At 50.0% G+C, this 115,343-nt stretch carries 97 protein-coding genes and 3 pseudogenes (1 of these 100 only partly in view); 65 read left to right on the forward strand and 35 right to left on the reverse strand.

Features of this window, described 5'->3' with window-relative positions:
• Positions 1-22 precede the first annotated feature (22 nt).
• On the reverse strand, positions 23-1,249 hold the full coding sequence (gene pepT, locus J1C60_RS09055; RefSeq protein WP_128174509.1) for a peptidase T: 1,227 nt from the start codon (positions 1,247-1,249) through the stop codon (positions 23-25).
• A gap of 193 nt (positions 1,250-1,442) precedes the next feature.
• On the opposite strand from pepT, the gene J1C60_RS09060 reads away from it, so the two are divergent.
• Complete coding sequence (locus tag J1C60_RS09060; protein ID WP_128175044.1) at positions 1,443-3,035, forward strand: ABC transporter substrate-binding protein; 1,593 nt, start codon at positions 1,443-1,445, stop codon at positions 3,033-3,035.
• Between the two features lie 237 nt (positions 3,036-3,272).
• A complete protein-coding gene (locus J1C60_RS09065; protein WP_128174507.1) occupies positions 3,273-3,608 on the forward strand; it encodes a YegP family protein in 336 nt (111 codons plus the stop codon).
• Between the two features lie 137 nt (positions 3,609-3,745).
• Here J1C60_RS09065 and J1C60_RS09070 read toward each other — a convergent pair whose 3' ends face one another.
• Entirely contained in the window at positions 3,746-4,399 is a 654-nt protein-coding gene (locus J1C60_RS09070) for a TetR/AcrR family transcriptional regulator (protein ID WP_128174505.1), read from the reverse strand.
• Between the two features lie 316 nt (positions 4,400-4,715).
• Here J1C60_RS09070 and bhsA (J1C60_RS09075) point away from each other — a divergent pair, with 316 nt between their 5' ends.
• The 7 genes from bhsA (J1C60_RS09075) (at position 4,716) to J1C60_RS09105 (ending at position 12,639) form a co-directional block, all read left to right on the forward strand.
• A complete protein-coding gene (gene bhsA, locus J1C60_RS09075; protein WP_128174503.1) occupies positions 4,716-4,970 on the forward strand; it encodes a multiple stress resistance protein BhsA in 255 nt (84 codons plus the stop codon).
• 54 nt (positions 4,971-5,024) lie between these two features.
• A complete protein-coding gene (bhsA, locus tag J1C60_RS09080; protein WP_128174501.1) occupies positions 5,025-5,282 on the forward strand; it encodes a multiple stress resistance protein BhsA in 258 nt (85 codons plus the stop codon).
• 273 nt (positions 5,283-5,555) lie between these two features.
• The gene (locus J1C60_RS09085) at positions 5,556-6,797 is read left to right on the forward strand and encodes an MFS transporter (protein WP_128174499.1); all 1,242 of its coding nucleotides are present in this window, start codon (positions 5,556-5,558) and stop codon (positions 6,795-6,797) included.
• Between the two features lie 54 nt (positions 6,798-6,851).
• Positions 6,852-7,976 carry a LuxE/PaaK family acyltransferase gene (locus tag J1C60_RS09090; RefSeq protein WP_128174497.1) on the forward strand — a complete coding sequence of 375 codons (1,125 nt, stop codon included), beginning with the start codon at positions 6,852-6,854 and terminating at the stop codon, positions 7,974-7,976.
• Between the two features lies 1 nt (position 7,977).
• The gene (locus J1C60_RS09095; protein WP_128174495.1) at positions 7,978-10,386 is read left to right on the forward strand and encodes an acyl-CoA reductase; all 2,409 of its coding nucleotides are present in this window, start codon (positions 7,978-7,980) and stop codon (positions 10,384-10,386) included.
• Positions 10,387-10,421: 35 nt separating this feature from the next.
• Positions 10,422-11,738: a phenylacetate--CoA ligase family protein gene (locus tag J1C60_RS09100; protein WP_128174493.1), complete on the forward strand. Its 1,317-nt coding sequence runs from the start codon at positions 10,422-10,424 to the stop codon at positions 11,736-11,738.
• Between the two features lie 7 nt (positions 11,739-11,745).
• On the forward strand, positions 11,746-12,639 hold the full coding sequence (locus J1C60_RS09105) for a GNAT family N-acetyltransferase (RefSeq protein ID WP_235859141.1): 894 nt from the start codon (positions 11,746-11,748) through the stop codon (positions 12,637-12,639).
• 21 nt (positions 12,640-12,660) lie between these two features.
• Here the strand turns inward: J1C60_RS09105 and J1C60_RS09110 are convergent, their stop codons facing one another.
• Positions 12,661-13,845, reverse strand: coding sequence for a sugar transporter (locus J1C60_RS09110; RefSeq protein ID WP_128174492.1), 1,185 nt, complete (start codon positions 13,843-13,845; stop codon positions 12,661-12,663).
• 445 nt (positions 13,846-14,290) lie between these two features.
• Between J1C60_RS09110 and J1C60_RS09115 the strand changes: the two genes are divergently transcribed.
• Both J1C60_RS09115 and J1C60_RS09120 read left to right on the forward strand, forming a co-directional pair.
• Entirely contained in the window at positions 14,291-14,779 is a 489-nt protein-coding gene (locus tag J1C60_RS09115; protein ID WP_128174490.1) for an RrF2 family transcriptional regulator, read from the forward strand.
• Between the two features lie 450 nt (positions 14,780-15,229).
• Positions 15,230-15,658, forward strand: a pseudogene (locus tag J1C60_RS09120) (recombinase family protein).
• A gap of 287 nt (positions 15,659-15,945) precedes the next feature.
• Here the strand turns inward: J1C60_RS09120 and nudI are convergent.
• Positions 15,946-16,371 (reverse strand): nucleoside triphosphatase NudI, encoded by a 426-nt coding sequence (gene nudI, locus J1C60_RS09125; RefSeq protein WP_128174489.1) that lies wholly within the window; start codon positions 16,369-16,371, stop codon positions 15,946-15,948.
• A gap of 159 nt (positions 16,372-16,530) precedes the next feature.
• On the reverse strand, positions 16,531-17,004 hold the full coding sequence (locus J1C60_RS09130) for a radical SAM protein (RefSeq protein ID WP_339328138.1): 474 nt from the start codon (positions 17,002-17,004) through the stop codon (positions 16,531-16,533).
• A gap of 271 nt (positions 17,005-17,275) precedes the next feature.
• Here J1C60_RS09130 and J1C60_RS09135 point away from each other — a divergent pair.
• A pseudogene (locus J1C60_RS09135) lies at positions 17,276-17,482 on the forward strand (IS3 family transposase); the annotation flags it as partial.
• A gap of 207 nt (positions 17,483-17,689) precedes the next feature.
• Here the strand turns inward: J1C60_RS09135 and oqxB are convergent.
• Positions 17,690-20,839: a multidrug efflux RND transporter permease subunit OqxB gene (gene oqxB, locus J1C60_RS09140; protein WP_128174487.1), complete on the reverse strand. Its 3,150-nt coding sequence runs from the start codon at positions 20,837-20,839 to the stop codon at positions 17,690-17,692.
• 19 nt (positions 20,840-20,858) lie between these two features.
• Positions 20,859-22,043 carry an efflux RND transporter periplasmic adaptor subunit gene (locus J1C60_RS09145; protein WP_128174485.1) on the reverse strand — a complete coding sequence of 395 codons (1,185 nt, stop codon included), beginning with the start codon at positions 22,041-22,043 and terminating at the stop codon, positions 20,859-20,861.
• A 325-nt stretch (positions 22,044-22,368) separates the two neighbouring features.
• On the opposite strand from J1C60_RS09145, the gene J1C60_RS09150 reads away from it, so the two are divergent.
• From J1C60_RS09150 to J1C60_RS09160, 3 genes are all read left to right on the forward strand, one after another.
• Positions 22,369-22,716 (forward strand): helix-turn-helix domain-containing protein, encoded by a 348-nt coding sequence (locus tag J1C60_RS09150; RefSeq protein WP_128174483.1) that lies wholly within the window; start codon positions 22,369-22,371, stop codon positions 22,714-22,716.
• A 120-nt stretch (positions 22,717-22,836) separates the two neighbouring features.
• Positions 22,837-23,292 (forward strand): ribonuclease domain-containing protein, encoded by a 456-nt coding sequence (locus tag J1C60_RS09155; RefSeq protein WP_128174481.1) that lies wholly within the window; start codon positions 22,837-22,839, stop codon positions 23,290-23,292.
• Positions 23,293-23,295: 3 nt separating this feature from the next.
• Positions 23,296-23,565 carry a barstar family protein gene (locus J1C60_RS09160; protein WP_128174480.1) on the forward strand — a complete coding sequence of 90 codons (270 nt, stop codon included), beginning with the start codon at positions 23,296-23,298 and terminating at the stop codon, positions 23,563-23,565.
• A 2-nt stretch (positions 23,566-23,567) separates the two neighbouring features.
• On the opposite strand, the gene J1C60_RS09165 is transcribed toward J1C60_RS09160, so the two are convergent.
• From J1C60_RS09165 to J1C60_RS09175, 3 genes are read right to left on the reverse strand one after another with little or no spacing between them, the layout of a single operon-like run.
• On the reverse strand, positions 23,568-25,928 hold the full coding sequence (locus J1C60_RS09165; RefSeq protein WP_128174478.1) for a virulence factor SrfC family protein: 2,361 nt from the start codon (positions 25,926-25,928) through the stop codon (positions 23,568-23,570).
• Positions 25,925-28,897, reverse strand: a complete 2,973-nt coding sequence (locus J1C60_RS09170; protein ID WP_128174476.1) for a virulence factor SrfB — start codon at positions 28,895-28,897, stop codon at positions 25,925-25,927. The genes J1C60_RS09165 and J1C60_RS09170 overlap by 4 nt, the downstream gene beginning before the upstream one ends.
• 1 nt (position 28,898) lies before the next feature.
• Positions 28,899-30,122, reverse strand: coding sequence for an SrfA family protein (locus J1C60_RS09175; RefSeq protein ID WP_128174474.1), 1,224 nt, complete (start codon positions 30,120-30,122; stop codon positions 28,899-28,901).
• A gap of 472 nt (positions 30,123-30,594) precedes the next feature.
• On the opposite strand from J1C60_RS09175, the gene J1C60_RS09180 reads away from it, so the two are divergent.
• Both J1C60_RS09180 and J1C60_RS09185 read left to right on the forward strand, forming a co-directional pair.
• Positions 30,595-30,795 carry a hypothetical protein gene (locus tag J1C60_RS09180; RefSeq protein WP_128174472.1) on the forward strand — a complete coding sequence of 67 codons (201 nt, stop codon included), beginning with the start codon at positions 30,595-30,597 and terminating at the stop codon, positions 30,793-30,795.
• 3 nt (positions 30,796-30,798) lie between these two features.
• Positions 30,799-31,584 carry a hypothetical protein gene (locus J1C60_RS09185; RefSeq protein ID WP_128174471.1) on the forward strand — a complete coding sequence of 262 codons (786 nt, stop codon included), beginning with the start codon at positions 30,799-30,801 and terminating at the stop codon, positions 31,582-31,584.
• A 424-nt stretch (positions 31,585-32,008) separates the two neighbouring features.
• On the opposite strand, the gene J1C60_RS09190 is transcribed toward J1C60_RS09185, so the two are convergent.
• The 6 genes from J1C60_RS09190 to J1C60_RS09215 form a co-directional block, all read right to left on the reverse strand.
• Positions 32,009-32,746 carry an SDR family oxidoreductase gene (locus tag J1C60_RS09190; protein WP_128174469.1) on the reverse strand — a complete coding sequence of 246 codons (738 nt, stop codon included), beginning with the start codon at positions 32,744-32,746 and terminating at the stop codon, positions 32,009-32,011.
• A gap of 289 nt (positions 32,747-33,035) precedes the next feature.
• Entirely contained in the window at positions 33,036-33,788 is a 753-nt protein-coding gene (locus tag J1C60_RS09195; RefSeq protein ID WP_229655805.1) for an ABC transporter permease, read from the reverse strand.
• Positions 33,785-34,972, reverse strand: coding sequence for an ABC transporter substrate-binding protein (locus tag J1C60_RS09200; RefSeq protein WP_128174467.1), 1,188 nt, complete (start codon positions 34,970-34,972; stop codon positions 33,785-33,787). Before J1C60_RS09200 ends, J1C60_RS09195 begins: the two co-directional genes overlap by 4 nt.
• A 5-nt stretch (positions 34,973-34,977) precedes the next feature.
• Positions 34,978-35,763, reverse strand: a complete 786-nt coding sequence (locus J1C60_RS09205; RefSeq protein ID WP_128174466.1) for an ABC transporter ATP-binding protein — start codon at positions 35,761-35,763, stop codon at positions 34,978-34,980.
• The gene (locus tag J1C60_RS09210) at positions 35,760-36,818 is read right to left on the reverse strand and encodes an acyl-CoA dehydrogenase family protein (RefSeq protein ID WP_128174464.1); all 1,059 of its coding nucleotides are present in this window, start codon (positions 36,816-36,818) and stop codon (positions 35,760-35,762) included. Before J1C60_RS09210 ends, J1C60_RS09205 begins: the two co-directional genes overlap by 4 nt.
• Positions 36,819-36,850: 32 nt before the next feature.
• Positions 36,851-37,408 (reverse strand): carboxymuconolactone decarboxylase family protein, encoded by a 558-nt coding sequence (locus J1C60_RS09215; RefSeq protein WP_128174462.1) that lies wholly within the window; start codon positions 37,406-37,408, stop codon positions 36,851-36,853.
• A gap of 115 nt (positions 37,409-37,523) precedes the next feature.
• On the opposite strand from J1C60_RS09215, the gene J1C60_RS09220 reads away from it, so the two are divergent.
• Positions 37,524-38,438: an AraC family transcriptional regulator gene (locus tag J1C60_RS09220; RefSeq protein ID WP_128174461.1), complete on the forward strand. Its 915-nt coding sequence runs from the start codon at positions 37,524-37,526 to the stop codon at positions 38,436-38,438.
• A 97-nt stretch (positions 38,439-38,535) separates the two neighbouring features.
• Here J1C60_RS09220 and J1C60_RS09225 read toward each other — a convergent pair whose 3' ends face one another.
• Positions 38,536-40,566, reverse strand: coding sequence for a choline transporter (locus tag J1C60_RS09225; RefSeq protein ID WP_128174459.1), 2,031 nt, complete (start codon positions 40,564-40,566; stop codon positions 38,536-38,538).
• 170 nt (positions 40,567-40,736) lie between these two features.
• Here J1C60_RS09225 and betI point away from each other — a divergent pair, with 170 nt between their 5' ends.
• Genes betI through betA form a run of 3 tightly spaced genes read left to right on the forward strand, consistent with a single transcriptional unit; the run spans position 40,737 to position 44,521 of the window.
• On the forward strand, positions 40,737-41,333 hold the full coding sequence (gene betI / locus J1C60_RS09230) for a transcriptional regulator BetI (RefSeq protein WP_128174457.1): 597 nt from the start codon (positions 40,737-40,739) through the stop codon (positions 41,331-41,333).
• Positions 41,334-41,346: 13 nt separating this feature from the next.
• Positions 41,347-42,819 carry a betaine-aldehyde dehydrogenase gene (betB, locus tag J1C60_RS09235; protein WP_128174455.1) on the forward strand — a complete coding sequence of 491 codons (1,473 nt, stop codon included), beginning with the start codon at positions 41,347-41,349 and terminating at the stop codon, positions 42,817-42,819.
• A gap of 25 nt (positions 42,820-42,844) precedes the next feature.
• Positions 42,845-44,521, forward strand: coding sequence for a choline dehydrogenase (betA, locus tag J1C60_RS09240; protein ID WP_128174453.1), 1,677 nt, complete (start codon positions 42,845-42,847; stop codon positions 44,519-44,521).
• Positions 44,522-44,644: 123 nt separating this feature from the next.
• Here the strand turns inward: betA and J1C60_RS09245 are convergent, their stop codons facing one another.
• Positions 44,645-45,697, reverse strand: a complete 1,053-nt coding sequence (locus tag J1C60_RS09245) for a hypothetical protein (protein WP_128174451.1) — start codon at positions 45,695-45,697, stop codon at positions 44,645-44,647.
• 207 nt (positions 45,698-45,904) lie between these two features.
• Positions 45,905-47,122 (reverse strand): MFS transporter, encoded by a 1,218-nt coding sequence (locus J1C60_RS09250; RefSeq protein WP_128174449.1) that lies wholly within the window; start codon positions 47,120-47,122, stop codon positions 45,905-45,907.
• Positions 47,123-47,231: 109 nt separating this feature from the next.
• On the opposite strand from J1C60_RS09250, the gene J1C60_RS09255 reads away from it, so the two are divergent.
• Positions 47,232-48,170, forward strand: a complete 939-nt coding sequence (locus J1C60_RS09255) for a LysR family transcriptional regulator (RefSeq protein ID WP_128174447.1) — start codon at positions 47,232-47,234, stop codon at positions 48,168-48,170.
• Positions 48,171-48,215: 45 nt separating this feature from the next.
• Here J1C60_RS09255 and J1C60_RS09260 read toward each other — a convergent pair whose 3' ends face one another.
• Positions 48,216-50,996, reverse strand: coding sequence for a flavocytochrome c (locus J1C60_RS09260; RefSeq protein WP_128174445.1), 2,781 nt, complete (start codon positions 50,994-50,996; stop codon positions 48,216-48,218).
• 576 nt (positions 50,997-51,572) lie between these two features.
• On the opposite strand from J1C60_RS09260, the gene J1C60_RS09265 reads away from it, so the two are divergent.
• The 3 genes from J1C60_RS09265 (at position 51,573) to J1C60_RS09275 (ending at position 56,257) form a co-directional block, all read left to right on the forward strand.
• Positions 51,573-53,084 (forward strand): anion permease, encoded by a 1,512-nt coding sequence (locus J1C60_RS09265; protein ID WP_128174443.1) that lies wholly within the window; start codon positions 51,573-51,575, stop codon positions 53,082-53,084.
• A 299-nt stretch (positions 53,085-53,383) separates the two neighbouring features.
• On the forward strand, positions 53,384-54,622 hold the full coding sequence (locus tag J1C60_RS09270) for an MFS transporter (RefSeq protein ID WP_128174442.1): 1,239 nt from the start codon (positions 53,384-53,386) through the stop codon (positions 54,620-54,622).
• Positions 54,623-54,841: 219 nt separating this feature from the next.
• On the forward strand, positions 54,842-56,257 hold the full coding sequence (locus tag J1C60_RS09275) for an aldehyde dehydrogenase family protein (RefSeq protein ID WP_128174440.1): 1,416 nt from the start codon (positions 54,842-54,844) through the stop codon (positions 56,255-56,257).
• A 207-nt stretch (positions 56,258-56,464) separates the two neighbouring features.
• On the opposite strand, the gene J1C60_RS09280 is transcribed toward J1C60_RS09275, so the two are convergent.
• Positions 56,465-57,253: an MBL fold metallo-hydrolase gene (locus J1C60_RS09280; protein WP_128175039.1), complete on the reverse strand. Its 789-nt coding sequence runs from the start codon at positions 57,251-57,253 to the stop codon at positions 56,465-56,467.
• A gap of 154 nt (positions 57,254-57,407) precedes the next feature.
• Between J1C60_RS09280 and J1C60_RS09285 the strand changes: the two genes are divergently transcribed.
• Positions 57,408-57,827, forward strand: coding sequence for a hypothetical protein (locus J1C60_RS09285; RefSeq protein ID WP_128174438.1), 420 nt, complete (start codon positions 57,408-57,410; stop codon positions 57,825-57,827).
• Positions 57,828-57,912: 85 nt separating this feature from the next.
• Here the strand turns inward: J1C60_RS09285 and J1C60_RS09290 are convergent, their stop codons facing one another.
• From J1C60_RS09290 to J1C60_RS09305, 4 genes are all read right to left on the reverse strand, one after another.
• Complete coding sequence (locus J1C60_RS09290; protein ID WP_128174436.1) at positions 57,913-59,382, reverse strand: pyridoxal phosphate-dependent decarboxylase family protein; 1,470 nt, start codon at positions 59,380-59,382, stop codon at positions 57,913-57,915.
• Positions 59,383-59,395: 13 nt separating this feature from the next.
• A complete protein-coding gene (locus J1C60_RS09295) occupies positions 59,396-60,778 on the reverse strand; it encodes a diaminobutyrate--2-oxoglutarate transaminase (protein ID WP_128175037.1) in 1,383 nt (460 codons plus the stop codon).
• 554 nt (positions 60,779-61,332) lie between these two features.
• On the reverse strand, positions 61,333-62,664 hold the full coding sequence (locus J1C60_RS09300) for a glycoside hydrolase family 10-like protein (RefSeq protein WP_128174434.1): 1,332 nt from the start codon (positions 62,662-62,664) through the stop codon (positions 61,333-61,335).
• A gap of 163 nt (positions 62,665-62,827) precedes the next feature.
• Positions 62,828-63,556 carry an alpha/beta fold hydrolase gene (locus J1C60_RS09305; RefSeq protein ID WP_128174432.1) on the reverse strand — a complete coding sequence of 243 codons (729 nt, stop codon included), beginning with the start codon at positions 63,554-63,556 and terminating at the stop codon, positions 62,828-62,830.
• A 585-nt stretch (positions 63,557-64,141) separates the two neighbouring features.
• Here J1C60_RS09305 and J1C60_RS09310 point away from each other — a divergent pair.
• The 7 genes and pseudogenes from J1C60_RS09310 to J1C60_RS09340 all read left to right on the forward strand — a co-directional run bounded on the left by J1C60_RS09310 (position 64,142) and on the right by J1C60_RS09340 (position 68,659).
• The gene (locus tag J1C60_RS09310; protein WP_128174430.1) at positions 64,142-64,831 is read left to right on the forward strand and encodes a glutathione S-transferase family protein; all 690 of its coding nucleotides are present in this window, start codon (positions 64,142-64,144) and stop codon (positions 64,829-64,831) included.
• A gap of 442 nt (positions 64,832-65,273) precedes the next feature.
• Positions 65,274-66,425, forward strand: coding sequence for a XopAK family type III secretion system effector (gene xopAK, locus J1C60_RS09315; protein ID WP_128174428.1), 1,152 nt, complete (start codon positions 65,274-65,276; stop codon positions 66,423-66,425).
• A 153-nt stretch (positions 66,426-66,578) separates the two neighbouring features.
• A pseudogene (locus J1C60_RS09320) lies at positions 66,579-66,703 on the forward strand (IS481 family transposase); the annotation flags it as partial.
• Between the two features lie 225 nt (positions 66,704-66,928).
• A complete protein-coding gene (locus J1C60_RS09325; protein WP_235859140.1) occupies positions 66,929-67,354 on the forward strand; it encodes a helix-turn-helix domain-containing protein in 426 nt (141 codons plus the stop codon).
• A 99-nt stretch (positions 67,355-67,453) separates the two neighbouring features.
• A complete protein-coding gene (locus J1C60_RS09330) occupies positions 67,454-67,876 on the forward strand; it encodes a hypothetical protein (protein WP_128174426.1) in 423 nt (140 codons plus the stop codon).
• A gap of 28 nt (positions 67,877-67,904) precedes the next feature.
• Positions 67,905-68,180, forward strand: a complete 276-nt coding sequence (locus J1C60_RS09335; protein WP_128174424.1) for an ECs_2282 family putative zinc-binding protein — start codon at positions 67,905-67,907, stop codon at positions 68,178-68,180.
• Positions 68,180-68,659: a hypothetical protein gene (locus J1C60_RS09340; RefSeq protein WP_128174423.1), complete on the forward strand. Its 480-nt coding sequence runs from the start codon at positions 68,180-68,182 to the stop codon at positions 68,657-68,659. The genes J1C60_RS09335 and J1C60_RS09340 overlap by 1 nt, the downstream gene beginning before the upstream one ends.
• Positions 68,660-68,936: 277 nt before the next feature.
• Here the strand turns inward: J1C60_RS09340 and J1C60_RS09345 are convergent, their stop codons facing one another.
• Both J1C60_RS09345 and J1C60_RS09350 read right to left on the reverse strand, forming a co-directional pair.
• On the reverse strand, positions 68,937-69,380 hold the full coding sequence (locus J1C60_RS09345) for a hypothetical protein (RefSeq protein WP_128174421.1): 444 nt from the start codon (positions 69,378-69,380) through the stop codon (positions 68,937-68,939).
• Entirely contained in the window at positions 69,367-71,679 is a 2,313-nt protein-coding gene (locus J1C60_RS09350; RefSeq protein ID WP_128174419.1) for an N-acetylmuramidase family protein, read from the reverse strand. The genes J1C60_RS09345 and J1C60_RS09350 overlap by 14 nt, the downstream gene beginning before the upstream one ends.
• 504 nt (positions 71,680-72,183) lie before the next feature.
• Here J1C60_RS09350 and J1C60_RS09355 point away from each other — a divergent pair.
• From J1C60_RS09355 to ydfG, 3 genes are all read left to right on the forward strand, one after another.
• Entirely contained in the window at positions 72,184-72,771 is a 588-nt protein-coding gene (locus J1C60_RS09355; RefSeq protein ID WP_128174417.1) for a YceI family protein, read from the forward strand.
• A 121-nt stretch (positions 72,772-72,892) separates the two neighbouring features.
• Positions 72,893-73,288 (forward strand): VOC family protein, encoded by a 396-nt coding sequence (locus J1C60_RS09360; protein WP_128174416.1) that lies wholly within the window; start codon positions 72,893-72,895, stop codon positions 73,286-73,288.
• A 211-nt stretch (positions 73,289-73,499) separates the two neighbouring features.
• Positions 73,500-74,246 (forward strand): bifunctional NADP-dependent 3-hydroxy acid dehydrogenase/3-hydroxypropionate dehydrogenase YdfG, encoded by a 747-nt coding sequence (gene ydfG, locus J1C60_RS09365; RefSeq protein ID WP_128174414.1) that lies wholly within the window; start codon positions 73,500-73,502, stop codon positions 74,244-74,246.
• A 30-nt stretch (positions 74,247-74,276) separates the two neighbouring features.
• Here the strand turns inward: ydfG and J1C60_RS09370 are convergent, their stop codons facing one another.
• Positions 74,277-74,603 (reverse strand): YnfA family protein, encoded by a 327-nt coding sequence (locus J1C60_RS09370; RefSeq protein WP_128174412.1) that lies wholly within the window; start codon positions 74,601-74,603, stop codon positions 74,277-74,279.
• A gap of 140 nt (positions 74,604-74,743) precedes the next feature.
• Here J1C60_RS09370 and J1C60_RS09375 point away from each other — a divergent pair, with 140 nt between their 5' ends.
• The gene (locus J1C60_RS09375) at positions 74,744-75,091 is read left to right on the forward strand and encodes a DUF1283 family protein (protein WP_128175034.1); all 348 of its coding nucleotides are present in this window, start codon (positions 74,744-74,746) and stop codon (positions 75,089-75,091) included.
• 51 nt (positions 75,092-75,142) lie between these two features.
• Positions 75,143-75,442, forward strand: a complete 300-nt coding sequence (locus J1C60_RS09380; RefSeq protein WP_128174410.1) for a DUF1161 domain-containing protein — start codon at positions 75,143-75,145, stop codon at positions 75,440-75,442.
• 50 nt (positions 75,443-75,492) lie between these two features.
• On the opposite strand, the gene J1C60_RS09385 is transcribed toward J1C60_RS09380, so the two are convergent.
• Positions 75,493-76,947 (reverse strand): MDR family MFS transporter, encoded by a 1,455-nt coding sequence (locus J1C60_RS09385; RefSeq protein ID WP_128174409.1) that lies wholly within the window; start codon positions 76,945-76,947, stop codon positions 75,493-75,495.
• A 428-nt stretch (positions 76,948-77,375) separates the two neighbouring features.
• On the opposite strand from J1C60_RS09385, the gene J1C60_RS09390 reads away from it, so the two are divergent.
• Genes J1C60_RS09390 through osmV form a run of 4 tightly spaced genes read left to right on the forward strand, consistent with a single transcriptional unit; the run spans position 77,376 to position 80,837 of the window.
• Positions 77,376-78,092 carry an ABC transporter permease gene (locus J1C60_RS09390; protein WP_128174407.1) on the forward strand — a complete coding sequence of 239 codons (717 nt, stop codon included), beginning with the start codon at positions 77,376-77,378 and terminating at the stop codon, positions 78,090-78,092.
• Between the two features lie 20 nt (positions 78,093-78,112).
• On the forward strand, positions 78,113-79,036 hold the full coding sequence (locus tag J1C60_RS09395; protein WP_128174405.1) for a glycine betaine ABC transporter substrate-binding protein: 924 nt from the start codon (positions 78,113-78,115) through the stop codon (positions 79,034-79,036).
• Positions 79,037-79,050: 14 nt separating this feature from the next.
• Positions 79,051-79,698 carry an osmoprotectant ABC transporter permease OsmW gene (osmW, locus tag J1C60_RS09400; protein WP_128174403.1) on the forward strand — a complete coding sequence of 216 codons (648 nt, stop codon included), beginning with the start codon at positions 79,051-79,053 and terminating at the stop codon, positions 79,696-79,698.
• Positions 79,698-80,837, forward strand: a complete 1,140-nt coding sequence (gene osmV / locus J1C60_RS09405) for an osmoprotectant ABC transporter ATP-binding protein OsmV (RefSeq protein WP_128174401.1) — start codon at positions 79,698-79,700, stop codon at positions 80,835-80,837. Before osmW ends, osmV begins: the two co-directional genes overlap by 1 nt.
• Before the next feature lie 29 nt (positions 80,838-80,866).
• On the opposite strand, the gene bioD is transcribed toward osmV, so the two are convergent.
• From bioD to J1C60_RS09420, 3 genes are all read right to left on the reverse strand, one after another.
• Positions 80,867-81,532 carry a dethiobiotin synthase gene (gene bioD / locus J1C60_RS09410; RefSeq protein WP_128174399.1) on the reverse strand — a complete coding sequence of 222 codons (666 nt, stop codon included), beginning with the start codon at positions 81,530-81,532 and terminating at the stop codon, positions 80,867-80,869.
• A gap of 127 nt (positions 81,533-81,659) precedes the next feature.
• A complete protein-coding gene (mlc, locus tag J1C60_RS09415; RefSeq protein ID WP_128174397.1) occupies positions 81,660-82,877 on the reverse strand; it encodes a sugar metabolism global transcriptional regulator Mlc in 1,218 nt (405 codons plus the stop codon).
• Between the two features lie 152 nt (positions 82,878-83,029).
• Positions 83,030-83,917 carry a LysR family transcriptional regulator gene (locus J1C60_RS09420; RefSeq protein ID WP_128174395.1) on the reverse strand — a complete coding sequence of 296 codons (888 nt, stop codon included), beginning with the start codon at positions 83,915-83,917 and terminating at the stop codon, positions 83,030-83,032.
• A 98-nt stretch (positions 83,918-84,015) separates the two neighbouring features.
• Here J1C60_RS09420 and J1C60_RS09425 point away from each other — a divergent pair, with 98 nt between their 5' ends.
• The 4 genes from J1C60_RS09425 (at position 84,016) to xopG (ending at position 87,717) form a co-directional block, all read left to right on the forward strand.
• Positions 84,016-85,275 carry an MFS transporter gene (locus J1C60_RS09425; RefSeq protein WP_128174393.1) on the forward strand — a complete coding sequence of 420 codons (1,260 nt, stop codon included), beginning with the start codon at positions 84,016-84,018 and terminating at the stop codon, positions 85,273-85,275.
• 125 nt (positions 85,276-85,400) lie between these two features.
• On the forward strand, positions 85,401-86,330 hold the full coding sequence (gene tus / locus J1C60_RS09430) for a DNA replication terminus site-binding protein (protein ID WP_128174391.1): 930 nt from the start codon (positions 85,401-85,403) through the stop codon (positions 86,328-86,330).
• A 221-nt stretch (positions 86,331-86,551) separates the two neighbouring features.
• Complete coding sequence (locus J1C60_RS09435) at positions 86,552-87,058, forward strand: CesT family type III secretion system chaperone (protein ID WP_128174390.1); 507 nt, start codon at positions 86,552-86,554, stop codon at positions 87,056-87,058.
• The gene (gene xopG, locus J1C60_RS09440; RefSeq protein WP_128174388.1) at positions 87,055-87,717 is read left to right on the forward strand and encodes a XopG/HopH/AvrPtoH family type III secretion system effector; all 663 of its coding nucleotides are present in this window, start codon (positions 87,055-87,057) and stop codon (positions 87,715-87,717) included. The genes J1C60_RS09435 and xopG overlap by 4 nt, the downstream gene beginning before the upstream one ends.
• 112 nt (positions 87,718-87,829) lie before the next feature.
• On the opposite strand, the gene fumC is transcribed toward xopG, so the two are convergent.
• A complete protein-coding gene (gene fumC, locus J1C60_RS09445) occupies positions 87,830-89,227 on the reverse strand; it encodes a class II fumarate hydratase (RefSeq protein WP_128174386.1) in 1,398 nt (465 codons plus the stop codon).
• A gap of 268 nt (positions 89,228-89,495) precedes the next feature.
• Between fumC and manA the strand changes: the two genes are divergently transcribed.
• The 3 genes from manA to J1C60_RS09460 all read left to right on the forward strand — a co-directional run bounded on the left by manA (position 89,496) and on the right by J1C60_RS09460 (position 94,508).
• Positions 89,496-90,665, forward strand: coding sequence for a mannose-6-phosphate isomerase (gene manA / locus J1C60_RS09450; RefSeq protein WP_128174384.1), 1,170 nt, complete (start codon positions 89,496-89,498; stop codon positions 90,663-90,665).
• Positions 90,666-91,036: 371 nt separating this feature from the next.
• Positions 91,037-92,635, forward strand: a complete 1,599-nt coding sequence (locus tag J1C60_RS09455) for a GMC family oxidoreductase (protein WP_128174382.1) — start codon at positions 91,037-91,039, stop codon at positions 92,633-92,635.
• Positions 92,636-93,002: 367 nt separating this feature from the next.
• Positions 93,003-94,508: a YdgA family protein gene (locus J1C60_RS09460; protein ID WP_128174380.1), complete on the forward strand. Its 1,506-nt coding sequence runs from the start codon at positions 93,003-93,005 to the stop codon at positions 94,506-94,508.
• Between the two features lie 123 nt (positions 94,509-94,631).
• On the opposite strand, the gene J1C60_RS09465 is transcribed toward J1C60_RS09460, so the two are convergent.
• Positions 94,632-95,663, reverse strand: a complete 1,032-nt coding sequence (locus J1C60_RS09465; protein ID WP_128174378.1) for a Mal regulon transcriptional regulator MalI — start codon at positions 95,661-95,663, stop codon at positions 94,632-94,634.
• 196 nt (positions 95,664-95,859) lie between these two features.
• Here J1C60_RS09465 and malX point away from each other — a divergent pair, with 196 nt between their 5' ends.
• From malX to add, 3 genes are all read left to right on the forward strand, one after another.
• Complete coding sequence (malX, locus tag J1C60_RS09470; protein WP_128174376.1) at positions 95,860-97,464, forward strand: maltose/glucose-specific PTS transporter subunit IIBC; 1,605 nt, start codon at positions 95,860-95,862, stop codon at positions 97,462-97,464.
• A gap of 60 nt (positions 97,465-97,524) precedes the next feature.
• Complete coding sequence (locus J1C60_RS09475) at positions 97,525-98,703, forward strand: MalY/PatB family protein (protein ID WP_128174374.1); 1,179 nt, start codon at positions 97,525-97,527, stop codon at positions 98,701-98,703.
• Between the two features lie 111 nt (positions 98,704-98,814).
• Positions 98,815-99,816 carry an adenosine deaminase gene (gene add / locus J1C60_RS09480; protein WP_128174372.1) on the forward strand — a complete coding sequence of 334 codons (1,002 nt, stop codon included), beginning with the start codon at positions 98,815-98,817 and terminating at the stop codon, positions 99,814-99,816.
• Positions 99,817-99,873: 57 nt separating this feature from the next.
• Here add and J1C60_RS09485 read toward each other — a convergent pair whose 3' ends face one another.
• Entirely contained in the window at positions 99,874-100,914 is a 1,041-nt protein-coding gene (locus J1C60_RS09485) for an oxidoreductase (RefSeq protein WP_128174370.1), read from the reverse strand.
• A gap of 422 nt (positions 100,915-101,336) precedes the next feature.
• Here J1C60_RS09485 and J1C60_RS09490 point away from each other — a divergent pair, with 422 nt between their 5' ends.
• The 13 genes from J1C60_RS09490 to J1C60_RS09550 form a co-directional block, all read left to right on the forward strand.
• A complete protein-coding gene (locus J1C60_RS09490) occupies positions 101,337-101,789 on the forward strand; it encodes a DUF2569 domain-containing protein (protein WP_128174368.1) in 453 nt (150 codons plus the stop codon).
• A gap of 141 nt (positions 101,790-101,930) precedes the next feature.
• The gene (rsxA, locus tag J1C60_RS09495) at positions 101,931-102,512 is read left to right on the forward strand and encodes an electron transport complex subunit RsxA (RefSeq protein WP_128174366.1); all 582 of its coding nucleotides are present in this window, start codon (positions 101,931-101,933) and stop codon (positions 102,510-102,512) included.
• On the forward strand, positions 102,512-103,090 hold the full coding sequence (gene rsxB, locus J1C60_RS09500; RefSeq protein WP_128174364.1) for an electron transport complex subunit RsxB: 579 nt from the start codon (positions 102,512-102,514) through the stop codon (positions 103,088-103,090). Before rsxA ends, rsxB begins: the two co-directional genes overlap by 1 nt.
• Positions 103,083-105,176 carry an electron transport complex subunit RsxC gene (gene rsxC / locus J1C60_RS09505; protein WP_128174362.1) on the forward strand — a complete coding sequence of 698 codons (2,094 nt, stop codon included), beginning with the start codon at positions 103,083-103,085 and terminating at the stop codon, positions 105,174-105,176. Before rsxB ends, rsxC begins: the two co-directional genes overlap by 8 nt.
• Complete coding sequence (gene rsxD / locus J1C60_RS09510) at positions 105,177-106,235, forward strand: electron transport complex subunit RsxD (protein WP_128174361.1); 1,059 nt, start codon at positions 105,177-105,179, stop codon at positions 106,233-106,235.
• A gap of 6 nt (positions 106,236-106,241) precedes the next feature.
• Entirely contained in the window at positions 106,242-106,874 is a 633-nt protein-coding gene (gene rsxG, locus J1C60_RS09515) for an electron transport complex subunit RsxG (protein WP_128174359.1), read from the forward strand.
• On the forward strand, positions 106,867-107,571 hold the full coding sequence (locus tag J1C60_RS09520) for an electron transport complex subunit E (RefSeq protein WP_128174357.1): 705 nt from the start codon (positions 106,867-106,869) through the stop codon (positions 107,569-107,571). The genes rsxG and J1C60_RS09520 overlap by 8 nt, the downstream gene beginning before the upstream one ends.
• Positions 107,568-108,203 (forward strand): endonuclease III, encoded by a 636-nt coding sequence (gene nth / locus J1C60_RS09525; protein ID WP_128174355.1) that lies wholly within the window; start codon positions 107,568-107,570, stop codon positions 108,201-108,203. The genes J1C60_RS09520 and nth overlap by 4 nt, the downstream gene beginning before the upstream one ends.
• Before the next feature lie 527 nt (positions 108,204-108,730).
• Positions 108,731-110,233, forward strand: coding sequence for a dipeptide/tripeptide permease DtpA (gene dtpA / locus J1C60_RS09530; protein ID WP_128174353.1), 1,503 nt, complete (start codon positions 108,731-108,733; stop codon positions 110,231-110,233).
• Between the two features lie 81 nt (positions 110,234-110,314).
• Positions 110,315-110,986 carry a response regulator transcription factor gene (locus tag J1C60_RS09535; protein ID WP_128174352.1) on the forward strand — a complete coding sequence of 224 codons (672 nt, stop codon included), beginning with the start codon at positions 110,315-110,317 and terminating at the stop codon, positions 110,984-110,986.
• Positions 110,983-114,480, forward strand: a complete 3,498-nt coding sequence (locus tag J1C60_RS09540) for an ATP-binding protein (protein ID WP_128174350.1) — start codon at positions 110,983-110,985, stop codon at positions 114,478-114,480. The genes J1C60_RS09535 and J1C60_RS09540 overlap by 4 nt, the downstream gene beginning before the upstream one ends.
• Positions 114,481-114,584: 104 nt before the next feature.
• Positions 114,585-115,028, forward strand: coding sequence for a DUF1090 domain-containing protein (locus tag J1C60_RS09545; RefSeq protein WP_128174348.1), 444 nt, complete (start codon positions 114,585-114,587; stop codon positions 115,026-115,028).
• Positions 115,029-115,194: 166 nt separating this feature from the next.
• Positions 115,195-115,343 carry the 5' portion of a fimbria/pilus outer membrane usher protein gene (locus J1C60_RS09550; RefSeq protein WP_259393833.1) on the forward strand. It continues 2,044 nt past the right edge of the window, so the window shows 149 of its 2,193 coding nt (coding positions 1-149); the start codon lies at positions 115,195-115,197; its stop codon lies beyond the right edge, outside the window.

Raw genomic sequence — 115,343 nt, forward strand, 5'->3', positions numbered from 1 at the left:
ACCAGACTGCCGACACTGAGGATTACTTTGCCGCCAATAAGCAGAGTTTTTCTGCCACCAGATACGATTTGACAAATGAGGGTATCGGTAAAAACTCGAACCTGGAGTGAAAGTTGTGAGCACCAGTAAAGAAGTTTGGTGTCAGTAATCCTTTTGCGGATAGCGCTGCGCCGTCAGTACCCCCACGCATCGGTATCACCTTTGGCTCAATATCCAACGCTTCCAATGCGGTAAAAATCAAATCGATAGCGCGGCGGTCATCAGTAATGGCATTGCTGATATTGCTGTAGGTATCGCTAAGGGTAAATTCCACCCGGCCGGAGGGGTATCGCGCGGCAATTTCTTCAGCTACTTCGGCAATACGTTGTTTACGCTGCTCAAACGTAGCCAAATCGAAATCGCGAATTGATGCTTTCAGACGGGCTTCATTCGCGTTGGCAGTGATATCATTAAACCAGGTGTAACCTTCGCGACCCTCCGTGTTTTCCGGGGTTTCCAGCCGGCTAAACTGGCTTATAAAATCATGGGCCATTAGCAGAGGGTTCACCAGTACGCCTTTCGCTGACATCGGGTGCGCAGTCACGCCAGTAAAACGAATATCTGCGGCAGCGGCATTAAAATTTTCATAAACCACTTCACCCAGTTCGCAGCAATCAATGGTCCAGGCAAAATCAACATTAAAGCGTGATTGCACATCCAGTGCTTTCGCACCGCGCAAACCGATCTCTTCATCGGGTACAAATGCCACCACGATATCGCCATGTTTGCCGCTGAGATTTTCCATCAGCGTCATCACGACGGTAACCGCTGCCTTGTTATCTGCACCCAATACGCTAGTACCGTCGCTAAAAATGATCTCTTGCCCCTTATAGGCAAGAATTTCAGGATGTTCGCTGGTACGCAGCCAAATATCCTGAGTTTTATTCAGACAAAGATCATCGCCCTCGAAACGCAGTGTTTGTGGGTGGATATGCGGCGAAAGTCCAACATCGACCGTATCAATATGGGTAATAAAACCGATGCGCGGTGCGGCAGGGCAATTACCGGGTTTTACTGCGGTCACCGTCGCATTCTGGTCAATAACCACCTCCTGGAGCCCCATTTCTCGCAATTCATCGGCAAGCATTTTCGCCATTGCATGCTGCTCAGGCGTGCTTGGCAAGGTGGTTGCTGTTGCATCGCTCTGGCTGGTGACGGCCAAATAGCGATAAAAGCGGGTCGTAAGCTGGTTAACCAAATCCCGTGACATAACCGTTCCTTTCAGTGTTGGGGATGTTCATTTGTTATACGTACCGACTCCGTCGTTAAATGGCAACCTGTTTTATTGTCTTCTTGAAGCAGCTCACTAATACTTTGAAGGAAAAGAGTGTTATTAATGAGAGGAATATTACTTTTTATTACGTATAGCAGTATCAGCACTTAGCGAGGACGCGGGGATGGAAATGAAAAAACCGGTTACACGATTTGCGCTGGCGGCGCTAACGTTAGCGCTGGCATCAACAGCATCAGCCAAAGCATTGGTGTTCTGCTCAGAGGGTTCGCCGGAAAACTTCAACCCACAAATATACACATCCGGCACCAGCGTTGACGCCAGCGCCGTACCAATCTTCAACCGATTAGTCGATTTTAAAACGGGCACCACTGAGCTTCAGCCCAGCCTGGCGGAAAGCTGGGATATCAGCACGGATGGAACGGAATATACCTTTCATCTTCGTAAAGGGGTCAAGTTTCACAGCAATAAAAACTTCAGACCCGGGCGTGATTTTAATGCCGACGATGTGATTTTTTCTTTTATGCGGCAGAAAGACCCCAATAACCCGTATCACGCTATCTCGGGTGGCGTGTACGCTAACTTTGAAAGCCTTGAGTTTGGCTCGTTAATTAAAAACATTGAGAAGGTGGACGACAATACCGTCCGCTTCACGCTATCACATGCAGAGGCACCTTTCCTCGCTGATTTAGCGTGGTATTTCGCCTCAATACACTCTGCAGAATATGCGGATGCCATGTTGAAAGCAGGGACACCTGAGAAGGTGGATATGGAACCGATTGGTACCGGTCCGTTCGAGTTGGCACAATATCAGAAAGATTCACGAATTCTCTATCGGGCATTTCCCGCTTACTGGCAAGGGAAAGCAAAACTGGATCGTATCGTTTTTTCGATCACGCCTGACGCCTCAGTGCGCTATGCAAAGTTGGAAAAAAATGAGTGCCAGGTGATGCCGTTCCCCAATCCGGCCGATCTTAAGCGCATGCGGCAAAACAACGATGTGGCGCTGATGCAAAAAGCCGGGCTGAATACTGGTTTTCTTGCCTTTAACACCCAAAAAGCACCGTTTGATAATGTCAAAGTGCGTCAGGCGTTGACCATGGCGATTAATAAACCCGCGATTATTGATGCAGTATTCCAGGGAACCGGCACGGTGGCTAAGAATATATTACCGCCTGATGTCTGGAGTGCTGATCGGGACCTCAAGGATTATGAGTATGCGCCGGAACAGGCGAAAAAACTGCTGAAAGAGGCTGGCTTAGCGCAGGGAACCACCATCGATCTGTGGGCTATGCCGGTGCAGCGCCCTTATAATCCGAATGCCCGACGCATGGCCGAAATGATTCAGGCTGATTGGGCAAAAGTTGGTGTAAAAGCCAACATTATTAGCTTCGAATGGGGGGAATATCTGAAGCGCGTCAGAAACGGTGAACACCAGGCTGCGCTAATGGGCTGGACTACTGCAACCGGCGATCCGGATAACTTCTTTGGGCCGCTGTTTAGCTGCACGTCGGCGGAAGGGGGATCTAACTCATCTAAATGGTGTTACAAACCGTTTGAAGCAGTGATTACTGAGGCCCGCGCCGAGCAGGATCACAATAAACGCGTCGCGCTTTATCTGCAGGCTCAACAGATCATGCATGAGCAGGCTCCGGCGGTAATGATCGCACATTCAACGATTTTCGAGCCGGTGCGTAAGGACGTCTCCGGTTATGAAATTGATCCTTTCGGCAAGCATATTTTCTATCAGGTTGATGTGAAGTAGCGTTCTTCCGGCGTGCCGGACGCGGAGAAAGAGGTGTCCGGCATATTTTGATGGCGCATTTGACGATTTCCCGTTTAGCATCAACACTTGAAGGCGAATTAACACCTATCAGGAAAGCGTTTATCGCAAGTTATACGCTAACGTTGCAGGTGCCTTAGCCGTACGCACAGATGAGTGGGTGCTGCGGTCTTCCTGCTTGTACATTCCGTTATTTTTCTCACTGCAGGAGCAATAATTATGAGTGCAAAATACGAAATTTTCAGCGGTAAAAACGGGCAATTTTATTTCCGACTTAAAGCCGGCAATGGTGAGGTGATCTTATCCAGCGAAGGTTATGTCAGCAAATCTGGCTGCCAGAATGGTATTGATTCTGTTAAAAAACACGCCGCTAATGATAACAATTACCACCGGCTGGAAGCGAACAACGGTGCACCTTACTTCACGTTAAAAGCAGCCAACCATCAGGTGATTGGTCAAAGTGAAATGTACAGCTCAACCCAGGCCCGTGATAAGGGCATCGAATCGGTACAGAAAAATGGGCCGACAGCAACGGTAGCGGATTTGACTGAATGACGTTTAGTGCGCGTGAGCGATTGATGCCTTAATACGCGTCGGGTCGCAGTATGCGATCCGGCGTGTTATAGTTTTTCGTGACAGGAGAGTAAACAGCGTAGAGTTAACCGTCACTTTTCCGTCCATTCCATCGGGTATTAATCCGTGGTTGTGGCAGTCATTTGACTTAACGTTGGCCACAAATGCAGCACGGTATCAACAATCTCATCCAGCTCGCCGCACGTCGCGCCTTCACGCGCACGCACCGACATCCCCTGAAGCACGCAGGATAAATAACGCGATATCGCTTTCACATCAGCTTCAGGCAGCAGTTCATTCTGTTGCTGGCGATGAAGTAAAAACTCATACAGGGTCGTTTCCTGCAGGTTATGGCGGGCGCGCAGCATTTCGGCGACTTCACCGGAAGATGATGAAAGCGCGGTTGATGTACAGATGAAAAAGCAACCAGCGGGTTTCTTACCATCGGTAAAACAAGCGGCCGTTGTACGAAAATAGTTTTCTATTCCCTGTACCACCGTTCTCTCAGGGCAGGCGAGTTCTGCTTTACGCAGCTCAGCAAACTTTTCGATATAACGATTCATCGCCGCGCGGAACAGGCCTTCTTTATTCTCAAACTCAGCATAAAGCGTTGGCGCTTTTGCGCCGGTGGCTTCCACCAAATCAGATAATGACGTGGCTTCGTAGCCATGAGCCCAGAACAGTTCGAGGGCTTTATCAAGAGCGGTTTCACGATCGAAAAGTTTCGGTCTTCCCCGGCCTTTTTTCACACAAACATCCTGATTGATAGTCATATGACCTCACTTTACCTCTTACAACACCTAAATTAAATTACCGATCATTATAAAAATAATCAAGCCTCACGAGTGCATAGCGGGATCCACGTCTAAAAACAGTTCGGATACCAGGGGCATTACGGCGTTGAAATGAACTTTAAAATTGTACGGATAAAAATTTAAATCCAGATAAATCATCATGATACCAATTAAATTAACGATCATTAAAAAATAATATTGACGGCAGGTGCGGGAGAGGTTTAGCATTTAGTTATCGATCGTTAACTTAATAACGACGCAGACAACCGATTAACCGAATTTAGAGAGATTAGACATGAAAAACGTAAAAGCATCAATCGCAGCCGCCACCCTGATCGCTATGTCATTTGGAACATTTGCCGCTGAACAAGTTTCAAGTGAGCCACAACAACAGCACAAAATTGGCGTGGTATCTGCCAACAGTAACAACCTTGATTCACTGGTAGCGCAGCTGAATGAGAAAGCCGATGCGGCAGGTGCTAAATCTTTCCGTATCACCTCCGCTGCTGGCCAGAACCTGTTACACGGAACAGCAGTGATTTATCAGTAAGCTGCCATTAACAAATTCAACATTAAAAATTAAATTAAAAATTAGGTGAATATCATGAAAAACATTAAATCTGCTGTTATCGCTCTGGTACTGAGTAGTGTTTCGTTTGCTGGTTTTGCTGCTCAGGAAGTGAACTCCGCTCCGGCGGATCAACAAAAAATTGGCGTCATCAGCGCAACTGGCAGCAGTAATTTGTCTTCGCTGGAAAACCAACTGGCCGTGAAAGCTGAGGCGGCAGGCGCAAAGTCTTTCCGCATCACTTCGACCTCTGGTCGGAACAATCTACATGGCACAGCGGTAATCTATAACTAAGTGCCAGTCAGCGTTAAAAGGCACCGTCAATCAGTAATGATCGACGGTGCTTTTTTTTATAGCGGGGACAGAATCCTTCTAGCCGGAAATACCATAATCTTGACCAGCGCCGTTGTGAGCAAGTTATCAGATAATTATTATATTACACATTGAAACACTATCCGATCCTGCGTTACATGTTGTTGATGTAATTCCATTTACTTTAAATAAAAACCACACATATAGTGTGGTATTGTAAGTTCATGGTATTGTTAAGAGCTAAGACAAGGATATATGTTTAGTTCATTACTCCCGATTTCATCGCGGCATGCACTGATATTCTGCCTACTGCTTTCGCTGTTTGAGTTATTAACCTATGCAGGCAGCGACGTTGTCATGCCTGGCATGTTGTCCGTCGTTTCCGATTTACATGCTGGACCTAATTATGTGCCGTGGTCGCTTAATGCTTACCTGCTTGGTGGGGTTGCTTTCCAGTGGCTTATTGGTCCGCTGTCCGACCGATTTGGTCGTCGTCCGTTATTGCTTTTTGGTTGCGCCCTTTATACGTTTTCATGCTTTATCACGCCTTGGGTGAGCGATATTAATCTGTTTACCATGTTGCGTTTTATTCAGGGAATAGGGCTGGGGTTTGTGGTGACGGTCAGTTATCCGGCTCTTCAGGAAGGTTTCAATGAGTCCAATGCTATACGCCTGATTGCTATTTTTTCTAATATTGCTTTGCTTTCACCATTATTTGGCCCGCTGGCGGGCAGTTTCCTGCTCTCCTTTATGACATGGCGTGAGCTTTTTATCATTATTGCCATGCTTGCAGCGCTGAGTTGGTTCGGATTATTGCTCTTTATGCCCGAAACGATCGGTATAACACGTAACGATGGCAGCAGAATAGCACCGCAGCCGCTCTGCCTTCGGGCCATTGCTCGTGTCTACGGAGGATTATTAAACAACAGGCGATTTATGTCCGGCAGTACTGCGCTTGGCTTGTCTGGACTCCCGTTGATGGCATGGATAGCGCTTTCTCCTTTATTGCTGGTGCACAACCTGGGCATGAGCATGATGGAATATGCTGTGTGGCAATTACCTGTATTTGGTTCGCTGATTGCGGGAAATATCGTTCTGAATATCATTGCCGAACGCATTAGCATTGAACGGATTTTAACATTGTCACTCTATCCTGTTTTTTCAGGTCTAGCGTTGTCACTGATTACAACTTTATTTTTTAACCATATTAGTGCACTGGTTATAGGGATGGCGATTTACGCCTTTGGTTTGGGTATATGCAACACGACATTATATCGGCTTACTTTATTTTCCTGTAATGATGGTAAAGGTGCAGTCTCCGCCATGATGGGAATGATATCGGTTGCTATTTTTGGATTAGGTGGCGCTTTACTGGCCGCATTGGGTGCGGGTAATAGTCTCCATGCTTATATCATTTCCGTTTTTTTTCCTGGACTGATATCGGTATGCCTGATTATTTATATTTTTAGCGAGCGAGGGGCGCACAAACAGCGTTAACAAACTACATAGGTTGGTAATCAACGGACATTTTTACTAAGGAAGGATAGCGGAATGAATATTTCAGGCGTTAATGCTCTTTGTGCAATGACGCATCCTTATCAAAAGGATACTTATACAGATAGGCTCTTTGATATCGCGATGCGTGAAATCGTCGCCTTTCACGTCGAGAATACAGCGGGTTACTCGAAATGGCTGGCTCACCATGGCATCAGAGCAGATGCATCGAATATTACATCCTGGCATCAAGTTCCCCCGGTTTTTGCCAACTATTTCAAAAAAAACTTGCTGTTAAGCCAGTCCGGTTATGATGCATTAGAACTTACCTCCTCAGGTACTAGCGGTCAAAAAAGTCGGATGCGTTATGATGAACGCAGCATATCTGCGGCCCAAGGAATGGTTGACCATATCTTTCGTTATTATGGCTGGGAAACGCCCGATATTCCTTGCAATTACCTCCTGCTGAGTTACGAACCGCTCGATGTCATAACACTCGGGACAGCTTATACCGATCAGTTTCTGTGTAAGTATGCTCCTGTCAATCGAGTAGCTTATGCGCTCAGACAGACTGGTAAAGGCCATGAATTCGATCCTTTTGGTGTGATTCGCGCTCTGCAAGAGTTTGCTGAGGAAGGTTTGCCGGTTCGGATTCTGGGTTTCCCGGCATTTATGTGGTTTGTACTCGAACGCATGCGTGAAATGCGCTTGCCCTGGCTCAATTTACATCCTGAATCTTTGACTTTTTTTGGCGGCGGCTGGAAAACACATGCCGACGTGGAAATTTCTAAACGTGAATTCTATGCTCGCCTTAATGAGCAACTCGGAATAGCAGATATTCGCTGCCGGGATGGGTATGGTTCTGTGGAGCATTGTGTTCCGTACGTTGAGTGCAGCCAGCATCATTTTCATCTTCCGGTCTATGCCCGCGCATGGATACGTGACACCCGCACATTTGAAGTAAGAGATTACGGTCAGCGTGGTTTTATCCAGTTCGTTTCCCCCTATATCACTTCCTGCCCGGCCCACAGCATCGTGATGAGCGATCTTGCAACACTCCATCGTGGGGATGAATGTCACTGTGAGTTGCAAACTGACTGGTTCGATCTGATTGGGCGCGCCAGCAATCAAAACGCACGGAGCTGCGCACTGGCTGCCTCTGAGCTGATTCAGGAGAAATAATATGTATCTTATTCAGGGAACAGTGTATTCAACATTGTCGTCGGAACAGCTCATCGCCTTATTAACCGCCGATCTCAACGACACACTGAGTCAGCCTCTTCGGACTGAAATCTTACTATCCTGTGCCGAGCAGTTTGTCAGACAGTTGCAAAACGCCACTTTTTTACCCGAGTTGGATGTTGCATCGCGGATTGAAATCTGCCAGTTTTGCCAACCAAAGGCCTTACGTACAAAGCTTGAACACGAGCTGGGCGATAGTCCATTCTCACTTCGCCGCCCTGACTATCAAATGCCTCGATTCGAGAGCTGGCGCCCGTTGGGCGTTGTCGTGCATATCACACCCGCCAATGCAGAATTACTTCCTTTTTTCGCCGTAATCGAGAGTTTACTGGTTGGTAACATTAACTGGCTGCGCCTGAGTTCCAGCGAACAGGGGCTAACACTTCAACTGCTTAAGGCGTTCATCCACTGTGATAGTTCGGGGGAATTGGTGCGGTTTATTGCCGTTGTACCTGTGGCAACTCATGATCTTCCCTTGCTGCTGCGCTACGCTGATGGCGTTTCTGCCTGGGGAGGGGATGTTGCGCTTGATGCCATTCGTCAGCAGTTACCGGGAGGATGTCGCTGGATCCCCTGGGGACATAAAATCAGTTTTGCCTGGTTAATGCCGGATGCTGTCAATGCATCGGTTCTGGAGGCACTCGCTGATGAGATCTGCCGATTTGACCAGATGGCCTGTTCCAGCCCACAAATCGTATTTGTGGATACCGAAGAAAGGTCAACGCTACAGGATATCGGATCCCAACTGGCGCAGGCGATGCAAAACCGACATTCACAATGGCAACCGGTGATTCCGGATGAAAAAGCGGCTGCCGATATAACCAGCATGCTCGCATTCTCTCAGCTGGATACGATTTTTGCCGACGCCGGTAATGATTTCTGGGTAGGTGAGGGCTGGCGCATCATTCTGCAACTCACGACAGCAATGGAACCTTCACCCCTGTATCGCACAATTTTGCTGCGCCCTTTGCCGAGACAAAAACTGATTCCGACACTGCGTATCTGGCGAACACACTTGCAAACCTGCGGTCTGGCTGCCAGCGAACCTGATATTGTGCCTCTTAGCCAACTGTTATTGGCGGCTGGCGTGAGTCGAATCACCGGAATTTCTGGCATGCATGAGAGTTACAGCGGCGAACCGCATGATGGTATGTATGCGCTGAGTCAGCTTGCCCGTCGCGTCTCCGTCACCCTGAATGCGGATATGCTGCCACGACAGGTTTCACTTGATTTCAATCCGCCCCCCCCCGTATTGCCTGCTCTTCAACCTATTATGGACAACGCTGCATTTCTTAATGGTTCTATACAGCCGGATGCCCAGCTCTTCTTTCGCAGCGGGGGGAGCAGCGGCGTACCTAAACTCGCCGGTTTTACTTACCGTGATTATCACCTTCAGATGGCGTCAGCCGCCGCCGGTTTATTTGCCGCAGGCCTGGACCCGGCTAAAGACAAAGTGCTGAACCTGATGTATGCCGGCAATCTTTATGGCGGTTTGCTGAGTTTCTTCACCGTGCTCGAAAAAATGGGCACCACACACTATCCAATGGGCGGACCGCACGATGACGATTATGGCAACATCGCCCGCATTATTGTGAGTCAGGGCATCGATACCCTCGTCGGCATGCCAAGCACCTTATATCAGCTATTTAAACGGGAAGAGGCTTTGCTGCGTCACTATGGTGGTATTCGGAAGCTGATGCTGGGAGGTGAACATATGGGCATTTCCCAGCGTGAATATATTCGCGAATTTGGTGTGAAAACTATTCGTTCGGCACTCTATGGTTCGGTTGATGCCGGCCCCCTGGGACACGCGTGCAGTGCGAGCCCTGAGGGTGTTTTCCATCTAATGACGGATATTCAGTGGCTGGAAATTGTTGATGCTGAATGTGACGAACCCGTCGCACCTGGCCTTGCGGGTCGTCTGTTATTTACCTCAATCGCGCGAGAAGGTCAGAATATTATTCGTTATGACATTGGGGATACCGGGCGTTGGGTTGAAGGAAAATGCCGTTGTGGTGCCCTTAGTCCTCGTTTCGAACTATTAGGCCGTCACGGCCATCTTGTGCGTATCGGCACAATGTTTATCCAGCCACAGCATCTGGCAACGCTGGCTGCTGTGCCCGTGCAGATGATCCTTGAGCACAATCCTGAGAGTGGGCTGGAGCGCATACGCTTGCTGGCAGAAGGCGATGTGGAGCAGGTGAAACAGAGAGTGTGCGCAGACCCGGAACTGGCAATGGCGCTGGAGGCGGAATTACTGGAATTTCAGGTGATAAGTCGATCGTTTGTACAGTTTGAGCGCCATCCGCAAAGCGGTAAAACTCCGCTGGTGATTGATATACGCCATTAAGTCACTGCTTTGTAAATTATAGGGATATTTTGAACATGACCACGCCGATTAATAATCACGATTCTGTGCCATATTTTCCTTATCCAAACGCTGGCGAACAAACATTCCGTCTGGAACAATTGGTGAATACGGCCCGTTGCTATTCCCCGTGGTACCGCCAGCATTTCCGTCATCTACCGATGAACGGGTGGAAAATCGCTGACCTGCCAATAATCAATCCTGAAGAGTACTGGACGGGAAATTGCGGACTGGAAAGCTGGCCTGTACTGACTCAACCCGTGAGCGAAGGCATTGTATTTAAGACCGGCGGGACGACCGGCGGAGGTAAATTATCTGTCTATACCCGCCATGAGTGGCGTACTTTCATTACCAGCTTCGGTCGTAGCCTATCCAGCCAACTATTGCCTGGTGCACGAGTCGCCAATTTGTTTTTCGCAGGCGATCTTTACGCCAGTTTTTTATTCATCCATGGTGCACTTTCGCACATGGAAATCCCCGTGTGCGAATACCCCTTCACCGGGGCGATTCAATCATCGACGCTCACCGAACAGATAGCTTTGCACGGGATCACGGTACTGGCAGGCGTTCCGGCAACCTTGCTTCGCTATGCAACTGAACTGGCGGATCAGAATCTTCAGCTACCGGCTATCTCTACCATTCTGTACGGTAGCGAAAGTGTTTTTACCGAGCAGTTACAGCAACTTGCGGTCGCTTTTCCCAAAGCGCGAGTGACTTCGATAGGCTGTGCCAGCGTAGATGCCGGGTTGATTGGTGCCAGCACGCGTGATTGTCTTCCGGGTGAACATCGGGTGTTTGAACCAGAGACGATTGTCGAGATCATTGATGAGGCGACGGGCGAGGCTGTTGATGAGAACGATCGTACCGGCATGCTGGTGGTCACAAATCTAACGCGTATGCTGATGCCACTAATTCGTTATCCAACTGGTGATATGGCCGCCTGGCGTGAGCCTCCTGGAGGCCCGGGCCGTAAATTTGTTTTACAGGGACGTAGTAGCCTTGGTTATCGTTTGCGGGTGGGATATGCCTCACTTTTCCCCGATGAGATTGGCGCGTTTATCAGTGAAACGGTGGGTAACTGCCACTGGCAGCTCCTGATAGAGAACCATAGCCGTTGCGATTATCTTACGTTACGCATCGCAATAGCCGGCAATCAGTTGCTTGCCGAAAGACTACTAATGGTATTAGCGGAAAAGGATCATGCTATTGCAGAAATGATCGAAGCCAGGGAGATCTTCTTTCACGTTGAATGGTGTGGACAAGCCGATCTTATCCTCAATCCCCGAACGGGAAAATTACAACGCGTCATCGATAAACGTGATTATCGCGTGTAAGGGGATTATGGATATGATCATCAGGGCTTTTCAGGAGAGGGACGCGGAGAGCATTACTGCGCTGTTTCAGCTCGTTTACGGGGGCCGTTACGTTTATCCTGATATCTATCATCCCGCGATGATTTGCTATCGCAATACTCAGGGATACTGGCATGGCGCGGTGGCCGAACTGCACGATAGTATCGTCGGCCATGCGGCGTTATTACCCTGTCCGGGGAAAGAAAAAATCGCAGAACTGGCAATGTGCGTGGTTCATCCATCCGTCAGGAATCGAGGTGTGGTGACCTCACTGGGAAAATATTTATGTCGTAAGGCGGATAAATTGGGGTTGGACACGTTGACTATGAAAATGGTATCCAGCCATACATACACGCAACGACTGGCCAAAGCACTGGGTTTTCACTCGACAGCATTGCTCCGGGATTATGTGTTTTCGCCTTTTGAGCCGGAAGGAAGAGAGAGCGTGATCCTCGGCGTATTACCGCTTCAACCACGGCCTGTTCCACTTAGCGTGTTGGATTATCAGCATGATGGCTGGCCTGCGTTATTGGCTGAAAAGTTTGGTGTAACGCAACAACTTACCCCCGGGACGAGGTCAATACCTGCCGTCAAGCGCGTTGTGAGCGAGGAGCGTCTGGATATTACGCTGACTAATCTGTCGTTAGCAACGCTATCAGAGATCGCTTTGCTCCCAATCAATCGGGTCATTTATTTATATGTGCGTATTGATGCGGCGAGCTTTTCGCTGCTCCCATATTTATACCGGGATGGTTACAGGGATATGGGATTAGCCCCCGCGGAAAATGGGCAGTGGTTTTGGCTGCTTGAACGGGGTTATACCCCGAAAAAGCTTGAGATGTGTTGCCCGATCGCCAGTGCCCTGCAAGAGGGGAACATCTAATCAGGCCAGGCGGCGGCTATTTTATCCATTACTGCGTAACTGTGGGTAACGCTGGAAGATAAAAATACACCAGAACAGCGCAAACAGGCCGATCAGTGCGCCAATGTTGCCAACATCCGCGATGCTTAGATAGGTGCTCACCTGATTTCCCAGCAGCGCGCCGGCGCCAATACCAATATTGTAAATGCCGGAAAACAAAGACATGGCGACGTCTGTGGCATCCGATGCCAGTGAAAGTACCCGAACCTGCATCGCGAGCCCTATCATCATCATTGCCATTCCCCAAAGAATGCAAAGGATGGAAATGGCGGTGGGGCGGATGGCAGCAAATAACAGTAATCCCATGCAGAGCGTGATAAGACTAATGGCACCTATCAGCAGCCCTGAGGGGAATCTATTGCCGAACACGCTGAAAATAATGCTGCCAAAAATACCCGCGGCACCAAAGATCAGTAACAGGAAAGTGGTGAAATTGCCGTCCATCGTTGCCACCGCCTGCATAAATGGCTCGATATAGCTATAGGCCGTATAGTGTGCTGTCACCACGACTATCGTTAGTAAATAGAGGCTAACCAGCGCGGGTCGTTTAAACAGTATCGGTACGCTGCCAAGTGAGCCACTGTGCTCGCTGGGTAACCTTGGCAGCAATTTAGTCAGGATTAACATCAACGACAGCGCGGAAAGGGCAATCACACCAAATGTCATACGCCATCCCAGGTATTGTCCAATGATGCGTCCGAGTGGCACGCCCAGCACCATCGCCAGGGCGGTCCCGGTAGCCAGCATACTTAATGCCTGAGTTTTTTTGCCTGGGGGCGCGACGCGAATTGCCAGTGATGCAGTGATCGACCAAAAAATAGCGTGCGCCAGTGCGATCCCGACACGTGAAACCACCAGAGAGCCAAATCCCCACGCAAAAATGGAAAGGATATGGCTGGCAATAAACAGTGCGAAGATAACACTAAGCAACATTCTGCGCTCGACGTTACGTGTTGCCAGCATTAGCGGTAACGACATCAATGCCACACCCCAGGCATAAATCGTCAGCATGAAGCCCACGTCAGCCGTGTTCATAGAGAACGAAGCCGCAATATCGGAGAGTAAGCCTACCGGGACGAATTCAGTCGTGTTGAAAATAAAAGCAGCAATGGAAAGCAGCACAACACGAAGCCAGGCTGCCTTACGCGAAACAGTTTGTGGTTGCATTGGGTTTTTGGGCTAGTAAAAAAGATTAGGGTTGCTCGTTTGCAACCATTAACACTCGTAAAGTGATGATGATCACATTTAGGGCGGTATTGTGTTTTATTTATCCGTAGAATTAAACCAAAGAATGTCACAAGGTGATTTTTTCTTTCAGGTGCCGGGTCTGAGCGGCCATCCACTCTACAATCCTCTCAGTAATGCGCAGAGATAACATTATTCCTGATAAGTCGAATATATAAATATTCTCTTAAAAATCAATTAAATTCACGAGTATTCAGACCGATTTTGCGTAACTCCACACAGGGAAGGGTGGAATAAATTATGAATATGTGCCATAGCACCGGAGGCTGCCTTCTAAAAAGCAATAGTATTTGTTATATTATTTAACATTGGTTAATCACAGCAGCGGCGCAAAAAAGAACAAGATTCGCCGTACCAGGATGATAATATGATAGATTGTCGCTTTCCGACTGCTCTGCAAATGGTCCTTTGCATAGCGATGGCGGAGCAAGTTGAAAAACGTTCTACCAGCGCTATTCTGGCGTATGGATTAGAAGCCAATCCCAGTTTTATTCGTAAACTGATGGTTCCGCTGACCCGCGACGGCATCATTGTTTCTACACTGGGCCGTAACGGTTCCATTCATCTTGGGCGTGCGCCTGACAAAATCACTTTGCGTGATATTTACGTCTCCGTTATCGAAGATAAACGAATCTGGGCCGCTCGCCCTGATGTCGCAGCGCGTTGTGTCGTGAGTGCCAACGCATGCTGGTATTTTAAGCTGATTGTGGATGAGGCTGAACAGGCTTCATTGGATGTACTTGAGCGCCGTACCGTCGCTGACGCGCTGGAGGAGTTGCGGAAAGGAGACGTGAGCGGTTGTGAAGACTTCCTTAATGTCGAAATGGAAGAGTCCTCCTGGTACAAAAAAGCGTAACGCCGTTCCTTTTCATTGGCCAGCAGAGATGAATCCTGCTGGCTTTTCGTTTTATTTTTCTCACCTGCCTTCGTTTTCCGACGGACAGTTCCTGTCAATTTATTCTCTTGCCTTTTTTTATCCTGAGCCGGGAATGCGCACTCGCAGCGGCTCAGAGGCTTTATGCATTTCACCCAGGCAGATTCTATTGCGTGCCGACTGTAGAACGATCTTTTCTGAAGGGCTGGGGGAGAGTAATACCGAAGGTAATCGCGTAAAAACAAAACAGGGATAACATCTTTTTGGGGTAGTGACCGGGTAGCGGCGATAACTGCCAACTTTTCTTTTCCCCACACTCACGCAAAAACGTTCGTTTATGCAACCTCCTTTTGCCAATGTCACGATGCGGTCTTGTGCATTGCGAAATATGTATTGCAATATAAAAACAAATGGCAACAGGAAATCACAATTATGCTCATCGATTATGTCCGGGTTTCGGCACAGGAGTGGGGTACTCAGGCTCAGATATCAGCATTAAAGTCAGCCGGGTGTGAACTGATACTCCAGGAAAAAGCATCGGGCGGACGATGGGATCGCCCCGAGTTACAACGGCTTTTGCAGCAGTTACGCAAAGGTGATCAGGTTATTGTATGAATACTGGACCGTCGTTCCCGCTCTCTCAAGGGTTTATTGCTGATGCTGGAGAAGATTGAAAACATGGGGGCTGATTTCCGCAGCATTACCGAAAATATTGACACATCCACCCCGGCAGGAAGGATGATGATGCAGATCGTTGGCTCCTTTGCTGAATTTGAACGTGCCATGCTTCGTGAACGGACAAAGAGTGGACTTGCAGCGGCACGCCAGGATGGTTGGGTGGTGGACGCCGCCCAAAATTAACACCCTAGCAACAAAAAGAGATTGTCTCGCTCGTCACATCGGGGCAGAAAACAGGTACTGATGCCGCTCGCCTGTTCCAGGTTCACCCTTCCACAGTGGTGCGTCTTCTCGCCAGATACCGGATGACTGAGATCAGACATAATCTATGCGGTCCTCGGTGCACGCTTACGGAGAAACAGCCAGAAAGAACGGATGAAAAGGAAAGAAACCAGTAGGACGGAAGCCGTGATCCTGCGGCGTCTCGTCCTGATAATCAGCAGATCAGCTTTTTTCTTAAAGACCAGAACCTAAAGGAGACCTTTCCGGGCAAATGTGATCCGGGTGGCTTCATTTAAATCCATATTTTTCAGTGCATTAGTGGATACCCAAGCAATCTCCTGAAATTCCTCATTAAACGTAATCGTCCGGTTTGTACTGATACAGTCAAAGATGAGATAAATCATGTAAATGTCCTCTGTGGTACCATCCGGGTACGTTTTAGTACGGATATCATCACGGAAGGCCCAGGGTTTAACGTCTGTGATACACAGTGCTTCGCCCAGTTCTTCCCTGATTTCACGCCTCAGCGCAGTTTCCATCGTCTCGCCGGGCTCCATTCCGCCGCCGGGCAGTGCCCATTGCCCCGGGAATACCCCGCGATCGGAGGCCATTTTACAAAGCAGAAACTCACCTTCATTTTGTATCACAGGGCACACTATTACTCGCTGACGCATTTCATGTCCTCAACATCATGGCTTTCTGAATAACCTTATCAAAAAAAACGTCAATGTCATTCGGGTGATCACACACAATAATCCGCTCACGAAGATGTACCGGAAGATTATCGGTAAAATGCTGATATTCCGCATGGCATCCTGTGATCCATTTAACCTTCATGGCCTCATCAGGAAATTCTTTCGGCCGTACACCATGAATTTCATCATCATCGAGATGCATGAGTGAATGTGCGACGGGATAATCAATGAAAGCGATAATGTCTGGCTCAGTGAGCAACTTAACCGCGCATGATCCATCATGAATCGATGTCCGACGGTGGAGAGATACGTCATAAAACCCATCTGTTTTGCGTATTCAATCAGGTCAATGAAATCCGCCCGGGATGTGGGTTCTCCCCCGGTAAAACCGATACGACGGAAACCCATTTTATGCATGCGCTCAATGACATTACGGACACTAACAAGCGATGAATCCTGAATACCAGGGTTACGGAAACACAAATCGCATCCCAGGTTGCAGTGTGATGTTATTCTGAAATCCAAAAGAAGGGTGCTAATATCCATTCCTAGCCCTCTGACTGTGATAAGAAACCCAATAACCATTAAATAATTGTGGTTATTTCCGAGCATACTCTCTGATTAACGAGTTTTAAAGCACGGGCAGACGTATCGTGCGATTTTAATTCAGCAGGGGGGGTGGCGTGCTCTGTCGCTGCCAGTGCATAGCGACTCATGACGTTATACGGCGCTCATCTCAGTAGCCTTGTGTTTGGCACTTATGCTACGGGTACCCCATTCCTGAGGGAAACATCCGGATCTTCTGAACGCACCGACCACCTGGATGATATAGCATCCGCACTGGTCTCTCTGAAATTATCGCCCCTTGTTCTTACGATAATGCCTGGCCGAGAGTATCAATGGTCTGTACAAAGCAGAAGTGATACACCGTAAGCGCTGGAAAAACCTTGCAGAAGTAGAGTTTGCGACACTGGCGTGGGTGGGCTGGTTCAAAAATCGAAGGTTACTTGAGCGGTCAGGACACATACCGCCGGTAGAAGCCGAAAAAGCCTGGTATGCTTCCAGTGCAAATAATGATCTGGCAGCCTGAGCTTCCGGACTTAAAACTCTCCAAAAAAACCGGGGCCGTTTAGACTTCAGGGCACTGACGCCGCTGATTTACGCCCATGTGAACCCCTACGGGATATTTGAACTTGATATGGAAACAAGGCTGCCGATCCCTGAAAGTTGGCCGTTATCGCAGCTACCCTTTTTGGCCAGGAAGCAGTGTTCCCTTCCTGGCCATTAACGTGCGAAATTATTTCATGACAGCAGGTGAAGCCTGCTTGCGCGTAACCATTTTACGCAACGTCACGTAGAATACCGGCGTAAGGAACAGACCAAACAACGTCACGCCCAGCATGCCCGAAAATACCGTAATCCCGGTCACACCGCGCACTTCAGCACCGGCTCCGTGCCCAAGAATTAGCGGAATGGTACCAGCGATAAAAGCAATCGACGTCATGATGATAGGGCGAAGGCGTAACCGACATGCTTCCAGCGCCGCTTCCATTATTCCTTTACCCTGCATCTCCAGCTCTCGGGCAAACTCAACGATCAGTATAGCGTTCTTACAGGCAAGTCCCATCAGCACCACTAATCCCACCTGTACGAAAACGTTATTGTCGCCACCGGTAAGACGAACGCCCACAAATGCTGAGAATAGCGTCATCGGTACGATCAGTATAACTGCCAGAGGGAGTGTCCAGCTCTCATACAGCGCCGCCAGCACCAAAAATGCCAGCAATACCGCTACCGGGAACACAATCACCGCAGCATTACCTTGGGTAGACTGTTGATAACTCAAATCCGTCCACTCGATATTCATACCGTTTGGCAAATTCTGCGTGGCCAGCTCACTAATTTTAGCCATTGCCTGAGTCGAAGAGAGCACGCGAGGATCTGCATCACCAATCAGATCGGCTGCCGGATAGCCGTTATAACGGATGACCGGGTCGGGGCCGTAGGTGGTGCGGATGTTAACCATACTGCCAATCGGTACCATCTCTCCCTGACTGTTACGGGTACGCAAATTAGCAATATCCTCAACGCTTTCACGGAATGGACCGTCAGCCTGAGCCATAACCCGCCAGGTCCGACCAAAGCGGTTAAAATCATTGACATAAGAAGAGCCCAGATAAGTTTGCAACGTGCTAAAAATATCGGTTAGCAACACGCCCTGCGCTTTGGCTTTATCACGATCGACCTGGACATCCAATTGTGGAACGTTGGCCTGATACGCTGAGATCGGGAAGTGCATCCCTGGCGTTTGCATTATGCCACCTGACAGAGTATTCACCGCCGTTTGCAATGCACCATAGCCAAGTCCTGCGCGATCCTGAATATACAGTGAGTAACCTGAGCCTTGTCCCAATCCAAGAATAGGGGGGGGCATAATAGAGAAGCCAAAACCCTCCTGAAGTTGTGAAATTTTCGCGTTGATCTCTGCGTTGATCTCAGCAGCGGTATGGGTACGCTCAGCAAACGGCTTCAGACCAAAAAACACAGTACCGGTGTTGGGCGTGTTGGTGAACTGCAGTGCATTCAGGCCAGGAAAAGCCATTGAATAAGCCACACCTTCGGTTCTCATACCAATCTCACTGATCTTACGCACCACTTCGTCAGTGCGAGACAGGGACGAACCCTCTGGCATTTTCACGCCACCGATCAGATACAATTTGTCCTGTGTGGGAATAAAGCCACCGGGAACCACTTTAAACATAAAAGCAGCAGCACCAAGCAGCAAAATATAGACCACAAACACCGCACCGCGACGGCTGAGCGTTTTTGAAACCAGCGTCTGATATCCTTCAGAACTGCGATTGAAGAAACGGTTGAAAGGCTGAAAAAGCCAGCCGAACAGACGGTCGATAATACGCGTCGGTATATCCCTGGCGGTACCATGCGGTTTCAGCAGTAACGCCGCCAGCGCCGGCGATAACGTCAGCGAATTTATCGCTGAAATCACCGTTGAAATAGCGATGGTTACGGCGAACTGCTTATAAAACTGACCGGTGACGCCGGAGAGAAATGCCATTGGTATAAAGACGGCACACAGTACCATTGCAATAGCGATAATTGGTCCGGATACTTCACGCATCGCCTGGTGTGCAGCAGCGAGGGGCGCAAGACCTTCTTCAATGTTCCTTTCTACGTTCTCTACCACCACGATGGCATCGTCCACCACGATCCCGATGGCCAACACCATACCAAACAGACTCAGTGTGTTAAGAGAGAAGCCCAGCAGGTAGAGCACGCTAAAAGTACCCACTATCGATACCGGGACGGCCAATAACGGAATGATTGACGCGCGCCAGGTTTGCAGGAACAAAATAACGACCAATACCACCAGAAGCACCGCTTCCAGCAGGGTTTGCACCACGGCACGGATAGAATCACGGACAAATACGGTGGGATCATATGGCGCAGCCCACTGCATATCATCCGGGAAGCGGGTGGCGAGTTCCGCCATTTTGCCGCGTACTGCATTCGAGAGATCGATAGCATTCGCACCGGGTGACTGGAAAATACCAATACCTACCGCATCTTTATTATCCAACTGGGCACGCAGGGCATAGTTACCCGCACCCATTTCAATACGGGCGACATCGCGCAAGCGAACAACGGAACCATCCTCAGTCGATTTCAGAATAATATTGCCGAACTCTTCTTCGGTTTGCAGACGTCCTTGCGCGTTAATCGAGAGCAGGAAATCACTTTTCGTGGGGAGCGGCTCAGCCCCAAGCTGTCCTGCGGAAACCTGAACGTTCTGTTCCTGCATCGCCCTGACGACATCGGATGCGGTTAATCCGCGAGATGCGATTTTATTCGGATCCAGCCAGGCGCGCATCGCATATTCACCCGCACCAAAGATCTGGACCTGGCCGATGCCGGGCAGGCGTGCCAGTTCGTCCTTCACTTTCAGCGTTGCGTAGTTGCGTAAATAGAGCGAGTCATATTTACCCTTCGGCGAAAACAGATGCACGACCAGCGTCAAGGTTGGGGACTGTTTCTGTGTGGTAACGCCAAGGCGGCGGACATCTTCCGGCAGACGTGCTTCGGCCTGAGCCACGCGGTTCTGAACCTGAACCTGAGCTTGATCGGGATCGGTTCCGGGGCGGAAGGTGACGGTAGTGACCAACACGCCATCAGAACCCGCGACGGATTTCATATACATCATATTTTCCACGCCGTTAATCGCTTCCTCAAGCGGCGTGGCAACACTTTCTGCAATGACCTTAGGGTTAGCACCCGGATACTCAGCACGAACCTGTACGCTTGGAGGAACTACATCAGGGTACTCGCTGATCGGCAGTAGAGGTATGGCAATAAGCCCGGTCACAAAAATCAGAATCGATAGCACCGCAGCGAAAATGGGCCGGTCGATAAAAAAACGTGAAAAGTCCATGTGGATTCTCTATGGGTGATCAGTTAAGCGCTGGGCTGCTGTTATTTACGGTCATTTCAACATCTTTGGCATTGACCGGCATGCCTGGCATAAAGATCTTTTGCAGACCATCAACGATGACCTTATCGCCCGGATTCAGGCCTTTATCGATGATGCGTAACCCTGAGAATAAGCGACCTGGCTGAATATCACGGCGCTGCGCTTTACCCTGTTGATCCAACACGTAAACGAATTTACGATCCTGATCGGTCAGTACGGCTTTATCAGTGACCAGAGTCGCTTGAAATTCTGCGCTAGCGGGCAGACGTACCCGCGCGAATAGCCCCGGAGTAAACAGGCGGTCGCGGTTATCAAGCAAGGCACGCATACGGATAGTGCCGGTAGCCGGCGTTAACTGATTGTCGAGGAAATCAACATAGCCATGATGCGAATACTCTTCTTCACCCACCAGTCCAATTTCAACCGGTAATTTTTGTCGGCCATTCGGTGACTGCCCGCTGCGGGCAAGTTTTTGATAGTGCAAAAAGGTCGATTCATCAACATCGAAATAGACATAAACCGTATCCATTGAGACCAACGTCGTCAGTACGCTGGCGCTATCGCCCGCGGTAACCAGGTTACCGGCGGTAATCATTGCCCGGCTGGCGCGACCATCTATTGGGGCGGTGACCTGAGTAAAATCAAGATTAAGCTGTGCCATATCGACAGCTGCCTGAGCAGCCAGCACGGAAGCCTGTGCCTGCGAGGAGACTGAGCGCCGCTGTTCCCACATTTCTCTGGAAACGGCCTGACTGCTAATCAACTTTTCGGTGCGATCAGACTCGCTACGAGCCAGTGCAGCCTGGCTGCGGGCATTAGCTAACTCAGCCCTGGCTTGTTCCAGCGCAGCACGCCACGGGCGATTATCAATAGTGAAAAGTACCTGTCCTTTTTTGACCTCCTGGCCCTCAATATAATTAACTTTATCGATATATCCCGAAACGCGTGGACGCAGTTGAACGCTCTGCACCGCTTCAATCCGGCCATTAAACGTATCCCATTGGCTAATCGTTTTAACGACAACATTTGCTGCACTTACCGCAGGTGGCGGCGGAGCCGCATTTTGTGCCTCACTTTTATCACAACCTGAGAGCAGGCCGATAAGAAGCGCGATCCCTGACAGCCGCTGACCATAAACAACAAAAGGTTTTTGCAGGCTTTTCATTATTTTTTTCCGATTGAAGACGCGGAGAATCCCGCAGAGTTATGCGTATATGTATAAAAAATGTATTTATATTGGTTACATTTCTGTGCGATTGTAGGGAGACGACAAACCAACTGCAAGAATAACCAATACACTTTATGTGCTGTTTTGAAGAAAGAATTTTGCTTTCTGTGACGGCACGTTATAGGGGAGGGTTCCCCACTTAACGGCATAAAACATGAAGGGTATTAAGTGTGATAATAAAACTTGCATTTAGTGTTAAAACAGTTCACCTTAAACTGTACTTGATATAATTGCTATTCGTCATGCTGACGGGAGAAATAAAATGAAAAGCGAAGCATTCATTCACGATTTACTGGACTGGATCGATAATCATATCGAGGGACGGCTTGATCTCAATACCGTGTCTGCGCGTGCAGGTTACTCAAAATGGCACCTCCAGCGCATGTTCAAAGAGCACACGGGATTACCGCTGGGTGAATATATTCGGGCACAAAAGCTGAAAAAATCGGCTGACCGCCTGACGAATAGTGACGAGCCCATTCTCAACGTGGCTATATCACTGGGATTTGACTCCCAGCAATCATTTAACCGCAGCTTTAAGCGCCAGTATGGTCAGGCTCCGGGCGCATGGCGCAGAACCGTTAACCATCCTGAAATTATGCATAGCTAAAGACGCAAGGGGCGGGGTTGCCCGCTCCGCGTTTCCACGGAGATCACAGAACGGCGGTGATTCCGGTGTCGCTCATTTGATATCATCAGCATATCAAATGAGTTGAGAATGGAAACGGATATGAATAAACGGCTATGGATCGCGTTAGCGGTTGCCATTGTGGCTGCCATTGCTGGGGTTAAACAACCGCAGCATAAAACACCTCCAGTATCATCCTCTGCGCCTCAGCAGCAACGTGAGACGATAGCAACACTCACGCAGCAGCAACGGGTGGCGCGCTATCTTCAACAGCATCAGCAATTGCCAGATTATTATCTGACAAAAAATCAGGCGCGACGCCAGGGATGGGATCCCGCTAAAGGTAATCTGTGCAGTTTACTGCCGGGTAAAGCCATTGGTGGCGATCGATTCTCGAACCGGGAAGGGCTGTTACCTGTGCAGCGAGGTCGTATCTGGTTTGAGGCCGATGTTAATTATCAGTGTGGCCATCGCAATGCCGATCGTCTGCTTTATTCCAGCGATGGATTAATTTTCGTCAGCACCGATCACTACCGCAGCGTTAAGAAGGTGAATTAAATTATGCGGACACTTACCTTCGATTTTCATCATATCCCTGACCAACAGGCCTTTTATCAGCAATTCGCGGATCAATGCGATGTGGGGGATATCTTTGGCAACAATCTTGATGCGCTGTGGGATACCTTAACTGGCGGTATGGTATTGCCCGCCAGTATCCACATCAGGCATCTGCAAACGCATCGTCAGCGTGTAGAGTTTGCAGGAATTATTGCCACACTCCACGAAGCTGAACAGGAACTCAACGGGCAGTTGCAACTTAGGTTTGATTAACATCAGAAGGTCATCTGTTTTACTATCTTCGCCAGCTGCTGGTGCGTCACCTCATCAAACGTGAGCGCGGGTGTATGGCCCTCGTTCTGGATAATGAGATTATATAAACCTGTCAGCCAGTCATAAATATAATATACGTTCCCGCTAACTGTAGCTGCTGGCAGCCGCGTTAGCTGTTGAAAAACCTCACCTTCGCGAGCCGCGCCGGAAGATTGTGTAAAGATCTTCTTCCCGTGATTGATGCGGCTGTCGGGCCGCTGCGCCTCGTCCATTTGAAGAAAACCTAGCCATGAGACGAAATCACCTAACACGGCGATGGCACGCGCAACCTGGCGATCCCGCGGTGCGTTGGGATGACCATGGCTGGTTGGGTTCTGCATTACTTTGCTACGCAGTAACGTATCAATATTGAGCCGATAAAAAGCGCAAATCAATTCGTTCACCAGGTGCTCCAGTGTTATTTTGTTAATGCCTAACAATGCCAACAGCGCATCCTGTTCCGGTAATGCACGTAAATAATTGATCCAGTAATGTTCTACCCGCTCGGCGAACTGTCGCTCATGGTTCAGTGAAGAGTGGACGCGTGCCTCAGAAAGCGGGGGGGTGATAACCTCGCGAAAGCGATCGCTTTCGATGCCGGATAACGGGAGGGGATCGAGCGGTAATGGCGGCGATGAGTAGAGTTCGCGAAGAACCTCACGCGATGGCTGCAAGCGTTCCAGTAATTCGCCATGCAGACCAGTGCGGGATTGTAATGCTTTAATAACGGTATCAGCAATGTGCTGCCGTGTATGTCGATGATCGATTGCTCTATCGCTGCGCCAACAGGCCAGCAGATTATCTACGAGATTACGCTGCAGTTCTTTCAACTGTTCATCAATACGTTGCAGCTTGTTTTCATGCTGCATTTCGGTCGCTAACCAATCGACCATTCGCTGCAGGCTGCCCGTGTCATGCGCCAGCAGCGTGCCCCATGTTTCACCCGGGCCTCCAACCTGCCGTTGCACCGCGTGGTCGCCGTTTTTCTGGCGTGAATGGCGTCTGTCACCGGACGTTATCACCCACAGCAGCGCAGGGCTTTGTCTTTTTTCCGGTGAGGCGGCTCCTCGGGTCTTTTTTTGCCAAAAATCAAGCCGTTGACTTACCGACTTTACCTCCGCACGCTGGACCGCCGCGCAACACACTAATAGCCGTTCGATCTGTTGTCTGACGGCATACCACTCCAGCAAATAAGCACGTTTCACACGCAGAAGTTGACTGCCCAGAGAATGCATCTGTACCTGTTCTACAGCGTTGTCAATGGGCTCGCCAACGCCAGGGATATCCAACACGTCCGTTTGTTCAAAGAGCGGCACTTGTGGTGTTGAACATAAAGGGAGCGTCAATTCAGCCGTCAGTAACGCCAGTTCTGCTAACGACATGGATAACGGATTGGCGATGCCGTCTGGGTAGCGAGGACAAACCTGCACCTGCACATCATATTCTGTATTCAAACCCGCGGCCGCGGCCGGGGTAAGCAAGGTATCTGCGGGCAACCACGTATCCCCAACTAAGAGGGTGAGTGGGGCTAATACCCGACATGCCCCTAAGCTATGGCGTCGATGGACTAACTGGCGCCAGAGTGCGGTTAATTCAACATTTTCCTGCCAAAGTAGCGAAAAAAGTCGGGCGCGATCGTCTATTGTCAGCATCGGGGCAAGTTTAATCACCGTTGGCCAGAAAGAGTGGCGTAACGCTTTTTGGCGATCGCGATCGTGGCGCTGTAAATAATCCCACAGTTCAATCGTTTCATCCCGGGTCAGACCGGCAACCGGCTCTAACTGACGATGCCGCATCAATATTTGCAATTGCGCGCGAATATGTTGCTCATCAGGAAAAGATGATGCTGTTTGCAGCCACAGCATAGTAATCATAACGGTAATATCAGCTTCACTCAGCAGTCTGAGTTCAACCGGCCAGCGGCTATCTGCTGCTCCAGCCTGGTGGGTAAAGCGTATGGCAAAACCACAATCCCGGTTGCCGGGATTGATATGGGTAAAATAGTCAAATTTTTTACCTGCCAGTAGGGTTTCAAGGCGACCACTTGCATCGGCAATCATAGCGTTGATCAACCCGGCTTTTCCTTGCTGCGAGAGTCCATAAAAAGCGAGCGTATTGGCATTAGCAAGCGAACGGGCGAGATGCTGCGCATGGCTCCGGCCACGACGCAGAGCAATGTTCAATTGATCAGCTTCAATATCAAGACGCGGATGAGCGTGACGCATGTTATCAACCCAGTCGATTGCCTGCCCAATGCCAAGATTGACTGCCTGCAGTCGCTGTTGTGACTGGTTCAACTGCTGCTCTACGCTGGTGTCCGTCATTTTTTAAATACGCTCCCGCTATCGATCCAATATTGCTCCGTGCTGTTGCCGCTAACAGATAGCGTGTTCAAGCTCAGCCGTAAATGCTGGCGTGGTACAGAGCTGCCATCGGCGAGGTGCGCGTCAGCTATGGTAAAACATTCCGCGCTGAGAGGATCGTGACCGGGGACGACGCCCAGCCGGACATAAAGTACGCCGTCACCCGCCAGTTTTCGCGCCAATTGTGCATCAACAATCGTCAGGCTATACAGCGGTGAAGCGGGCCAGCAATCGTTTTCCAACTGGCGAAACCCAAGACACAAATTACCCCTTACCTGGAAGCGAACTGAAGGTGCCAGAATGAAACCAGGCTGGTCGAGATGAATATCGCGGTAATAGACATTTTCCGCAGTTAATCGCTGGTTGGCGTCCAGCATGCCCAGATAGCGAATGGTGGACCAGGGTTGAAAATCGCCAGCTTTAAAATAGAAACTGGCGAGTCGGAGATCTAACGCCAGCAGGCACAGCATCGCGCCGACTGCCGCCGTAGATTTGGGATTATCAATACGCCCTTGCTTATTAAAGGGATACCAGTCGCTGGTGTGATACCCCTCAAGCGAAAAAATACGATTAGCGGGCAGCGGCTGTAAGTGACGAAATAGAGCCTGAATACCCGGAAAGCGGGATGGGCGGCCAGTCAACAGCAGCACATCGCACGCGTAGAAGGCCACGACCTCCGCCATCGCGCGCAGCGCCGTGGTGACAGACAGACGTTCAGAAAGAAACTGGGCGTGGAACTGGCTGAAAGCCACAACCAGCGGCACGTCGAGAATATCAAAGGTATCGTTCCCCAGTTCGCGATGTATTTCACTGTTAATATAATGAAGTACCTGCGTGGTGGGTAGGTGTAGCAGTTCACCAAAGGTAACATCAATTTCCGCATGACTATCCAGAGGATCCAGATTTTCATAGTGTCCGAGTAGCGCCTGGGCAATGGGCATAAAAATCTGTAGCACGGCCTGCTGCCGCAGCGCAGAGTGAGCATCAACACGGCCTGCATACCCAAACAGCTTATCCATCAGCGCATCGGGCTGCGCCAGGCCACTTATTTTCAGTTCATTCTGGAGGGCGGGCAGTACATAAAGTTGAATGACGTCCAACAAAATATCATCGCCCGCCACGTTAAATCCCTCACGAAACAACAGGTGAGGCGTTATTTTTACGTTATTACCATTTCCGTTATCCAGCGCGTAGCGGGTGATTGCCAGGTCGGTGGTACCACCGCCAATATCAATTGATGCAATACACAGTGTTTTGCCCGCTGGTTTATCGGCTATATCAATGCGGTCCGGGCGCGCCATGCTGGCAAAAAAATCGTCGGCACGGCCGCCAAAATTGACCTGCGTTTCATTAAACAGATATACCATCTGCCCACAGGTCGCCTCATCCCACTCCATCTGAACCTGCGGGGCCGGTTTTGTGCCAGCCGCGCGATCCTGCTCGCGGGCAAACGGCGCATCCGTCGGATGCCACGCCATTGCTTTCCATACCAGCCCAATCGCTTCTTGCATACGACGACGAAAAATCTCTCGCTCAGGTTTTGGCATAGCAGTAGGGAGTGTCAGGATAATAGTGCGTAGATAACGCGGGGCACTGCTGTGGGGCATTCTTAACCGGTGGGCTACGCTATTGATCTGCATGAGCGCCTGCGCCAGTAATTCACACAGCATAAAAGTCATCAGTGAACTGCGGCTGAAGTGCGGCGAGAATGCCGGTAACCGCTCTTCAATGGGAAGCGTGAATAGCGGTTGTCCCAGATCGTTCACTAATAGCGTCAGTGGCGCGGCGATAGCCAGTGGCTCCGCTGCAGTTTGTTTGTCTCCCGGGTTAAAATGCCAGCCCGGCAGATAACAGGCTTCGTCCCAGAGATATCTGCGTGGGCTGGAAATCCCCGTCGCGCCTTCCGTACCGGAACGCTGCATGGCCAGGCGGTTGGCCTCATGCCCCACGCGAACGATAGATGGCCAGGTAAACGCCGCCTCATGTCCGCTTTCGACAGAAAAATTTTGCTTTCCCCATATCGCCTGTGAAAACTCCACACGGCTTTCAAACATATCGGTATAAACGTACTGTGGCCGTTCCAGATCGCGCAGATGTAATTCACTGCTTTGCAGGAGCCCATTGCTTTCATCTGGATGATCCTCAACCAGAATACCGCAGGTATGCGAGTTACCGGGGTCAAGGATAAAATCGACGGGTATCATCGGTCGTTGCGGTGTAGCGGTGTGGATCTTAATGTCATCGAGCCTGCATTGTCGGCCGATTAACGACAGTATGTTCAGATAATGCGCCTGGTATTCAAACGTTTTTAGGGCCATTTTCAGTGCGCTGCTGGAACGGGTTTCATGCTGACTTGCTTGCTGAGTAAAAATTTCTCGCAACCAACCGTCAATCCAGGTCAGATCGAGAAACTCCGCCAGTTCGTTGTTATGCCAGGCAAGGGAAAAATTAACCCCATTTTTGGCGTCATTTTCGCTCAGTGCCAGCACGCTCATCTCATGATCTGCTGGCCAGGCCTTAGTATCAAATGCCAGACAAGCACGATGTGTATTGCCTGCGGCATCCGGGTTGTCCAACGCCACTAAGCGTAATCGAGCCCAGTTGTCCGGCCCACCGATGACATGACGCGGCGAGGCGATGCGCAAGATCGGCAACGGAAGCCAGGTATCTTCCAGCAGCGTGAGTGATTGTTGTAGCGTAAAGCTGAATTCAGGTTTAACCACTTCGGGTACGCCGTTAGGCATATCCAGCAAAAACTTGCCGCTATGTACGTCCTGATCCAGCAAAAGTAGCGGTCCGTTTGCCGTTTTCCGCACAAAGTTGCCTGTATTTCCTGAGTGACCCGCTTTAATGGCAATATCAAGAAATTGAATCCCGCTGTCCTGAATCAGCGTAATTTTCTGTGTCGGATCGATAAGAGGAGCCAGCATACTATTTGCCTTCACGTTTGATCGTTATCGGAAAAACTGTTTCACCGTAGTGTGCTTCACAGCGTGCGGCAGTCGGTGTTGCCTTACAGATGATTTCCGGCATTCTGTAACGCGATTTATCGCTACAACGAGCGGTGTAACGGCTATTGATGACCAACTTGCCGGATCGCATTAATCCACTGGTGATATCTGCTTTACAGCGAATGCCATCAGCCTGCAGGATGCTGGCTATTCCTTTCCCGTTATATAAGCGGTATTTCAGGCCAGGCGCGTTACCGGTTGGCAGACCAGCGATCGTAAGCGTGACGCGCCAACTGCCGTTAAGAAAGGCAGTGGAACCGATTTTGACCGCTGCGGGCGGCATTACCAGGGCACGGCTATCATCTAACGCTACCGTTTCCGGGCGATTGTCTGCCGTACGTTCCGGAGCCGGAGCCGGTGGCAGAGTTTCTGCTTTTCGGTCCGCAGCCAGAGTCGCGAGGGTAACAGGCAGTAAAACGGTATTTACGGCGGGGTAACGCACCGGGCTGGGATTAATCACATCGGAAGGTTTCCCGGGTTTTGACAACAGGCTGGCCAGCACAAGAGTGCTAACAACGGCGATCATTCCCGGCCAAAATAGCCAAAGACGTTTCCAGCCGGTTCTGCGCACGTTTACCGCCACCGTCGTATCTGTTCCGGCAGGCGGGGAAACGATGCCATTTGGTTCTGTCACAGTGAGGGAAAAGGGGACCTCGGCATGCACGCTGGCACGCAAACTGTCGAGCACATCATGACACGGAGGGGTATCGCGTGTGACAAACCCCCAGAACGTAACGATCGGTTTTCCGTTCACCAAATAAATATAATGACTATCAGGAAATTGCAGGGCGTTACCAAGTAACGCAGCAAAACGTTGCATGGCGGTATTTTCCGCCGCTGCGGCGTGTGCAATCAGGGCGTTAATACCGATTCTGCACGCTTCTAATTGATGTATGGCCGAGGCACGCGCTCCGTCACTGGCAGCATTCCATGATGTGATTTTGCCGTGAAAGGGTGCGTACCAATCAATCCTGTCGCCCAACTCGTTTGGTTGGGGAATGGCCAGACAATCGGCAATGATTTGCTGGTTTTTGAGACGTAACGTTTCGCGGATTTGCAGCGCAGAGGCATATACCGGCTGTCCATTTTCCCCCAAAGCGAGTAAAGACTCCGGGTTTCCACTGCGTAATAATGCGCTTGCCACGTAAAAAGGCCCTCATACGACGGTATCGGAGAAACGAACCCTGTGTTTTCGCCGGATGGCTAAAAAAACGTATCCGGGTAAAGCTATCGTGTATTGATGAAACGGTGCCTATCCGCGAAGGGGGCTTATGGCCTGCTTTTTAGCGGATATATAACCGAGGATGGAGGGACTTTACCGCGCATTAAGGCAAATCAAACGCAGGAATAAACGCTAAAAATGCCCATTCCCCTGACCATTAATAGCGCGGGATACATTCTGCCTGATGGTAGCGCACCGACTCATGCTGGCTTTTCAGGCAGGATGAGTCTGAAGACTTGTCGTGAGCATTTGATTCTGTGATAGTCATTTTCCTACAACGATCCCGTATTTACGTTATTTTCAGTGCGTATTTTGCGTTCTGTGCTGTTCTATACCTAAACAGGAGGGTAATATCCCTTAGTAGACATGAGGCGGTACCCTGTCAGGAGGATGTATGAGTGAACTTTTCCGTAAGCTGTTAGCTGCACCTGGCAAAATGATGCAGGGCGTTATTCGTCAGGATATACAGCAATCGAATAACAGCAAGATCACGACGGATGCTAACGGTAATGCATCATTAAACATGAATAATCAGCACGTGCGAGATTCCATGCGTGCCCGGATGGAAGAACTGGCGAACAACAGACAGGGATAATCGATGGGGCCATTGATCATAATGATCGTGCTGGTGTGTGGGTTTTGGTACACGGAGAATCACTATCCGTCCCGAATTCGTCAGGCCAGAAGTAACGGCTGGGCCTCTTATTTTTATGTTGCAATGCACGGCAGTAAATTCGTAATTCAGGGCTTCGGCTCAGTACTGGGTCTTTTTTTAGTACTGCTACTCCTCAGTACCATCCTCAATTTGTTTGGGTTGATTTGGCCTGGAATCCACGTTGATTTTTACTCCTGGTTAGCGGATGTTAACGTCTTGTCTTATCCTCTTTTTTTGCTGCTTTCATTCGGTATGTCAGGTCTTATAGCCTATGAAGCCGGCAATCATGCGAAAAAAGACATTGAGGATGAAGTGAAGCGCCTGGAAGCTTACCGTGAAGTAGCGGCGCAGGATGGCATTGAATCTTTACTGGTACAGGCTATTGACGAAGACAAGCTAATTTTTGTTACGCTTAAATCACGCAAAGTGTACATTGGTTATGTTGCTGCGCCACGCATAGAACATACCCATACCCAACATCTGGCGATTATCCCTTATATCAGTGGTTATCGTGACAAAGATACGCTCTGCTATCATGAGCAGCATCGCTATTACGAACTTTATCTCAGCGAAGATATCTCCGCTGATTCTGAACCACTTAACCTACAGCATTTCCGACATGTCATTCCCATGGACCAGGTTGAAATCGTCTCTCTGTTTGACACAAAAACCTATCAGTCTTTCGGCCAATTTTCTGCGACAGCACCGCACATCGTGGAAAAGGTTTGAGCAGATCACGCGTCTGTACACATGGCCTGTGATGCCCCTCAACCGAATTTAGAAACAAGTGGCTTATCCTGTGCTCCCGGCAGGGGGAGAGCAACGCCGTCAAACTGTATGGGGGCGGGCAACAATATGTGGTTATCGCTGTGAGCGGACATGGTTCACGGGGAAAGAAAGCAGGTGATGCGATGGTTACGAACCGTTTGAAAGAGAACCGCAAAAAGGGACATATATCGCCTCTTTCTGCTACTGAGCCCGGCATATTGCCGGGCTCACTCTTTTCCTCTGTTCCAGCAAAAACAGCTGAAATGGAAAATATCGCGTCAGGATTTTTACATAGCGCCTGGGAGCGCAACAGACGATAGCTATTTTGGCAGAGGATACGTTTTAGCCGTCAAGATATTCAGACAGCGTTTATCTCTGACAAAACTTATACCATACCGCCGTTAACGCGAATAACTTGCGCGTTGACCCAGCCGCCATCCGGACCGGCCAGCGTAGAGATCACACTGGCAATCTCTTCAGGCGTCCCGATACGCTCCAGTGGTACCAGTTTAGCCATCATATTGATTTGCTCTTCAGTTTTACCATTGAAGAACAGCTCAGTTCCGGTTGGACCCGGTGCGACAGCGTTCACGGTAATATTGCGGCCACGGAGTTCGTTGGCTAAAACGCGGACCAGACCTTCCACACCCTCTTTAGAGGCGATGTATGGTCCGTAGGTTGGGAAGGATTTCCCAATTACGCTAGTGGACAGAGCAATAATTCTTCCTCCATCGGCTACGGTTTCTGCTGCGTTGGCCAGAATCAAGAATGCACCGCGCAGGTTGGTATTAATCGTTTTATCAAAATCAGCGATGGCGGCAGGTGTAATTTTCGCCAGTGGCATAATGCCGGCGCTGTTAACGACAACATCCAACTGGCCAGTGAACGCTTTGGCATCACGGAACAGGCGGCTAACGTCCGCTTCATTAGCGACATCCGCCTGGATTGCAACGGCATTACCACCTTTTGCTTTTATGTTTGCAACGATTTCATCAGCATTGGCAACATTGCCCGCATAGTTAACGATGACGGAAAAGCCATCTTCAGCCAGGCGATAAGCGATAGCGCGGCCAATGCCTCGAGATGCGCCTGTTACCAGCGCCGTTTTGTTTGCTGTTGTCATAATAAAGCTCTCCTGTTTTAGGGATAACGCGCCTGTAGGGCGTGATTTACAAGCTAATCTTAGTGCTTTAACAGCAGGAATAAAGGGGCTTTCTTTAATATGATAATTCCATATTTAACAACAATGCCCGATTTACAGCAGCATTAACCGTTTTTCGGTATCTCGCTACCGCTGGGCCGGTTCAGCTATATCATCGATTGAGGCGATGTTACCAGCGATCTTTGTCAAAACTGCAGGGAACGTTGAGCGCTGTACGGGGGAGTTGACATCGGCGTCCAAGGCGGCAGCGCTAACCGTGCCGCGCAGCCCAGTAACGGGCGGGCAGGCGAGCGAGATAGTCCATTAAGAAACCTAAAATGCCGATCAGAAGAATGGTGGCCATCAACTCGGAATAGGCCAGCCGGTCACGTGTATCAAGGATGAAATAGCCTAATCCAGCATTAACCCCCAGCATTTCACAGGGCACCAGGACAATCCACAGGATGCCTATCGCCAGCCGGATACCGGTTAATACCGGACTGATAATGGCGGGTAAAATAATATGATATAGCGTCTCCAGCCGTGTCGCACTCAGCGAATGGACCAGTGCCAGCCAACCGCGATCGATTTGGCGAACGCCACTGGCGGTGCTGATAATAATCGGCCAGACGGCGGCGAAGGTCAGTAGAAACCAGATAGGCCTGTCACCGACGCCCCATATCATCACGGCCAGTGGCATCCACGAGAGCGGAGAGATCATCCGTAAAAATTGAAAAGCCGGAGACGTCAGTGCTTCCAGTCGCTGAAAGTATCCGGTCAGTAATCCTATCGGCACCCCAATCAGCAGCGCAAAAAACAGGCCGATTGCAACCCGCAACAGACTCACTTCAATATGTAATTGCAACTCAGCGCCGTGCAGCAACTGCCACAGGCTGATAAACGCAGCATCCGGTTTAAAGCGTTCCATCAGCCCGCTGTTATTGAGGGTTATCACCCACCAGAACAGCAGCAGCAGCGCCAACCCCGTGACGCCCGAAGCAATATTTAGCCATTTTTTATTCACAGACGGATAATCTCCTCGCGACTAAAGCTATCCGGCTGACCAAACCGTGACATTCCACCAACCGCAGCAATACTGTTACGTACGAAAGTGTCATTGACCAATTGCTGTGTCGCCTGTTTGGCATTTAACGCAGACAGAAACGCGTTATCACCCTGAATCAGCGTATGCTTCAACTGCTCAATCAATTGTTCACTGTAACTCGGGTAGGGATAAGGCTGGAAATCAATACGTTTTTCCTCCCAGTCAGGGTGGATGATCGCGCCATCAGTCGTATAGTTTTGCCAGGCTTGCGTCTCCGGAGCAAGCACCTGCTTAAGGATACTTTCGGTATGCGGCGTGTAGCGATTAGCGGCGCTCTTTGCCAGCAACGCGGCTGTTTCAGCACGGTTATCGCGGATCCAAAGTTGTGCATTAACGAGGGCATTAACCACTTTTTGCGACCATTCTGGCCGTTGCTGCAGATCCTGAGAGTGCATAAATACCACGCAACAGGCGTGATTTTTCCAGATATCACCGGTAAATCGCAGCACTTTTCCGATACTGTTGGCTTCAGCCAGTGCATTAAAGGGTTCTGCGACGATATAGCCTTGAATACGCTGACTGGCCAGCGCCGGCGGCATATCGGCCGGTGACATCACAACCAGATTAACCTGTTTCCCTTGCGCATTACGCGTGACAGGCTCCAGACCATGCTGGCGTAGGATTTGTTGCACGACCACGTTATGGATTGAGTACCAAAAGGGTATCGCGAGCGTTTTTCCTGCCAGATCCTCAACCTTATTAATCGAAGGAGCAACGGTGAGCGCTGAGCCGTTAGTGTGATTCCATGCCACTACCTGAGCCGGAACCTGGGCACCAAAGCGTGCCCAGATAGTCATCGGCGATAGCAGATGGATAACATTCACCTGACCGGAAATAAACGCTTCAATCACCTGCGACCAGCTACGTAACATCACCGGACGTTCTGCTTTGATACCCTGTTGATCAAATAGGCCGTTGGCATGTGCCACTAACAGTGGTGCCGCGTCGGTAATGGGTAAATACCCAATACGTACCGGCGCATCCGGCTCTTCCGCTGCGCGGGCGCGCTGCATATTGATCAGCGGTAAAGCACCGGCAACGGTAAGTAAGCTACTAATTTTAAGAAATTCGCGTCGTGAAATTGATAAACAGTTATGGCACATGTTTGTTACCCCATCTGATGCTTGAGCGATTCACGTTCGTGGCGCAATGTTTTCAGGATAGTGATGCGCATTTCTCCCAGCTCATCCAGCAGTTCATCACGCGGGTGAGGGAAATCCAGCACCCATTCGCCGATAATTTGTCCTGGGTGGCCGCCTAACAGAATAATGCGATCTGAGATCAGCAACGCTTCATCAATATCATGTGTGATCATTACGGCAGCAGTCTGCTGTTGGCGAATCACCGACAGCAGCAGGTGCTGCATATCGGTTCGTGTTACTTCATCCAGCGCACCAAAGGGTTCATCAAGAAATAAAACTTTGGGCTGGCGGGCAAGGCTGCGGGCCAGCGCGGTACGCTGAGCCATTCCTCCCGACAGCTGTGACGGAAATTTTCGCCGATGCGTATCCAGGCCCACGGCATGAATGGCCTCGTCGATACGCTTCTGCTGCTCCTGTTTAGTGAGATGAGGCTGACGTTTAAAATCCAGACCGAATGCCACATTCTTTTCCAGGTTAAGCCAGGGGATCAGGCTGGGCGCCTGAAAAGCAACAGAAAGGTGTGGATGGGGCCCGTAAAGCGGGTGGTCTTCATAGTAGACCGTTCCGCTGCGTGCCGGGCTTAGTCCGGCCAGTACTCTGAGCAGACTGGATTTCCCCACGCCGCTAGGCCCCAAAATAGTCACCACTTCACGATGGGCTAGCGCAAAGCTAAAATTCGTCAGTAGAGTTTGCTGGTGTAATCCTTCGGCATACCCAATTTCAATGCCGCTGGCATTTAACAGTGGTTTCATGCGTTTTCCCGCGCTAACTGGAGACGTAGCTGGACAATACCTGGCGTCACGATGGGTAAGAAAGCAGACTCACGCCAGCGCCGGGCGAACTGGCTCCCGGTTTCCGTCAGATAAGCTTTACCGCCGCTGGCCAGCAGCTCCAGCTGTAACGCTTTGCTGGCCGTATCAACCATATTAATTCGTATGCGGAATAGCGCTTTGGGATTCTGGAGAAATTCGCCGCTGGTTAATCCCGCTAAAAGTTGCGAGCGCTGCAGCTGATGCGAATCGTGCAGCGTCTGCCATTCATCATGCAAAATGTTTTGACGCCCAAGGTGGTTTTTAGTCTGCTCCAGCGAACGTGATGTCACGCCCAGCGCCATGCCACACTGTAGCCCCAGAAACGCGGGACGTCCCTGCGCCAGAAAAGCCGGGGCGGTGTTATGTAAAATATCCCGGCTTGTCACCTTAACGTTTTGCAGCTTAATTGCCGCGGTGTAACTGCCCTGCAGTGCCATCAAGTCTAAATCGTCGCTACGGGTTAATCCCGCTCTATCAGAAGGGAGTACGGCAATAAAAGGACGATGACTGACGTTATCATGAACTGCGGTAGCGACAACGAAATTATCCGGTCGCAGATTCGTCACCCAATGCATTTGACCATTCAGGCGATATACATCATCGGCATCGGCATCGGCATTGATCTGTAACGACTCAATTCCAGAAAGGAATTTCATCGCATTGGATAACCCAGATGCACCTGCCAACTCACCGCCAAGTAACCGTGGAAGCAGCGCATCGCGTAATTCTGTATTGGCACTTTGCAGCAGAAGCTCGATAAATGCCCGATGCCCCCAAAAGACAAAAGCAGCGGTCATGGAGTGGCTGGCGACCTCGCTAAGCGCGACCACTGCGTCATTGATCGTGCCTCCGCTACCACCAACATTTTCAGGTACGCCGATACGAAATAACCCGGAATCGGCTAAACGAGGTAGCAGGGCAGCCGCGTCAAGCGCAGTTTGGTCAAGCGAGTTGGCCCTTTCATCTAACCAGTGACGTAAGGCGGTATCAGGCATGGCAGTTTTCCTGTAAAGAGTAAGATGCGCGACTACTGATTATTATCCCATTCCCAGCGGCTAAGCTCGGCGTTGAGCGGTGTTTGCGCAAAACTATTGGCGAAGTTGCACAGTGTTGCCAGGCTGACGCCCAGAATGACATCGAGCGCCTGCTGCTGATCAAATCCAGCCTGATGGAAGGCCTGATACTCAGCGTCACTGACCGCACCACGTTTCAGGATAACCGCACGGGTAAAGGCGGCAACAGCCTCAAGGCGCGCATCGGGTAACCTTTGCTGCTGACGTAATGCAAGAAGGTCGGCTTCATTCATTAATGCTTTCTTTTCCACCGTAGCGCTATGACCAGCGACGCAAAAACCACAGCCATGGAGTGTGGCCGCAACGAGTTGCACCACTTCTCTTTCTGAGGCGCTCAGGCTGTTTTTGCTGTTAATACCCGAAACTGTGATATAGGTATTAATTGATTCGGGTGAATTGGCTAATGCTGCCAGTAGATTGGGAATAAATCCCGATTGTTTTTTTGCATTTTCCAGAAAAGGCCGTGAAGCTTCAGGTGCGCTTTCGATAGTATGCAGTATCGTTCTTGACATGATGTTATCTCGCTTATGTAAGGGAGGATTCAGTATCATCAACTTAATTGTCCTTCTCAATGCCGCCAGCGCATGATGTTTTGCTCAAACGTCTTTTTCTTAGAATGATTTTAATATGAAAAATAATGATTGGTTATTAGCACATTTGGGTGTCGAAAGTTCCATATTTCACGTTGGAAAATATTGCGGCAGCTGGCAAACCAGCGCGGCTGGCTTTTCACGAGCAAGTTTCCACATAGTCACCGAGGGTGATTGCTGGCTCCACCTTGATAAAACCTCTTCTGCACACAGGCTTGCGCGTGGGGATGTTTTGTTTATGTTGCGCGACATCCCCTTTATTTTATCCAGTGGTAAAACGCGTGATGAAGCTTCCAGAATAGGACGAAAAGAGATGTTGCCAATAGCGCACACGCAGGACGCTGGAACCGGTCTGATATGTGGATTTTTTCATTTCAGTTCGACGATGACGCCGATAATACTTTCTGTCCTGCCATCCTGGATAATATTACGCGCTCAGGATGTGGAAAGTAATAATGTGCGGAAAATAATTGATCTGTTATATGAAGAAACATATAACAGATCGCATCCGAGTGAGAGTGTATTATCCCGGATGGCGGAAATTTTACTTTTTCTTGCGCTGCGCCAATATACGGAAACGACACCATTACCTGAAACGTTATATACGCTAAAAAATAGACCGGATTTTCTGCCCCTACTGGCGCAAATAGCACTTGACCCTGTGCGGGAATGGACACTCTCTGAAATGGCCGCGGCAATGGGCATGTCGCGGGCGCATTTTAGCAAGCGTTTCACGGAAAGTTCAGGTTATACACCTGGTGAGGCACTGCGTATCATGCGTATGTCGTTGGCGTGTCAAAAGTTACAGAGAGGAGAGAGCTTGCAGAGGGTGGCCGACGATGTCGGATATCAGTCACTTTCAGCTTTTAGCCGCGCTTTTCAGAGAACCATCGGTCAGTTACCCGGAGAGTACCGCAAGCAGCACGATCGCTCACTGCATATAAAAGATTAAGGACGTTGGGGTATCTCGGAAAGCGCGTCATTATGCGCTTTAGAAAGTAAAGAAGCCGGGCGGGAATCTTACTCCGCCCGGAGAAGTGAGTAATGGATCAGATATCCGGGAAGCTCAGGTTATTGCCCGGCGCTTCACGATTCAGATGGATAAAGTTCAGATGGCGTTCATACTGATCGAGAATATCAATAATCACCTGATCTTTAGTGTAATCCATAAGATCATTGCCCTGGCTGCCCTCCAACAGAAAAGTTTCCAGCCGGTAATAGGTTGACTTACCGCTACGTGCGCGATAGGTGAATCCTGGTACAGAATACTGCTGTGGCCAAACCTGATAAATAAAGTCCTGCTCTTCACCAAGGTGCACCCGAAGGTCCAGGTGTCCCAGGTTTTCACCTTCATCCGGCGGCATACTTTCAAGATGGACTTTACCGCCACGCAGTTGCAGCTCCTTCGCCACATCCTCCATTGCCGGATACACTACGCTTGCCATCATTTCGCGGGTATAGCGGGTGCCTGGATAATTCATCAGGCGTGACAGTCTTTTCTTCCAGCTCAGACGATCATGTCCGGTGGCCAGATAAGGGGCGGTATCACGCGTGGCGCTGACGCGACGATAGTCTTCTACCTTCAGCGACTTATACAGGCCTGCCATCACAAAGAAGATCACAAAACTGAATGGCAGCCCCATTATCACCGTGGCATTTTGCAACGCGGTAATTCCGTTGGTCGACAACATTCCTAATGTTAATACCCCAATAGTGACAGACCAGAAAATCCGCAGCCAGTTGGGCGCATCGCTATTGATGTCCTTCAGCTTTGAGGTGAAGTTGCCCAACACCAGCGAGCCAGAATCTGCTGAAGTGACATAGAACAGCAGCCCGGTAATAGTGGCGACCGAAGCACTAAAGGTGAAACCGGGATACTGCGCCAGCAAGCTATAAAACCCGCGCTCTGCATGGGCCATCACTTCCTGGGCAAATGCCGTATTACCATGAATGATTTCATACAGCGCGGCATTACCGAATACTGAAAGCCACAAAAGGGTAAAGGTGAAAGGAATAATCAGCGTGCCAAGAACAAACTCACGGATGGTACGACCGCGTGAAATACGGGCGAGGAACAGCCCGACGAATGGAGACCAGGCAACCCACCATGCCCAGAAGAAGAGCGTCCAGCTGTTCATCCACTCTGTTGGACGATCAAAGGCGAAAGTATTTAACGTCATACCCATAAAGCGGTTGACGTAATCACCCACGTTCAACACCAGCGCGTTGAGTAAGAACTCCGTATTGCCGAAGAACAATACAAACAGTATGAGTCCAAGCGCCAGCGCAACATTGAGTTCAGAAAGGATACGAATCCCTTTGTCCACGCCCGATACCACGGAAATAGTGGCAATGATAACCGAAAGAACAATTAACCCGGCCTGAGCAGCCAGTCCTTCCGGAATATCAAAGAGCACCTTCAGTCCATAGTTAAGCTGTACTACGCCAATGCCCAGCGTCGTGGCGATACCAAAGATGGTGCCGATGACGGCAGCAATATCAACAGAGTGGCCAATAGGCCCGTAGATACGCTTGCCAAAAATAGGGTAGAGCGCTGAACGGATCGTGAGCGGCAAATTATAACGATAGCTAAAGTACCCCAGCGCAATCCCCATCAGGGCATACATTGACCAGCCGGTTAGTCCGTAGTGGAACAGCGTCCAGACCATCGCCTGGCGTGCGGCTTCAAGCGTTTGCCCCGCGCCTTCCGGTGGTTGCATATACTGCGTTACCGGCTCCGCGACGGAGAAAAACATCAGGTCAATACCAATGCCGGCGGCAAACAGCATGGCCGCCCAGCTCAATACGCTGAATTCGGGTTTTGACTGTTCCGGACCCAGTTTGATTGAACCAAAACGGGAACAGGCCATAAACAGAACAAAGATGATATAGAGCGTGGCTGCCAGCATGTAGTACCAGCCAAAAGTGGCTGAAACCCAGTTTACCGCGCGCAGGATCCAGCGTGCGGAGAGATCGCTGTACAAAATCGTCATCAGGGAAAATAACAAAATCAGCCCGGCGGAAGTGTAGAAAACCACGGGGTTGATTTTGTCTTTTTCACTGGAAGGTGGATTAGTCATCAATTGCCTCTGGTTGAAATTACAACAAATTACATGAGTGGAATAGCCGGGTGGAAATCCATTAACCAAACTATATTCACTGTATACATATTAACAACATTTTTTTTATATTGAACGAACAATCAAAAAAAGTTTAAATAGAGACACAGAATATTTGTGGAGTTGGGGTTATGCCCAAGGTAGGAATGCAGCCGATTCGGCGTCGGCAACTGATTGATGCAACGCTGAGCACGATTAACGAGGTTGGGTTGAATTACGCCACCATTGCCCAGATCGCTAAGCGTGCGGGCGTATCAACCGGCATTATCAGTCACTACTTTAAGGACAAGAACGGGCTGCTTGAAGCCACGATGCGAGATGTGACTCGCCAACTGCGAGATGCGGTTGCGATACGGTTGGCTTCATTGCAGGGGGCCAGTGCAGAAGCGCGATTGTGTGCCATTGTTGAAGGGAACTTTGACGAAACGCAGGTCCACAGCGCGGCGATGAAAGCCTGGCTTGATTTTTGGTCCAGCAGCATGCATCAACCCCAGCTCAATCGGCTGGAACGCGTCAGCAGTGGACGTCTGTTGAGCACATTAATCTTTGAGTTTAAAAAAGACCTTTCGCAAGAGGAGGCGCGTTTAGCCGGTTACGGTTTGGCCGCAATGATCGATGGTTTATGGCTTCGCGCCGCACTGAGCGGCAAACCGTTTGATCAACGGGTCGCCAGAAAACTGACGACCCAATTTATCCGCCAGCAGTTGGCTGACGTGAAAAAAAACTGACGAAGGAGAAATAATGACCCAATTCGCAGAACAGAAGTTATACATCGATGGTGCTTACGTTGCTGCCCAAAGCGGTGAAACGTTTGAAACAATCAACCCGGTAAACGGTGAAGTGCTGGCGAAAGTCCATGCTGCGGGTGCTGAAGATGTAGAACGCGCTGTTACCGCAGCGAAAAAAGGCCAAAAAATCTGGTCGTCTATGACGGCGATGGCGCGCTCACGTATCCTCCGTCGCGTCGTTGATATTTTGCGCGATCGCAATGACGAACTGGCCGAGCTGGAAACGCTGGATACGGGCAAACCGCTAAGCGAAACCACCAGTGTGGACATCGTCACCGGTGCAGATGTGCTGGAATACTACGCGGGTCTTGCGCCAGCACTGGAAGGTGAACAAATTCCTCTGCGCGAAAGTTCGTTTGTTTATACCCGCCGTGAACCGCTGGGTATTGTTGCCGCTATCGGCGCATGGAACTATCCCATCCAGATCGCCTTGTGGAAATCAGCACCGGCACTGGCAGCGGGCAACGCGGTGATTTTCAAACCAAGCGAAGTCACCCCGCTGACCGCGTTAAAACTGGCTGAAATCTATAGCGAGGCGGGCTTGCCTGACGGGGTGTTTAATGTCCTGCCCGGTACCGGTGCCGTCACGGGTCAATTGCTGACTGAGCATCCAAGCATTAATAAAGTTTCTTTCACCGGCGGGGTCGCCAGTGGCAAGAAGGTGATGGCGAATGCCGCAGGTTCAACGTTGAAAGACGTCACCATGGAGCTGGGCGGAAAATCGCCATTAATCATTTTTGAGGATGCTGACCTCGACCAGGCCGCCGATATTGCGATGATGGCGAACTTTTATAGTTCCGGTCAGGTTTGCACTAATGGCACGCGTGTCTTTATCCATGCCAGCCAGAAAACAGCGTTTGAAGAAAAAATTGCTCTCCGCGTGGCGCGTATCCGCGCTGGCGATTTGCGCGATCCACAAACCAATTTTGGCCCAATGGTGAGTTTTACCCATCGCGATAGCGTAATGCGCTATATCGACACGGGTATTAAAGAGGGTGCCCGCCTGCTTACTGGCGGTAAGCGGCTGACCGGTAAAGGATTTGACGAAGGGGCTTGGGTGGCGCCCACGGTGTTCACCGATTGTCACGACGAGATGACCATTGTACGTGAAGAGATCTTTGGTCCGGTGATGTCGATCCTGAGCTGGGAGACAGAAGAAGAGGTGATTCGTCGCGCGAACGACACGGATTTCGGCCTTGCGGCCGGGATTGTCACCCGCGATGTGAATCGTGCTCACCGGGTGATTCATCAGATTGAAGCCGGTATCTGCTGGGTGAATACCTGGGGCGAATCTGCCGCGGAAATGCCGGTTGGCGGCTATAAACACTCGGGTGTCGGGCGTGAAAATGGGCTGATGACATTACAGAATTATACCCAGGTAAAATCGGTACAAATCGAGTTAGCACCTTTTCAGTCTGTATTTTGATTCACTTAACCTGAGGAGAAAATTAATGGAATATGATTACATTATTATTGGAGCCGGATCCGCAGGAAATGTTCTCGCGACACGTCTGACCGAAGACAGTGAAACCCGTGTGCTGCTGCTGGAAGCGGGTGGCCCGGATTACCGTCTTGATTTCCGTACGCAGATGCCCGCTGCGCTGGCATATCCGCTGCAGGGAAAACGTTATAACTGGGCCTATCTTACTGAACCTGAGCCTTATATGAATAACCGCCGCATGGAGTGCGGCCGGGGTAAAGGCCTGGGCGGCTCGTCCCTGATCAATGGTATGTGTTACATCCGTGGCAATGCGATGGACCTTGATAACTGGGCCAGCGAGTTTGGCCTGGCAACCTGGAGCTACCTTGATTGTCTGCCGTACTACCGTAAAGCGGAAACGCGCGATATCGGGGCCAATGATTACCACGGTGGTGAAGGTCCGGTGTGTGTCACTACGCCGAAAGCAGGCAATAACCTGCTGTTTGAAGCGATGATCAAAGCGGGTGAACAAGCGGGTTATCCTCGCACCGATGATCTGAACGGCTATCAGCAGGAAGGGTTTGGTCCAATGGATCGTACCGTCACGCCGAATGGACGTCGCTCCAGTACCGCGCGAGGTTACCTGGATAGGGCAAAGGGCCGTTCCAACCTGAAAATTGTGACGCATGCGTTAACTAACCGCATTCTGTTTGAAGGCAAGCGTGCCGTCGGCGTCGAGTATCTGATCGGCGATAGCGACACGTTGTATAAGACGATGGCTAAAAAAGAAGTGCTGCTGTGCGCGGGGGCGATTGCCTCGCCGCAAATTTTGCAGCGATCCGGCGTGGGACCGTCAGAACTGCTGGCACGCTTTAATATCCCCGTTGTCCAGGATCTACCCGGTGTCGGTGAGAACCTTCAGGACCATCTTGAAATGTATCTCCAGTACGAGTGTAAGGAGCCGGTTTCACTTTATCCGGCCCTGAAATGGTGGAATCAGCCTAAAATCGGTGCAGAGTGGTTATTTAACGGTAGCGGTATTGGTGCCAGTAACCAGTTTGAGGGCGGCGGATTTATTCGCAGTCGGGAAGCGTTTGCCTGGCCAAATATCCAGTACCACTTTCTGCCGGTAGCGATTAACTACAATGGTACGAATGCGGTTGAAGAGCACGGTTTTCAGTGCCATGTGGGGTCTATGCGCTCACCGAGCCGCGGGCGCGTCCAGTTAAAATCGCTCGATCCCCGCCAGCATCCGAGCATTTTGTTCAACTATATGTCCCACGACCAGGACTGGCAGGAGTTCCGCGATGCGATTCGTATTACGCGTGAAATCATCAATCAGCCGGCGCTGGATCCCTACCGTGGCCGTGAAATTAGCCCGGGTACGGATTGCCAGACCGACGAGCAACTGGATGAGTTTGTCCGTAATCATGGTGAAACCGCGTATCACCCCTGCGGTACCTGTAAAATGGGGAATGATGAAATGGCCGTCGTGGACGCGGAAGGTCGCGTACATGGTATGCAAGGATTGCGCGTGGTAGATGCCTCAATCATGCCGTTAATTATTACCGGTAACCTTAATGCCACCACCATTATGATCGGTGAGAAGATTGCCGATAATATTCGTGGTCGTGACCCGTTACCACGCAGTACAGCCCGCTATTATGTCGCCGGTGATGCGCCAGCGCGGAAACAACCACAGCGTTAAACCTGTGAATTTGTGAACCCGTCAAACTAAACCGTGTGTATTGACAGATATCCAGTACACACGGTTTTATATTTGCCCGCAGGAAAAGAGGGCTCTCACACGGCTGTCGTTGCTTTAAGGTGCTTAGCGATAAAGTCGATTGGACATAAGTTCAACCAACGTATCTGCATAGTTTGCGTCGGGATCCTTAGTCAGACGTTTTCCATGGAGAGTTCGGGCCTGCAGATCAAAACTGGCACTCTCTTTCAGTCCGTCTTCCGCCAGTTTGGTTGTTTCATCACTATCCCACATTCTCCCCAGCCAGGGCATCGGAACGGTGATGTCTTCATTATAGGTTTTCATCGCAAGCTCGTTCTGCGTGGTCGATGTGCCAAGACTTGCATCCAGCGCGCTGACTTTTTCATTATATTCGTCATCCGGCAGCGATTCATATTGCGTAAGCTGCTGGGTGCGCTGCACATAGGTTCTGGCGTTTTTTTCACCAAACCCGAGCAGTATGCCAAGCTTTACTTCGTCAGTAAAAACTTGCGACGATCCATTAAAAATCGATGCCATCAGCTTATTAACGCTATCGGGGTCCTTTTTAATTCCCAGCGCATCCGCATTCGTGCTTATCGTCTCAAACATCGCTTTTTTGTTAATAACAAACGTCGCGTCATAAGGAGTACAAAGCTTATCGGCGGTGTATTTGACTACAGAGAAGTTTTCATTGAGATTCCGCCCCTGCTGAATGTTCTCCAGCGCGCTGGAAAGATCGCCTTGATTATCTGCGAGCACGCTATGATAACCCATATACGCGGGTTTACTTCCAAAGACGACATGGGCCAGTCCCTGTTCCAGCGTCGCCTGCAATAATGTTCTGACGCCGGGAAATTTTGCCTCCGGATATTTTATTCCCCCGGAAATAAACTGGTTAAAGACATTTTGCCGTTCTCCTTTGAGCGTCATTAACGTTCCTAATCGGGGGCCTGCGGGCAAATTAGTCTCCTGTGACAGTTTTGCCTGTAGCATATTTGCCTGAGCGTGTAACAGCGCACGCTTCCCTGGAGAGGAAAGATTTTCCGGTAAGTGTCGTTCGGCAGTCTGCTGGGATGAGGGGGGCGAAGGTTGAGTCTGATGATTGTCGCTTTCCGGCATGTGATTAACAGCCGTACTGTAGCCTGGAGTAATTTTCATTAGCTTATCGTTTATGAAAAGAGAGCGTGATTATAAAAATGTCAAAAATGGAATGTCAATTCGGTACATTCTCAAGTTGAACTGACGATACAGCTTCAAGATCAACGGGCAAATCGAAAGTCAGTACGGCGAGGAAAACGTGTTAACAGTCATTTCCAACACGAGATCATTTACGTACAGCCACTGAGCATGGCTGTACGTCGGACATTATGATTGTCTGGCGTGGGCTAAAGTACGAATAATCAGCGCCGCAATGGCGGCAACTGTCGCAAGTATCACGACACCTTCCCAGCCAAAGCCTTCCAGTACTTTGCTCCCCAGCGCCGAACCCACCGCCATACCAATAAATACCACGGTAAACATCACTGCAATAATGCGGCTGCGCGCGGCGGGATCGATAGCATAAATAATGCTCTGGTGTGCCACCAGCGTTGCCTGAATACCGAGGTCGAAACCAATGGCGCAGAGGGCAATGAGCGTCAATTGTGCCGGTACAGATAACACCGGTAGCAGTAGCATGAGTGCGAAAGAAACGACCACAATAAACGCACCGACCTTTGTCACGTAGTTTGGCCCGTGCCGATCGGCCAGGGCACCGGCTAATGGGGCAGCCAACGCTCCGGCAGCGCCAGCCAAGCCGTAGGCGCCCGCAACCGCACTGCCTAACTGATAGCGCTCAAACATCATCAGCGCCAGCGTGGACCAAAAAGCACTAAAGGCCACGGACAGTAGGCCTTGCGCCAGGGCGGCATAGCGTAAAGCGGCATGCTCAACCCAGAGCTTGCCAAGCGAGCGTAGCAGGGCAGGATAGCCTAACTGAGTCTGAGGATTAAACGCGGGGAGCATAAAGCGCATGAGCAGCGTAACGATTAATACCCCCAAAGCGGCCAGCCCATATACGCTACGCCAGCCAAAATACTCAGCGACAATGCCGCTAAATACTCGTGACAACAGTATCCCGGCGAGTAATCCTGTCATCACCATGCCAACCGTCTTACCGCGACGGCTTTCATGGGACAGGATCGCGGCGGCGGGGATAATATCCTGTGCCACCGTTGCCGTCAGCCCGATCGCCAGACTGCTTAGCAGTAATAAATGATAAGACGATGAAAAACCACACAGCAGCAGAGTGAGTGCCAGTAGCAACCCTTTCAGCAGGATAATGTGGCGACGATCATGACGATCACCCAACGGGGCGAGCAGCAGCAGTCCCAGCCCGTAGCCAATTTGCGTCAGCATCGGCACCATCCCGATCTCACCAATGCTGGTATGAAAGGTATGCCCCATATTACCCAGCATCGGTTGGCTGTAATAAATGGAAGCCACCGTTAATCCGCCCCCAACGGCCAGCAGAAACACTATTTTTTTAGGCAGCGCATTCTGTGTCGCGTCTGCGGTGCGTGTTGCAGGTGGTAATTGACTCATGGATGGTCCCGGTAAGTTAAAGATAGTCGTACTATGACGGGGCTATTCTGGTGATGATTGTATGCAAAGGGTAGTCAGCATACAGGTAATACTGTTATACATATAACGTATGAATAAAAATGTCTTTCAGCACGGCGATCGTATAACCCTGCTACACACCTTTATACGCATTGTTGAGAGCGGCAGTCTCTCTGCCGCAGCGTTACAAATAGGCGCATCCCAGCCAACAATAAGCCGGCGGCTTCAGGCACTGGAGCAGTTGCTTGGGGTAAAATTAATTCAGCGTACTACGCACAGTATGAAGCTCACAGAAGATGGTGAGCGGTGTTATCGCCACGCGCGTACCCTAATCGGAAACTGGCAAATTCTGGAAGCTGAGGTGAGCATCATGCGTGATGAGCCGGTAGGGATATTGCGTGTGCGGGCTCCGCACGCCTTCGGGCAGGATCAACTTATTGACCCGCTACGGGATTATCTGCGCCGCTATCCGCAAACCAGTATTGAATGGACGCTTAACGATCATTCGCCTGATTTTATTCCTGAAGGGATCGATTGTGCCATCCATGTTGGTAACGTGACCGACTCAGGCGTGGTTGCCGTGTTACTGGCCGAAGTGCCTCGTATTTTGGTTGCTGCGCCACAGTACACACCGGTTCATAGTGTTTCAGAACTTGCTCAATTGCCCTGGTTAGCGCTAAGCAACCTTTATCGAAACGAAATTACACTGCATCATCGAGCGACCGGAAAAGTCTGCAGTTTTAACATTGCACCGCGGCTCAGTACCGATAGTTTATATGCCGTACGTAAAGGGGTGTTAAGCGGAATGGGGGTGGCGATGGTATCGTCATGGATCGTAAAAGAAGATTTGGCAAACGGGGAGTTGCAGCAGGTTTTACCGGAATGGCAAGCTCCGCCGTTGCCGATTTATCTGCTGTATCCTTACGCCAGTTTCTATCCTACGCGGTTACGTAAGTTTCTTGATCTGATGAAAGAGGTGATGCCAGGTATTATTGGCACCCAACCTCCGGAACGAAAAGGGACCTCGTGAGTACACGCCGCGCCCCTCCGTGCGCGCGGCGATCGGTGAAGACCTTTAGTTGGCCAACGCGTACTCTGCCGCGTTACGACCGGCAAGAATACCGAAAATGATGATATCGGCAACGGCATTCCCGCCAATACGGTTTGCACCGTGAATACCGCCCACCACTTCACCGGCTGCCCAGGCACCTCTGATAGGCTGTTTTTGACTGTCAAGCACGGCGGTATCGATGTTAATCGTGACACCGCCCATCGTGTGATGCACACCGGGAGCAATCAAAATGCCATAAAACGGGGCTTGGTTAAGCGGGTGACGTAGCGCAGTCTTACGGCCAAAATCTTCATCATCCTGCTTTTCGACAAACTGGTTATATCGCTCAAGGGTTGCCGCAAGGCTATTTTGATCCATATTCAGTTTGACAGCCAACTCCTCAACGGTTGGGGCGCTGACAACGAAACCTTTGGCAAGATATTCATCGGCTGCTTTATTATTTAACCGAACCTGCTCGTCAAAAATAACCCAGGCGCTTTTCTCCGGTAGAGCAATAATTTCAGCGGAGACTTTATCGCGGGTTTCCATCTCGTTGTAAAAACGTTTACCTGCCTGGCTGACCAGAATAGCGCCGCCACCGCGAATCGATTCGGAAATCAGGTATGACGTGGTTTGCTCCACGGTAGGGTGAATCTGAATTTCGCCCATATCCACGGTATCCGCGCCAATCTTCTGCAACATAGCGATGCCGCTGCCGGTAGCCCCTTTATGGTTGGTGGTCACAAAACCATCCAACTCCGGACGATACTTCACGACCAATTCGCGGTTGGCACTGAAACCACCGGTAGAAACAATGACACTTTTTGCATTCAGGATGCGGCTGTCGTTATATTCATCGACCACTTTAACCCCGGTAACGACACCGTCCTCAAACAGAATTTCCGCAACGGACGTTTCCAGCAGTACCTCAATATTGCGCTTATTAATATTTTTCACCAGCCCACTAATCAGGAAACCACCGACAGCAGAGCGGTCAGCTGGGCGGTGAGTACGATCAATGCTCATCCCACCGGTGATGGTGATATCGTTGAGCGCAATACCGTTGCCGTCCAGCCATTCAATGGCGTCAGGTGCCAGTTCAACAAACTCTCTCAATAATTCAGGATTGTTTTTAAATTTGCCGCCTTTCAGCGTCTCGTCATAAAACAGCTCTTTGCTGTCTTCAATACCCTTCATTTTCTGAAAGCGTGTCTCTGCCGCGTTCATTCCAACCGATGCCTTAATGGTGTTGCCACCGATAGTTGGCATTTTTTCAATAATGACGACGTGAGCCCCGGCATCACTGGCCTGAATTGCTGCAGCCAGGCCTGCGCCGCCGCTGCCAACGACAACGACATCATAGTTTTGCGGCGCCTGAGGATTACCGCCTTCTTCAATAACGTGTTCTTTACTGGACGTTGCCAGCGCGCGCGAGACCGCTTTTTTCAGTGCTTCACTTTGCGTAGTGGCGCCGGTAATTGCATCAACGTGCGGGCTGTTAGCAACCAGAATGCGCGAACGGAGGCTTTCAAAGGTGGTAGTAAAATCAACGTCAAGCGTATCGTCCGGAACCAGAATGATATCGGTAATACGGTCGGTATCCAGGGTAACGTTAATTTTCAGCTTCAGCGCTTCAGCTTCCACTTTCTCCTGGTATACACCGGCTTTGTATTTACGTCCGGTGGCGCTTACATCACGGATCATTGCATCAACCAGTGAAAAACGCCACAAGGGTTCCGGGATGGTCAATGCTTCACGGCGGGTACTATCAATAAAAAGTTCAAGGCTATCGTTTTTGATAATACGATCGGCCCAGTCCGGATAGGCAATGCAGGCTTTACCGATGGCAACCAGATCATAGCCCTGTTGCAGCGCGTTCTCGGCGTCCGCTTTATTCACCACGCCACCCACACCGATCACCGGGACTTTTGCCAATGTTTCTGAACACATGGCTCGGTATTTTTCAATCAGGGGTGTCGGATCATTGATATCAACAATAGAAGAGCGAAGCAGTTGGCCAACGGAAAAATGCACATAGTCCAGCCCGCGAGCGGCCAGCTTCTCCAGCAGGTACATTGTGTCATCGAAGCGAATGCCGGGAACTTCAATTTCTTCTGGTGAAAAACGATAGCCTATAATAAATGACGCATCGGCAAAACGTTCTGCCATTTTATGCGTAATTTCCAGAACTTCCAGCGGGAAACGCGCACGATTATCGCGACTACCGCCCCATTTGTCGTCACGTTGGTTGGAGTTTGGCGAATAAAACTGCTGAATTAAGTAGGTGTTGGCACCATGAATTTCAACACCATCAAATCCAGCTTTAATCGCACGGTTTACCGCATCGCCAAATTTCGTGATCATCACGTCGACTTCTTCAGCCGTCAGGGCTTGCGGTGTGGTTGCACCTTCGCGCGGCGCGGCGATAGCGCTGGGCGCGACCGGAGTTTTACCACCAATTAATTCTGGCTCGACCATCCTGCCGCCGTGATAAATCTGCAGAATAGCTTTTGACCCTTTTGATTTAATCGCATCAGCAATTTTCGCCAATCCCGGGATTTTATTATCACTGTCAATACCAATCGCACCCGGGAAAGCCGGGCCTTTGGTATCGATAAAGCAGCACTCAACAATAACACTACCAATGCTGCCGGCACGAGAACGGTAATACTCCACCAATTCGCTGGTGACCGTACCATCATAAAATCCAGTACAGGTCGTCATGGGCGCCATCAACAGGCGGTTTTTCAGTACCGCGCCATTCGGCAGAGTGAGCGGATTAAGAATCGGGGTGAGAGTATTCATTTATGGTCAACTCCAAAGCAATTAAAAATCTTGAATTCTGCAGTAAACATGTTAGCTTTCATTTGTTTCAGCCGTACTGTATCGTATTGTTAATGTAACAGTTTTAGATAACTATAATAGAGTAATTTAATTGTTTGACTTTTCGCCTTCTGTAGGTTAACGGTCGAATTCAAATGATATTAATATCGCCTTTGCCCACAGGGCAACATTCGAAGAAAGCAACATTTATTTCTACATTAAAATTAAAATAATCATAGTAAGTCAATAGCCTGTTGTAGATTTGCATCTTTATAAATGCGAGCTAAAATGCGATAAGATAAATACATGTGAATTGTAACATCACATTTCTAATAAAACTTACGATATCTTAACATGTTGTTTTTGAAAATTTTTCATAAGATCATTATTTTAATAACCATATAGAATAGCTCGAACTTATCTTTGCAGATAAAATATATGAATAGTTACTCATGTAAAAACAAAAATATTTAAAACCGTTGCGCAGCCTTCTGTTAATAGCAGGGCAGGGCATGCCAACGACGAAAAAAATTCTCAATAACTTGCAGATAAAATACTATGAAACCAGTTTCCGCCACGAGTGAACCCGGAAAAAGCGCCACCGCTTCTTCAGGGAAAAAGAAACACCTTATAATGCTGTTCCTACCCGTTTTAGTCGCCGTACTTTTATTATTGGTGCCGGTCCCTGCAGGATTAGAACCTTACGCCTGGCATTTCTTTGCTATTTTCGTCGGCGTGATTATTGGTTTGATTTTTGAGCCATTGCCGGGTGCAGTAATTGGCCTGACGGGGGTGGTGGTGATTGCTCTGTTTAGCCCGTGGGTGTTGTTCAGTCCGACTGAATTGGCTGCCCCGGGGTTCAAGCTGGCGAACGAATCATTTAAATGGGCGGTTAGCGGTTTTGGTAACTCGACCGTCTGGCTTATTTTTGGCGCGTTTATGTTTGCAGCCGGTTACGATAAAACTCAGTTCGGTCGGCGATTGGCGCTAATTCTGGTGAAATATCTTGGTCGCCGCAGCCTGACATTAGGCTACGCCATTACTTTTGCTGACCTGCTGCTGGCACCTTTCACGCCATCAAACACCGCGCGCAGCGGGGGCACCATCTATCCGATTATTGCAAACCTGCCGCCGCTTTATGGTTCAAAACCTAACGACCCCAGTGCCCGTAAGATCGGGTCCTATTTAATGTGGGTAGCAATTACAGCCGCCTGTATTACCAGTTCGATGTTTTTATCGGCATTGGCACCTAACCTGCTGGCACTGGCGCTGGTTAAAAGCGTCATTGGTTTTGATATCTCCTGGGGAATGTGGTTTATCGCGTTCCTGCCACTTGGCATTTTACTGATAATGGTTATGCCGCTACTGGCGTATTGGTTCTACCCGCCAGAAGTGAAAATTAACGATGAAGTGCCGCGTTGGGCCAGCAGCGAGCTGGAAAAATTAGGCAAATTGTCCCGTAACGAAATGCTGTTGCTGTTTTTTGTCTGCTGTGCGCTGTTTATGTGGATTTTTGCCACCGCGTGGATTGAACCTGCGATGGCCGCACTTCTGGTCATTGTGCTGATGCTGTGGACCGGCGTTCTCAACTGGAACGACATCACCAGCAATAAAGCTGCCTGGAATACCTTTGCCTGGTTCGCGACCCTGGTGGCGCTGGCGGATGGTTTGGCGCGCGTTGGTTTTATCGCCTGGCTCGGTAAAGAGGGTGCAATGTTATTGCAGGGTTACGACCCTCAGATATCCGCGGTCGTGTTGCTGATAGCCTTTTTCTTACTGCACTACCTGTTCGCCAGCACCACGGCACATACTACCGCGCTGCTACCCGCGATGCTGACTATTGCCGCTTCGATTCCGGGTATTAATATGCCGGTTTTCTGCCTGATGATGTGTACTTCACTGGGCGTGATGGGAATTATTACGCCGTATGGCACGGGGCCAAGCCCGATTTACTACGGTAGCGGCTATCTGCCCACTAAAGATTACTGGCGTCTGGGAACCATCTTCGGAGCCATCTTCCTCGGTGCGATGATGCTGATTGCTTACCCATGGATGGTGATGATGTTCTGACAGGGGGTTGCACCCGCCTAATGCTCGGTGCTCATGCGGATAATATTCCGCATGAGCACCCCATATCCTGACGGTCTTACCGATAAAACCCCTCTCACCGCCTATTCCAACTTTTTGAAAAATGAAAGAAGTGGTTCCCCACAGATGTACGCTTTGTCGTTGCCTCGCCTGAAAAAATCCCGCACCCTGTAATCGATAACATATTAATAATGGCCACTGGCCATAAATAATCGATCGGTTAATCGTCGACGCAGCCAGCAACGCTGTCGCCCGAAAAGGGGCGAAGAGGGGGATGGAAAATGAAATTTATTGAGACAGCAACGGAGAGTTCGTTGCTGCGACATCCTGCGTTTGCTGCGTTCTGGCTGGGTCGGACCTGTTCGTCGTTCGGTTTTCAGATGTTTTCCGTCGCGGTGAGCTGGCAAATTTATGCCCTGACCAACAGCGCCATGGCGCTCGGCATGATTGGTCTGATGCAGTTCCTGCCTTCGGTCCTGCTGGCTCTTCCGGCCGGACATTTAGCCGATCGGTACGATCGTCGGCGCATCGCGTTGGTTGGGCAGATTCTGGAGTGGGGAGCGTTACTTGGTCTGATTCTGCTAACGGTATACCAATGGTCGGATAAAAATGCGTTATGGGGGCTGGTCTTTATCATTGCCGTCGCCAAAGCAATAGAAGGACCCGCGATGCAATCGATGCTGCCCTCGCTGATCCCGCCGGGTATGCTGGCACGCGCCACGGCGGCTAACGCCGTCGGCGGTCAGGCGGCGGTGATTATTGGGCCGACACTTGGCGGGTTTCTATACGTTGCCGGTCCTGATGTTGTGTATGGCGTAGCCGCCGCGTTTTATCTGTTGTCGATTATCCTGGTCAGCCGGATACGCTATGTCAGGCCCCCACAGCCGCGCTTACCGGCAACGGTGAAAACACTCTTTGCCGGTATCAGTTTTATTCGTGCGCGTAAGGAGTTACTGGGTGTCATTTCCCTGGACCTGTTTGCAGTGTTGCTCGGCGGCGCTACCGCGCTGCTGCCAATTTTTGCTAAAGATGTTTTGCATACGGGCCCATGGGGACTTGGTCTGTTACGCGGTGCGCCGTCGATCGGCGCATTGCTTGTCGGTATCTGGCTAAGCCGTAACAAGTTGGAGAGGCATGTCGGCATGATTATGTTCATCTCTGTCGCGGGATTTGGTGCGGCCACGCTGGTTTTTGCGCTCTCCAACCAGCTCTGGCTTTCCCTGTTGGCACTTATCGGGCTTGGCGGCTTTGATATGATCAGTATGGTGATTCGAGGTGCCTTAGTTCAATTAGATACGCCGGATGAGATGCGCGGACGGGTTAACGCGGTAAACAGTATTTTTGTGAATACATCTAACCAACTCGGTGAATTTGAATCAGGTTTACTGGCGGCGTTTATGGGTGCGGTACCCGCAGCCATACTCGGTGGGGTAGGGACGCTGCTGGTGGTCGGCCTATGGATGGTACTCTTTCCTGACCTGCGAAAACGACAGCGTCTTGAAAGTGAAATAGAGAAATAGAGAAATAGAGAAATGCTACCCCGCATCGTCGCAACAGGGGGATCGATAAAGAGGAGCGAACACTGTTGATGAGGGCCCCTTGGCACGCAACAGAATGCGACTCATGTTGCTGAAATAAAAGGTTTTTATTTGTTACAAACGGCAACGGCTTCCGAACGAACGCCTGTCATAATCTCTTCATAAACTGGACGATAGATTCCCACAATAGGTAGTCCTTCAATGCAACGCATCGACAAAATTTATATTAACGGTGAATTCGTCACACCCCATGGCGAAGAGTGGTATGACCTTTACAATCCGGCAACAGAGCAGGTTATTGGCCAGGTTCGTCTGGCCGATATTGAAGATACGCATCGTGCGATTGCCGCAGCTAAAGCGGCCCTTCCGGCAATGTCCCGTACGACAAAAGAAGAGCGAATTGAGATGCTCAGCCGCATGCAGCAGGCTATGCAAAACTGCGAAGCGGAATTACGGGATGCGCGGATCGAAGAATTTGGTGCGCCATTGACACTTGCTCAGGAAGGTGCCGCCGTTCCTGCGATCATCATCGGTCTGGCGATTGCCGAGCTGCAGAACTATGCTTTTGAGCAACAGGTAGGAAGCGCTCGAGTACAGATGAAACCGCATGGCGTCGCCGGGTTGATCACGCCCTGGAACCATAACGCAGTTTTTATCTGTAATAAGCTTGCGAACGCCCTGGCTGCAGGTTGCACCGCAGTGATTAAACCCAGTGAAATGAGTGCAATACAAACGCAGATTGTCACAAAAGCGCTACATGAGGCCGGCTTACCGCCTGGCGTATTCAATATCGTCACCGGACGCGGTGACGTAGTAGGAAATGAGATAAGTAGCCATCCTGATATTGCAAAAATCTCTTTCACTGGTTCAACCGCAACCGGTAAGGCTATTTTGCTCAACGCCGCAGACACGTTTAAGCGTGTGACTCTGGAAATGGGCGGCAAATCTCCGGTGATTATTCTGGATGATGCTCGCGTAGAAGATGCTATTCCTCTGGCAATAACCACCGGTTTCCTGAATAACGCCCAAGCCTGTATTGCAGGTACCCGTATTTTAGTACCAGAGTCACGCAAAGCTGAGTTTGAGTCTGCGTTGCAGCAAGCCGTAGAAAACGTTGTTTGTGGCGATCCGCGTCAGCCGCAAACGCAGGTTGGTCCAATGGTCAGTCAGAAACAATGGGACCGCATACAAGGTTATATTCGCATCGGTATCGACGAAGGAGCACGTCTGCTCGTGGGTGGAGAAGGCCGTCCCGAGTCGTTATCCCAGGGCTGGTACGTTAAACCGACTCTTTTTACCGATGTGAACAACAGCATGACCATCGCCCGTGATGAAATTTTTGGCCCCGTGCTTTCTATTATTAGCTACCGCGATGAAGCCGAAGCCATTGCGATTGCCAACGATACAAAGTATGGCCTCAATGCGCTGGTGCTGGGCAGTGACGCGGAGCGCGCCACTCGGGTGGCGGAGCAGATCGAATCAGGCCGCGTCTTAATCAATAGTTTAAATCAGGATCCAAGGGCGCCTTTCGGTGGTGTAAAACACTCAGGAATGGGCCGTGAACTTGGGAAATGGGGCATTGAGTCTTTTATGGAACCCAAAGCAATATTGTCGTAATCACTTCACTGCTACAGCGACACACCGGTCGCTGTAGCAGGCAAAGTCAATGCGCTGCGAATGTTCCAGCCCCTATGCAGAAAAGTCCTTGAGTTGAAGAGAAGGGCAGGATTGCCTCAATATTGTCGATAAAACCCGTCGCGATACAGGTCAGAGCAGACTGCGGATACGCGGACTTAAAATGACAGACGGATCCTTTCTGCAGCCTCATCTCAGACAAGCAATATATTTTTTCCCTGATGCCTGGACGATTTCTCGGGCACGCTGCTTAATATCCTGACCTTCAAACGCACCATACAGACGCTCGAACGGTAGCTGCCCGGTAATTGAGGTCATGTGGGCGACGGTCGCTGCGGGAAGCGGCAACATATTAGGATAGCTCCACATAAACGAGACCGCATCAGCACCGGGCGTCACCTGCAAAATATCACCGGTCAGCAATACCCCATTATCATGATCCCAGTGCAGTACAGTGCCACCGGCAAAATGACCACCGAGGCGGATAATTTGCACATGACGGGTCAGTTGATGAGTTTCTCCCTGCCACAGCTTGAGCAACGGACTCTCACGCATAATCCATTCGCTATCATCAGCATGTAACCAGACAGGAGCGTTAAAGTACTCCCCCCAATCCTGCATGGTGCTGTAATAGTGGGGGTGTGAGATCGCAATTGCACTAAGCCCACCCAATGCATCAATGAGAGTTTTCGTTGCGTCATCAAGATTCGCGATGCAGTCCCAAAGAATATTGCCTTCTGACGTGCGCAGCAGAAAGGCGCGTTGTCCGATAGCAAATGCCGGCACGGTTTGCAGGCTGAGCACGTTTTTCTCCAGCACTTTCCACTTATTCTGATGTGCCGCAAGTGCCGCGAACGGGAGCCATTGTTGCCCTGAAGGTGGTACATATTGTCGCTCGTCTTCACAGATTTTACAGCGTTCGGATGGGGCGACGTTCCTGGCATAGGACGTGCCGCAGGTTTTACATAATGTAATCATCATCATCCTCTTGTCTTGGAATGGCGGTTACAGCCGTTGTTGAAAGCGAACGGGAGATTTCTCCGAGATTATAGCCCGGTGCATTCATCTCAAGATCGATATCCGTTATATTGACGAGCAAGATCACAAAGCAAAAAGTGGAAGAAACAGTACGATGATGAATCGTTTTACCCTGGCTGCCGTCGTGGCAGCAATGGCGCTGACGGGATGCGCAAAAAAATCAACCGATAAGCCCGTGGCCGATTTTACCCGTGGAGAAACGCTGGTCACCGTCACGCATGTTCCGGCCCGGACTTCTGATGGCACCCGGTTATTTATTACCGTCGATGGTACGGATGCCGGTGCGTTGGCGACTGGCGAAAGCATGGCACTGCATGTCCCCGCGGGCTCCCATCAAATCGGAGGCTATGCGCGTTCGTTGATCGGTCGCGTTACCATTGCGCCAGTAAAGGTCACGACCTCGCCCGATAGCGAAAAGCGCGTAGCGTATACGATGACGAAAAATAGACCGGTCTTTACTGAAGAGAGCAACAATCCCGCCACGCAGCAGGCTGCTATAACGCCTGAAGGATAGTTTTTTACAGGGAAACGGCCAACAAAAAGCCGATAACAGTTAAGAGTTATCGGCTTTGATTGATAGCAGAAGTAGAGAGATGGCGTTACGCGGTCAGCAGCTGCTGTGCCGTGCTTTCGACCAGCGCCAACAGGATTTTAATATCTTCAAGGTTTACTGTTGGGTTTAATAACGTCATTTTCAGGCAGGTCACACCGGCGAATTCCGTTACACCAACGTTCGCGCGTCCGGATTCCAGTAACGCATCGCCAATCCGCTGATTAAGCAACGCGACGGTTGTATCACCTTCCACAACGCCGTCCGGACGGAAACGGAACAAAACGCTGGCTAGCTGAGGCTGCATCACCAATTCCAGTAGCGGCTGCTCGTCGATATAGCGCGCCACTTCCTGGGAGAGGGTCACGCCATGATCGATGATTTCAGCGTACTGTTTTTGCCCTAACGCTTCCAGGCCCATCCACAGTTTTAAGGCATCAAAACGACGCGTCGTCTGCAAAGATTTAGAAACCAGATTGGGTACACCCTGCGCTTCGTCAAATTCGGAGTTCAGGTAAGCAGCCTGATAACGCATTAACTCGTAGTGACGCGCCTCTTTCAGCAAGAAGGCACCGCAACTGATCGTCTGGAAGAATTGTTTGTGAAAATCCAGCGTAATGGAATCCACTAATTCGATACCATCCAGATAGTTACGATACTTTTCAGACAGCAGCAGCGCGCCGCCCCAGGCAGCATCAACGTGTAACCAAACCTGGTTTTGTGCCGCCAGCTCGGCAATTGCGCGCAGCGGATCGATAGCACCAGCATCGGTGGTACCGGCTGTTGCAACAATCGCCATAACCTGTTCACCAGCCGACTTAGCCTGCGCCAACTTTTCGGCTAAATCATTCACATCCATACGCGCGAAGCGGTCAGTTTTTACCAGCCTGACCGATTGATAACCGAGCCCCAGTAATGCCATGTTCTTCTGCACAGAGAAATGCGCATTCTCAGAACATAACACCTTAATTTTACGAAGGTCACCAACCAATCCATCTTGCTGAATCGAGTGTCCCTGCCGTGCGAAAAACGCATCACGCGCCAGCATCAAGCCCATCAAATTGCTCTGAGTGCCGCCACTGGTGAATACGCCTGCATCACCGGACTGATAGCCCACTTGGGTACGCAGCCATTCGATCAGCTTGATCTCAATGATGGTCGCCGAGGGACTTTGATCCCAGGAGTCCATACTTTGATTGGTCGCATTAATCAGCACTTCGGCTGCCTGGCTTACCACCAGGCTTGGACAATGTAAGTGTGCAACGCACTGCGGGTGATGTACCGACAGGCTATCTTTTAAAAAATACTCAACTGCACGTTCAATTGCAGCCTGGTTTCCCAGGCCATGAGGATTAAAATCCAGCGTAATACGCTCACGCAGTTCAGCGATACTTTTTCCCTGATACATCTCAGGTTGTTGGAGCCACTTGACCACTGCTTCGCTGCTTTGCGCGATCGCCTGCTGATAGGCTTCGGTACTCTGTACCGAAGCCGCCAGAATAGGGTTTAACCTGGACATCAATTCACTCCACTCAAACAGATTTGACGCCAGCGGCTAGCAGGGCGTGTTCAAATTTATCCAGGAAAACGTTCAATTCATCATTGGTGATCAATAACGAAGGCAACAGGCGCAGAACACAACCGTGTCGACCACCACGCTCCAGAATCAGCCCGGCTTCAAAGCATTTTTTCTGCAGCAGCGCAGAGAGTTCACCATCGGCAGGGTAGCAACCCATGTGATCCTGTGCGCCTTGAGGATTAACGATCTCAATACCGATCATTAATCCCAGTCCGCGAACGTTGCCAATGACCGGATAACGTTTCTGTAGCGCGGCCAGTTTTTCTTTTAGCCATTCACCCTGAGCGGCGACTTTTTCCGCAACATGATTCTCTTTGAGATATGTCAGGGTTGTCAGACCGGTTGCCATTGCCAACTGGTTACCACGGAAGGTTCCGGTATGGTGACCCGGTTCCCAGGCATCAAACTGTTTTTTAATACCCAACACGGCCAATGGTAAACCACCACCGACAGCTTTCGACATCACGATAATATCGGGCTCAATACCTGCATGTTCAAAGGCAAACAGTTTACCCGTACGCGCAAAACCGGCCTGAACTTCGTCGATAATCAGCAGAATGCCATGTTCCCGGGTAACTTTACGAATGCGCTGTAGCCACTCAGCGGGGGCAGGGTTAACACCGCCTTCGCCCTGTACAGCCTCCAGAATAACGGCCGCAGGTTTGCGCACGCCACTTTCAACGTCGTTAATCAGGTTTTCAAAATAGTAAGTTAATGCCTTAACGCCGGCCTCACCGCCAATGCCCAACGGGCAGCGATATTGGTGCGGATAAGGCATAAACTGGACTTCCGGCATCATGCCGTTGATGGCTTCTTTGGGTGACAGATTGCCCGTGACCGCCAGAGCGCCATGCGTCATCCCGTGATAGCCGCCGGAGAAGCTGATAACGCCCGTCCGTCCGGTATGCTTTTTGGCCAACTTCAGTGCCGCTTCAACCGCATCGGCGCCAGAGGGGCCACAGAACTGAAGGCAGTACTCTTTTCCCTGTCCCGGCAACAAAGAGAGCAGATATTCGGAGAACCGATCTTTTAACGGCGTCGTCAGATCGAGAGTATGTAACGGCAAGCCGCTAGTAATGACATTTTGGATGCTTTGCAGTACGTCAGGATGGTTATGTCCAAGCGCCAGCGTTCCCGCACCGGCCAGACAATCAAGATATTGATTATTTTCAACATCAGTAATCCAGACACCCTGAGCTTTCGCAATTGCTAACGGCAATTTGCGCGGATAACTCCTGACATTTGATTCAAATTCAGCTTGTCTTGCTAAATAGGTTTCATTGTTTCCATTTAATGATTCTGCACCTAAAGTATCAATACGGACTTTATCCGTCATCATATCTCTCCTACAACCGAGGTATCAGTACCGCAGTTGAATAAATGAATTAAAAAAAACGTTATCAGTCATAGACCTCAAATAGCTTGCGCCTGCCGGGTGAGGGCAGCGCCTTAAACCGTGTTTGAGGTGCCTCGAATATAAAACGCGGCCAATATATGGCTTTTTAGTCCACTGCTCAATAATTTATTTTGTATATATTTGTTTATTGTTTTCCTTATTTTAATCAACGGATTGATCGTCTTTTGGCCGATTATGCTGTTACGCTAGCCGTCCATGGGGGATTAGGTAGTCTGTTTTGCTTAAAAATTTGGCTTTGCAGCGCGATGTCTCATTTTTGCAGATGATTATTTCTATAATTCGTGCCTTGCTCGCACGTTATACAGCAAAACACCGTTCGATAACCAACCCAACGGCGAATATAACCACTTTATTTAAAAGGGTATTGTGGCGGTACGTCTGTGCCCGGCTTCCAGTCCCTGGCGCGTAGTTAACAATAGATACGCCATGGCGTTTAAAATAACATCCCGGGCCAATCGTATAATGTGATGGTGTTAGCGTCCCCAGCGACTTTTAAGATAGTGAACAGCATCCTGGGTTTGTGGCTGGTTTAGGTAGTTCTCTCTGAACAAGATAGTACCGCTAATTTGTGGCACGGATTCATTTAACTCCACCTGCTTTTTCAGTTCCGGTACGCCGCCGTCAATTGTCCAGTCTGGTTCTTTTTTCGAAGATTCGCCGATTTTGTACAGTGCAACACCAATGTACAGGCGCGTACCTGTGGGTTGGACTACATTTGCCCACCATTTTGCCAGTACATCATAACGGGCCTCTTTACGGGAGAAAGGCCAGTACAGTTGCGGAGCGATATAATCCAGTAATCCCAGCTGTACCCAACGACGCGTATCGGCATACGCTTCATCATAAGCGGCGGCTCCGCGCGTATCGGAGCCCGCCGGATCGAATGAAAGATTGCGCCAGACGCCAGCAGGGCTAACCCCAAATTCAACATCAGGCTTTAGCTGTTTGATGGTGCGCGAAACCTGTTCGATCAGTTGCTGAGTATTATGACGCCGCCAGTCAGCCTTCGAGCCAAAGCCCGCACCGTACTTTTTGAAGGTCAGATTATCATTAAGGAGGGAATCGCGGGATTCAGTATAGAAATAATCATCAAACTGCACGCCATCAATGGGATAACGCGTAACAACTTCCGCCACGATACTGGTTATCCAGTCCCGCACCTCGGGAATGCCGGGATCGAGTACAAAGCGGTTGCCTGCCGTGCGAATCCATTCGCGGTGCAGTACAAATACACTAGCAGGGTGCAACGACAGCGTACGATTCAATTCTGCAACCGTGGAGGGCTTGGTGTTAACGGAAACGCGATACGGATTTAGCCATGCATGGACTTTCATACCGCGCTTATGTGCTTCATCCAGCATAAATTGCAACGGATCGTACCCCGGGTCCTCACCAATGACGCCAGTGAGCATATCGGACCATGGCAAAATTTTTGAAGACCACAGCGCGGTCCCATCGGGTTTCACCTGAAAGAATACGGTGTTAATCCCGAGATCTTTCAGCTTGTCGAGCTTAGCGATCAGTGCTTGCTGCTGCTGGCTGATACGAATATCAGCACGGCCGCTATTGACTGAGGAAACGGGAGGCCAATCGAGACGGGAAACGGTTGCGAGCCAGACTCCGCGTACCGGCCCATGGCGTTGCCCGGTTTGGGCGGGATGGGGCGCTTCAACGGATGGAAGCGGGGTAACCAGCGATCTTGGTGGTTCGGCAGTACAGCTGACAAGTAACAACGTCGAAACCACAAGCGCGGATAACGTTTTGACTCTCAGTATGGGGGGGATACGACGAGGACGGCTTATCATAAACTCCTGTTCTTTCGGGTGGTTACTCGAAAAGAACTATTCTCGTATGATTAAAATTAAAGTCAATGGATTAGACGTTAAGCCGTGCTTATTAGATATAGTCGTTGCGTCCATACCGGCAGATAATGCGCGCTATTGCCTGCCGGCGAAGTCACGCTTTCACTCAATATTTATCAAGTAAAATGTCGAGTGTTTTTTCTGGTTCGCTGAGCATTGGGAAATGATTACAGTTCAATTCAATTCCACGTATGCGGGGATCGTGACGAACGCGCTCCCATGTTTTTTCATAGGTATCAGCAACCTCGTCTCCTGCTTTACCGTAGCCGCTGCAATATACATATGTGATCGGTACGTCCGGCAGATTAACGTCTGGCAGCGGCTCAATTAACGATTTAATGGGATGAGGGGTGACGTGGGCATTCACAAATGCCAGATCATCAGGGTCGGTCAGACCAAAACTGCTCATGGGCGCCGGAGAAATTTGATTGCTTATCTGCAATTGCGTATGAATAAATTGACGTATCGGGAGTGGAAGGTAGTCCGATAGCGATTTGCCGGGTTCTGGTAGTGCCGCATCTAAGTAGTAAAGCGCTTTAATTTTATCTGGAATACGCGAGGCAACGCCAGTGACCACCATTCCACCATAGCTCCATCCCACCAAAACGACGTCATCCAGTTCTTCCATCTGAATATGAGCCAGCACATCTTCAATATGAGTACTAAGATTGGTGTTATTAGTAATATTATGCTGCTTCTCACCGATTCCCGTGAGTGTTAATGTCGTGACATTATGGTTCTGCTCTCTGAGTTTATTTGCAATATTCTTCCATACCCATCCTCCGTGCCAGGCTCCAGCAATGAAAATGTAATTTTTTTTTAATGAAACTGACATGTAAGTTTCCCTGTTTTGGATAAAAGCGGCTGGATATTTATTAACTGAAAAAAAAGACGAAATCAATCGACGGTGAGTGGCGGACGCTCTAAATAATATGGCAAGCAATTTCTTGCTGTTTATTCATGACCTTCGCTCATTGCATTATTGTGCAAGGCTCATTAATTACATATTGCTTTAACGATATCCGCTTGCTAGGCTCCTGTTAGCATCCGGACAGAGGTCGTTTGCTTTTAAGATATTTCCCAAAGTATTCCTGCCTGCGCTGGGCTTATATGTTTCTCAGCTTTTTCCCCCTGAGGTATTAGAGCCAGAGCATATCGACTGCTTTTATGGAAGCAGCCTTTTGCTGCAGGGAATATTTTCACCCGCATTAAGTACAACATTTTTAAGACCTCAGGCCCCTAAAGAAGAAATCAGGGTGAAGGAGCAATCTGCAACGATCGGGATAAATAATGTACCCTCGCGCAGGGAATTTTATTCCTGACGCATAACGTGCTGGATTGATTTGTCTCCCTGTACCTCTCGGCACTGAACATCCAGCGCCTCATGACTTGTAAGACTTTATCGTTACTCCAGGAAACCATGAAACTAAAACTTTTTCATTATCAAGGTGTTCGTAGTAGTCGCGTAAAATGGCTTTTGCATGAGCTTTTTGATGATAACTTTGAGCTCGAATTAGTCGATTTATACAAGGCAGAACAGTATGCGGCGCCGTTCGTAGATATCAATCCAAACCACGCGGTACCGCTTTTACAGGTTACGCTACCGAATGGTGATCCCTTTAATGTCATTGAAAGCGGGGCTATCACCACGTTTCTGGCGGACAGTTTTTCCGAAAAGAACCTGGCTCCGGCGGCGGGGTTTTCCCCGGAGCGTGCGGAATATCTTCAGATGATATTTTTCGCATGCGCCACTTTTGATATGGCCTTATGGCAAATCAGAGTGCATACGCACGTCCTCCGCAATAGTGAAAAAGATGAACGCGTTGCGCAAAGGTACAGAGAAAAGATTGTGCAAGAAATTGAACCTCAGTTACTTCAAAGGCTGGAGAAACAGCCTTTTATATGTGGTGAATTTTCGGCCGCGGATTGTGTCATGGGGCACTGCGTGATGTGGGCGCAGGCTTACGGTTTGTGCACAGATGTCGTCTTTGCAAAATATGTTGAACGTTTATCACAGCGTATCGCTTTTCAGAAAGCCTACTCAGACGCCTATCTTTTTGAGCACCAGGTACCCGAATCCAGTCCGGCGCTGGAGTATTTTTCTGGCTAGCGTGTCGCTTTTCAGAATCCAGCCAGAGATACTGCGCAACAAGCCAGTCGTACTGGGTAAGGTCAGATCAGGCATCGATGTAGTTCCGCACGCTATATCAACGATGCGCTACGTGAATTTTGCAAGGTCTATGGGCAGCCCAATGGCTTAGAATTCTGATTGCGAGTCGAAGGGATTTAGATTGCGAGCCGCTACAGCGAAGCCTGTTCCGAAGGAAAAAAATTCATGCTATTGCTATGACGTAACGATAAAATGGAACTGCTATATAATCTGGATACACATATAGCTTAATCGATACAAAGTGTTCAGGGCGTCTATGTATAACGTTACCCAGTCTAATAATTTTCGCAATCATTACATTTCTAATTCCACTTATCCCTCGCAGTTGCCAGCGATCAATAAGCATTCTCTACGGAGCCTGACAACAGCCCCCGATCAACGCGTGGCATTCGCGTTGAAGTCGGCCATTGACCATGGCCGACTGGACTTGGAAAGTGCTAACGAAAATGGCGCGCAACTTATTGCCAGCTTCGTTGACCCGAATACGGGTCAACCCAGTAGCGCGACTCTCTCTTTTAGTCTTTCACAGGAAGCCGATCTTAAACTGACCAGTGTAAATTTCGGCCCTCATCGTCAATGGTTGAACGGTCCACAAGGCTTGTCCGTTCCCCTACCGGGAGAAAATCCGAGTCACGACGACTTGCTGTGGAACATATCACAGCAAAGTGCTCTTGCTCCTCATGATGGACGCATTAATTCACGTATGCAACAAGCGACAGGCGCCTATGGCATGCTTAAAGACCTTGAACATAGTCGAGCTCAAATTGTTGCTACTCTCAGGCCCCTCAACAGCTCGTTAGTTGATGCATTTGGTAGCCAGAGCAGTCGCAGGAATGAATACAGTCATCGCCTCACGCAGATAGATTCGCAAATTCGTGAGATGGAGCTTCGCCTGAATATGTCTGTTCGCGGTCTACGCTACCGCCCCATTAACGATGCAGACCGGGCTCCTTACCTTGCTCTTGAGCATCAGCACCGTGATTTGTTTCGCAGCAATAATGTGCGGCAAGTTCCCGAAGATGCACCGATGTTAAAGGGTATCGTAGACGTTGATATGGATGAATACGTGGCTATCAATGCTGACGATATGGCTTCGGGTATCCAAGGGATTGGGACAAAAGGGTTGGGGCCCTGTGTCGCCGTTTCCGCTGAAGGTAAAGACATGCGGGGAAGACCCGTTCTGGGAATGACGCACTTTTCAGGGATCGAAACTGCGACTGACACGTTCGCGGAGCTTGACGAACTTATGCGAAGTAAGGGGGCCCTGGGAAGAGTGGATTTCAGACTCGCTGGTGGGATGATGATGCCTAAGGGCTCCGGACTTAGCGAAGAAGAAGAAGAGGAAGAGGAAAGCGGCAGCCTTGACAACGAAACAAATCTGCTGGCGATGAGGCATTCCTACAACATTATCGGTGCCAAATTGCACGTATGTGAAGGGGAACAGAATCCACTGACGGGTGAAGACTTAATGACCAATGCGGTCTTAATCCCCGGAAGAATGTTTTTTCGGCGCAACGATCTTTACGAGTCTTAAGGTGGGGTGAATCGAACTTTTTAAGGGTTGTCGTACATGTTGTCGCGACCTGATCTGACACTGGACCTTGAAAGGTTGAGAGTTACCGGTTTTGATATGGGTGTCTGATCCTTATACAAAACGCGAGGTAACTCTCATGATTCATACTAACTTTATCGTTATCAGGAACTGGCTGCAGAAGGCGGTATTGACGCGCTGGTTAACCAAAACCGCCGGGTTCCTAACCTGAAGAACCGTGCCGATGAAGCCACTGTGAACGGGCGGTTGTTGATTATGCCCATAAGCCAGCGTGGTAATTGTTGGGATAATGCCGTGGCTGAAATGGGTACTTGGTACGGATCGTTACAATCAATTTAACATAATATACATTATGCGCACCAATGATGAGGATAGCGGAATCTGGCGGGAATCGTTGACACTGGCCGTCAACTGGCTACTATCACAGTGATTCAAAATCATCCGTTTCTCCAAACGAATCAGAATCAAATGTCTGTCAGCAGTAAGTGAACGGCCTGACCTCACCAATCAGGCCTTTCATCCAGTTGCAGTTGGTAAACTCGACTTACGAGGAGCTGGCCGAAAAAACAGGTATTAGCGTAAGTACCCTCGTCAGGATCGCGTCCGGCAAAACTGAGCCTAAATTCAGTGACATCATTCAGATAGCAAAAATTACCGGTGCAGACCTGAACACCTTAGCTTATGGCTATGCTCTTGATGTTAAAGAAGAAGCAACAGAGCGAAAGCTAATCACTTCTGCGGACGGATGTACTGACGAAGAAACCACGAACGCCCATAACTTCATCGTGTGGAACATCAGGACATTGGATAAACAGGATATTCTTGCACTTGCAAGGCAGGTTTCCGCATTAAGTTCATACACTTATAGTACGAAAATGTTTATGATAAAAGCGGTGTCTGGGGAAGAGTAAAAGGATTAACAGTCTCAGGAATGAGACTAACGTGCAGTATTACCAACACTGCACGTTCTTTATTGTGCGAATTTTGAACAGTGAAAAAGGATCAAAAGGATGAGTAGAAATAACGAAACAAGCGGCGTTGAACTGGTTGTCGTGGGCGTATTTGCTTTCTGTCTGGCAGTTGTTGCCTGGCTAATGAAAACTTTCGATGTTGAATGGCAAACAGCACTGGAAACTGCGCCTAGCCTGATAGTGTGGCTGCTTGTTGTCGGGGCGGGGATCTTTTTCGGGATCAAAATGGAAACAGGTCTTGTTCGCTGGGGTGCTCCACTGGCGATCGCCCTTCTGATTCCGGTATTCAAACCAATTCTTAAGGAAGCTGCCGGAGTACGTGAAACGGGTGGATTGGTTTTCGATGATATGGTTTCGTGGTACGGAACTGGCTGGGGAATGTCTCTGATGTTCTTTGGGATTCTTATTGTCGGATATGGCCTGCTTTATTGGTGGCACAGAAGAAATTCATATTACTGGTAATCAATAAAACGTAGAAGAGAGAAAATATATGAAACTGAATCCTGAGAAATACCATAGAAATATCACCCTGCTATGTCCTGTGTGCGGAAATACAGAGATGGAACACGAGGATGAGTCTGAAGTTGTCAGATGTGTAGGCTGCGGGAAAGAATTCACTAATGATGAGTTAATCCAAGAAAACGGGGTGAGTATTGACGCTCATGTGGATGAAATAAAAGAAGAGTTAACAAAAGATATTCAAAAACAGTTTAACGATATGCTCAAAAAGGCATTTAAGGGAAGTAAGAATATAAGGATTAAATAATGACAACAAGTGATGCTATTGCTTTAGCTGCGCTTGTAGTATCGATTTACACTATCATATCATCAGAAGCGAAATCGAGAAAAAGCGATAGAGAACAAAAGGTTATAAAGGATGAGCAAGACAGGTTACGTAAGTTGCTTCTGGAAAAAGAAACAAAGTCAGCAATTAATGAGATGAAGGCTGAGCTTGGTGCTCGTCTCGTAAAAATAGCCAAAAACAACTATAGGCTCAAGATATTTAATAGAGGAAAGGTTGAGGCTAAAAACATAGAGATTCATTTCCCTGATAACGATGGCAATGAATATCTTTCAATGCATGATGTAGAAGATAAATTTCCATATGAGGTATTACACCCGCAACATGGGATTGAAATCTTAGCGGGTATAAGCTTTGAGAGTAAAACTAAATACCGAATAAAACTCATATGGGATGACAATTATAAAAAAAGGAATGAAGAGGAGTTTTTCATTTCTATATAAATTGGTTCGCACAATGACGTTATGCTAAAGAGGCCGCTGCGGGATTCGATTTTCGCAGCGGCCTTTTCAACATAACGAGTCGTACATTATGCGCACCTAGATTGTAGAGACTCAATAGTAATGTCCGCCTGTAGCTCAATTCAGATTTGGCAAAAGAGCCACTTGAGGTTTGGTTCGCACAATAACGCTATGTGTAAATAGGCCGCTACAGTGCTCGATTCTCGCAGCGGCCTATTTAACATATCGCGTGTTACATTATACGCACCAAAAAAAGGATCTACTCACAACCAAGAACTGAGCCCTTATCACAGGCCAGTTTTGCCGACAAATCACTAAGGTGATCAATGCCAACGGACTTACAATCGTAAACAGATTCCTTCTTGCTATTCAGGTTCGTAACACTAACCCCACGGCTTTCACTCTCATCCTCATAATTACTAAATATCGTGTATTTATACCCTGTATTTACAAACGACACGTTGAAGTAATCAGTTTGAAATCGTGAGTAATGATTGTATTTAAACCTTGAATAATCATTACCTTTCGACTCATAGTTAAATTCAGTTTTGCGGTCTTTCGATAAGGTGTACCGAAGTACACCGTTGTTTTCATCTAGTTTGATTGTTCCTTTTACAGTGTCGCACACAAAATATTCATTACTCGCAAACGATGAACCACACAGAAACATTGCCGCTAACGCAAGTAATTTATAATGACGCATTATAATTTCTCTCCATTTTCAAATCATATCCATTCTGTCTTGGTCCGTTATATCTTTTTGCAAATGAAAGCCAGTCTTTAGTCCGAATGGAATGCAATAAAATCCTATCAGCCTTAATGAAGCTAACGAATGCTTTTAACTGATTTTTTTCAGACTTGCTTAATGCAAAAACGAAATCCTCAGGGCTGGCGTAGCCTGCTGTGACGAAGTTCGATGCTAAAATCTGAAACTTACCCCAAGATGCCGATTTCAAAGCAGCTTTCTTGTCTAAGGCATACGCTTTGGCTAGTTTTGTATACTGTACTGATGTTGCACCATATCCACCCGCAATAGAGTTTGATATATCTTCGAACTGATCATATTTCCCATTTGTATATTTATGAAAGTGATGCCTTTCAAATAATATCGCAGGAACATAATCATCGTTATCTTCAAATTTAAAATAGGAGCCATAAGAACCAGTTTCTGTTTTTGCTACAGCTTTAATTGCTGCAACTTCGCATACCAATTCTTTTGCAGCCTCTTCATAATCAATATCATCAATTTTGTCTCCATTATAGAAATTAATAAATTCTATAGGAGTTAATTCCCCATTAACAGGAGTCTTGGGAAACTCTGCACTTCGTAATATTTCCATAAACTCAAGCGGATGAAAATGCCATACAGACTGCTGACTGGCGAACTGCGGCACCTTATCCATCCAGCGCGTCGCATCCAGAAATCCCCCGTTGGCCATCTTCACAACAGGACTTTCATCCCTGACCTTAAATACCGGCGACCAACGTGTATCATCGCGGGTACTGTGCCAGTCGCTGTCGTGTTTCACTATCAGCCGCCGCGCATATTCTGAGATGTTCATCTGGTTGGTATGCAGTGCACCAAACAAATATTGGTCCTGAGATTTATCGGGATACGGGTTCGGCGGTCTTCTGTTTTCAGCGTTGTGGATCAGGCTGTCATAATACATTTTGGCCTGCGCGAACTGTGGTCCTTTTTCACCGTCAAAGTGAGAGCTGATGCTTTTCAGGGCATCAATCAGCCAGCGTTCATCCAGCGTGCGCGTAAAATCGGTTGTGTGTTCAGCTTCAATACAGTGAAAGTTTAGTCCCGCTAAAACATGCTGACTGAGCTGCTCCACGTCGTTTTGGTGCATCCACGTATGCGGGCGGATTTGAAAGTATGTGACCCCGGTTTTATCCGTAAACGGGTACGTGGCATCACGCGGAATAATTTTTCCGGCATCGGCGCGGGTCATGGCGCTCATCTGCTCAAAGGTACTTTCCTCGCCCTCCCCGTTTCGCAGGTACAGCGGCCGTTTCAGCTTCAGCTTAATGAACTGTTTGCCCGTTTTAATCCCCTTCACGTTTGCCACGAAATCAGGCACATGTTCATCGAGGCTCAGCAGCTCGATATGGGCTTTATAGTCCGTGGTGATAATCTGCGGATGGTTATCTTCGTCAGCCAGATCCTGAGCGCCGAGGAACCCGACCGCATCCCCTGCTTTCACCGTCACTTTCAGTGGCGCAGGTGGCACCACCACATTATCAAACATGCCGTGATTCAGGGCGCTGTGCATCCAGTCAGGCAGACACACATAACATTCGCCGTCAGGCTCCAGATATTCAGGGCGCATCGAGACCCAGAACAGCTCCCCGGCGGGCTTACCGTCCTGAAGACGCTGCACCAGAGCGAACGGCTCCGGCCGTTGTTCCAGTAAAAACGATTTCTGTTGCAGTACGGCAAGCGTGTCGCCCTGCACGAGCGTTCTGGCGTGGCCGTGTTTATTTGCCAGCACGTCCGGCGCAATTTCACGGCTGTCATCATGGCGGGAATGTTTACGCATCCGCACGCCGTGACCTTTCTGCGTGACCCGGTAAAGTGGGCGTTTCGGGAAGTCTGACAATGGCGCGATGTGCATGTAAAGCTGGTACAGCGTCAGCCAGGAGGATTCATCCTGCTCGTCGGACTTGTACACTGATTTAACCAGCACAAAGGTGCCGGACTGGCGCAGGGGGCGTTCCTGATAACACTCGATAGCCGCGTAATCCCGGTTAACCCGCCATGCCACCACCTCGCCGTCCATCATGAACTGGAGCGGCACCGATTTTTCTGGTGTTTCCTGGCTCAGCACCGAGGCCGGAGAGGATGACATCCCGACATGGATCCCCCCGTGCCAGTAACGATTTACGCCGAGTAACCACCAACCGTGGGCGTTTTTGCGAATGTCGGTCAGCAGCTCCTCATAGTTCTTATAGTCCCGTCCGTCGGCTTTCCGTACCGGATAACGTATGTTCATCATCCATTCTTCCTTAAGTTAAACCTCCAAAACCATAATCATCGCAGGGAGTTAGGACAAAGGGGAGAATAATTTATGCAAATTTTATTACTGCCATCACCTGAAGCAGAGCAAACGTGATAACATCCGTTCCCGCTGGCGGCGGCCACCAGAAATGTTGATAAAAGAGCCAACTAAAAGCATTAATTGAGCTTTGACATTCCAGGCGAGATTTACAGGTTTTCGGTCATGTTTCCTCCCACACGCAGACGCGCCCCCAGCTTGTCCAATCCGACCTGCTTTCTCAGCGATATTTTACCTTCACCACGCCGTGTTTTTCAGACGGGGCCTTCAGCTCGCGGCATTGGCTTTGCGGGAAATGATTCGGCTCCTGGATTCCCTCATCCATAAAAAGATGCTCCGATCTTTGAATAGAAAAGCCGACTCAAGCGTTAGCTCTTTATGAAGTGCAACTTCTTCTGACTGGTCAGCGTGTTGCTGATTGCCTTTTCTTAACGGAGCAACACCATGTGGACTTTACACCGAACAACTGCGCTACTGTTTTTCACTGGCGCATTATATTCCTCAACGGCGTTGGCGACTCAGCATAGCTATCAGATTGATTCCGCTTCTGCTTCCGGAAAGTTGTCATGGCTGTTATTTAATGTTGCCCATTCTGGTGCTGATTTTGCTGAGGTCAGTGGCAATATCGTTCTTAACCCGGAGGACTCTACTGATGATAAGATCACCGTTCATATTCCCGTGGGCAGCATTGATTCCCATAATGCTCTGCTTAATAAGCAATTAAAAAGCGAGTCTTTCTTTGATCAGCAAAACTATCCGGAAGCATTATTTGAAAGTCAACGCGTTGTAAAACTGACCGGTGACCACTACCAAATCTATGGCTCGCTCAAGATAAAAGGTATTGTGCGGCAGGTTATGTTAAATGCAACGCTCGATCAGGGAAATCCGGCTAAAATGCTGGCCAGTCATCAACATATTGGCTTTACCGCATCAACCAGCATTCATCGTTCATGGTATGCAATGACACAATATCGACCGATGGTCAGCGATGTTATTGATATCGCCATTGCCGCACAGGCAACTGAACGATGAGATAAACGTTCGGCCCCCTCCGGACGTTCAATAAAACCCTAAATACAGCAGCATTTTGGGCAACGGCAAACTACGCTTAATGAACGCGTTATTTTACCTTTCATTCAGCCGGGAGTTTGTTATGTCGCGTGTTCAGGGTGTTGATCACATCGTATTGTCAGTCAGTGATTTTGCTGTTTCTAAAGCGTTTTATGGTGGTTTGTTTGCGTTTTTGGGATTCGAAATAATGGACGAATTCCCCGAAGCAATGGGCTGGAGTAATGGTTCTACGCGCCTGTGGATTTACCAGGCGGATAAATCAGGTTTAGCGCATCCTTACCGTAAAGGCGACCCCGGATTTCATCACTATGCCTGGTCGCTTCGCAATCGTAAGGATGTCGATGAACTGCAAACCTGGCTCAGGGAAAATGACGTAGAAATCGTTGATGCCGCTGGCGAATATTATCCCGATTACTATGCGGTATTTTTCCTCGATCCTGACGGCATGAAGCTTGAGGGCATGTATTACGGTAAATGACACCAGGACCTGGCTATCTTGCTGGTCACCGCCCTCGCCTCCTTCGCACTTAGCGTTATGGGGCTGGTGGCTTTGATTTCGACGATATCAAGCCAATCAGTCACTTGGCTAAATGAGCCATTCCCGCATCCTATTCTTATCAGCGCCTGGCTGAAGTGCTAAGGTGTTTATACTTGGTATATCCCCTTTAAATGTATTGAGGAACAGAGTAATGATTATTTTTGTTACGGGTGCGACTGCAGGTTTTGGTGAAAATATCACACGTCGTTTTATTGCTGCGGGTCATAAAGTCATCGCTACAGGGCGCCGTACGGAACGTTTGCAAGCGTTGAAGGATGAGCTGGGCGACGATCTCTTTACACTGCAACTCGATGTGCGCAATCGCGCAGCCATTGGAGAATCCTTGGCAAGCCTGCCACAAGCATGGCGTAATATTGATGTGTTAGTGAATAACGCCGGGCTGGCATTAGGTATTGAACCCGCGCACAAGGCCAATGTAGAAGATTGGGAAAATATGATCGACACTAACAACAAAGGGCTGGTGTATATGACGCACGCCCTGTTGCCGTCCATGGTGGAACGCAATGTTGGTCATATTATTAACATTGGCTCTGTTGCAGGAAACTGGCCGTATCCCGGAGGCAATGTTTACGGTGCAACTAAAGCCTTTGTACGCCAGTTTAGTCTTAATCTACGTGCTGACCTGCACGGTACGGCGCTGCGTGTGACGGATATTGAGCCGGGCCTGGTGGGCGGTACAGAGTTTTCCAACGTCCGCTTTAAAGGCGATGATGATAAAGCAGGCCAGGTTTACGATGGCACCACCGCATTAACGCCAGACGATGTAACCGAAGCCGTTTTCTGGGTCGCGACGTTACCAAAACACGTCAACATTAATACGCTGGAAATGATGCCGGTAAGCCAGACGTTGGCGGGTTTAAAGGTTCATAAAGGTTGATTCTTGCTGATGGCCGCATTGATGCGGCCATCAGACTTTCCCCCAACCCGCCACGATAATAAGCATTCCGCTCAGTGCAATAATCGCACCTGTCCAATCATATGCGCTTAACTTAACGCCATCAATAAACCGTAACCACAATAGCGCGGTCATCACATAAACACCGCCGTAAGCGGCATAGACTCGTCCCGTTGCTGCCGGGTGCAACGTTAACAGCCAGACAAAAAATATCAAGCTGAGTGCCGAAGGCAGTAACAGCAGTGCGCTTCCACCTTTTCTTAACCATAGCCACGGCAAAAAACAGCCGATAATTTCAGCCAATGCCGTCAGGAAAAAGAGCAAGGTTGTTTTTAGCATCAGATAGAGAATCTCTCAGAAAAGTAAACAAGCAAACGCTGCGACTGGTGAGTCTTTGGGCGCCGGTGATATAATAACAAAGATTGTCACAGCAGCCTGCCATTGAGGTTGGTTGGCGGTTTAAACTTAAGGAAATTATGATGAAAATTGTGCATAAACGCCTGTTGTCTGCCCTTCTTCCCCTGACCCTGCTGGGCAGTATGTTAGCGGTGCAGCCCGCAGCCATTGCCAACACCGACCGCCTGATTATTGATAATGGTAATAACGCGCTGAGTAATGAACAGGCGCGTCAGGAAAAAGAGCAGTTTGATGATACACGCATGCTGCGTAAAAAGGTCAACAGCCGCGTTGAGAAAGAGTTTGATAAAACCGATCGTGCCTTCGATACGCGTGACGCCTGTGAAAAAAGCTACAACGTAAATGCATATTGGGAACCGAATACATTACGCTGCCTCGATCGCAATACCGGGCGCCCGGTTACCCCCTAATTTGTGACAACTGCTATGCTTATGACTGTTTTTTAGCAAAAGGATAATGTGATGAAAACATCTACATGGGTTTTGGCCGCTTTGTGCCTGGTTGCGCCTTTAGCCGCTCAGGCTTCATGCGACTCAGTGAAAGCGGATATCAGTCAGAAGATTATCAATAATGGCGTTCCGGAATCAGGTTTCACGCTGGATGTTGTACCCAACGATCAGGCCGAACGGGCGGGAGGCCAGGTTGTAGGGCATTGTGAAAACGATACGCAAAAAATTGTTTATAAGCGCAGCGATAATAGTGAAGCTGAAACCAGTGCTCCATCTGAAGCAGGAACGACGCAGGATACGGGCACGCAATAAGTCACAACTTTTTTCAGGCCGGCCATAATGGCCGGCCTTTTTTATCTGCCTTACTCCGGACGTTGTTGCGGCATCCAGCGCGCAATAAGCAAGCTCAGTAGCGCAATCATTACCGAGACAAAAAATACCCAATGTAGCGACGCTGCTATCTGCGCGGTCATGTGGTGCAACAGAGTATGCGGCAGTGACTGCCGCTGGCTCTGAGACATGAGTTGCTGCACCGGATCATCATGTTCCGGTAACTTTATCTGCAAATTATAATTCAGAACCGCCCCCATTATGGCGGTGCCCAAGGCTGAGCCAAGCATACGGCTGAACATGATTGAGGCCGTACAAATACCGCGGATATGGAACTCAGCGCTATTCTGCACCGAGACTAAAAATGTCGTACTGGTCATACCCATCCCTGTGCCGATGACAAAAGCTGAGAAGGCAGCGTAAAGCACTGAGCTGTCGGCCTTCAAAACCAGCAATAACGCTGTCCCCGTAATCAACAATAAAGCACCAAGTTGAGCAGTAAAACGGTAGGATGTGTGCAGCATCAGACGCCCGCTCACGGCGCTGGCCAGTGGCCAGCCAATAGACATCATCGCCAGTGCACTCCCCGCCTGAAGGGGCGTACCGCCATTAATTCCCTGTATCCAGGTAGGTAAAAATGCGCTGATACCCATCATCGCGGCACCGATAACCAGGTTTCCGGCATTACCCGCCACCAAAACCTGATTACGCCAGATCGCCAGCGGGAACAGTGGCTCTTCGGCATGCTTTTCGTGGTGGACCAGCGCATAGCCGGAAACTAACGCGATAACAACAAACAGTATTAACCATGCGCCCAAGTTCTCAGCCTGTAACAGCGCAATTAATAATGAAGAAACGCACAGCATGAGCCAGCTACTGCCGGCAAGATCGAGATTGTGTCGCTTTTCAAGCTTTATGGCTGGTAGCCAACGCGCCAACATCAAGACCGATACCAGACCAATAGGTACATTAACCCAAAAAATCAGTGCCCAGTTAAAGTGCTGAACGATCCATGCTCCAGTTAGCGGCCCCGTAATGGCTGCCACTCCCCATACGCTGGATAACCACCCCTGTATTCCGGCTCGCTCTTTGGGCGTGTAAATATCAGCCACGATGATTGAGGTGATCGGCATAATCGCTCCAGCCCCCAATCCCTGAAAAGCACGAAACAGGATTAACCACCCCATGCTGGTCGCGAACCCGCACAATATCGAGCCAAGTAAAAACAACGAGGTACCAATAAAGAAAACGCGCTTTCTACCCCATAAATCGGCCAGGCGACCATAAATGGGTACGCTTACGGCCTGCGTGAGTAAATAAATAGAAAACACCCAGCTAAATTGAGAAAACCCACCAAGCTCAGCAACGATGGTAGGCATCGCCGTTGCGACAATAGTGACCTCTATCGCCGCCATAAATATCGCTAACATGGATGCCACTAAAATCCAATGGCGATGAGTCACCTGATGTTGAATATTTTCTGACATTTTTTTCCTTTCCCGTTTTTCTTAAGCCTGGCTCATAACGGCGATCAAAAGTTTCCAAAAGTGCGTTTACTGTAATTTGTGACGGCGTCACTTATTTATCAGTACGTTTTTGTCAATTGATGCGATGCCAGATAACACGCGGTCTGCGCGCCTTTTTACGTAAAAACTATCTTGCTGATTTTTCCCATAAAACTTGTCATGGCCGATAACAGGCTGCTATAGCTTTAACGGTGCTTTTTTATTTTTCACGATGAAAAGGCGGCGACGATAACACTTTTGTCGGTCCTGACGGTAAATACGGTTTTGGAAATCGCCTGGCAATATTATTTGTGATTTCTGTCGATTTGCCACTTTCATGGCATAACAAGGGTCGCTTCCCCTCTCCCGGTGGAAGCGGACTCAACGCGGTATCAGGGAGAATCCTACCCATGCAAAATTCAACGCTCGCTAAGCGTGCAGGCCTCGCGGTTCTGTTCATTATTGTAGTGCTTGGGCTGTTGGTTTACGGCCTCGGCATCGATACCATCACCTCACGCAAAGTCGATTTACTCTATCTCGGCCAGCAACACATGTTTTTGGTATTCTGGTCGATGCTGTTTGCGCTGCTGATTGGCATTCCCAGTGGAATTATCCTCAGTCGACCTTTTGCCCGTCGCTGGGCAGAGTACGTGATGCAAATTTTCAACGTGGGAAATACCCTCCCCCCGTTAGCGGTCCTGGCGCTGGCCATGGTCATTATTGGTATCGGCGACCGCCCGGCTATAATTGCCCTTTTCCTCGCCTCACTGTTACCCATTGTGCGTAATACTTTCTCCGGGCTTAACGCGGTTCCGCCTTCTCTTCTCGAAGCGGCAAAGGGGATTGGTATGACCAAGATGCAACGCCTGCAGCAGGTTGAAATCCCCAATGCATGGCCGGTCATTTTATCCGGGGTCCGGATTGCTACGGCGGTCAACGTTGGCACGGCACCACTGGCCTTCCTGATTGGTGCCAGTAGCTACGGCGAAATGATTTTTCCTGGCATTCTTCTTAACGATTTTCCCACATTGATTTTAGGTGCGGCAGCTACCGCTCTTTTCGCGCTGATACTCGATATGCTGCTGGCCGGGCTTGGTCGGGTGCTTAGCCCGCATACCGCCGGTTAAAACAATAAAGGAACTTTGCTATGGCAAACGCCACTATTTTTACGCGCTGGGTTCGCACCCTCGCCTTTGCACTGGGCATTTCACTGGCAGTGAGCCATGCGGCTTCAGCAGCCCCCTTGACACTGGCCACCAAAAACTTTACTGAGCAGCACATCCTCTCCGCGATTACCGTGATGTGGTTGCAGCATAAGGGTTTTGAGGTAGACCCAAAGACCAATCTTGCTACCACCATCGGCCGTAACGCCATGGTGAACAAACAAATTGACATGACCTGGGAATATACCGGTACCTCTCTGATTATATTTAATCATATTGAGCAGCGTATGCCGCCGGAAGAGGCTTATCAGACAGTCAAAAAGCTGGATGCAAAAGTAGGTCTGGTTTGGCTGGATCCTGCTCCGATGGATAACACTTATGCTTTTGCGATGAGGCGAGACCGCGCAGAAAAAGAACATATCTCAACCATGTCAGAGCTGGTGGCCAGGGTTGAACAAATCCGCAAAGACGACCCCGAAAATAACTGGATGTTAGGATTGGATTTAGAGTTCTCAGGACGTTCCGATGGTATGAAACCGCTGCAAAAAGCCTATGGTTTTGCACTGGATCGTCCACAAATACGCCAGATGGATCCCGGGCTGGTGTACAACGCTATCCGCGACGGATTTGTTGATGCCGGGCTCATTTATACGACCGACGGGCGCGTAAAGGGGTTCGATATCAAGGTCCTGAAGGACGATAAAGGGTTTTTCCCGAGCTATGCCGTGACTCCCGTTGTACGAAAAGAGGTGCTGGATGCTAACCCGGGCCTGGCAGAAGCCTTCAATCAGCTCTCTCCGCTAATTACCAATGAGGTCATTACCGACTTGAATAAAAGGGTCGATATCGACCATCAATCTCCGCAGCAAGTTGCTCGCGATTTTCTGAAATCTACCGGCCTGCTCTAAGGAGAACCGTATTTATGGATACCCTCCATTACATCATAAACAACTGGGGTTATTTGTTGCAGCTCACGACGCAGCATCTATGGCTGGTGGCATTGGCTGTAGGTTTAGCCATTGTTATCGGTATCCCGATTGGCATCATGATCGTACGCGTCAAATGGCTTGCAACACCGGTTCTCGGGCTGGCGACTATCGTATTAACCATCCCTTCTATCGCGCTGTTCGGACTGATGATTCCGCTCTTTTCGTTGATCGGTCAGGGCATTGGCGTAGTGCCTGCAGTGAGCGCGGTATTCCTTTATTCGTTACTGCCCATTGTGCGTAATACCCATACGGCCCTGGAAAATATTCCACCCGGCTTGCGTGAAGCGGGCCGCGGTATCGGAATGACATTTTGGCAGCGCTTACGCTGGGTCGAGATCCCAATGGCGCTACCGGTTATTTTTGGCGGCATCCGCACTGCGGTTGTCATGAACGTTGGCGTGATGGCTATCGCCGCAGTGATTGGGGCCGGAGGCTTAGGCATACTCCTGCTGGATGGCATTAGCGGCAGTGATATTCGCTTGCTCATTTCCGGCGCATTACTGATTTGTCTGCTGGCAATTATTCTTGACTGGCTGCTACACCGCTTGCAGTTAGTTTTGACTCCTAAGGGGATTCGATAATGATAAAACTGGAAAACCTCACAAAACAATTTACTCAGAAAAACGGGACGATGTTTAATGCGGTAGATAATGTCAGTCTCGACGTGCCTGAGGGCGAGATGTGCGTACTCCTCGGCCCTTCCGGTTGCGGTAAAACTACCACCTTAAAAATGATTAACCGCCTGATTCCATCAACCCATGGCAAGATCCTGATTAACGGTGAAGATACCAGTCATCTTGATACGACAACGTTACGGCGTAACATTGGTTACGTCATTCAGCAAATTGGTTTGTTTCCCAATATGACGATCGAAGAGAACATTACCGTAGTTCCGCGTATGTTAGGTTGGGATAAAAAACGCTGCCGGGAACGGGCGACCGAGCTGATGAGCATGGTTGCGCTCGATCCTGCGAAGTTTTTACATCGTTATCCAAAAGAGATGTCGGGTGGTCAGCAGCAGCGCATTGGGGTTATTCGTGCACTGGCTGCCGATCCGCCCGTGCTGCTGATGGATGAGCCCTTCGGTGCGGTGGACCCCATTAACCGCGAAACGATACAGAATGAGTTTCTTGATATGCAACGCCAGCTAAAGAAAACCGTAATGCTGGTGAGCCACGATATTGATGAAGCGTTAAAACTGGGCGATCGTATCGCGGTGTTTAACCAAGGCAGAATTGTACAATGTGCCAGCCCGGATGAATTGCTGGCGAAACCAACCAACGAGTTTGTCGGCTCATTTGTTGGCCAGGACCGCACGCTGAAGCGCCTGCTGCTCGTTCAGGCCGGTGATGTTACCGATCAGCAACCTACGATTACCGCCAGAAAATCGACACCGTTGTCAGAAGCATTCGCCATTATGGACGACCACGATATGCGCTCTATTACCGTAGTTGATGAGGATGAAAAACCATTAGGATTTGTAAAACGCCGCGAAGCGCGTGGTATGCAGGGCGAATGCGGCGATATTTTGCATAATTTTTCCGTTAGCGGCCGGGCGGAAGAAAACCTTCGCGTCGTGCTATCCAAACTCTATGAACATAACCTGGTTTGGATGCCAATTGTCGATGAAGAAGGCCGCTACAGCGGTGAAATTTCCCAGGATTATATTGCTGATTACCTGAGCTCTGGCCGGACGCGTCGCGTTCTGAATCCTGGCTAATATCAGTGCGGGCACCGGCGAGTGCCCGCTTATTTGAGAGCGGACAAATCGATATAACGTGCTAAATCGCGCTCTTCTGCGCGAGGCAGATAGGGTAATTCGCCCAGCAGTGGAGCGTTAATTCGCTCGTGAAGCACGTTAATGATATCGGCATAGTGTGCAAGCCCGGGATTAATACGGTTTGCTACCCAACCTATCAACGGTAAACCATCATGGGCTATCGCCTCAGCGGTGAGCAGCGCGTGGCTGACACAGCCCAATTTAATCCCAACAACCATTACCACCGGCAACTGTTCTTTCACCGCCCAGTCTGAGAGAGGATGCAAATCATTCATCAGGCTACGCCACCCGCCAGTGCCCTCAACCACCACCGCATCTGCCTGAGACTGGAGGTGATGAAGACTTTGGCTCAGGCGAATATAATCGACAGGTTCATCCCGGTTTGTGCTGATCTCATCGTCCTGCAATGTAACGGGATTAATCGCGTCGTAGGACAGGCAAAGCGAGGAAGAGGACTGGAGTACCAATGCATCCTTATTGCGTAATCCCTCTGGCGTGGCAAAACTGCTTTTTGCAACCGGCTTATAGCCGACTACGCGCGGATAATCCCCCGCCAGTTTCTGCAGCAGCGCTCTTGAAACCACCGTTTTCCCTACGGCTGTGTCCGTGCCAGTGACAAATATACGACTAAACATGGTATAACTCCGACAGGCTAACTACGAAAATTAATAACTTTTGGTAACGTATTCAGTCGGGAAATTGTAAAGGAACAGGAAAGCGTGAGGATTGCGTTAGCGCAATATTTTATGGATCGGACGTGCCCTAACCTTGTAAAAGTTTAACCAGCAGCGAACCGTTGTACATCGCATCTTTGACCAACGCCGCACCAGGCATTGTCCCAAGGTTTAGGTACTGTGTGGGTTCGACGGCGATATGTCCGCTATAAGCCGGGAGAGATTGCTGGCGAATACAGGCGCTAATGGCGGGGAAAAGAATATCGGATGCGCGGTTTAACGGTGAACCAATCAGTATTTTTTGTGGGTTAAACAAATTCACCATGATAGCCACAATACGACCAACGCTATGTCCTGCGCTGGTAATAATGTCTTTTGCCAGTTGATCCCCCTCCAGTGCGGCATCACAGAGTGAATCAACCGTTAACGGCTGGTTATGCAGGCTGGAAGCGGGCGAAGTTTCCAGCCGCTGATGGGCCAGCTCCAGCATACTGCCGGTACTGGCAACCGTTTCAAGACAGCCATGGTTCCCGCAATAACACTGCTTACCATAGGGATCAATCTGAGTATGCCCAATTTCAACCAGCGAACTGCTACCGCTATGCAACAGGCGGCCGCCGGTTATAACGCCAGCGCCTACGTTGTGATCGATAACCACATGTATAATATCCCTCGCCCCTTTGGAAGCGCCAAACAGCGACTCTGCCATGGTCCAGGCACAGATATCATGCTGAATAAATACCGGCAGGCCCGTGCGGTTTTCCAACTCAGGTCCCAGTGGCATATCCACCACATCGTAAAAAGGCATGCGATGCACGATGCCTTTTTGCGTATTGATAATACCCGGTAGCGTGATCGCAATGGCCGTTAAGCGCTCAAGCTTACTTTGATGCCGAATGAAAAAGTGATCAATCTCACTGATAATTCGCGGGAGCAATGCCTCATTGGCTTGCGCCGGTAACAGAAGCTGCTCTTCAACCACCAATTGGCTACTCAGATCGCGCAGTGCTAAGGTGATTTCGCCGGTACTAATACGTACGGAGAGATAATGCCAGGCCTGCGTGTCGAGGATGAGACCAACGGCAGGCCGCCCCCGGTTTCCCATCTCCTGAAATTCCGTTTCCTGTACCAGATGGGCTTCCAGCATTTCCCGCACTATTTTCGTAATGCTGGCGGGCGCAAGCTGAGCGCGTTTCGAGAGTTCGATGCGTGAAATAGGTCCAAACTGATCTATCAGGCGATAAACCACACCAGCATTTGTCTGCTTGATCTGATCGATGTGGCCAGGCTGACTTTCCGCTATCACAACTCCCGCTCCCGCTTATTTTCGCGCTGCAAAATAAAACATTTTAGCTATGGTGAAACACTTCATTGATGCCGTCAAATATTTGATTCGATTTGTGATTTACTGCACATAAAACACCTTAGCGCGCGCGGAAATGAAGCAATTTCCCTCCGTTAGCCAGCGAGTAGCAGGGCCATCATCTTCTTCATTAATGCACTGTGCTCTGAGCGCTTTGACCAGACCAACCACACTTCCGACAACGCATCAGGCTCCTGTAAAGGGATCCAGGCAACATCTGTAAGGTGTACGCGACGAAAAGACGCCGGCAGAATTGAAACCCCTAATCCGGTAGAGACTAACCCTAAAATTGTCATGGCCTCCCCCGCTTCCTGGGTAATGTAAGGCTGGATGGCATAACGGTGCAGGAGGCCAAGGATTTCAGTGTAAAGTGCCGTGCCGACCTGTGGATCGAAGAAGATGAACGGTTCTGTTGCCAGCGCGGTTACCGATATGCTTTGCTGATTTGCCAGCGGATGAGCTTTGTGAACAATTGCGTAAAGTTTTTCGCGCAGCATGAGCTGATGGTCAAGCGTTTCCGGTAAAGGCGTATTGCGCATTACGCCCAGATCAAGGCGTCCAGCATTGAGTGGCTCTAATTGTTGACGCGTATTGAGCTCTTGCATCTGCAAATGCACCTCGGGATAACGCTGGCGGAAAACAAAAATCGCATCGGATACTGCGGCAATAAATGGTGCTGACGAGGTGAAGCCAACGCGTAGTTCACCTTCGTCACCCATATGTAGTCGCGCCGCCTTATTCGCTGCTTGTTCGACGTGCAGCATTATCTGGCGGGCATCAATCAGGAACTGCTGGCCGGCCGCCGTCAACGCGACGCTCCTGTTCGTTCTGGCCAGCAAACGCGCACCAATATGCTGTTCCAGTATTTGGATCTGTTGGCTTAACGGTGGCTGAGAAATGTTTAAGCGCTGCGCTGCACGTCCAAAATGGCGTTCTTCGGCAACGGCGATAAAATAACGCAAATGTCGCAGCTCAATATTCATATTTTTAAAGTATCATTTGAGATTATTAATATATTAGACATCATAATACAGCTAACTTATGGTAAATGTTCCGTTTTGTTTGTTACCAAGGACCCGTTGTGAAGCGTTCATCACAGACAGCGATGCTGTCTGACCCTGCCGCCGTCAGACGAATATCTTCCGCGCCTCCCGCCAGCACTCTTTTTATCAAACGTGGTACGCCACAGTTTATGCGCGTTACCCTTTCACTATTTTCTGCCGGATTGGCGACGTTCGCCCTGCTTTATTGCGTGCAACCGATTATGCCGGTGCTGTCTCATGAGTTCGGTATTACGCCCGCAGAAAGCAGCGTGTCGTTATCCATTGCCACCGGACTGATGGCCATAGGCTTGCTGTTTACCGGCCCACTTTCAGATGCGGTTGGCCGTAAATCGGTCATGGTGACGTCACTCTTGCTGGCGTCAATATTTACCCTATTGTCCGTAACGATGACCAGTTGGCACAGTATTCTGCTGATGCGTGCGCTGATCGGTTTGTCGTTGAGCGGCGTAGCCGCAGTTGGTATGACATATCTGAGTGAGGAAATTCATCCCAGTGTGATCGCCTTTTCCATGGGATTGTATATCAGCGGCAATTCGATTGGTGGCATGAGCGGCCGGTTACTGAGCGGTGTGATAACTGATTTCAGTTCCTGGCGCGTTGCTGTGGCGGTCATTGGCTGTTTTTCTCTGGCATCTGCATTGATGTTCTGGAAAATCCTACCCGCTTCACGCCATTTTCGTCCGGCTTCGCTAAAGCCGCGTAGTCTGATGATCAATTTCCGACTTCACTGGCGTGATGCAGGATTGCCGCTGTTATTCGCCGAAGGATTTCTGTTGATGGGCGCGTTCGTCACGCTATTCAACTATATTGGTTATCGCTTGTTAGCCGGGCCCTATTTTCTCAGCCAGGCGGTGGTTGGATTGCTATCGTTGGTCTATTTGACGGGGTCCTGGAGCTCACCCAAAGCCGGTGCGATGACAGTTCGTTTTGGTCGCGGTCCAGTGTTGCTGCTTTCTACCATGATTATGCTGTTGGGGTTGTTGTTGACGGCTTTCAGCTCAATATGGGCAATTCTGCCGGGTATGATGTTATTCACCTCAGGTTTTTTTGGCGCCCATTCGGTGGCCAGCAGTTGGACCGGGTTACGTGCGCGTCGCGCCAGAGGCCAGGCCTCCTCATTATATCTTTTCAGCTATTATGCGGGGTCCAGCGTGGCAGGTACATTAGGCGGTGTGTTCTGGCATCATTACGGCTGGTCCGGTATCACGTGTTTTATTAGTTTCCTGTTATTAATCGCACTGTTTGTCGGTTACCACCTGAAAAAACGCAGTGTGTAATCTTCATCATGGGCGATAAAGCGATCGCCCTTTCTTCCTGATTAAAAAAATGGAACGCTATAGCGGATGTTTGCACGGTATTAATGATATGCTTAAATTGTATGTTGTAACTAATGTGAGTACTTATGGATCGCTACGACGCCGTTGCGGCACTTAACCACTGTGTCACTAGACTGGAAAATGAGCTGGAAACATTACAAATGCAGCTGTCCTCGCTGCCCTTATTGGCTGCCCGCGTGTTTTCCCTTCCCCCGATAGTGAAAGGCAAAGAGCATGATGCCATTGAACGCATTGCAGTAACCCAGCATTTGGCAGAAGAAGCCCGGCAAATGGGCCTTCAACATTATTGCCGCCTGTTTATGCAGCATCAATCAGAGAACCTCAGTACCAAAGCCGCCGTACGTTTGCCCGGCGCACTCTGTTTTGAAGCCTCGCCGCAGGAAGCCGCTCAACTCAGCCAGCAGGTTACAACCATCAACCAGATTAAGGCCCGGCTGGAACAGGTCATTACGGTTGAATCCGGGGTTGAAAGTGAGGCACGGTTTGAGTTTGTGCATTCACATTTACGCGGGTTGATCACGCTTAACGCCTATCGAGCCCTCACCCTACTCGCTGCACCCGATTCGGTACGCTTTGGCTGGGCTAACAAGAATATCGTTAAAAACGTCACGCGAAATGACATTCTGGAAAAGCTGGAAAGAAGTATTAAAGCCGGCCGTGCAATAGCGCCATGGACGCGCGAACAATGGGCAGAGAAAGTTTATATGGAGATTGAAGCAATAAAATCGCTGCCTGCAAATGCCAGACTAAAGATTAAGCGGCCGGTGAAAGTACAGCCGATCGCTCGTATCTGGGATAAACAGCAGCAAAAACAGACGCAGTTCGCGTGCCCTTCTCCCCTGCTAGTCCTCTGCCCCGATCGCGTATCCGTTCCCATTTTGGGAGAACTGCTCAATTATGATGTGAATAACGTCAAACACCGACACAAACCGCAAGCAGAGAAGTTGTTTGCCATTATTCCGCGCCTGCATCTCTTTAGCGATCGCTTGTTCTGACCACACGAGGCCTTCTTCACGCTGCTGAAGGGGCTGATGCGTAGTGAACCCGCCTGCATTAATCCTGGGCATACACTTCATCGTTCCCATATCAGTGAAGATATTCAGGTTCCCCGTCTCAGCGAGCAATACCGTTTTACATTGTTACAAATTACCTCAGGAACCTGCTACGAATACCAGCCACATAATCCCCACATATTGGTTAGAAAATAGAGATAACTATGGCCATTGCTGAACAGCTCTATCATAAACTCCAGCCACTGTTTAAACAGCTGAACGTGCCCGCGATTGAATTAAACCCTCATGGGTACTATGCGTTAACGCTTGAGGGGGGCCAGGAGGTTTTTCTGGAGCTAACGGAAAACAGGGATCTGGTAATGATGGGTATGCTGCCACTGCCGGAAAACCCAGGTGAGGCTCTGCTGCTTGAACTATTACAAGCCAACCTGAATATCGAACAACAGCCCGCCATTATCATTGCCGCAGACAAAGAGCGCGCGCAACTGGTGCTTTGGACTTCCTTGCCGTTAAATGAGCTGCACCACGACACTCTCATTTTTTTATTTGAACGCCTTGTTTTGACATTGTCGGTGATTGGTCGATGGTGCCAACCCGCGGTCCCACAAGGACGTCAGGCAACAACAGTGGAAGAAAAACGCTTACTTCAGCGCCGTCATGTTGAAGCGCTGATGTCACAACGGAAAAACAATACGGAGGAAAGAATATGAATACGTTTTCTGCCAGTCGAGTGGCCCCCCATATCACGATTGAACACTACAGTCAGGAAAACTACGCAACCGCTGAAAGTGCATTACAAAAGCTGAATAGTCGCCCTAATGGTAAAAGTCTGCTGGACGAGCTGCGTAATCTCAGCACCGATGGCCGTTACGTTAAAATAAAGGTGACGTCGGCTGCCACAGTTGCTGGCCCGTTCCTGACTGAATCTCAGGGCAAACGCTTTGATATGCATCCGAGTGAATACGATAAAGAACATAATATGAAAGCGGTTCAGCTGGCCCAAAAGCAATCATTAGGAAAGAAAGGAGAGGGAACATGCGCCAGCGTATTCTGGAACCCACGCCACTCTGTTGCTGTTGATTCACATGGCGTCCCAATGCTCTGGGAGGATAACGCGCTGGCATTCGTATCTCTGGGCCATGAACTGGTACACAGCTATCGAATGATGAAGGGGACATATACCGGTGGGGATTCAGACCGTCACGATCCTAAGACGCCAGCCGGACAGGAGGAGTCGCGAGCGGTGGGTATAGGTAAGTACGCTAATGAACCTCTGTCTGAAAACGGTATTCGTCAGGAACACGGCTTGCCGCTACGTCAACAGTATGCTCCTTTCGGTAAGGAAACCGGCAACCCCCGTCGCGTTTGATTCAGGGTAAGTTCGGAACGGAAAGACTGCAGGCCCCTGCAGTCTTGAAATGCTTGCGAAGAAAAGCCACCCGGGCCTCCACGCACGGTCTTCCATCCCCTTTACCGCAACGCTATGATTTCATGCTGCCAACCATATCTTCCGGACGAACCCAGCTATCGAACTCTTCCTCCGTCAAATACCCGAGTTCGAGTGCTGCACCTTTCAGCGTCAGTCCCTCTTTATGGGCTTTTTTCGCAATTTCTGCTGCCTTATCGTAGCCAATGTGGGTGTTCAATGCGGTGACCAACATGAGTGATTCATTGAGTAGCTGGGTGATGCGATCGCGATTCGGCTGGATACCTACCGCACAATGATGATGAAAACTCTCCATGCCGTCCGCCAGCAGACGAAGCGACTGGAGAAAATTATGGATAATCATGGGCCGATAAACGTTCAGTTCGAAATTACCGGACGCTCCGCCCATATTGACCGCAACGTCGTTCCCCATCACCTGACAACACAGCATGGTCATCGCTTCACACTGTGTTGGGTTAACTTTACCTGGCATAATTGAACTGCCCGGCTCGTTTTCAGGAATGGCAATTTCCCCGATACCACAGCGCGGACCGGAAGAGAGCCAGCGGACATCGTTCGCGATTTTCATCAATGATGCCGCCAGTCCTTTTAGCGCACCGTGAGCATGGACCAGCGCATCGCAAGTTGCCAACGCTTCGAATTTATTGGGTGCGGTAACAAAGGGTTGCTGCGTCAGTTCGGCCAGTTCTTTCGCTACACGCACGGCATATTCTGGATGCGTGTTCAAGCCGGTTCCCACCGCGGTCCCCCCCATCGCCAGTTCGGCTAAATGCGGAATAGTTTGCTCAATGTGCTTCAAATTATGTTCCAGCATCGCCACCCAGCCCGAAATTTCCTGCCCCAACGTTAATGGCGTAGCATCCTGCAAATGCGTGCGGCCAATCTTTACGATGGTTTTATAGGCTTCAGCCTTTTCCTGCAGCGTCTTTTTTAGCGTGCTCAGTTGGGGGAAAAGTTGCGTCTGAACGCCGATAACCGCGGCAACATGCATCGCCGTAGGAAACACGTCATTTGAGCTTTGGCTCTTATTGACATCATCATTGGGGTGGACCAGCCGCGACATACCGCGTTCTCCTCCCAAAATTTCGCTGGCGCGATTAGCCAACACTTCATTCATATTCATGTTGGTTTGCGTACCGGAACCGGTTTGCCAGATCGCAAGGGGAAACTCACTGCTGTGTTGACCCGCGAGAACTTCATCGGCAGCACTGATGATCGCCGCCGCGCGCTCCTCAGGCAACAAACTTAAATCGCAATTCACCTTAGCGGCAGCGCGTTTGGTCAATGCCAACGCATGGACCAGCGCGGTCGGCATTTTCTCCGTTGAGATACGAAAGTGTTCCAGCGAACGCTGCGTTTGCGCGCCCCAAAGTTTATCGGCCGGTACATCGACAGGTCCCATTGAATCTTTTTCAATGCGGTGGGCTACCATAACTACCTCCTCCATCACAACTGGTTGTTTTAATGGTTATTTTTCTCATCCTGATAAGGATATCGAACGCGGTTAGTCATCTGAGACATACCATGATTTAACCTTATGCGCCGCATACGTTCTTACTGCCCTTCAGGTTCTCATCTCAACCGCCAAAATCACCCTGAGATCGTCAAGTATGGGTGCGTTCGTTTCTTGGGGCGGTGGGCACTGCCGGGAGTTTCTGCTTTAATATCGGCAGTTAACTTTAGTTTACCCGGGAGGAATTATGCAAAAACTAACCAATTCGCTGCAAAATTATGCATGGGGTAGCAAGACTGCCTTAACGGCGCTGTATGGCATTGCCAATCCTCAAGACAAGCCAATGGCTGAGATGTGGATGGGCGCGCACCCTAAAAGTAGCTCTTTTGTCGACATTGACGGTCAGGCTCGTTCTCTGCGCAGCGTAATTGATAGCGATAAAGCCAGACTTTTGGGTAAAGAAGTGGCCACACAATTTGGTGAGCTGCCTTTCTTGTTTAAAGTCCTGTGTGCAGATCAGCCACTCTCTATCCAGGTGCACCCCAGCAAATCAGCTGCGGAACGCGGTTTTGCCAGAGAAAATGCGGCAGGCATCGATATTGCTTCTGCCGAACGCAACTATAAAGACGCTAACCACAAACCTGAACTGGTATACGCCCTGACCTCTTTCCAGGCCATGAACGGATTTCGTGAGCTGCAGGAGATCGTTTCACTACTACAACCGGTGGCTGGTGCCCATCCCGCGATTGCGCATTTTTTGCAAAATGCCAATCGCGATAACCTGGCGCAACTGTTCGCCAGCCTGCTATCACTGGAAGATGAATCCCTGTCACTGGCGTTGGGAGTGTTGAAATCCGCGCTTAACCACCAGCATGGTGAGCCGTGGAAAACTATTGCCGCAATTGCGGAGTTTTATCCGAATGACAGTGGGTTATTCTCGCCACTCTTGTTGAATGTTGTCGAACTGCAGCCTGGCGAAGCCATGTTTTTATTTGCCGAAACACCACACGCCTATCTGAAAGGCGTAGCGCTTGAAGTGATGGCCAACTCGGATAACGTGCTGCGGGCTGGGCTGACACCCAAATATATTGATATTCCCGAACTGCTGGCCAATGTCAAATTTGAACCAAAAGCCTATGCAAATCTGCTGATGCAACCGGTGGTACAAGGCCAGATGCGCACTTTCCCGATCCCGGTTGATGACTTTGCTTTTGCCATTCATACACTGGAAAGCCAGCCTGTCAGCATAACGCAACAGAGTGCGGCTATCCTCTTCTGCATTGAAGGTCAGGCTATCGTCAGCAAAGATGCACAGCAACTGATCTTGCAACCCGGCGAGTCCTGTTTTATTGCCGCCTGCGAATCACCGGTGAGCCTCAGCGGCACGGGTCGGATAGCCCGCGTGTTTAATCAATAATAATACGGCCCGTTACTCAACATCAGCAGAGATTGATACTTCCGGCACGCACGTGTGGCGGGCTTAGGGTAACGGGCAACAGAGCGATTGAGCCAGCCTGTAATCGGACTGGCTGTTATGAGCCGCCATCCCCTATCGCCCTTTAACACTTTTGCATCCTGCCACCGGTAAAAAGTTAATAGCCTCAGGCTATCTCAATAGCTGCTTTTAACGATTAGACAAGGCTGTGCGGCAGGAGATTAATTAAAGCGGCTTTGGACATCGGCTTATTGATGCCACAGCGTAGCGTAATAATGAAGAAAAAAACTCATATCGCTTTTTCAATCCGATAAACGGTACGTGAACCCACGCCATCTTAAGGAAGATAACCCATGTCAGACGCCCATCGCGATGCAACATCTGAACGTGCAGGCTTACAGCCGTCGTCGCGCATAGATACACATTATGATTTTATCATCTGTGGTGCAGGTTCATCCGGCTCGGTTATTGCTCGCCGTCTGGCTGAAAACCCTGAGGTAAAAGTTTTACTCCTTGAAGCTGGCCATAGCGATGATGTTCCACCGGTGATGGATCCGGCGCTGTGGCCAACGAACCTGGGCAGCGATCGTGACTGGAAATTTCTGGCTGATGCCAACCCTCATTTAAATGGCCGAACGATCCCGATGTCCATGGGGAAAGTCCTCGGGGGCGGATCCAGTATTAACGTGATGGTGTGGGCGCGCGGACATAAAAATGATTGGGATTTTTTTGCTTCCGAAGCTGACGATGATGCATGGGGCTACGACTCGGTATTAACTATCTATCGCAATATAGAAAACTGGCTAGGTGCAGCCGATCCCCAATATCGCGGAACGGGGGGACCGGTATATGTCCAACCCTCCCCCAATCCCAGTCCTATCGCGACCGCTATGCTTAGCGCTGCCCAGGAACTGAACATCCCGGTATTTTCAAGCCAGAATGGCCTGATGATGGAAGGTGAAGGCGGCTGTGCAATTACAGATGTTTTGATTCGTGACGGTAAACGCAACTCCATTTTCCGCGCGTACACCCATCCGATTCTGGGACAATCCAATCTCACCGTACTCACTGACTCGCTGGTGACCCGCTTGATTTTTGAGGGTAAAAAGACCACAGGCGTCGAATTTTTACATCAAGGTGTCCCTGTTCACGTATATGCTAACGCAGAAGTCATTCTGTCTTTAGGTGCCGTACATACGCCGAAAGTATTGCTGCATTCCGGTATCGGCGATCGGGCGGAACTGAACAAACTGGGTATTCCGTTGGTACAGCATCTCCCGGGTGTTGGACAAGGCTTGCAGGACCATATTTCCTTTGGCTGTATCTGGGAATACAAAGAGCCGATCGCCCCACGCAACAGTGGCAGTGAAGCCACGCTTTACTGGAAAAGCAGCCCGGAACTCACCGCCCCCGACCTGCTGTTTTGTCAGGCTGAATTTCCAGTTCCGAGTAATGAAACCGCCCATCTGGGTGTGCCTGAAGCAGGCTGGTCGATGTTCGCCGGGCTGGCTCAGCCCAAAAGCCGTGGCCGCGTGTACCTGACCAGCGCGAATCCCCTGGATTCGATAAATATTGATGCACGTTCACTGTCACATCCTGATGATATGAAAGCCGCCATAAACTGCATCAAAATTTGTCGGGAATTGGGTAACGCCACTGCGTTTTCATCACTGATCAAAGGCGAGTCAATGCCTGGCAACCTCACCGGAGCGGCGCTGGAAAACTATATCCGTAATTCTGCCGTTACCTACTGGCACCAGACATGTACTGCCAAAATGGGGCGTGATGACATGGCTGTGGTTGACAATAAACTTAGCGTGTACGGGATTGAAAACTTACGTATTGCAGATGGTTCGATCATGCCACGCGTAACGACCGGCAATACTATGGCACCTTGCGTCATCATTGGCGAACGCGCATCCGCGATCCTGAAAGCAAAACATCAGTTTTAATCACCCGCCGTCCCACCGGAATACCGGTGGGCGTTTAAACATCGACACTGCGGCAACGCCACGGAATACGCCACCAGAACACATGCGCTGCCCTGGATTATGCAAGTTCGCATACGCGTGAATCCGCTATGAGCATCGGGTAAACAGGCATTCCTTATCACTGATTTTAAGCCGGTAGTATTTTCATTTATCGCTAATGTGGCCCGAAAAACGGGCAATTACCTGTCGCTATGATTTCAAACACGGCCCATTACAGCTATGATTATTCAGCCATTCATTGAAATGCCGCGGGCGTTTCTATTCTCCGCCGGTTCTGCCAGATTGAAATTATTGGCGGATGAACTTAGTAAAAGGACGACAAACTCAGATGAAAAAGACAAAGATTGCGGTTGGTGTAGTTGTTGCACTTGGGGTGATTTGGACCGGTGCCGCTTGGTTTACCGGTAAACAACTGCAAACACACATGGATGAGCTGGTACAAAATGCCAATATGCAGCTTGCCGACATTGCTCCTGAGAGCCGATTAAAAATCAGCTATCAGGATTATCAACGCGGTGTCTTCAGCAGCACGGCTCGTTTTGTGTTACAGGCCAGTTCACAGACTGAAGATAATGCGCTTTTGAAACCGGGACAAAGTGTCGTTTTTAACGAGAAGATCGATCACGGCCCGTTTCCGTTCGCTCAGCTGAAAAAATTGATTTTAATCCCAAGCATGGCCTCTGTGCACACCGAACTGGCGAATACCGATCCTGTTAAACGGCTATTTGAACTGGCTAAAGGTGAATCGCCGGTTCAGGCGGATACACGTATTGGCTACAGCGGTGCCACCGCCTCCGATATTAAACTGTTGCCAATCGACTATCAAAATAATGAAAGCGGCGAACGCTTCGCGTGGAATGGTGGAACATTGAAGATCGATGCAGATGCCAAAGGAGATAAAGTGGGCTTCAATGGCAACGTCGATAGCCTCGCGATTACCACAAAGAATCAGATGAATATGCCGGTTCTTTTCACGCTTAATGGCGTTGAAGCCACGGCTAATACACGTTTGAGTCCGCAAGGTGTCCGCATTGGCGACCAAACGATTAATTTGCAGAAACTGACGGCCAGCGTGAATGGTCAGGATGCGGCTACCGTGGCAGGCCTGAAAGGTAAATCTACTTTTGATGCCGACGAGAAAACCGTGTCAGGTCAAATCGATTACACCGTCGATAGCCTGAAGATCCAGAATCAATCCTTTGGTCAGGGCAAATTAGCAATGAAACTGTCAAAATTTGATGGTGCCGCGCTGAAGGCTTTCTCCACTAATTACAATGCACAGGTGCAAGCTCTGCTTAATCAACCCGGCATCGATGAGGATCCACAGCGTTATCAACTGGGTATGAACCAGATTCTACTGGACAACCTCCCGACCTTATTGAAAGGCGATCCCAGTATCAGTATTGCCCCACTCAGTTGGAAAAACGATAAGGGCGAAAGTAGTTTTAATCTGGCCGTTAATTTCAAGGATCCTGCCAACGTGACGGGTGAAGCTCAGAATATCGGTCAGGCCGTCGATCGCGTGTTGAAAACGCTGGAGGGTAAGCTGACGATTTCCATGGATATGGCTACCGAGCTGATGACGCATGTTGCAATGGCCGAAGGCTATCAACAGCCCGATGCTGCCAAACTGGCTGAACAGCAGGTAAAAGGTGTCGCGGCGATGGGGCAGATGTTTAAATTAACCACCCAGCAGGACAATAATATTGTTACCAGCCTGCAATACGCGACCGGTCAGGTCACAATGAACGGCGAAAAAATGCCGCTCGAACAGTTTATGTCACGCTATATGCTTGGTGGTTTGCAGCCTCAGCCGCAAATTCCAGCGCCGTAATAAGTAATAAGGGGCAATACATTGCCCCTTTCTTTGGTTAGCCGTGAACTGGATATTCCCCTGTTTTGCTACCTGGCGGCACCTCAGTCAGCCTTATTACATCTTAGCTAACAGAACGAGAATTTACGCCGATCCCCGCTCAATCAAAACAGGCGGCATAATCAGCTTTTGAATATCCCCGTCAGGATCGTGCATGCGCGCCAGCAGACGCGTGGCGGCACTACGACCGATTTCCCTGGCTGAGCTGGTAATAAATGTCAGTGGCGGATCGGTGAGCTCTGCCTCAGGAACATCACCAAAACCCACCAGCGCCATCTGTTGCCCGTAATAGCTGTCAAGCGCCCCTTTACCGATGGTGCGTCCCGTGCGTTGCAAACCAAAATAACAGCCGAGCGCGACGGATGCGTTATGACACAGAATAGCGGTAATCGTGGGATGGTGATGGATCAGCTTTTCGGTTAAATCAGCAGCGTCGCGCTGATGACTGCCGCTTTCGACTATCCATTCGCTACGAAAAGGCAAACCATATTGCAACAGCGTGGTGCAATAACCACCAATCCGCTCGGCCCGGGTCAGAGACGACCCCGAGCCGCCCAACCAGGCAATGCAGTGGTGCCCTCGCTTGATCAAATATTCGGTTGCAAGCTTGGCCGCGTGCATATTATCCGGTCGAATTGAATCCGCCTCATCCAGGCTGCTGGCCCGCGAAGCGCAAATCAACGGAACGCCAAACTCACGCGCTTTTTGTACCAGCTCGACGGCGTTATCCGCGCCCCCGCCGAGGACGATCCCTTCCACGCCCTGCGCAATAAGTGAATCAAAACAGCGCTGAATATTTTTACCTTGCGCGCCGCTCTGTGTAAGAAACAGCACCTTACCCTGCTTCTCCAGCATTTCACTCAGGCCTGCCGTCATCTCAGCATAAAACGGGTTACAAATATCACGCACAATCAGCCCAATCACACCGCTATCGCCACCGCGCAACATTGCCGCAGAACGGTTGCGTATATAACCCAATTTTTCAATTGCCTGATTCACGCGATCGGCGGTTGCCGCTGAGATGCGCCCTTTACCCGAAAGAACCAGTGAGACCGTAGTGACTGAAATACCGGCTTCATCGGCAACATCATTAATCGTAATTTTTTTCTGAGACATATTCCGCCACTTTCAAGGTGCTGCGTAGCCGTCCTGTATGTTTACGCATGCAGGTAAAACGTTACACCTTAAACAACCCCATGAAAACCTTCGTAACAAATAAGAGTGTGATATAGCGCGCATTCAGGAATGATAAAACGTTTTATCATTGTTTTTACCTCAGCACGTGCTGGGCATTTTTTTGCCAGGAGATTGTATGTCCGCCTCAAAACAAAAAATTACGGTATGGGAGTTTTTCCAGAGTTTGGGGAAAACCTTTATGCTGCCTGTCGCATTACTCTCTTTCTGCGGCATTATGCTCGGTATCGGCAGTTCGTTAAGCAGCCATGATGTGATTACTCTGCTCCCGTTTTTGGGGAATCATCTTCTCCAACTGATCTTTACCTGGATGAGTAAAGTCGGCTCTTTCGCCTTTAGCTATCTGCCCGTGATGTTTGCTATCGCTATTCCACTGGGTATGGCCCGTGAAAATAAAGGTGTCGCGGCATTTTCCGGTTTTGTCGGCTTTGCTGTGCTAAACTTGGCCGTTAATTTCTGGTTAAATGCCAACGGTATTTTGCCAACCACAGATGCGGCAATCCTGAAAGCAAATAACATCCAGAATATTCTGGGGATTCAGTCGATTGATACCGGTATTCTCGGTGCGGTGATCGTCGGTATCATCGTGTTTTATCTGCATGAACGTTTTCACACCATTCGTCTGCCGGACGCACTGGCTTTCTTTGGCGGTACCCGCTTCGTCCCAATTATTACCACCCTGGTGATGGGATTAGTCGGTTTAGTCGTTCCGTTAATCTGGCCAGGGTTCGCCGCAGCCATTAGTGGTCTTGGCTGGATGATTAACGGTGCGGGTGAATTTGGTCCGATGATCTTTGGTACCGGTGAGCGTCTGCTGCTACCGTTTGGACTGCAACACATCCTTGTCGCCATTATTCGCTTTACCGATGCGGGCGGCACCATGGACGTATGTGGACATAGCGTCAGTGGCGCATTAACCATTTTCCAGGCGCAGCTCTCCTGCCCGACGTCGAGTGGTTTTGCCGAAAGTGCCACCCGCTTCCTTTCTCAGGGCAAGATGCCCGCCTTCCTCGGCGGCCTGCCTGGCGCTGCGTTAGCCATGTATCACTGCGCCCGTCCGGAGAATCGACATAAAATTAAAGGGTTACTGATTTCCGGCGTTGTCGCTTGCGTAGTTGGCGGCACCACCGAACCTATTGAGTTCCTGTTCCTGTTTGTCGCTCCGGTTCTGTACGTGATTCACGCTCTGCTTACGGGCCTTGGATTTACCGTCATGGCGGTGTTAGGCGTCACCATTGGTAATACCGATGGTAACGTGATCGACTTTGTCGTATTCGGCATTCTGCATGGCCTGTCGACCAAATGGTATTGGGTGCCCGTGGTCGCAGCTATCTGGTTCGTTGGCTACTATGTAATTTTCCGCTTCGCGATTACGCGTTTTAATATCAAAACCCCCGGTCGGGATATTGAAACCCAACGCGAGAACATCGAAAAAAATCCCGCTGTCGCAGGTAACGTTGGGAAGTCAGGTTACAATTCTCCGGCGATCCTCGCAGCCCTGGGCGGCGTGGATAATATTACCTCGCTGGATAATTGTCTGACGCGTCTTCGTCTGGCGGTGAAAGATATGAGTCTGGTGGATGATGCCGCATTGAAAGCGCATCGGGTGATTGGTGTCGTGCATCTGAATCAGCACAGTCTGCAAGTGGTTATCGGTCCTCAGGTTCAGTCAGTAAAAGATGAAATTGCTACCCTGATGGGGTCCGGCACCGCTTCTGCATAGCAAACGCTTGTCCTCCCTCTCCCTATGACAGGGAGAGGGAAATATGGAGAATACACCACGATGTCGTTTAATTTTGATGTGATGGTCGATCGCCACGGCAGTTGGTGTACCCAATGGGATTTTGTCGCCGATCGCTTCGGCCACCCCGATTTGCTGCCCTTTACTATTTCAGATATGGATTTCCCTACCGCCCCGGTTATTGTCACCGAGCTACAGAAGCGCATCGCGCACGGTGTGTTGGGTTACAGCCGCTGGCAGCATGATGACTTTCTCAACGCGATCGCGCACTGGTATCAACAGCGGTTTAACGTGGCTGTCGAGCGCCAGCAAATCGTCTATGGCCCTTCGGTGATCTATATGGTGGCGCAGATGTTACGTCACTGGTCAGCGCCTGGAGATGGCGTCTTGATACATACCCCCGCTTATGATGCGTTCTATAAAACGATTGAAGGCAACCAGCGCAAAGTGATGGCACTACCGCTGATCTGTCTGGATGGTGAGTGGCAATGTGATATGGAGGCGCTGGCACATCTACTGGCACGCGATGAATGCAAAGTCATGCTGCTGTGTAATCCACATAATCCAACGGGCAAAGTATGGCGTCGCGCCGAGCTGGAACAGATGGCCGCGCTCTGTCAGCGCCACCATGTCAAGGTCATTAGCGATGAAATCCATATGGATATGGTGTTGGGAGACGTCGCGCATACGCCGTGGATGCAGGTGGCACGCGATCGCTGGGCGCTTTTCACTTCAGCCTCAAAGAGTTTTAATATTCCCGCGCTGACCGGAGCTTATGGCTTTATCAGTGATGAACAGGACCGCGACCAGTGGTTTTATGCCTTGAAAAGTGCTGACGGGCTCTCTTCCCCCGCCGTTCTCGCCGTTGCAGCGCATATTGCTGCTTATCGTGACGGCGAGGCATGGCTGGATGCACTGCGCAACTATCTGCGCAATAATCTACTGCATATTGCTGAGCGATTGAACCGGGCGTTCCCGGCGCTGAACGTGGCCCTACCACAGGCGACCTATCTGGCATGGATTGATCTGCGTCCGCTACAGTTAGACGATCGTCAATTGCAGCAAGTACTGATTGAACAACAAAAAGTTGCGATTATGCCGGGTTACACTTACGGCACAGAGGGCGATGGATTTTTACGCCTGAATGCGGGATGCCCACGCAGTAAACTGGATGATGGCCTTGACCGCTTAATTGCTGCGATTAACACTTTTACTAAATAAAGACTAATTATCCAGCAGTTAATCCGGCAAGTTGCGCAATTCTCTGGCTTATTTGCGCAACTTGTTTTTATACTTATCTGCACTTCTTCTAACAACAAACGAGAGTGCGATATGATCGATTCTACCCTTCCCCTTACCGATATTCATCGCCACCTCGACGGCAATATTCGCGCACAAACTATCCTTGATTTAGGCCGCGAGTTTAATCTTCGCCTCCCCGCAAATACCCTGGATGCACTGCGGCCTCATGTACAGGTTACGCAAACTGAACCTGATTTGGTTAGCTTTCTGCAAAAACTTGATTGGGGCGTGAAGGTGTTAGGATCGCTGGATGCCTGCCGTCGCGTGGCCCAAGAAAACGTTGAGGATGCCGCAAGCGCTGGGATCCACTATGTCGAATTGCGTTTTTCTCCCGGCTATATGGCAATGACACATAAACTCCCGGTGGCTGGCGTCGTTGAAGCGGTGATTGATGGCATAAAAGCAGGTTGTCAGGCGCATGATATTGAAGTGCGATTGATTGGCATTATGAGTCGGACGTTCGGTGAAGAGGCTTGCTTACGCGAGCTGGATGCATTACTGGCCCACCGTGAGAGCATCACCGCGTTGGATCTTGCCGGCGACGAGCTCGGTTTTCCGGGTAGCCAGTTCCTCAGCCATTTTAACCGCGCACGCGATGCCGGTTTACATATTACAGTGCATGCGGGCGAAGCGGCGGGACCGGAAAGTATCTGGCAGGCGATTCGAGAATTGGGCGCAGAGCGTATCGGTCATGGTGTTAAAGCGGTGGAAGATCCCGCACTGATGGATTTCCTGGCCGAGCACCGCATTGGCATCGAGTCCTGCTTAACCTCGAATATTCAGACCAGCACCGTAGCGCATTTAAGCCACCATCCGTTGATAAAATTCCTCGACCACGGCATTCTGGCGACCCTCAATACTGACGATCCTGCGGTACAAGGTATTGAGATTGAGCATGAATATCATGTTGCGGCCCCCCAGGCCGGCTTAACGATCGCGCAGATCCGCCGGGCGCAGGAAAACGGCCTGGCTATCGCCTTCCTGAGCGATGCTGAAAAACAGCAAATTCGCGCCAAAGTTTTACGGGGCTAATAAAAAAGGAGAAGCGTCTGTGCTTCTCCTGTCTCAAGAGCCCATCACATTATCCGGTTACTTGAGCGACAGCGTTTGACGCTTTTCAGCGGATTGCAGCCCTAGCTCAATCAACTCCATCACCTGGATGGCTTCTTCGGCAGTAACCGGATTCGCGCTTTTACCATTAATGGCATCACGCACACCCGCGTAATAGGCGGGATAGTTACCCGGAATGGTCAGTAACGCTTTTTCCAGCATCACATCACCATCGGCCAGCGTTAGCACACCATCACGCATGTCGTATCCCCAGTCTTCCTGTGGTGGACGCGCGCCAGCTTTCAGTCGGTCCTCCTGGGGATCCAGCCCAAACTTTACATAACTTCCACGGGTGCCATGCACCTGATAGCGTGCGGATTCTGCCGCCACCAACATACTGGCATGCAGCACCACCCGCCGTTGTGGATACGTTAACACCGCATGGAAATAGTCAGTGGTTTGCGCTCCCGGCCGAAGTTCTGCCATATCGACGTTAATATAAACTGGTGAACCAAAGAGTTGCAGAGCCTGATCGATAAGATGCGGCCCCAAATCGAACCAGATACCGCTGCCTGCACCTTTCATTTCACGCCAGCGCTGTCGAACCTCTGGGCGATAGCGATCAAAATGAGACTCAAAGTAACGGACTTCACCTAAAGAGCCCTCCGCAAGGAGTGATTTTAACGTGAGGAAGTCACTGTCCCAACGGCGGTTGTGGAAGACAGAGAGCAGTAATCCTTTGGCTTTAGCCAGCGCGTCCAGCTCACGAGCCTGTGACAACGTCACGGTAAACGGTTTATCCACGACTACATGTTTGCCCGCATTCAATGCGGCCCGGGCCAGCGGAAAATGGGTATCATTTGGCGTCGGGATAACCACCAGTTGAATCGTGGGATCGTCGAAGAGAGCCTGCGGATCGGGCACGGCCTGAACCGAAGGCCAGTCAGCGTGAACTTTAGCTGCATCACTGCTGGAAACTGCAGCCAGCTCCATCTCAGGTGTTCCGGCAATCAGCGGCGCATGGAATGTTTTGCTGGCAAAACCGTAGCCAACAAGCCCTACTCGGATTTTATCTGACATTATATTTCCTCTTGTTCACCCTGATCAGCGGCCCGACCCACGTTATGTTGCTGATGGGTTGATATCACACAGGATTTTCTTTTATACCCACGGTATTTATTCCGCGCCCGGTAAAGGCTCAGTTGCAACACTAACGCTTGCTTGTTAGAACATCTGTTCCTCAGATTTAAGACTAAAGACGCTAAGAGAACAAGAAGGAATAACCCTAATTACTCATTTGAAAAGGAATAATCGACCAGTCGCTTTATGTGACGAGACATAAAAGCGCGGCAACGGCATACTGAAACAGGGGCTCCTGCCAGTAAAATAGTCAGAAATTATTGGATATTAATTTGAAGCCTTTACCGCTTTAACCCGGTTTTTACGTATAATCCTTCCGATTTCGTGCATCACTGGTTTGAACGTTTACCGCAAGGATATTTATGGCAGTCGACAACACTTCACCTGTTCCAATACGTATTGGCGGCTGGCTTTTGCTGCCGCTGGCATGGCTGATCATGACCTTACTCACCAGTGCGCTGGTACTGGCGGTGTATTTAAGTGCCCTGGTATCCCCGGAACTGCGTCAGGCATTGCTGCATAATGCCCATTCGTTTACGCTGCAGTGGTCATTGTCACTGGGAACGTCGTTCCTTGTCTGGCTTTATAGCATTTGGGTAACCTGGATATTCTGCAAGCGCTCACGCCGTCTGCCACGTCACTATATTATTTGGTTGCTGATGACCGTGCTGCTGGCGCTAAAAACCTTTGCCTTCTCGCCCGTAAGCGACAGCGCGGCAATAAGGACTTTACTGATTTCTCTGCTGGCTGCATCGATACTTGTTCCGTATTTCAAGCGTTCTCAACGGGTTAAGAAAACATTCATTGAACCGTGATTGCAGTTAAAACCATCATGAATTTAATCCTGAGTGCTTTCACAAAATAACCCCTGCGTTGTTGTGTTGTGATATAGCGGCTAATACCGGATAATACATGGCCTTTTTTTATTGGCCTTACTTCTTTTTTCAGGCGTAACAATGACCGAATACCTGCTTCTTTTTATTGGTACAGTGCTGGTGAATAACTTCGTACTCGTGAAGTTTCTCGGCCTCTGTCCCTTTATGGGCGTTTCCAAAAAACTGGAAACGGCCATTGGTATGGGACTCGCCACCACATTCGTCATCACACTGGCTTCTATTTGCGCATGGCTGGTGAATAACCTTATTCTGGTTCCGCTCGATCTGGTTTATCTACGCACTATGGCCTATATCCTGGTGATTGCCGTAACCGTACAGTTCACCGAAATGGCGGTGCGTAAAACCAGCCCGGCGCTTTACCGTTTACTGGGCATTTTCCTGCCATTGATTACCACCAACTGTGCCGTGCTGGCCGTGCCGCTGTTAAGCGTCAATCTTAACCATACGTTTCTACAGGCCGCGCTGTATGGCTTCAGTGCTTCTATCGGTTTTTCGCTGGTCATGGTGCTGTTTGCTGCAATGCGGGAGCGTCTGGTGCTGGCGAATGTTCCTGCGCCCTTTAAAGGTTCATCCATTGCGCTTATCACCGCCGGATTGATGTCGCTGGCCTTTATGGGCTTTACTGGCCTGGTGAAGTTCTGATGAGTGCGATTTGGATTGCTATCAGCGTGCTGAGCGCGCTGAGTCTGGTCTTCGGTGCGCTGCTTGGCTATGCGTCACGCCGCTTCCTCGTGGAAGCCGATCCGATTGTTGAGCAGATCGATGAACTCCTGCCCCAGAGCCAGTGCGGGCAATGCGGTTATCCGGGTTGCCGTCCCTACGCTGAAGCGGTAGGAAACAATGGCGAGGCGATAAATAAATGTGCACCCGGCGGTGAGCAAACAATGCTAAAACTCGCCGGCTTGCTGAACGTTGATCCCCAACCCATTGATGGCGATGAAACGGTAAAAGAACCGGTGCGAACCGTGGCCTGGATTGATGAGGCGAACTGTATCGGCTGCACCAAATGTATTCAGGCATGCCCGGTCGATGCCATTGTCGGCGCGACTCGCGCCATGCATACCGTTCTGAGCGATCTCTGCACCGGTTGCGATCTCTGCGTTGCCCCTTGCCCAACCGATTGCATTGAAATGCGCCCGGTTGCGACCACTACCGCGAACTGGAAATGGGATTTAAACACGATCCCGGTCCGGGTTATCCCTGAAGAAAGTCATGCGTAATTTATTTAATTTTCTGAAAAAAGATAAAATCTGGGACTTTGACGGCGGCATTCATCCACCTGAGATGAAGACGCAATCAAACGGTACGCCGCTGCGTCATATCCCGTTGCCCGACCGTTTTATTATTCCGCTGAAACAGCATATCGGCCAGGAAGGCGAACTTTGCGTCAGCCCGGGCGACTACGTGCTACGCGGCCAGCCCCTGACCTTCGGGCGCGGTCGCATGTTGCCTGTTCATGCCCCCACATCCGGGACCATCACGGCCATTGCACCGCATATCACCGCGCATCCTTCCGCGCTGTCTGAGCTGTGTATCTTCATGACGCCGGATGGTGAAGACCGCTGGGCTGAGCGGCAACCGATCGCTGATTATCACCAGTTAACGCGCGAGGATGTGGTTAATCGCATTCAGCAGGCAGGCGTGGCGGGTTTAGGCGGTGCCGGTTTCCCGACGGGTACGAAACTGAAAGGTGGCCTGAGCGGCGTGAATACTCTGATCATTAATGGCGCAGAGTGTGAGCCTTATATTACCGCTGACGATCGCCTGATGCAGGATTATGCCGCAGAGGTGATTGAGGGCAGTCGAATTCTGGCCTGGGTTCTACAAGCCGAGCGGGTGTTGATCGGCATTGAAGATAATAAACCTGACGCTATCCGTGCGATGAAGCAGGCGCTGGGTGGCAGTCTCGATCTGCAATTGCGCGTGATCCCAACCAAATACCCTTCCGGCGGCGCGAAGCAGTTGACGCGTATTTTAACCGGTAAAGAAGTCCCGCACGGTGGACGCTCCGCCGATATTGGCGTTCTGATGCAGAACGTCGGTACCGCTTTTGCGGTGAAGCGTGCCATCGTTGACGGAGAACCATTGACCGAACGCGTAGTGACCCTGACCGGTGAAGCGATGGGTCACCCCTGTAATGTCTGGGGTCGTTTGGGTACGCCAGTAAGCCATCTACTCCATGTGGCTGACTTCACCCCCGGTGAAGAACAAATGGTAATTATGGGCGGACCGTTAATGGGCTTTACCCTGCCCGCCCTTGATGTGCCCGTGGTGAAGATCACCAACTGCTTACTGGCCCCATCAGCCAGCGAAATGGGGAATAGTGAGCAGGAGAAGTCCTGTATCCGCTGTAGTGCCTGCGCGGATGCCTGTCCGGCCAATTTGCTACCGCAGCAGCTCTACTGGTTCAGCCAGGGCGGTGACCACGAGAAAGCGCGTGCGCACCACATTGACGATTGTATTGAATGCGGTGCCTGCGCCTGGGTTTGTCCAAGTAACATTCCGCTGGTGCAGTACTACCGACAGGAAAAAGCTGAGTTGCGGGCCATCGATCTTGAAGCTCAGCGTACAGCGCAGGCCAAAGCGCGCTTTGAAGCGCGTCAACAGCGACTTGAGCGTGAAAAGCTGGCGCGTGAAGCACGCCACGAACAAGCCAAACGTAAAGTCAGTACTAGCGACCAAAATGAGATTGCCGCTGCGCTAGCGCGGGTGAAAGCCAAAAAAGCCGCCGATGGAGAAACCATCAGCGTAAATCCCGATGGCGTACCGGATAACGCAGTTGCGATCGCGCAGCGTGAAGCTCGCAAAGCAGAAGCGCGAGCACGTCAGGCCGAGAAGCAAGCGGAGAGCGAGCCGGTGACGCGTCAGGTTGACGATCCGCGCAAAGCCGCAGTTGAAGCCGCTATTGCCCGCGCTAAAGCCAGAAAAGCCGCGCAGTTCCAAGAGAATACACCTGCCGCGGAAAATTCGGTCTCTGAAGGGGCTGACCCACGTAAAGCCGCAGTTGAAGCCGCCATCGCCCGCGCTAAAGCCAGGAAAGCCGCGCAGTCCCAAGAGAATACACCTGCCGCGGAAAATTCGGTCTCTGAAGGGGCTGACCCACGCAAAGTCGCAGTTGAAGCCGCCATCGCCCGCGCTAAAGCCATGAAAGCCGCGCAGCAGCAACATTCGGATGATAAAAGTCATGACGCAGAGACGTTAGACACACCAAATGCAAATGACGATCCCCGTAAAGCGGCAGTGGCAGCAGCCATTGCTCGCGTAAAAGCGCGAAAAGCGCAGCAGCACAGTACGCAAGAGGAATAAATGGCTTTTCGCATCGCAAGTTCGCCTTACACGCATAATCATCGCAGCACCGGCACCATCATGATGCTGGTGCTACTGGCGGCCATCCCGGGTATGGTCGCGCAGTGGTACTACTTCGGTTACGGTAACCTTATCCAGGTCGCGATTGCAGCCGTCGTCGCGCTGGGAACGGAAGCCCTCATTTTAAAATTACGTAACCTGCCGGTTACCGCCCATCTTGCTGATAACTCGGCACTGCTTACGGCGCTGTTGCTGGGCGTTAGCCTTCCTCCGTTGGCACCTTGGTGGTTGATCGTTCTGGGAACCGTCTTTGCGGTGATCATCGCTAAGCAGCTTTATGGCGGTCTGGGACAGAACCCTTTTAACCCGGCGATGATCGGCTATGTGGTTCTGTTGATCTCATTTCCGGTACAAATGACCAGTTGGCTGCCGCCTGAAGCGCTACAGTCGATTACGCCCGGTTTTATGGATTCCATCAGCATGATTTTTACCCAGCACACGCTGGCAGGAAATACCATGCAACAGTTGCAGATTGGCATTGATGGCATTAGCCAGGCAACACCGCTTGATAACTTTAAAACGGGCCTGCGCGCCGGACATAGCGCAGAACAATTAATGGCACAGCCTCTGTATACCGGCGTACTGGCCGGACTTGGCTGGCAATGGATCAATGCAGGTTTTTTGTTGGGGGGGCTGTTCCTGTTGTGGACCAACAGTATCCGCTGGCACATTCCTGTAAGCTTTCTGGCTTCATTAGCGATTTGCGCAACGATTGGCTGGGTTGCCGCACCGGAAAGTCTCGCCTCCCCGATGATTCACCTGTTTTCCGGTGCCACGATGTTGGGGGCTTTCTTTATTGCTACCGATCCGGTAACCGCGTCGACAACGAACCGTGGTCGACTGATTTTTGGTGCGTTGATTGGGCTGCTGGTGTGGCTGATCCGCAGCTTTGGTGGTTATCCGGATGGTGTGGCTTTCGCCGTTATCCTGGGCAATATTACCGTGCCGTTAATTGATTATTACACCAGGCCACGCGTTTACGGCCATCGCAAGGATTGATTTGATATGCTGGATACCATCAGAAGAAATGGCGTCACACTGGCGCTGTTCGCGGCAGTCACTACCGGCGTTACAGCGGTCATCAATGCGGTTACCAAGCCCACGATCGAACACCAGACTGCGGTTCAGCAAAAGATTTTGTTGGATCAGGTTGTTCCACCTGAAATATACGATAATCACATTCAACAAGAATGTTACGTTGTCACCGACAAGGCACTGGGAAATGGTAAACCCCATCATCTCTATCTCGCCCGTAAAGGAGAGACGCCCGTCGCCGTCGCGCTGGAAACAACTGCACCGGACGGCTATTCGGGGGAAATCCAACTGGTTGTCGGCGCGGATTTTAACGGAAAAGTGTACGGCACCCGCGTAGTTGAACATCATGAAACGCCCGGCCTCGGTGATAAAATTGAGCTTCGCATCTCTGACTGGATAAACAGCTTCAACGGGAAACAACTGTCCGGGCCTGATGACCAACATTTTGCCGTCAAAAAAGATGGCGGTGATTTCGATCAGTTCACGGGTGCGACCATTACGCCGCGTGCGGTAGTCAATGCAGTGAAACGCACGGCGTTGTATATTGAAACCCTGCCGCCCGTACTCTCTTCCTTACCCGATTGTGGAGCCACCAATGAGTGAAGCTAAAAAACTACTGGTCGATGGCCTCTGGAAAAATAACTCGGCACTGGTTCAGTTGCTGGGCCTTTGTCCGCTACTGGCGGTGACGTCAACCGCGACGAACGCTCTCGGCCTTGGTCTGGCCACAACGCTGGTACTCACCTGTACTAACAGCGCAATTTCTGCCTCACGCCGTTGGGTTAAGTCCGAGATACGCATTCCTATTTACGTCATGATCATCGCCGCAGTGGTGAGCTGCGTGCAGATGCTGATCAATGCATATGCATTTGGCCTCTATCAGTCTTTAGGGATTTTTATCCCGCTGATTGTGACCAACTGCATTGTGGTGGGCCGTGCTGAGGCTGTCGCATCAAAAAGCAGCGTGCCTCTCGCCGCGCTCGATGGTTGCGCAACCGGTCTTGGCGCCACCAGCGCAATGTTTGTGCTGGGTTGTATCCGTGAAATGATCGGCAACGGCACCGTGTTTGATGGCGCAGATCAATTACTGGGCCCCTGGGCAAAAGTGCTACGCATTCAGATCGTTCACTTTGATTCGCCACTGCTGCTGGCCATGCTGCCACCCGGTGCATTTATCGGGCTAGGTATGCTGCTGGCCGGAAAATATTTGATCGATCAAAAAACGAAACAGCGCGCCACTCGCCTTGCTGCCGCCCAGGCGCAGGCGCACCCTGAGGGCCATACCGGAAAAGCGATGTGAATAAGGAAAAGCGTCAACTTATTTTGAGCCGCCTGCGCGATAATAATCCGCACCCGACGACCGAGCTGGCATTCAGTTCCCCTTTTGAGCTGCTGATCGCCGTGTTACTGTCGGCACAGGCCACGGACGTGAGCGTGAATAAAGCCACCGCCAGGTTATATCCTGTGGCTAATACTCCCGCTGCAATGTTGGAACTGGGTGAAGATGGCGTGCGGGAGTACATTAAAACGATCGGTCTGTTTAACAGTAAGGCCGCGAATGTGATAAAAACCTGCCGTATTCTGCTGGAAAAGCATAATGGTGAAGTACCTGAAAACCGTGACGCGTTAGAGGCGCTGCCCGGCGTGGGGCGTAAAACGGCTAACGTGGTTCTCAATACTGCATTCGGCTGGCCAACCATCGCTGTTGATACCCATATTTTTCGCGTCAGTAACCGCACCAACTTTGCTCCCGGCAAAAACGTTGAGCAGGTTGAAGAAAAACTTCTGAAGGTGGTACCGCAGGAATTTAAGGTCGATTGCCATCACTGGCTGATTTTACATGGGCGCTACACCTGTATAGCCCGTAAACCACGCTGTGGTTCTTGCCTGATTGAAGATCTCTGCGAGTACAAAGAAAAAGTGGAAAGTTAACGGGGGTGCTGACATCGTCAGGACTTGTATGCGCTACGCCCCCACATGAAAACGTTCACCATACGATTTCCCGTCAGATTAATCTTTTTTTCGTGATCGGATTCACAAAGGGCACTTTACTCACCCGAACCTTGCCAGCAACCCGCTATTAACACTCAATAAAATCCAGCTTTTACCTGATTAGTGGTTATTCATCCTGTCAGTTAGCTTACTTATAACTGTTCGTCCCACAGAATCCCGCTTTAGCTGGTTATATCACCACTGCTGATTTCTTAGACAAATAACTGATCAATAATATCGCCAGAATAGGCTATTCTGGAATTTAACACCAGACAACATTTCATACGCATACTTTTAACACTAACAGTGCAACAAACCGTAGAAGATGAAAAAACTCTTGCCTGATGCCGCCGGATAAGCGAAATTAACCGCCGTTTTTCCCCATCTTATAACAATGCACCGAATACCAACCGGTATTACGCGTGCTTACTTCCCGCGATGAAATTGGGATCTAAACAGAGGTATAAGTGTCTACTGCAAACCAACACACGGATAAGGCCACAAGCCTGAATGCGTTTAAACAACCGAAGTCATTTTATTTGATCTTTTCCATTGAATTATGGGAACGTTTTGGCTACTACGGCCTCCAGGCTATTATGGCCGTTTACCTGGTAAAAATGCTGGGGATGTCTGAAGCTGATTCCATTACGCTCTTTTCATCTTTCAGCGCACTGGTATATGGCCTGGTCGCCGTCGGCGGATGGCTGGGTGATAAAGTTTTGGGTACCAAACGCGTGATTGTGCTGGGGATTATTGTGCTGGCGACAGGCTATGGTCTGATCGCCTGGTCAGGGCACAATCAAAGTCTGGTCTATATCGGCATGGCAACGATTGCCGTCGGCAACGGTTTGTTTAAGGCCAATCCCTCTTCACTGCTTTCAACCTGCTACGAGAAAGACGATCCACGCCTGGATGGTGCTTTTACCATGTATTACATGGCGATCAATATCGGTTCACTGTTCTCCATCATGGCCACACCGTGGCTTGCCGCTCAGTATGGCTGGAGCTCCGCTTTTTCACTGTCGTTCGTCGGCATGCTTATTACACTGCTGAATTTCATGCTGTGCCGCAAGTGGGTCAGGCTGCATGGCTCAAAACCTGATTTTGCACCGCTACAGGTTAAAAAACTGCTGCCGACGCTGGTTGGCATCCTCGTTGTCATCGCCGCAGCAACCTGGCTACTGCATAATCAGGATATTGCCCGTATTGCACTGGCTTGTATCGTGGTCGGGATTGTGATGCTGTTTGGTAAAGAAGCATTTGCCATGCAGGGTGCTGCACGTCGTAAGATGATCGTTGCTTTTCTGCTGATGCTGGAAGCGGTGGTGTTCTTTGTACTGTACAGCCAGATGCCAACCTCACTGAACTTTTTTGCTATTCGTAACGTTGAGCACAGCATTTTAGGTATCACGTTTGAACCGGAGCAGTATCAGGCACTGAATCCGTTCTGGATTATGGTTGCCAGTCCTATTCTGGCGGCAATTTATAACAAGATGGGCGATCGCCTGCCGATGCCGCACAAGTTTGCCTTCGGTATGGTGCTGTGCTCTGCGGCATTTTTGGTTCTGCCACTGGGAACCAAGTTTGCCAGCAATTTGGGTATTGTGTCCGTAAACTGGTTGATCCTGAGCTATGCACTGCAAAGTATCGGCGAACTGATGATTTCTGGCCTCGGACTGGCCATGGTCGCTCAGTTGGTTCCGCAGCGCTTAATGGGCTTTATCATGGGAGCATGGTTCCTGACAACGGCGGGCGCGGCCATTATCGCCGGTAAAATCGCGAACCTGATGGCCGTTCCGGATAATGTCACCGACCCACTGCAATCCCTGCACATTTATGGCGATGTCTTTCTGCAGATCGGCATTGCAACCGCTGTTATTGCCGTACTGATGCTGTTAACGGCACCTTTGCTTAATCGGATGACGCAAGAAGAAACGCCCGCACTGCAGGAAGCTAACGTTAGCGGTTAATTCCCCCCTGTAACAGTATTGCGTTAAAACACGGAAAACAGGCCTGTCTTATTGGGCCTGTTTTTTTTGTGTGGTAAATGGATGGGCAGGAACGTTCCCAGCCACAACGAGAAGCCACACATTATGTATCACGCCCTGATCGTCGACGATCACCCTGCTATCTGCTTTGCCCTGAAATCCTTTTTGACCAATAACTTACAATTTGAGGTCAATACCGCCGCCGATGGTATACGGGCAATGTCCATGATTAAAATGCAAAAAACCGATATCGTGCTGCTCGATATTGCCCTGGCAAAAATGGATGGCATGGAAACACTGTCCCGGATCAAGCAATTTGATAGCAACATTAAAGTGGTGATCCTGACCGGGCAGCCAGCGGAACAATATGCGCTACGCACCTTACGCGCGGGTGCGGAAGGATTTATCAGTAAAGATGTAGACTTAACCCATATCGGACTGATATGTCAGCAAATTATAGATGGGTACAGCTATTTCCCCTCTTTTTGTGTCCGAACACTGGCAAACGAACCTCTTGACACCAGCGAAAGTGCCCCGCTGGATAAACTTTCCAATAGAGAGATGGCTGTACTACGCTATCTCATTGAAGGAAAAAGTAATAAAGAGATCGGTGAACTGCTGCTGCTGAGCAATAAAACCATCAGCACCTACAAAACCCGTCTGTTTGAAAAAACCGGTTGCCAGAACGTTGATGAATTAAAACGACTGCTAGGCGATCCGGAGCTGACGGGATGAAAACGCTTTTGATCGCATTTTTGCTGCTGGGTTGCTGCATGGCGCATGCCGATGTTGAAGCGCCAAAGAAACTCAATTTGCTGGCCCGTAGCCAACTTACCCTCCCCGATCCTGTATTGAGTAACGAGGAGTGGGCATGGTTACGCAAAAAAAGGGTCCTGCGCCTGGGCGCGTGGGCGCCTAACACCCCCCCATTTGATATTACCTCAGGTACGCAAGATTACGGCGGGATCAGCGCAGACTACCTCGGGGCGATCGCCTGGAATCTCAACATCAAGGTTGACGTTTATTACTTTGCCAACGCTGATGAAGCAATGGCGGCACTTAAGGCGAACAACATTGACCTTATTGCACATGCTTCCACAGCAGAAGCACAGGCTGGGCTGCTATTAAGCGATCCCTACGTTAATAACACCGTCGCGTTAGTCAGCAACAATAATCCGCAGGCAAAAAGCGCTAAAAAGCTCAAAGTCACGATTACCGAGAACTATCGCGACGATGCGCAGCTAAAGCCATATTATGCCAATGCAGATATCATTAACTTTTCAACGCAGCGCCATGCGCTGGAGGCGCTCTCATTTCATCAAATCGATCTCTACATTGGTGATGCCACCACCGCTCAATATTTGATCAATCAATCCAACCTGAGTGACCTGAGCCTGTCCCCGTTGCATCAGTTGGAACAACGCGGTTTCTCTTTTGCGACGACGCAGAATAATACCTTGTTGATCCGCATCCTGAACAAAGCACTACAGGTGATACCCGAAAATATTCGCGCCGATATTTCACGCCGCTGGAGCGGAGGTATACCCCTCTCCTCGGGCGACAGACACCTGGTTTTTACTTCGCTGGAACAGAAATGGATTGCTGAACACCCTGAGATTACCGTTGCCGTCGCCGAGGATATGGCCCCACTAAATTTTTTTGACAGCGACGGTAAACTTTATGGGATCACGGCTGATGTCCTGGCGGCGATTGAGAGTCGGATTGGGATACGTTTCACCATTGAACGTCAGAGCACGCTGCAGGAAGCGCTAAAAACCACGCGCTCGGGCAGCACGGGGATCATCGCCGGAATCACCTTTGATAGCGTCTGGCCTAATAACTTACTCACCACCCGCTCGTATCTTTTCAACTCATGGGTGATGGTCGGGAAGAAAAACAGTCGTGCCTCAACATTACCGAAAGTCGTGGCTGTTCTGGCCGGGCAGTATCCAATCAAGGATGCCGCTACTGACTTGCACGATGCAAATATCCTGCAGGCAAAAAACTATCGGGAAGGATTGGAATGGGTAAAAGAAGGCCGCGCAGAGCGCATGATTCTGCCACTCACTAACGCCAAATTTATGGTGAGCCACTATTTCCACGATTCCCTCCGTATTGTCTCCAGCTTCGATAGTGACCCGGCACGCTTTGTGCTGGCCGTTTCCGAGCGGGACTATCCGTTGGTTACTATTCTTGATAAAGCCATTCTCAATATTTTACCGGAAGATCTGCATGCCATGACCCGCAATGGCTACGCGCTAGTGAATCTTCCGGATGAAGACAATAGTGGCGTGGAAGAGATGCAGGTGGCCTCGGTCTGGCGCAACACGAGTTTTGTGCTCCTTGCCCTGCTACTCCTGTTTATCCTCTATCAATTTTGGCGTTACCGGCAGCGTAATCAGCTACGACAACGTGACTGGCAAACGCTGATCGATGCTATCCCGGCACCGGTTTACCTGGCAGATGCAACTGGCCAAATCGTCGTCGCTAACCCACCGTTGCTGACTGCCCTTCAGCGTGCCAGACCTGAAGTTTTGGGACAACGTATACCCGAACTGTTAGCAGCCTTACAGGACGCCACTGCGACCTCGTCTCAATACACCGGTCACCCCAGAGCACTAAAACGCTGGCAGGCACCATTAGATAGCGGTTCAGCCTTGATTTCGTCAGGTTATATCGGCGGTTGGCTGGATATGACCGATAACCAGCGTCGTATTAACGCGTTACGGCAGGCAAAGCGAAGCGCCGATCAAGCCAGCCACGCGAAAAGTCAATTTCTGGCAACCATGAGTCACGAAATTCGTACGCCGATGAGCGCGATCGCGGGCATTCTGGAACTGGTGCTGCGCCGTAATGAAATCACATCCAATATCAATGCGATCCGGCTTGCACATCAATCCGCGCAGTCCTTGCTGATTTTGATTGGCGATATTCTTGATATCGCACGCATTGAATCGGAACGGCTGGTGTTAAACCCGGAACGTGCCAATATCTATGCGCTGGTTGAATCCGTGGCAGCGCTGTTTGACGGTCTGGCGCGGCAGAAATCGCTACAGTTTCGCCTGGAAATCGCTACCGATGCCAATGTCGATGTGCTGATCGACCCATTACGCTTTAAGCAAATTTTGTCCAATGTGCTGAGTAACGCAATTAAGTTTACCACTCAGGGACAGATCAGCCTGCGCGTCAGCACCGAATCTCATGATGCTTCGTCGCTTAATCTGCTTCTGGTCGTACAGGATAGCGGCTGCGGCATTGATCAGGCAACGCAGGCCCGGTTGTTCAAACGCTTCGAACAAGCACAGGGCACCCCCAGCCTTCAGGGCAGCGGTCTGGGTCTATATATTTGTAAAACGCTGTCGGCGATGATGGGCGGTGATATTACTCTGCAGAGTGAAGCTGGCATCGGTACCGAAGTCACCGTACGGTTGCGACTGCCCGAGCTGGCCCGGCTGGACTCGCCGTTAATCATCCACTCGGCTGCGGCCCCCCCGCCCACGCCACTACAAATTTTGATTGTTGAAGATAACCCTGCCAGTAGGATGCTGCTTAATGAGCAACTTTGCTTTCTTGGCCACCAAACGCAAGCAGCCAGTCAGGGTATTCAGGCACTGGCGCTGCTTGACCAGCAGGATTTCGATTTAATGATAACCGACTGCAATATGCCTGAGATGGACGGCTACGCGCTCACGCGCCTTGTTCGTCAACGCGAGCAGAAAACACCGCCCCTCATCATCTGGGGACTCACCGCTAACGCTTTGCCTGAAGCCGTTGATAGCTGTCTTGCTTCCGGTATGGATGCCTGTCTGTTCAAGCCCATCGGTTTGGATCAATTGGCGGAAAAGTTGACAAGAGTCAGCTGCCGGACATCCCCGCAGCAGTGGCACTATTTTTCACCACAACAAATTGCAGCTGAGTTAAAAACACCCGCAAACCTCCCTACTTTTATTAGGTTACAGATAGATGAGCTTGAGGCAGGACGCAATGCGATGACGAGTTGGTTAGACCAGCAGGATGATAATCAATTGAAGGCGGCACTGCATAAACTGCGCGGCGGCATTACGCTGATTGGCGCTCAGCAATTGATCGCCTGCTGTCTACAGGCAGAACAGGATCCGCAGCCGGCCGGGATCGTGGCATTAATTAAGATGTCAGACGCTCTTGAGCAGGAACTGACGCGCTGGCGCGCGCGGACTACATCCGTATCGGAACATCCTACAGCACAGTAAGGAAAAGCGCCTATGGCGCAGGGAAACCTAAATTATTTACAGTATGTACAGCAGGGGAGCCAACGCGCTTTCCCGTTTACATAACCTAGTCCAAGGAGTGACTGATGAAAAAATTAACTAAACTTGCCATCCTTCCGCTGTTAATGACCCTCGGTTCAACCGCATTTACCGTCGCCCAGGCTTCAGGTAATGACTGCTCAGCGAAACGTGCTGCAATCGAAAATCAAATCCGTCAGGCTGAGCGCTATGGCAATCACTATAAAGTAGACGGACTGCGTAAAGCGTTAGCTGAACTGAACGCACACTGCACCAACGACGGTCTGGTACGTGATGCGCAGAAAAAAGTAACCAAGCTGGAAGGTAAACTGGCGGATAAACAACGTGATGTTCGTGAAGTTCAGGCTGACCTGCGCGAAGCTCAGGCGCGTCACAACTACCAGAAAATTTCCAAGTATGAGAAAAAACTGGCTGAAAAACGTAACGATGTAAACAAAATCCAGGCAGAGCTGAATGCCGCTCGCGCTGAGTTAGCCGGTTTACGCCGCTAATGCATGATGGCGGGCCGTTTACGGCCCGCTTCAGTTAATTACGATCTTGCTTGTACGCTCGGGCATACGGGATTTGATGTGCCGCCAGTCGCCCGCACGTTTCAGGGTCGATCTATTTTCTTTGATAACCTGCGTTATCAGCAGACTGAGTGACCGTTTACTGATGATGAATGTTTCGCGTTACGCTTTTTCTCTCCTCATAATTTTCACTTTCTCCGCTTCCGCCACATCGCATCACGTCTGGGTTATCCTGAATAATCTTTATAAAGGGCGGATAGCGATGGAGATAACTCGTGATGTTCCCTGCCTGCGTCA

This window comes from [Pantoea] beijingensis (genome assembly GCF_022647505.1).
GTDB classification, from domain to species: Bacteria; Pseudomonadota; Gammaproteobacteria; order Enterobacterales; family Enterobacteriaceae; genus Erwinia; species Erwinia beijingensis.

Bases quoted from the DNA above. Each gene is read 5' to 3' on its own strand.
- pepT (WP_128174509.1), bottom strand. From the start codon at position 1,249: ATGTCACGGGATTTGGTTAACCAGCTTACGACCCGCTTTTATCGCTAT.
- J1C60_RS09060 (WP_128175044.1), top strand. From the start codon at position 1,443: ATGAAAAAACCGGTTACACGATTTGCGCTGGCGGCGCTAACGTTAGCG.
- J1C60_RS09065 (WP_128174507.1), top strand. From the start codon at position 3,273: ATGAGTGCAAAATACGAAATTTTCAGCGGTAAAAACGGGCAATTTTAT.
- J1C60_RS09070 (WP_128174505.1), bottom strand. From the start codon at position 4,399: ATGACTATCAATCAGGATGTTTGTGTGAAAAAAGGCCGGGGAAGACCG.
- bhsA (WP_128174503.1), top strand. From the start codon at position 4,716: ATGAAAAACGTAAAAGCATCAATCGCAGCCGCCACCCTGATCGCTATG.
- bhsA (WP_128174501.1), top strand. From the start codon at position 5,025: ATGAAAAACATTAAATCTGCTGTTATCGCTCTGGTACTGAGTAGTGTT.
- J1C60_RS09085 (WP_128174499.1), top strand. From the start codon at position 5,556: ATGTTTAGTTCATTACTCCCGATTTCATCGCGGCATGCACTGATATTC.
- J1C60_RS09090 (WP_128174497.1), top strand. From the start codon at position 6,852: ATGAATATTTCAGGCGTTAATGCTCTTTGTGCAATGACGCATCCTTAT.
- J1C60_RS09095 (WP_128174495.1), top strand. From the start codon at position 7,978: ATGTATCTTATTCAGGGAACAGTGTATTCAACATTGTCGTCGGAACAG.
- J1C60_RS09100 (WP_128174493.1), top strand. From the start codon at position 10,422: ATGACCACGCCGATTAATAATCACGATTCTGTGCCATATTTTCCTTAT.
- J1C60_RS09105 (WP_235859141.1), top strand. From the start codon at position 11,746: ATGGATATGATCATCAGGGCTTTTCAGGAGAGGGACGCGGAGAGCATT.
- J1C60_RS09110 (WP_128174492.1), bottom strand. From the start codon at position 13,845: ATGCAACCACAAACTGTTTCGCGTAAGGCAGCCTGGCTTCGTGTTGTG.
- J1C60_RS09115 (WP_128174490.1), top strand. From the start codon at position 14,291: ATGATAGATTGTCGCTTTCCGACTGCTCTGCAAATGGTCCTTTGCATA.
- nudI (WP_128174489.1), bottom strand. From the start codon at position 16,371: ATGCGTCAGCGAGTAATAGTGTGCCCTGTGATACAAAATGAAGGTGAG.
- J1C60_RS09130 (WP_339328138.1), bottom strand. From the start codon at position 17,004: ATGCTCGGAAATAACCACAATTATTTAATGGTTATTGGGTTTCTTATC.
- oqxB (WP_128174487.1), bottom strand. From the start codon at position 20,839: ATGGACTTTTCACGTTTTTTTATCGACCGGCCCATTTTCGCTGCGGTG.
- J1C60_RS09145 (WP_128174485.1), bottom strand. From the start codon at position 22,043: ATGAAAAGCCTGCAAAAACCTTTTGTTGTTTATGGTCAGCGGCTGTCA.
- J1C60_RS09150 (WP_128174483.1), top strand. From the start codon at position 22,369: ATGAAAAGCGAAGCATTCATTCACGATTTACTGGACTGGATCGATAAT.
- J1C60_RS09155 (WP_128174481.1), top strand. From the start codon at position 22,837: ATGAATAAACGGCTATGGATCGCGTTAGCGGTTGCCATTGTGGCTGCC.
- J1C60_RS09160 (WP_128174480.1), top strand. From the start codon at position 23,296: ATGCGGACACTTACCTTCGATTTTCATCATATCCCTGACCAACAGGCC.
- J1C60_RS09165 (WP_128174478.1), bottom strand. From the start codon at position 25,928: ATGACGGACACCAGCGTAGAGCAGCAGTTGAACCAGTCACAACAGCGA.
- J1C60_RS09170 (WP_128174476.1), bottom strand. From the start codon at position 28,897: ATGCTGGCTCCTCTTATCGATCCGACACAGAAAATTACGCTGATTCAG.
- J1C60_RS09180 (WP_128174472.1), top strand. From the start codon at position 30,595: ATGAGTGAACTTTTCCGTAAGCTGTTAGCTGCACCTGGCAAAATGATG.
- J1C60_RS09185 (WP_128174471.1), top strand. From the start codon at position 30,799: ATGGGGCCATTGATCATAATGATCGTGCTGGTGTGTGGGTTTTGGTAC.
- J1C60_RS09190 (WP_128174469.1), bottom strand. From the start codon at position 32,746: ATGACAACAGCAAACAAAACGGCGCTGGTAACAGGCGCATCTCGAGGC.
- J1C60_RS09200 (WP_128174467.1), bottom strand. From the start codon at position 34,972: ATGTGCCATAACTGTTTATCAATTTCACGACGCGAATTTCTTAAAATT.
- J1C60_RS09205 (WP_128174466.1), bottom strand. From the start codon at position 35,763: ATGAAACCACTGTTAAATGCCAGCGGCATTGAAATTGGGTATGCCGAA.
- J1C60_RS09210 (WP_128174464.1), bottom strand. From the start codon at position 36,818: ATGCCTGATACCGCCTTACGTCACTGGTTAGATGAAAGGGCCAACTCG.
- J1C60_RS09215 (WP_128174462.1), bottom strand. From the start codon at position 37,408: ATGTCAAGAACGATACTGCATACTATCGAAAGCGCACCTGAAGCTTCA.
- J1C60_RS09220 (WP_128174461.1), top strand. From the start codon at position 37,524: ATGAAAAATAATGATTGGTTATTAGCACATTTGGGTGTCGAAAGTTCC.
- J1C60_RS09225 (WP_128174459.1), bottom strand. From the start codon at position 40,566: ATGACTAATCCACCTTCCAGTGAAAAAGACAAAATCAACCCCGTGGTT.
- betI (WP_128174457.1), top strand. From the start codon at position 40,737: ATGCCCAAGGTAGGAATGCAGCCGATTCGGCGTCGGCAACTGATTGAT.
- betB (WP_128174455.1), top strand. From the start codon at position 41,347: ATGACCCAATTCGCAGAACAGAAGTTATACATCGATGGTGCTTACGTT.
- betA (WP_128174453.1), top strand. From the start codon at position 42,845: ATGGAATATGATTACATTATTATTGGAGCCGGATCCGCAGGAAATGTT.
- J1C60_RS09245 (WP_128174451.1), bottom strand. From the start codon at position 45,697: ATGAAAATTACTCCAGGCTACAGTACGGCTGTTAATCACATGCCGGAA.
- J1C60_RS09250 (WP_128174449.1), bottom strand. From the start codon at position 47,122: ATGAGTCAATTACCACCTGCAACACGCACCGCAGACGCGACACAGAAT.
- J1C60_RS09255 (WP_128174447.1), top strand. From the start codon at position 47,232: ATGAATAAAAATGTCTTTCAGCACGGCGATCGTATAACCCTGCTACAC.
- J1C60_RS09260 (WP_128174445.1), bottom strand. From the start codon at position 50,996: ATGAATACTCTCACCCCGATTCTTAATCCGCTCACTCTGCCGAATGGC.
- J1C60_RS09265 (WP_128174443.1), top strand. From the start codon at position 51,573: ATGAAACCAGTTTCCGCCACGAGTGAACCCGGAAAAAGCGCCACCGCT.
- J1C60_RS09270 (WP_128174442.1), top strand. From the start codon at position 53,384: ATGAAATTTATTGAGACAGCAACGGAGAGTTCGTTGCTGCGACATCCT.
- J1C60_RS09275 (WP_128174440.1), top strand. From the start codon at position 54,842: ATGCAACGCATCGACAAAATTTATATTAACGGTGAATTCGTCACACCC.
- J1C60_RS09280 (WP_128175039.1), bottom strand. From the start codon at position 57,253: ATGATTACATTATGTAAAACCTGCGGCACGTCCTATGCCAGGAACGTC.
- J1C60_RS09285 (WP_128174438.1), top strand. From the start codon at position 57,408: ATGATGAATCGTTTTACCCTGGCTGCCGTCGTGGCAGCAATGGCGCTG.
- J1C60_RS09290 (WP_128174436.1), bottom strand. From the start codon at position 59,382: ATGTCCAGGTTAAACCCTATTCTGGCGGCTTCGGTACAGAGTACCGAA.
- J1C60_RS09295 (WP_128175037.1), bottom strand. From the start codon at position 60,778: ATGACGGATAAAGTCCGTATTGATACTTTAGGTGCAGAATCATTAAAT.
- J1C60_RS09300 (WP_128174434.1), bottom strand. From the start codon at position 62,664: ATGATAAGCCGTCCTCGTCGTATCCCCCCCATACTGAGAGTCAAAACG.
- J1C60_RS09305 (WP_128174432.1), bottom strand. From the start codon at position 63,556: ATGTCAGTTTCATTAAAAAAAAATTACATTTTCATTGCTGGAGCCTGG.
- J1C60_RS09310 (WP_128174430.1), top strand. From the start codon at position 64,142: ATGAAACTAAAACTTTTTCATTATCAAGGTGTTCGTAGTAGTCGCGTA.
- J1C60_RS09330 (WP_128174426.1), top strand. From the start codon at position 67,454: ATGAGTAGAAATAACGAAACAAGCGGCGTTGAACTGGTTGTCGTGGGC.
- J1C60_RS09335 (WP_128174424.1), top strand. From the start codon at position 67,905: ATGAAACTGAATCCTGAGAAATACCATAGAAATATCACCCTGCTATGT.
- J1C60_RS09340 (WP_128174423.1), top strand. From the start codon at position 68,180: ATGACAACAAGTGATGCTATTGCTTTAGCTGCGCTTGTAGTATCGATT.
- J1C60_RS09345 (WP_128174421.1), bottom strand. From the start codon at position 69,380: ATGCGTCATTATAAATTACTTGCGTTAGCGGCAATGTTTCTGTGTGGT.
- J1C60_RS09350 (WP_128174419.1), bottom strand. From the start codon at position 71,679: ATGATGAACATACGTTATCCGGTACGGAAAGCCGACGGACGGGACTAT.
- J1C60_RS09355 (WP_128174417.1), top strand. From the start codon at position 72,184: ATGTGGACTTTACACCGAACAACTGCGCTACTGTTTTTCACTGGCGCA.
- J1C60_RS09360 (WP_128174416.1), top strand. From the start codon at position 72,893: ATGTCGCGTGTTCAGGGTGTTGATCACATCGTATTGTCAGTCAGTGAT.
- ydfG (WP_128174414.1), top strand. From the start codon at position 73,500: ATGATTATTTTTGTTACGGGTGCGACTGCAGGTTTTGGTGAAAATATC.
- J1C60_RS09370 (WP_128174412.1), bottom strand. From the start codon at position 74,603: ATGCTAAAAACAACCTTGCTCTTTTTCCTGACGGCATTGGCTGAAATT.
- J1C60_RS09375 (WP_128175034.1), top strand. From the start codon at position 74,744: ATGAAAATTGTGCATAAACGCCTGTTGTCTGCCCTTCTTCCCCTGACC.
- J1C60_RS09380 (WP_128174410.1), top strand. From the start codon at position 75,143: ATGAAAACATCTACATGGGTTTTGGCCGCTTTGTGCCTGGTTGCGCCT.
- J1C60_RS09385 (WP_128174409.1), bottom strand. From the start codon at position 76,947: ATGTCAGAAAATATTCAACATCAGGTGACTCATCGCCATTGGATTTTA.
- J1C60_RS09390 (WP_128174407.1), top strand. From the start codon at position 77,376: ATGCAAAATTCAACGCTCGCTAAGCGTGCAGGCCTCGCGGTTCTGTTC.
- J1C60_RS09395 (WP_128174405.1), top strand. From the start codon at position 78,113: ATGGCAAACGCCACTATTTTTACGCGCTGGGTTCGCACCCTCGCCTTT.
- osmW (WP_128174403.1), top strand. From the start codon at position 79,051: ATGGATACCCTCCATTACATCATAAACAACTGGGGTTATTTGTTGCAG.
- osmV (WP_128174401.1), top strand. From the start codon at position 79,698: ATGATAAAACTGGAAAACCTCACAAAACAATTTACTCAGAAAAACGGG.
- bioD (WP_128174399.1), bottom strand. From the start codon at position 81,532: ATGTTTAGTCGTATATTTGTCACTGGCACGGACACAGCCGTAGGGAAA.
- J1C60_RS09420 (WP_128174395.1), bottom strand. From the start codon at position 83,917: ATGAATATTGAGCTGCGACATTTGCGTTATTTTATCGCCGTTGCCGAA.
- tus (WP_128174391.1), top strand. From the start codon at position 85,401: ATGGATCGCTACGACGCCGTTGCGGCACTTAACCACTGTGTCACTAGA.
- J1C60_RS09435 (WP_128174390.1), top strand. From the start codon at position 86,552: ATGGCCATTGCTGAACAGCTCTATCATAAACTCCAGCCACTGTTTAAA.
- xopG (WP_128174388.1), top strand. From the start codon at position 87,055: ATGAATACGTTTTCTGCCAGTCGAGTGGCCCCCCATATCACGATTGAA.
- fumC (WP_128174386.1), bottom strand. From the start codon at position 89,227: ATGGTAGCCCACCGCATTGAAAAAGATTCAATGGGACCTGTCGATGTA.
- manA (WP_128174384.1), top strand. From the start codon at position 89,496: ATGCAAAAACTAACCAATTCGCTGCAAAATTATGCATGGGGTAGCAAG.
- J1C60_RS09455 (WP_128174382.1), top strand. From the start codon at position 91,037: ATGTCAGACGCCCATCGCGATGCAACATCTGAACGTGCAGGCTTACAG.
- J1C60_RS09460 (WP_128174380.1), top strand. From the start codon at position 93,003: ATGAAAAAGACAAAGATTGCGGTTGGTGTAGTTGTTGCACTTGGGGTG.
- J1C60_RS09465 (WP_128174378.1), bottom strand. From the start codon at position 95,663: ATGTCTCAGAAAAAAATTACGATTAATGATGTTGCCGATGAAGCCGGT.
- malX (WP_128174376.1), top strand. From the start codon at position 95,860: ATGTCCGCCTCAAAACAAAAAATTACGGTATGGGAGTTTTTCCAGAGT.
- J1C60_RS09475 (WP_128174374.1), top strand. From the start codon at position 97,525: ATGTCGTTTAATTTTGATGTGATGGTCGATCGCCACGGCAGTTGGTGT.
- add (WP_128174372.1), top strand. From the start codon at position 98,815: ATGATCGATTCTACCCTTCCCCTTACCGATATTCATCGCCACCTCGAC.
- J1C60_RS09485 (WP_128174370.1), bottom strand. From the start codon at position 100,914: ATGTCAGATAAAATCCGAGTAGGGCTTGTTGGCTACGGTTTTGCCAGC.
- J1C60_RS09490 (WP_128174368.1), top strand. From the start codon at position 101,337: ATGGCAGTCGACAACACTTCACCTGTTCCAATACGTATTGGCGGCTGG.
- rsxA (WP_128174366.1), top strand. From the start codon at position 101,931: ATGACCGAATACCTGCTTCTTTTTATTGGTACAGTGCTGGTGAATAAC.
- rsxB (WP_128174364.1), top strand. From the start codon at position 102,512: ATGAGTGCGATTTGGATTGCTATCAGCGTGCTGAGCGCGCTGAGTCTG.
- rsxC (WP_128174362.1), top strand. From the start codon at position 103,083: ATGCGTAATTTATTTAATTTTCTGAAAAAAGATAAAATCTGGGACTTT.
- rsxD (WP_128174361.1), top strand. From the start codon at position 105,177: ATGGCTTTTCGCATCGCAAGTTCGCCTTACACGCATAATCATCGCAGC.
- rsxG (WP_128174359.1), top strand. From the start codon at position 106,242: ATGCTGGATACCATCAGAAGAAATGGCGTCACACTGGCGCTGTTCGCG.
- J1C60_RS09520 (WP_128174357.1), top strand. From the start codon at position 106,867: ATGAGTGAAGCTAAAAAACTACTGGTCGATGGCCTCTGGAAAAATAAC.
- J1C60_RS09535 (WP_128174352.1), top strand. From the start codon at position 110,315: ATGGGCAGGAACGTTCCCAGCCACAACGAGAAGCCACACATTATGTAT.
- J1C60_RS09540 (WP_128174350.1), top strand. From the start codon at position 110,983: ATGAAAACGCTTTTGATCGCATTTTTGCTGCTGGGTTGCTGCATGGCG.
- J1C60_RS09545 (WP_128174348.1), top strand. From the start codon at position 114,585: ATGAAAAAATTAACTAAACTTGCCATCCTTCCGCTGTTAATGACCCTC.